A 115,343-nucleotide genomic window follows, 5' to 3' on the forward strand; every position below is an offset into this window, starting at 1 on the left:
GCCGCTTTTTTGTGGCCTTCTAAATGTTATAGAAAATATCTTTAAAAATACTAGACATCCTATGTACAACTATGTCTACTGACATCTCAGTTGCAACTCTTAAGTCATACTCCTGACTTTTAATGCCTATAGTATGATTATGCATAAAAAAAGATAAATTTTTAATTTGTGAAACATAGCGCTCACAAGGCTATTTATAAACAAAACAGCACCTTTAAAGTAACTAAAAACAAAATATAGCATTAGCTCCTAATGCTAACGATCTACGTAAACTTATGTATTATAAGGCTTTACAGAGTTCTCCCCATAAGCTGTGGATAACCCTGTGCATAAGTCACTACTTGACAAGTTTATAGCTAAGTAAATTAAAGGATAAGGTAAAATCGTTCATTTTTTGTACAATTTATAAATTAAACAAAATCAATAACTTACATTAAATTCATATGCATAAAAAATTATTTTAAATAATCTATAAAATAATTTAACCACTCATGATGTTTCACAATTAGCGAAAATAAGCATCTTATTTATTGTGGACAACTTCTAATTCTATTGACAAACCTAGTCGTTATCAGGTTCAAAAAATTAGCAACCTATAGTTCCACTTCTGTAGTTTTTCAAGTTTACACCATACGACAGGTAGTGTCGTTTAGCATTGCATTGCGCTAATTATAGTTCCTTGCTTTTGCTATAATTACCTTATCAAATCAGCAGTGTTAAGAAATAGAGTCGAGTAATTAACATATAAATTCTGATTTAAAAACAACGATAAAGACAGCGTATTGCGGACTTGTTTTTACTTCTCTCGCTATTTAATTTTACTGTATAGTAGAACGATACATTTGATACTACTACCTATACCAGCCACGTGACAACCTATTTTTCGATAAAACAGCCAAACAATAACTAGTGACTTTATAACAGCCAGTATTTGTTTGCCAAAAGTTTTAACAATACTAATATTTTACTCATAGCATCAATCTAACTACCGAAAACAAGGAATCCAATATGGACGACAACAAAGCCAAAGCCCTCAAAGCGGCACTAGGTCAAATCGAAAAGCAATTTGGTAAGAATACCATTATGCATCTAGGCGATGATGCAGCTACTATGGATGTAGATGCGGTTTCTACAGGCTCTCTTGGGTTAGACATTGCGCTTGGTATTGGTGGCCTGCCAAAAGGGCGTATCATTGAAATTTACGGCCCAGAGAGCTCGGGTAAAACGACAATGACACTGCAAGCCATTGCAGAATGCCAAAAGCAAGGCGGTACATGTGCCTTTATCGATGCTGAGCACGCACTTGATCCTGTATATGCCCGCAAGCTTGGTGTAAACACTGATGAATTGTTACTATCACAGCCTGACAATGGTGAGCAAGCGCTTGAAATTACCGATATGTTGGTGCGCTCAGGGGCAATCGACATGATCGTGATTGACTCAGTAGCAGCTTTGACACCGCGCGCCGAGATTGAAGGCGAAATGGGCGACTCTCACATGGGTCTACAAGCGCGTCTTATGAGCCAAGCCCTACGTAAAATCACTGGTAATGCTAAACGCTCTAACTGTATGGTAGTCTTTATTAACCAGATTCGTATGAAAATTGGTGTTATGTTCGGTAGCCCTGAAACCACGACTGGTGGTAATGCACTGAAGTTTTACGCCTCAGTACGTATGGATATCCGCCGTATCGGTGCAGTCAAAAATGGTGATGAGATCATCGGTAACCAGACTCGTGTCAAAGTTATTAAAAACAAAATGGCACCACCTTTCCGCCAAGCTGAGTTCGAGATCACTTACGGTGCAGGTACTAACCATTTAGCCGAAGTTATTGACTTAGGTGTGGAGATTGGCGCTGTTGGTAAAGCAGGCTCTTGGTACAGCTATGGCGATGAAAAAATTGGCCAAGGGAAAGCTAACTCTGTGCTTTTCTTAAAAGAAAATCCTGCCATTGCTAAGGAAATCGAAGATAAAATTCGTGACGAAAAACTTGGTACTAAAAAAGATAGCAAAGACTCAGAAACTGAAGAAGCAGAGCAGGCTTCTGAAGCTGTACAATAATGGTTTAACAATTAACCGTTGTCAGTAACTATGATTCGTTATGAAAATTAAAACCTTAGCTGAAATTTTAGCTGAGTCGGGTGCCGACTCAGCTAGTTCTATTGATAGCAAACCAAAAAAACCGTCCAAAAACTCTCGTACGAATGAGTTTAAAAAACTAGGGAAATCTAGTAAACGGACTATCCGTTCAAGTACAGATGATTCAATCACGAATGACGTTACTATCGATACCGCATTTTTTGAAGACCCCTCTCCTAAATCTAAAAAAACTTCTAAATCTAAAAAACGTAAAAAGCGTTTTCATCCAGCGGCTAATTTTACCGCTGAACCTAGTGATGCCCCTACTTATCAGCCACCTGAAGCGCAAACCATCAAAGAGATGCTAGCAGAAGTCAAACACGACGTTCATAATAATGATGACGTTGATAACGGTTTGACAGCTGATACCAGTAATAGCACTAAGCCACTATCCAAAAACTCAGAAAATAAAGCTGAGCTTTTTGCTGTCAATGATAGTGAAGCAAATAGCCAAAACGATAATATACCAGCCGCGCTCAAAGCCTACTTACGAACTCCTGAGCAGAAACAAGCAGAAATCGATGCGATCAAAGCAGAAAGTCGGTTGCGTTGGCTCGCATTTTATTATTTATCACGCCGTGAATACGGAAAGGCTGAACTAAAGCAAAAGTTGATCGACAAAGAACAAGACCCAGAGAAAATTGATACTCTACTCGATGAGTTTGAAGAAAAAGGTTATCAAAGTGATTACCGCACTACTCTAATGCTAATACGTGAGAATATCCGTAAAGGTCGTGGACGCGGGCGTATCAAACAGGAATTTTATCGTAAGAAGATTGCTATGCCAGACAACATTGATGAGTTAATCGATATGGCAAATGCAGAGTCTGATGAATTCAGTGAGTTTGTAGACGATGATGCAGACAACCTAGTGGATGGTGTAGATTGGCTAAAACTGGCGGTGATAGCACGTACCAAAAAATATGGTGATGAGATACCAGTTGAACAAAAGGAAAAAGCTAAGCAGCTACGGTTTTTACAGTATAGGGGGTTTAATACCGACATCTGCTTTGCCGCACTAAATTATACGCTAGAGTCTTTAGATGAGCGTTTTTAGCTAACACTCATCTAAAGGCTAACCGGGTAAAACAATAATCTTAGATGTCCTATTAATAATAACCAAGCACTTTCCACCAAATTAAACCAGCACCTATCCAAATCACCAAATTAACCACACTCATAATCGCACCAATACCCCACCACTCTTTCAACGTCACATAACCAGAGTTGAAAATTACAGGTGCTGTACCAGTCGCATAATGGGTTAATGTCATCATGATATTACCTGCTGCAGCCAAGATTAATGCATACAGCATTGGCGGTGCCCCTAGTGTCAAACCAACCGCATAGAATGCTGCAAATAGTGCGGTAATGTGAGCAGTGGTACTAGCAAAAAAGTAATGTATATATAAGTAAACTAAGGTCAACATCGTCGCTGCACCTACCCAGCCTACCCCAGTTGTTCCAATGAGAGACTCAATGTTACCTGCAAACCAGCTAATCAAGCCAAGCTTGTTTAGATAGGCCGCCATCATAATCAGTGCACCAAACCAAACAATAGTATCCCATGCAGATTTCTCTTTAAGAATGTCATCCCAAGTCAGTACGCCAGTCAATATCAATGTCGTCAAGCCGATGAAGGCAGTTGTCGTGGCATCAACATTATATTGCTCACCCAAAACCAGTGCAGGGATATTAGCCCATAAGACCAACATAAGACCAAATACACCGAGCATTATCTTCTCATGGGTACTAACCTGCCCCATCTCTGTCAGATTATCTTTTGCGAAGTTTTTGGCATCAGGTGTTGCTTTGACATCGGGGGGATAAATCAAGTAGATAACCACTGGCATGACGATCAGACAAAGCATCCCAGGTATGAACATCGCTACTGCCCACGTCGTCCATGATAGCTGAATATCGCCACCCGTTGCTTTGTTCACCAGCTCTACGACTAAAGGATTGGGGGCAGTCGCCGTGATAAACATCCCAGAAGTAATAGGATTCGCGTGGTAATTTACCATTGCTAAATAGCGACCAATTTTATTTTGAGTGCCTTCTTCTGGTGTCGAATGAAAACTTTGCGCAATGGACTTCATAATGGGGTGAATAATACCACCACCACGGGCCGTATTAGACGGTGTGATAGGTGCGACCATCAATTCAGCAGCTGCCAAGGAGTAAGCCACGCCAATGGTTTTTTTACCAAAAATAGAAATGAAGTAGTAAGCAATACGTCGACCTAAGCCTGTTTTTATCAGCCCACGTGATATCATAACCGCGATACCAATTAGCCAAATCAGAGGGCTTGAATAACTTGACAACGCATCGCTAATAGCTTGCTTCGGACTATCGCTTGTGACGCCGGTCAGTGCCACTAAAGTGACAGCAATAATAGCAATGGCACCAATAGGCAATACCTTACCTATGATGGCAACAATAGTCGCGATAAATAACGCCAACATATGCCACGCTTCTGGTGTCACACCCGTCGGCACTGGGATGACAAACCAAATGACCAAACCAACTAAAATAGCAACAGCTGCTTGAATGGGCTTAAATGGCATAATTAATAATCCTTGTAAGATCCTTAAGCGATTAGAGGAATGTACCTTTCGTTCAATACCGTTGAGACGCTGGAACCACAACCACAACTTGAATGCTAGTCCTATTTATTTTATAGGACTTATAGAACCCTTATATCACTGTTTACTTTTTTTAACATATACATTTAGATTAGCAGACAAATAGATAACAAGAATTTTTTTAAATATGATAACCATGCCTAAACTATAAAAAAATAGCCCATTTATCGACGGGCTATCCTTTGTTGTATTTTCATCGAAACATCTAATTCTGTAAATAGTAGCTCTTTTATAAAAAACTACTTAAAACTACCCAGACGGTTAGATAACTGACTAATGATTTGATCAATTTCTTCATTAGCTTCAGCTTCATTATCCAGATTGCCATTAGGGGTTAATTGGTTCATTACTTCAGGCAATAGCTCAGCGAGCCCTTGTTTTACCTCAGTTTCATTAGCGCCAGTATGAGCGGCTACTTGTTGGATTTCACTTTCGTCAAACAATCGGTTAATCTCATTCGGATCTAGATTATCATTTGTTTCGTTGTTGCTCATCCAAGAACGTGCCTGGCCTTCATAGCCCATACCAGTGATTTTTGATAATGCTCCACTTAGACCGCCATTACGCTTAATCCAGCTGAGTACCATGGGCATTAACGCAGCAACGAGCATACCTTTACCACCAAACCCACTACTGGTTTGTTGACCCCCTAATACACTTCCTAAAATATCACCCAGACCACCAGTACCTGCATTCACACCACTGCGCTGACTACCGCCCGCGAGACCACCAATAATGTCATCTAAACCAAAACCGTTATCTGACTGACGATTATGCTGCTGAGTGCTATAACCACCTGCCTGACCACCGCCCAGTACACTGCCTAAAATATCACCAAGGCCCCCTGTTTGGCGTGCCTCCGTACGCTGATTGACTGGATTGCGCTGAGCATCGTCTGGATTCATTGCACTACGCGCTACTTGGCTCACTAAACTTCCTAATAAGCTCATTATCTATTCCTCTTGTTATTATGTGATTTACTACAAAAATTATGCTTTAATCTACAAAAATATCGCATCTATCTACATGACTCTTAATAACATAATGGCAAATCTATGCGTTTTGTTTTCACTTTTTAATATAACAAACCTATTTATCTTTTGAGATAGCTGTTTTGTTATGACATGTTGAGCTTTTTCATCGTACACAAAAAACTTAGAACCAATAGACGACTAATTATCTAGGATGAACTCTTACTTATATTGGCTAAGATATTTAACTGTCGCCATTGCTCATGATTTACTTGATCACGAAATATAGTTGTGGAAAACGTTTTTTGGTAAGGCTCAATGATATTGAACTCAATACTCGTCGCCCACTGATAGCGATGTATAGCGACTAATTCTGCTTGCCATAATTCATCACCTCGACCCGTTCGTATCAACAACTGCCATTGTTTATCGACACGCTGGCTAAGCCGTGGCTGACTAATATGCAATAGTATAGGTCTTGATATAATGAGGTAGCTTGCGACTGCTGCTGAGACTATTAAGACCAGCAAATATTGCCATAAGGCCAAAGAAGCCAGCCATGCCAATATCATCATGATGCCGATCAAACCCATATATAGTAGCCCGCGTACATAACTGGCAGGCTTAATAGCTGTATCAATACGTAAGGAGGTTGCAAGTGTCATGTCAGCATACTATAAGGGATGTTAACTATTGTGCCTTTTCTTGAGGCCTAAACTAAGTCTTTGGTATGGCGCCATGTTTTTATCTTATTGACCAATGCCCAGATGTCGTCACTTTCTGGACGATTTTGATTAGTAAAATAATCCAACAAGTCAGGGTCTTCATGAGTGAGCATTTGAGCAAATGTTTCTTGCTCAGTAAGATCGGCTGTCAAATAAAGCTCTTTAACATAAGGGTCGATGTAAAAATCTAATTCCTTTAAACCACGGCGAGCTTGATAAATAATACGGCGCTGCTCATTGGTTGGTTCTGGCTGAGTTGTACTAGTCATAGGTTTACTCTTATTAATTTAAATAGTTTTATTAGTTGAGATAGCTTAGAAAACAATAGCAGGCATAGCGCATAGAATATTGATAGTCTTAAAATCTTACTACTCATTTGAACATGTAGAATGAGCTTCACAACGATATGCTGACAGTTGACTCCATAATGCCACTGCCTGCTGCATCATCGCCACATTATGCGTGCGAATGATACTTGCTCCTTGCTGTAAGGCAAATAGCCCAGCAGCAGTCCCTGCCGGATCACGTTCTACCGCTTGCGTTGTATTCACAGCTTGAACCCCACTTTTGGTCAACACTTCTGCTAAAAACCGCTTACGTGAAATTCCAAACATCATCGGTAGGCCAAGTATCTGGAGGCGGCTCAATTGGCTTAATAATGCGCAGTGATGCTCGTAGTTTTTAGCAAAACCAAAACCTGGGTCGATAATCAGTTTCTCACGCTTGATACCGCTGCTAGTTACCTCATCAATACGAGATAATAGCTCGGTACTGACATCATCTACCACTTCCTCATACTGCGCCAAACCATCCATCGTCGTGGGTTCGCCGCGCATGTGAATGAGCATAACCGGTATATCAAGTTCAGCCGCCAATGCTGCTGCACCTTCACGTTTAAGAGCACGCACGTCATTCCATATGTCGGCACCTTCATCAAAAGCTGCCTGCATCACTTCAGGGCTACTAGTATCAATAGATAACCAAATACTTTCACCACAATGCTGACGAATGGCTCGGACCACTGGCACAACGCGATTTATTTCTTCAAAAGTACCAACGACATTTGCATTTGGGCGAGTAGATTCACCACCGATATCGATAATAGTAGCACCTTCATTTATCATCTTCTGACAGTGAGCAACAGCGGTCTCTACTCCGTTAAACTGACCCCCATCTGAAAACGAATCCGGTGTAACATTAAGAATACCCATAATATGTGGCTGCGATAAATCCAAAATCTTATCACGGCTCGTTACTTGATAATTAGGTAAAGGTTGGAATAGTGACATGAGTAATCCATCAACAGTAAAAAGTATAATACGGTTTTAGTTATTGTTCTTCATGCTTATAATACCAGTAAATCTTATAGGGTTCTAAGCCCTTCATAAAATGATGACAATAAAAAAGCCCTTTATCATAAAGGGCTTTTTATTAAACATGAATACGCTAGCATTTACATCGCCGGTAATGGTGGCGGTGTTGGACCTGTCGTTTTAATATCATTCTTTGACAAGTTCACTTCGTTATGACTATAGACCTTAGGCGGACGTGGGTCTTCACCTGCTAATATATCTTGCAGTTGATCACGATCAATGGTTTCCCATTTCATTAATGCATCGACCATAGCGTGCATTTTTTCTTGGTTGCCTTCAATCAACTCACGAGCAATATCGTACTGCTCTTCCAACATGCGGCGTACTTCCTCATCAACTTTTTGCTGCGTGGCTTCAGAAATCGTACGACCTCCACCACCGAAGTATCCTTGTGAACTATCATCATCCTCGTAAACCATGATACCAAGTGCATCAGACATGCCGTACTTCGTGACCATTGCTCGTGCCATTTTGGTAGCGCGCTCAAAATCGTTTGAAGCACCCGTTGACATTTGATTGATAAAGACTTCTTCAGCAATACGACCACCGAATAGAATAGCTAGATCGCTCAACATTTTTGATTTATACATACTGGTCTGATCATGCTCAGGCAGCTGCCATGTAACACCTAGGGCAAAACCACGAGGCATAATGGTAACTTTATGTACCGGATCAGTACCTGGTAGCAACTCCGCTACTAAAGCATGACCTGCTTCATGGTAGGCAGTCGCACGGCGTTCTTCTTCGCGTATTACCATAGACTTACGCTCAGGACCCATATATAGCTTATCTTTTGCGTCTTCAAAATCATTCATATCGACACTGGTCTTGTTACGACGTGCTGCAAATAATGCTGCTTCGTTTACAAGGTTGGCAAGCTGTGCACCACTAAACCCAGGTGTACCACGAGCAAGAGAACTTGCATCTACACTAATCGTATTTGGCAATTTCTTCAAATGGACTTTTAGAATTTGCTCACGACCTTTAATATCTGGCAAACCGACTTGTACTTGACGATCAAAACGACCTGGACGTAATAGTGCTTTATCGAGTACGTCAGCACGGTTAGTTGCAGCAATGACAATGACGCCTTCATTACCTTCAAAACCATCCATCTCAACCAACAACTGGTTCAGTGTTTGTTCACGCTCATCATTACCGCCGCCCATACCGGAGCCACGATGACGACCGACTGCATCAATCTCATCAATAAAGATAATACAAGGAGCACTTTTCTTTGCTTGCTCAAACATATCGCGGACACGTGATGCACCAACACCGACGAACATCTCAACAAAATCAGAACCTGAAATTGAGAAAAACGGTACTTTAGCTTCACCAGCGATAGCTCTTGCAAGTAGTGTTTTACCAGTACCTGGAGGACCTACCATCAAAATACCACGAGGAATCGTTGCCCCAAGTTTGGTAAATTTATCTGGATCACGTAGAAAATCAACCACTTCAACCACTTCTTCTTTGGCTTCTTCACAACCTGCCACGTCTTCAAAGTTAACGTTGATTTGATCTTCGGTCAGCATTTTTGCTTTTGATTTACCAAAGCTCATCGGGCCACCGCCTTTACCACCAGCACCGCCCTGCATATTACGCATAAAGAATAAGAACAGACCAATAATCAGTAAAATTGGGAAGCTGGCTATCAGTAATTGCATCAATACGCTTTGGCGCTTCGGTGCAGTTCCTTGAACTTCGACTTGGTTCTCACGTAGCATTGGCATTAGCTGGTCATCTGACACAGCTGGTCTAATGGTCTCAAAAGATGAGCCATTTTTCTTTTCGCCGGTGATCTGCTCGCCGTCGATCTCGACACTGGCTACTTGGTTTTCTGACACTGCAGTCACAAACTCAGAGTAGTTAAGGTTATCCGGCTCAGAAGATTGATCAAAGCCGCTAAACACCAGCACCAAAACGCCGATTACCACCAGCCACAATAAGGTATTTTTTACCATGTCGCTCACTAGTTATTCCCATCCCTTACTTATTGGTGTGTCTATTAAACACGTGACGTCTATAAACGTATTGCTCATTTTTAATGAATATCCCGATACTAAAAAACTGCTACATTAAACTTATATGATTTATAGATAGCCTAAAAATTGTTTTTATAAATAATCAGTATGAGATAAACATAGATATACGATCATTGAGCTTGTAAAACGCTTATTATCAGACGACTTTGCCTAAAACATATGCTAAAAACAAAGGTAATATACCATGATATGTGGTGTTAACCCGTATAATTCAAGCAAGTTTCACGATTATTCATTTAACTTCTGTCACAGCGCTTATATCTCGATAAAAACACTTTATGGCGGTTTATCATCTCGCTTACAAGAGCAGCAACTTATTGATGTTAAAACTATTTAATCGCTATCCAAAACATCTCTTTTGACCGTGGTCGTGACGCACCTGGCTTTATACTACGAATTTTACTAAAATCCTGCTGCATCTGCTTGCGTAATTCCTGTGTACCCTGACCTTGAAACACTTTCATAATAAGTGCGCCACCTTCTGGTAAGGTTGCGAGTGCGAAGTCCACTGCCAGCTCGCACAGGTACATCATACGCGGCTGATCGATCGCACTATTTCCAGCGGTATTGGGTGCCATGTCCGACAGTACTACGTCGACTTGCCTATCCCCTACTTCTGCCATAATGGCGTCAAAAACTTCAGCTTCACGAAAATCACCCTGAATAAAGGTAACATCAGGCAAGTTATCCATGGCCAAAATATCGGAGGCAATTAAGATACCATCATCACCTACCAGTCGACCAGCAACTTGTGACCAACTACCAGGAGCACTACCCAAGTCTACGACTGTCATTCCCTTTCTAATCAAATTGGTTTTTTCGTTAATCTCCAATAATTTATAAGCAGCACGAGCACGGTAGCCATCTTTTTGAGCTTTTTGCACATAATGATCGTCAATATGCTCTTTCATCCAAGCACTGCTGCTCTTTGATAGTTTTTTGTTTTCGATACGCGTGGCCAAAATACCTGCTCCTATTGCTTTACTAGATCTAGCTGCTTTAATCACTCTATCACTTACATACTGACATTAATCAGATGCGGATTATTCCAAATATAGTGTCAAACAAGTTTTTGATTCATTAATGGTCACAAACTGACCAAATTCTATTGGTTAAATAACTGTTTTATAAGGCAGCAGCGTTTATAATGTACCAAACATTCAGTTTAACATTTTCGTCACGTAAAATCGTGCAAAATCCTGCTGATCTCATGCAAGATGGTCACAGATTATCTATAATGATCAATAACTGTTTTTGACAGTACCATTTTTATTTTTACCAACACTTAGGAATTATATGCAACTCGATAACGCTACCATCAAACGTCTAAAAGGCATCGGTCACGAGCTAAAGCCTATCGTTATGATCGGCAACAAAGGCATTACCCCAACTATTACTGAAGAAATCGATCGCGCGCTGTCAGATCATGAGCTTATCAAAGTGAAGCTACCTGCTGGCACGAAAGAAGAGCGTGACATCGTTGGCGCTGAACTCGCTAAAGCGGCTAATGCATCTCTGGTTCACTCTATTGGTCGTATGGCATTATTACTACGCAAGAACCCAAATGCTAACCCAAAACTGTCTAACTTAGCACGTCACGCGCAGTAATCTGTCATGACCGACTAGACTTAAGTGTTTAAGTTTTATATTCACTTATCTCATAGCTAAATGATAATGAAATACAGAAGCCGCGATGCATCCTGCTCACGGCTTTTATATTGTCTGCTGCTCTCAGTTATACTTCTAGAATAATATAAGAGCACTTATTCAGTATAATTTCTCTTCTGACTCTTACTTTTTATTAATACCATCGAGACTTATTAATAATGAACCAATCTTTTAACATCCATATAGCCACCGAGACGCTAGCGAAAAATGCTCAACAACTAAATGTGTCTATAGAAGAGCTAGAGAGTATCTCTATCGAAGTAAGTGCAAAGATTGTCCAACAGCCGACTTTACAGCTAGTGATGACCTATCAAGTAACTCTGCCTAGCCAAACTCTAGCTAATCAATTAAATTGGCCAACATGGCAGCAAGCCCAAGTAAATTTCACTGATTATCTATGGGAAGAAACCTGCCTTGAATGTTTTATTGCTAGCAGTAAGCTGAATGACAGCAAGGTTAATGACGAAGATATCGTAACAACTCACCAAACGATGCCTCACAACATACCATTCCAACATTCACCCTCTTATGTAGAAGTTAACGCTAGCCCTGATGGTCGTTACGCTCTTTATCAATTTGATAGCTATCGTAATCCTACGGCACTACCGCCAGTACCATTGTACGAGACTGATGGAACCACACGCGCATCTATTGATTGGAATAATAATAAGGATCTGACTGCTATATCAGTAGAAAGCCAGTCATCTAGCACTCCAACGGTAGTACAGTCAGCCTTTCTTTATGAGCGCAGCTTTAGCCTGCCTATAACTCAACTACCGAATCAACAATACGCTGTTGCAAACATAATGATCGAACAAATACATCCTTGTGTCATCTTATGGTTTAGCGAAACTGATTTATACTTCGCCACCAACCATGCCTCCCCGCCTGACTTTCACAATCGCGACTATTGGCCAAATTTTGAGCTTTAATTCGGTTACATGAGCTGTATTCACTTAGACATCACATTTTAAGCACAAAAAAAACCCAGCAATGCCATAAAGAGCATTACTGAGTTTGGAGAAAACTTTAACTGTGTTTAACTGATGCTTATTTATCAGCCATTGCAAGGTAGATACCACGGTCTGATGCATCATCAACATACTGCGAATCACGCCATGTTGTATAGCTGTACGTACCGCTATATGGGCTGATGCTATTTTGACGGAAATCAGATACCCAGTCGTTACCATCAAAAATCTGGATATGACCATGTGGACGGCCTGAAGTACGGTTGTAGACAACTACATCGCCAACTTGTGGTTCCATGTCGTTGCTAATTTTGGTGAAGCCAGCTTTGGCGAGCGTACCACGAGAAGCATACTGATAAGCGGACGGATTAGGCGTAAATTCGTAGCCAGCTGACTGCAGTGCTTTACGTACATAGCGAGCACAGTAACCAGAGCTTCTAGATAACGCTACACGAGACGCATTTGCTGCTGCAATAGCAGGAGCAGAGTTACGGTCAGGTACACGACTAGCTTGCTGTTGGCGCTGCTCATAAGACAAACGGCTAGTCAGTGAAGCTAGCTGATTTTCTTTTTGCTTAGCATGAGCACTCAAATTATCGATGGCCTGACTGATTTCATCATTACTAAATACATGTGTACCATTATTAGTGCTATAGATATTACGGCTGGAACCATAGTTCGCAGTAGTAGAAATATTTGTGATGGTATGACTCAAGGTATTATTTGGTTGAAAGGTTGTCTCGGCAGCACCACTCGTCTGTGCAATACCCATCCCCAATACTGACAAAATTAATAAAGCTTGTTTCATAAATTTACTACCTATTGTTAATACAAGTCTGCTCGTCATCCATAACGAAGCATCAATTAATTTAGAGGATATAATCATCAAATAGACGTGATAAAATTCCTATTACAACGGTTCACTTTTTCAAATAGTGACTAGTGCCAGTAGCACCTTCCACCTAGTCAACTATATTATAAGCCATCTGCTATACGTTGCTTTTGGCATGTCTGTTATGAGTATCGAGTTTGTCACCTATTAGATGAGTACTTACGATGTCAAAAAAACAACCTAATCGGCTTGCCCAGCTGATAGATCATCAAGCATTTGCTGGTAGTGCGCTACCTCAAACCCTTGCTAACAACATGCGGCTATATATAGAAGCAACCAACGAGATAAAAGAGCTATTGGTAGACTGTCTACCTGAAGAGATCCTCAATACCTGTTGGGTTGTCGGCTTAACACCTGAGCAGTTGATATTAAGTGTTAGCTCAATGACAGCAGCAAATCATATTCGCTATTTACATAGCTCGTATTTGCAAATACTAACAGAGCAGTCAATTACATTTAAACAACTCAAGCAAATTCGCGTCGTTGTGGCTAAAAGTTCTACTGATAATTATCTATCTAAGCCATCGTCAGTAGCATCGCTACAATTACCTAACTCTCGTAAAGCCAATGAAAATCAGGCGCTTAGCCAAAACACAAAACGGACTATATCACAGGCCGCAGAGCATGTCACCACTGACGAAAACCTCAAAAAAGCCCTTTTACGCCTAGTGAATAACTAAAAAACACCTACTGCTAAGTGTAAAGTTATGTAAATAAGAACAGATAATGGCATTGATATAAATGGTTTTTTGTAATGTATCAGCCAAAAAAAATCCTTCGTTAGTCATATCCATAATATAGATACAACCAACAAAGGATTTAAAAACTATCTACAGCTTTTGTATTGTGTGCCTCAACGATGAAAATATACAACAATACAGGTAATACATCCAAAATATAGAATATTATACAAATGTAATTACGGCCTAACTATGTAATATTGCGTAAATGTTTCGATAATTCGTGTATATTCCTGTATTTATCCTTCGATAGCTAAATTACTAAGCGATAAATACTCGATAGGACAGGTTACATTGTCATCAAAAGTTACAATTTCAAAGTTATCTTCGTCAGATAGTATTTCGCGTACTAACAAATTATTTAGAGCATGACCAGACTTATAGGCATTAAAACGACCTAAAATTGGGTAGCCAATCAGATGCAAGTCTCCTAATGCATCTAAGATTTTATGACGAACAAACTCATCATTAAAACGTAAGCCTTCTACATTGAGTATATTGTCATCATCAATAACAATGGCATTTTCCATACTACCGCCCAATGCTAGGTTGTTTTGACGTAGCGCTTCTATATCACGTAAAAATCCAAAAGTACGAGCAGTGCTCAACTGCTCGATGAAGTTCTGTGTAGAGAACTTCAATTGTGCATGTTGAAAGTTTTTATCAAAAGCAGGATGATTGAAATCAATTTCGAAATTTAATTCATACCCATCATAAGGACGCAGCTCCGCCCATTTATCTTCCAGTTTTACTCGTACTGGACGTATAATTTTAATGAATTTTTTAGCTGCTTCTTGCTCACAAAATCCTGCGTCAAGTAAAAGCGCAACAAAAGGCGCAGCACTACCATCCATGATCGGTATCTCTGAAGCAGAGACACGAATCAATAGGTTGTCTACACCTAGACCAGCGATGGCACTAAGCAAATGCTCGACCGTACCTACCCGCGTACCACCAAATACTAAGTTCGACGACATCATAGTATCTTGTACTAAAAACGCACTCGCTGGGATTGGTTGACTACCCTCTATGTCTGAGCGCTCGAAAACAATACCAGTGTCAATCGGCTGTGGATGAAACTCCAAGTCAACAGGCTGACCACTATGTAGACCAGTACCCGTAACGGCAATTGCTGTTTTTATGGTTCTTTGGTTCATGGTTGTCTTCTCACATATTTTGTTACAATTGACATAGTGTACCATTACCCACCCCTTATTCGCTATATATAAAAAGCGCTAATTTTCTTATCTCCTTGATTGATAACACTTATCGTCAATACTCTGTAGTTAATTTTTACTTTGTATGCCCTCTCTAATGCCATAAATCAGTAAGCCTTATACCAAGTTCAACAGTCATAAATCCTCAAATCATATAGGAGGTTGTCACAATTTTTTATAGAAAACGATTTAACTTTCTTTAAACATAAAAAAGCCAGCGTGTCAACGCTGGCTTTTTCTCACTTACAATGAGCCAAAAATACTATTTATTTTGTTGACGCTTCAAATAGTCTTGGATACTGTTTGTTTTAGTCTTAGGTTGCTCCTGAGGTGCCCTTGCGCTAGGACGTACAACGCTATCTTGGTACTGCTGAGCTTGTGACTGCTTTTGACTGTTTAAAGCGCTAGTGTGTACGTTAGGATCGACAGGTTGCGTGCTATTAACAGAAGGCACTGGTTGCTCTGCTACTTCTGGCTCTTGACCTGCGTTTTCGTCCAACGTTAGACCAGTTGCAATGACTGTCACATGTAAGTCATCACCCATTTTTTCATCGATAACAGAACCGTAGAAAATGTGAGCATCGTCGATATCAGTAATTTCTTCGACTATTGCACTGATTTTGCTCATCTCATCCAGTGATAATGACTCTGAAGAGATCACATTAACCAGTAAACCTTTAGCGTTCTCTAAACGCAAATCGTCAAGCAATGGTGATCTAATAGCTTTTTCAGTTGCTTGGCGTGCACGATCATCACCGCTAGCACGACCAATACCCATCATTGCATGACCTTTAGCAGTCATTGCAGTACGGATATCATTAAAGTCAATATTAATCATACCCTCGCTAGCGATGGTTTCAGCGATACCTTGAACGGCATGCAATAGTACATCATCCGCTTTTTTAAAGGCATCTTGCATAGAGATATTGCCGTATACACTCATCAATTTATCATTTGGAATCGTGATTATCGAATCGACAAAGTTAGTCAGCTGCTCGATACCTGCTTTAGCAGCTTTAATACGCTTACCACCTTCGAATTTGAATGGTGTCGTTACAACAGCAACTGTCAATACTTCCATTTCTTTTGCAATACGAGCAACAACTGGTGCTGCACCAGTACCCGTGCCGCCACCCATACCAGCAGTGATAAAAACCATATCTGAGTGATCAAGCAATGCGCGAATCGCTTCTTCTTCGCTTTCTGCTGCTTCACGCCCAACTTCTGGATTTGCACCTGCCCCTAGACCGCGATTCGTTTTTGCACCCAGTTGCAGTTTATGCGGTGCAGTAAGACGATCTAGCGCTTGTTTATCGGTATTGGCACAAACGAACGTTACACCTCTGATGCCTTGTTGTACCATATGTTCAACTGCATTACCGCCGCCGCCACCAACACCGAATACAGTGAAGCTTGCTTGGCCATTATTTTGAAGCTGATTATCATCTGGCATGGTGTATTTTGACATAAAAAAGATTCTCCAGTTGCAGATAGCGTATAAGTCGAAGCATAGTAACGCACTCATGTAGCGCGCTATCGACATACTATATATAAATGTATTTAAATAAAACAGGGTATGGCTAAAATCATTCAGTGTAGACAATAATATGTCATTACCATTCAGTACGTTATTTTTAAAACTAATTTATTCGCAATGTTACTTTGTTTTTTGCTTAACCAATTTAGAGGCATTCTATAGCGTATGGGTGCTTTGTTAAACAAGTCTATAATATTTTCTTTAAAACATTCGCAAAACGTTGGCCCGCACTTCGAAAGACGCCTGATACTCGATTATTTTGAATGGCTTCAGGTTCACTTTTTTCACTGCGGCGGAATTGCTCGCTCTGACTATATAGCAATGTACCAAAAGCCGTTTGATAAGCACGGTCGTTAACTTGGCTATTGAGTAGCTTAAAGGACTCGTCATTATCGAAATGATTATAAGCACTGATAGCAGGATGGGTGTTGGTCAATACGACAGGCATTTTCATTAACTTTTTGGCAAAGGGTATCATACCTTTAATAGTACTACCGCCACCATTCAACACAATCCCTTTATCGATATAGCCTATCAATCCTGCTTCGTGTAACTGACGTGCTACTTCAGTAAATATTTGAACATAACGAGCTTCGATGATACGTGCCAAATTATAAATGCCAATGTTAATTTCGTCACCAGATCCTTGAGGTTTGAACAAAAAGAATGCACTTGGATCAACGCTATTAACATCAGCTGTACCATGAGACTTTTTCAGTTTTTCAGCTTCAATCATGGAAATACCAAAATCAGCTGAAATATCCATCGTCACTTCATGACTACCTGTCGCGATACAATGTGTAAAAATCAACTTATTCTCTTTATACACACAAATACTGGTCGTACTAGCACCAATGTCTACCAAGCAAACACCTTGCTGGCGTTCCTCAGTCATTAAACTATACTCAGCACTAGTTACAGCATCAAAAACAATATGATCAATGCCAACGTCACAACTTTGTAATAGTTTCTGGATATTCTGACGACTGGCAACAGGCATCATCATCATGTGGTACATCACAGTAATATTGTGTGCCATCATCTCGATGACATCATCCACCATAAAGTCTTGCTCATCGACATAGATACCTTGCTGACAACAATGCATCAAGTAATTATCAGATGATAAATCACGCGACTTTGCATTGGCCAATGCTTGTACCATGTCTTTAGCACGTACAACTTCGTCTTCTACTTTGACCTCTCCAGCACTGTTTTTACTAGATAACTCAGGTGTCGCAAGTGTTAACCAAACACTATGCACACGGCAGTTAGCCGTATCTTCTGCTTCTTGAATGGCTTGTTTTATAGCACCTTGCAGACGTTCACGGTGCTTTATCTGACCCTGATAAAAATCGCTGTTTTTAACTTGTCCTACGCCCAAAATACGAATGTCTTTTGCAGAGACAACATTGCCTATTACGACATATACTGCCGTGGCACTTAGATGGACAACAACCAGATTTTCATTATTTTTCATGGTACCAGACAAATTATCGCTAAACAGAAGAACAAGTGATGCTCTTCTATTAAATCATTAAAAAAAGCGTTACTAATACGCTATGATGTTGTACATATCTTATTTAAACTGAATAAACCGTCTTAGCCCAGCTATCGATTATCTATCATCATTATTCTTACTTAGGCTATTCTGATTCATCACTTTGCGTCGTATTCCAAGCAATGGTAAATCCATTTTTATATCGTAAATCTACAGACTGCATTTCATCTCGACGCGTACTTAATTGATTGCCAAGCAGTTGGCTTAAATTCAGTAATTTTTGTGCTGTATTCTCATTGTCTACAATCACACGCAGACCATTGTCAAAGCGAATCAGCCAGGTCATTCTTGGTGATAGAATGATATCTTCGACCTGCATATCAAGTGGTGTATACCAATCATTCACTTGTTGCATCTGTTGCATAATGACTGGTGCTTGAGACATCTCACCTTGTAAGGTCGCAAACTGCTCTTGTGTTAAATCTCTGCTATCAGCAGGAACAAAAACAGCACCTTTTGCATCAACCAAACGTTCTGTACCAAAATTAGCAACCGCTTGTTTGGGCAATGCATTGATAACAATACCACGTTGCCAATCACGAGAAATACTTACTTGGTCTACCCAAGCTAAACCCATCGTGATGTCTCGCAATGCCTGCAAATCAGAGGTGAAAAAACTGCTTACTTGCTGTTGTTCCATTACTTCTTGTAATGAGCGATATTGGGCAACAGACAGACCTTGATTACTAACATAAATATTTGCTGGCGGTGCATCACGTAATGCTTTACCACCCATCATTAATATTAGCACTAACAAACCTAAGACCAGTACCATAAATAGATACTTTACCGTTGCTGGTATTTGGAGCTTAGATTTTGGGCGACCGTCTTTATCACTCATCAAGTCAGTTACCTCGTTGACAGTTTGAGCCATAACGACCTTTGTCCCTATATTTGCATAAAACTGATCATGCTATTTATTGATATAAATCTGCGTATTCTTGGCAGAAGCTTATTAAGTCGATATATTATCAAATTTTATTAAAAATACAGCTTACCTACAGCCATTACGCTCATTTAAACGTAACATTTTTCTTAAATTATGAATAAGTTAACAGCTGTATCCACCACAAAACATAAATATCGCCAAAACATGCCTATTTTTACAATATTAACGTATTTTATGGTTAAACAATAGTCAAACACTAATTAGTGGTAGTGAATTTACACAAGTTTACATGAGGCTGTGGTATAGCAGCTCTAGTGATACAAAAAGACATCATCATTTGCTTAATTTAATCAAAATGGCGACTATAACGTCTGTGCCAAAATGTGCCAACATAGGGCGTCAAAATCTAGTCCCCGAGCTTTGGCCGCCATTGGAACCAAACTGTGACTGGTCATACCTGGTACGGTATTGATTTCGAGCAACCAAAAATTGCCCGCTTCGTCTTGCATAGCATCGACACGTCCCCACCCCTTTGCATCTACTGCACGAAACGCTGCAAGACTCAAATCTTGCAAATGCTTTTCATCAGCAGCACTCAATCCACATGGGATATAGTAACTGGTATCATTACGATTATATTTGGCTTCAAAATCATAGAAGTTAGTGATATCAGCTGGTTCGAGGCGAATAACAGGATAAGCTTCATCATCAATGATAACGATCGTAAACTCACGACCTGTGATCCAGCGCTCAGCCATCACCGCATCGCCGCATTGCACCGCAGTTGCATAAGCAGCAGGCAGCTCATCAAGTTGATGGACCTTGGTCATACCAATACTTGAACCTTCGTGAACTGGCTTAATAATAAGTGGTAGACCTAACATATTGACCACTTGCTGCCAGTCAGTATCAGCCGTCAACAATGAGAATGGTGCAGTCGATAGACCGCAACCATGCCATAGCTGCTTGGTACGTACTTTGTCCATACCTAGTGCAGAAGCTAGAATACCTGATCCTGTCTGCGGTATCTCAAACCACTGTAATACGCCTTGTAGCAAACCATCTTCGCCGCCACGACCATGTAATACATTAAACACACGATCATATTCGCGTAGCTCAGTAATGTCCTGATGCTTTGGATCAAAGTGAGTCGCATCAACGTCTTGGTTTTGGAGCGCTTGCAATACTGCCGCACCACTGTCCAGGGACACGCTGCGCTCATTGCTACTACCACCATAAACAACCGCTACTTTACCAAACTGACTAGCGTCTTTTGCATTAGTTGTCGCGTCTAAAGATGTGTCATTGATAGCTGACTTTTGAGTGCTATTATTGTCTTTATTATCAGTTGTCATGAGGTTTGTTCCTAAATTTTAGCTTACTTAATATAAAGATTATTGGCGGCCAAATCGATAGCAATCTGCCCAACATTACCAGCACCCTGGGTAATCAGCATATCGTTAGCCTTTAACAAGCGCTGCATAACAGGGGCTAGATTGTCTTTGTCAACGATGGTCGGTTCAACTTCACCGCGTAAACGAATACTGCGCGCTAATGATTTGGTGTCAGCACCCGTAATCGGACTCTCACCTGCTGAATAAACATCTAATAATAATAGCTCATCAACACTCGAGAGTACTTCCACAAAATCATCGTAGCAATCACGGGTACGGCTGTAACGATGCGGCTGAAATAGCATCACTAAACGACGATCAGGGAAGCTTTGACGAGCGGCTTTAATGGTCGCATCGACTTCTTTTGGATGATGACCATAATCATCAATCAATAAAACATTGCCATCATCGATATCAACAGAAGCATGTTGCTCAAAACGACGCCCCACGCCTTCAAACTTCTGCAAAGCACGCTCAATTGCTGCATCGTCAACGCCTTCATCGGTCGCCATAGTAATAGCAGCAAGAGCGTTATAGACGTTATGCGTACCAGGAATATTCAACGTCAGACGTAATGGCTCGCGGTCACGGCGTAATACTGTGAAGTGAGTTTTGGTACCTTCAGTCTCTAAATCAACAGCTTGTACATCATTGAACGGCTCAAAACCAAAGGTCAATACTGGACGACCGATATCATCAATCATTGCATATAGTTCAGGGTCATCACCGCAGACCACTGCCAAACCGTAAAATGGCATGTTTTGTAGAAACTGGATATAAGCGGCTTTTAATTTATCAAAACTATTTTCGTAGGTTTCCATATGGTCTTGGTCGATGTTAGTCACAATCGCCGCCATCGGATGTAATGATAAGAATGATGCATCAGACTCATCAGCTTCTGCAACCAAGAAGCGGCTGCTACCTAATGCTGCATTTTTGCCTGACGCATTTAATTTACCACCGATAACATAGGTAGGATCTAGCTGCCCTTCTGCCATCATCGTAGTAAGCAAACTGGTCGTCGTCGTTTTGCCATGCGCACCAGCAACTGCAATACCATGACGATAGCGCATTAGTTCACCAAGCATATCGGCACGGCGTACTACTGGCAGTCGAGCTTCAAGTGCTGCTTTTACCTCAGGGTTGCTACGGTCAATCGCTGATGAGACAACGATAACATCAGCATTGGCGATATTTTTGGAGTCATGGCCAATCGATATCTCAATACCGATTTGCTGTAAACGTTTGGTCACTAAGCTTTCTGCTATGTCAGAGCCACTGACCTGATAGCCTTGATTATTCATCACCTCAGCGATACCGCACATGCCTGAGCCACCAATACCGATAAAATGCAAATGCTGAATACGGCGCATCTCTGGTATTTCAATCAAACGCTTAGGTAGAGCTTTCGCAGAGGTAGGCATAAGGGTCTCTCTTTATTAAAGGTCAATAAAATTTAGTAAATTCAAATAAGGGGGCTAGGTTACAGACTATAGCGCTTGCCAAATGATATCAGCAACTTGCTTACTCGCACTACGGTTGGCCAATGCATGGCCTTTCTTCGCCATCGCTAAACATTTCTCTCGATTGAGTGCGCCAAGCTCATCACTCAGGCTTTTGGCAGTTAGCTCTGACTGCGGCAACAAAATTGCAGCATCATGCGAGGTCAGCGTGCGCGCATTAGCCGTCTGATGATCATCAACTGCATGCGGTAGTGGTACAAAAATAGCGGCTATTCCGACGTTTTGAATTTCAGTCACTGTCAATGCACCTGCACGGCAAACGATGATATCCGCCCAGTTATAAGCTGCAGCCATATCATCAATAAACGGCTGTACAGTAAACTGATGGTTGTTTAGGTCTTGTTCGCTATAAGCCGCTTGCGTGGCTACTTCGTTATTGCGTCCACACTGGTGAAGCACTTCAAATGGCTGATCTAGCAATGCTAATGCTTTTGGTACTGTATCATTTAATACCTGAGCGCCAAGTGAACCGCCGACTACCAACAGTTTAAGCGGTGAGCTATCATTTACATCGTAGCGTAACATTGGCTCTGCGACACCAGTGATGGCATTACGCACAGGATTACCTACTGTCTCAAGCTTGGCATCTTGCTGACTATTGCCAAAGGTATTTTCAAACGCTTGTAATGTCTTGGTCGACAGCTTAGATAAATAGCGATTGCTCATGCCAGCGATGGCATTTTGCTCATGGATAATCAATGGCGTATTAGTCATGCGCGCAGCGATACCACCAGGTGCAGTGACGTAACCACCGAACCCAACGACCACATTAATCTGATTACTACGAATCACTTTTACGGCTGCAATTGTCGCGGATAGCAGAGTCATTGGTAGCTTTAATAGTCGACCAACGCCTTTGCCACGAAGCCCTTGCATATTAATAGCATGGAAGGGATAGCCTGTCGGTTCAACCAAACCGTTTTCCATACCGTTTGGCGTTCCCAACCAGTGAATCACCGCACCGCGTTGGGTCAGCTCGTCGCTCACTGCAAGCGCTGGAAAAACATGCCCGCCCGTACCAGCTGCCATCATCAATATATGCGGTGTTTTCATGAACGCCTGCCTATCTTTACTTTATTTATATGAAGGGTTTATCTCACTGCTGCGATGACAGTTATAAACAATAATGACCTAGCCAAAGCCCGCATAGTATAGAGGAAATCATTGTCTTATATACAGTACTTTGTGCAGCAAAAACAACAAAAGTCCAAGCCATGACTGTTCAAGGCTTGGCGCCGTGTAATGCTAATAAACGTTAAGAGAAATCAGTGACTAACAATACCTTAAAATGTAGGTTTTACGTAGTCAAAATATTCCTTAGTATAGATAAAGCTATGCCTTAACTTTATTCTCAATCGCCATGATAAAGTCGGTTGCGATATCTGTACCGCATTGATCATCAATCTCACGTACACACGTTGGGCTAGTAACGTTAATCTCAGTAATACGTCCGCCGATCAAGTCTAGACCAACAAACATTAGGCCTTTTTCTTTAACGATTGGTGCCACAACTTCTGCTACTTGGCGTTCGATATCAGTCAATGGCATGGCAACACCGTTACCACCAGCTGCTAGATTACCACGGGTCTCGCCTTTCGTTGGAATACGGGCCAAACTATAATCCACTACGACTCCATCGACGATTAACACGCGTTTATCACCCTCTTTAATCTCTGGCAAATAACGCTGCGCCATGATGGGCAAAGTCTGAAGCTCAGTCAGTATCTCTAACGTCACCCCAATATTTGGGCTATCAGCAGTCAAACGGAAGATACCAGTGCCGCCCATACCATCTAGTGGCTTGACGATGACGTCCTGCTGTTCAGCGATGAATTTACGAATATGCGCTTGCTTGCTAGTCACAATTGTTGGGCTCATATAATCGCTAAACCACGTCGCAAATAACTTCTCATTGCAGTCTCGAATCGCTTGTGGATCATTGACCACAAGCACGCCTGCCGCTTTGGCATGGTCAAGCATATAAGTGGCATAGATAAAGCGCATATCAAACGGCGGATCTTTACGCATCAAGATCACGTCATAGTCACCCACTGGTCCCGTTACTTTATCGCCCAATGTATAAAAATCTGCAGGATCACGATTCACTGTAAGCGGCTGCGTATCAACCATTAACTGACCACGGTCCAACCACAAGTCATGAATCTGACAGTAACCAAGCTGATGTCCGCGATCTTGAGCGGCCCACATCATAGCGAGGCTGGTGTCTTTTTTGTAATTGACTCGCTCGATAGGATCCATAATAACGAGTATTTTTAGCGATTTTTCTTGTTTTTGTTGGCTCATGATAAGACTCACTTACGTTATATTATTAATATGAAACGAACTCAGTGTCCAACTATACGCCGTACTGCTCACGGTAGTGTTGCATTTTGGCTAACTGTGTCGCATCTTTATATTGGCTATTTTCATCGGCCAAATAACTGATCAAGTCATCGATATCGACCAATGCACGTACAGACACTTCTAGTGTTGCGGCAAGCTCTTGGATAGCAGAATGCTCGCTTTGACCTTTTTCTTTACGATCGAGTGCAACGATAATACCAGCAACGCTTGCGCCTGCTTGCTCTAAAATCTCGACCACTTCGCGCATGGCTGTACCTGCTGTGATGACATCATCAAGCACCCAAACGGCCTTGCCAGTTACGTCAGCACCTACTAAATTGCCACCTTCACCATGCGTTTTGGCTTCTTTGCGGTTATAACCCCATTTAGCGTTAATACCATGATGCAACCATAACGCTTGAGCCGTCGCTGCGACAAAAGGAATACCTTTATAGGCCGCACCAAAGATGACCAGCTCTTGCTCATTATCGCCATTATTTGCCGCACTCATTTGTTCAGCTAAGGCATCTGCATAACCACGTGCTAGTAACGACAACATCTCACCAGTCGCAAGCAAGCCTGCATTAAAAAAGTATGGACTGATACGACCAGACTTTAGGACAAACTCACCAAATTTAAGCACTTGGTTGTCTAGGGCCAGTTGAATAAATTGATGAGATGAAAACGTAGGGTCTTGAGGGCGTGTTACATGAGACATTATGACATTCCTATCAGCAAGAAGAAGGGGCAAAAAATTTGCATTATTGTACGCATTATTGATCAGCTTGACCAACCATTGATCTCATAATCCTGCATATTGGCATAGCGAGTCAACAAACCACTACGCGACGAGATATTAAAATAACTCTGTCCATCTGCTCGGATTTGTATCTCCCAGCCCAAATAATAAGCGGCAACAATGATATGACCAGCAAATAGATGAATCTGACGATAGGCGTGACGCTGCGATGGCTCACAAACGATTTGACTGAGCAAATAGCTACGTACATGCTGACAGATTTCTGCTGCGTTATAACTATGATTGATACTTTTACGGGTACTACACTGCTTTAGCGCATGGACGGCCACGCTACATGCCATGATATCCGTTGCCAAACTGCCATCGCCTGTCTCAAACTGCTGCGGTTGCAATATCACTTGCCAATCATCGGCATACAGACTGTTAAGTAGCTCATCAGGATTATAACGTTTAGTCAATGCGCGCATAGATACTGAAGAATTTTCAGCCCTATTGTCATGATTTGAGTCGCTAGCTGATTCAACTACTGTAGAACTATCAGTAGGCAAAAACCCATAACGGTTCAGTTTTGGATAAGCACGAATCGCCTGCTGAATATCTGACATATCTAATAATGTCATACCTGATAATGCTGGCAACAATGGCTGCTCACTATGATTCTGATAAAAGCTATCAGGTAATTCGATAAGCTGTGCCGCATCTAGCAATGATAAATGCTCAGCCAATGCCTCTGAAGCAACCAGCGACCATTTCGATAAGCTGTCTTTTTTGGGCTGATAGAATCGAGTCGAGTTACCATAAAGCCTGCGCAGTTGACCATTTAGGCGACGAGCAGGCTCAGGGATATCACTCAATGGTCTGGCAGGATCAAGAGGAAATTGTTTGGGGTCAAAGTTAGGATGTACGATCGCAGGTTGCTGAGAATCAGCTAATACAGACGAGTGCTCAGTCTTTTTTTGGACGTTACCTTCTGCCAGCTGCCCGCCTTCTGTTGCCAGATTAGCATGAGACAAACGGTCATCAGAAGTAGAAGGCTGGGACATAAAATCTCCATAGACTATAAAATATAAAACAAATAAAAACGATTACACCAAGGGATATTTTACTCTTTAGGGCTTAATTCTAGAGGCCTACTCTTGATGATTCAAAATATCATGGTAGCCTGTCTGCCAATCAGCATAATCAAGCCAAGCTAACGGAATGTTGCTGTGCAAGCGTTTTCCTGTCACTGAGGTTTTTGTATTATCAATAGTAGGAGGTGTCTCGCCAACCTGCTCACTTAGCCAAACCCCTAGCTCAAACGTAGTCACAGGTCGATAGTCCGTCGCTAGATAGATAGGCTTCGGTACTTCTATCGTCAACACTTTGGCGATAATATTGATCAAGTCGCGATCCATGATGCGATTGCTCCAATGCTCAGCTGGCACTGGATTTTTATTTGGCTCACGAGCCTTGCGTAGTCGCATTAAACGCTCGCGCCCATAGATACCACTAGGGCGAATAATAATGGCTTTATCATCAAATCCTTGTTGCAGCGCTTGCTCTGCTTGCAATATGAATTTCGAGGCTTCACGCGTAGGCGTAACAGGTGTCGTATGCTCATCGATCCACTCACCATTGTCCTGACCATAGACACCAGTAGAAGAGACGAATACCACACGCTCAAGTTTGGTGAGCTGTGGAGCAAGCGCTGCCAAATGCTGACTAATCGCTAGATAACTGTCGTGATAACCAGTGGTTGAATACTCGTCAGGGGTGACGATAATCGCAATATGAGTAAACGTTTGCAGTTGTTCAGTCGTCAGCGTCAACGCATCAGTTTGCAAAAAATCTGCGCTATCTACTAAGTCATAATGGTGGCGCTCACTACGAGCAAGCCCAGTCACACAATAGCCATCTTGGGCAAGTTTATTGGTAACTGGCAGGCCGATATCACCTTGACCGATAATTAGTAAGTTTTGCGTACTCATAAAGCACCTTTCCCTTTGTACAACTATTACAGCGCTTAGAAGCCATTTTGTTTAAATTAATGCCTAAATCAGTGCCTAAAAATACCGCCTATATGATAGCTGTATATCATCATTGGCATCGATACGTTCTTGCCATTCATAATTGGCATTAATACGTAGTGCTTGCTTTTTATCAATGTCATATTGCAACCCTAGGCTTGATATTGGTTGCCAATAATGGCCACGAACGTTGGATTCATCGTTGCTGCCATGATACCAATATGGCAATTGCAATTCAGCTTGTGCGCGTAACTGATTGTTAATCTGATAACGGCAGCCTGCATTGATACCTGCGCCTAGACGAAAACCTTTATTAATACCTCGTCCTAATTGCCCCGTACCTGCCAAAAACGTATAGCATAATTGTGATGGCATCTCACCAGTACCTGCGGCTGGCGTACCGAATGCCCATGACCAGCCTTTCTCGTAACCTACACTACCGACCAGATGATCCGTACCTGCCTCCTGCGAGCCATCATTTACTCGTGTTGCCTCGATACTAGCACCCCAAGTGTTGCCTTTTTTGGCAGTATTGACAGGGTTAAAAGAGCGGCCACGAATTAAAGTGACATTTTGCAAGACCACGCTGTCTGGCTGATGAGGTTTATTGTCATCCGTATCATACAGTCGCAATGTTGCCGCTAGTCCTTCCAAGTTAAAAAACTGTGGGTATCCTGAAGCATGGTCAAGCGTATCATGAAAGCCCGCTCGAAACCCTACATCCATATAGTCATTGTCCCCACGCTGCCCTATAGCTATCGTGCCCAACTGTAACGGATGCCTGTCTATTGGATTATTATCCGATACGTCGATTTGACGCTTGAGTAGTATTTGCCCATCATCTGACATGCTTGATACAGGATTGAGCTGCGCAGACTTGATCTCATTCGCGGTTTGTTTGGCACTATTATAATAACCCAACTGCGCGCGCTGTTGTTTCCTCTCATTGAGCTGAGCTTGACGTAAGGTATTATCAGCAGGCGTAAAAATGGTACTTGCCAGCAACTGTTCATTATTTAATAGCTGAATCACATCAGAAGGCACAACAGCATAAGACAATTGGCTCAATAAGTTTTGCTGCGGACGAACCACATCAATAAGACGCAAAATCTCAGAAGCACAGTTGTCCGTGGTAAAGTAATACGGCATCTTTAACGCTTTGGTTTCCCAGACGTGGCGCATAATCTTCTGAACTTCCGCTGGCGTCAAACTCAACTGATATGTCCACGCGTCACGTTCATCATCTTGCAGATATTTCGCTAGCATCTCTGGATAAGGATCAATCTCGATAGCACTATCGTAGCTACCAATCATTGACTTGGTAGCATAAATTGGAAAACTGTCGTTTGGATCACCGTCTACCGTATAGTTCAGTGCATAAGCCTTATCGATTTGATTTGGATCGGCAATGCTCGCTTTTGAGTCAATGCGTAGCAACGTATGAGCAAACGCAGAGAGTGGATTATCCAAATACTCCTGCGCAAACATGATAGATAGCTGCTCAGGCGCCAATGTCGACATCCACTCATCTAGCTTGGGACACTCAGCAGATAGACTTGCAGCATCGATCGCTAGCATCTCTGTCAACCATGCCACTCGCGCTGGAAAACGACATAAGACAGAATTACTATTGTTATCAGTTTTAACTTGGTTGTTCTCAGTTGCTGATGATGACGCTAACTCTTGCACAAGTGCTACGAGCATCGCATCTAATTCTGCATCTGAATCTCGTTGACCATTCTTACTCAAAAAAAAGCTCGGGTCATCGACCAAACTCTCGGTTTTCTTTTTACCAAATACACTTTTATGATCATCGTAAAAATACAACAAGCGTCGCCATGTTGTATGCTGTGCCAAATTGTTTACTTTTACTTGTTGCCGCCATGTCGATAGCAGCTGGTTTGTAGCCACACTTGAATCCGATAAAGTACTATTTTGAATATTAGGTTCAGTGCTATTAATATCTTTGGGCTCAGCTAATACGTCTGAATCAGAATAAATCGGTGCTATGCTAGATGCGTCAGGTGACAATGCCTCTGTTTCAAGAACGGACAATGGCGTTGGTAAAAATGCCTGCGCTTGCGCCGAAAATAATATTCCTGCTACAGCTAACGGTAGGCTTGCTCGCAGGCCAATGGGCATTAGCGTACAATCGATAGGTATGGACATCAGTTTTATAGACATGAGGTAAAATCTCGCACGTTATTGTTCATACGCTATCAGCGTTATTAAAGTTGCTGGGTCAAAAAACCAAATACATCGCCCGCTATCGTTTAGCTACTTAGATAGACTTTCTATCACACCATTATCAATACTAGTATAAAAAGAGAGTGTTATGACTGCATCATCACCAAACTCATCATCCACGTCGCCAATGACCATCAAGGATGGACTGCTATCAGCTGCCACTTGGTTAGCCTCACCCAATTATAACGTAAGACCAATAGGTTTGAGCATTGACGCTATCGTTGTACATAACATTAGCCTACCACCGAATGAGTTTGGTGCCTGCGACACTAGTGGCACACATTATGTGAAAGCATTATTTACCAATCAATTAGACTGGGATGCTCACCCTTATTTTCAAACAATCAAGGGTGCAGAAGTATCAGCGCACCTATTAATCGAACGTGATGGCGCTATCACTCAGTTTGTCAACTTCAAAGAACGGGCTTGGCATGCTGGGCGGTCTAGCTACTTAGGCCGACCTGAATGTAATGATTATAGCATTGGCATCGAGCTTGAAGGGTCAGATTTTACGCCTTTCACTGACATGCAATATGACAGGCTCGCACAAGTCGTCAGTGCTATCTATGAAGCTTATCCTAAAACACGTCGCCACTTGACTGGCCACAGTGATATCGCGCCTGGGCGTAAGACTGACCCTGGTGATTACTTTGAATGGGCAAGATTGCGCCAGTTAGTTTCTGATGCAACAAAAAACGATACACCGTCACATAAATGATTTCCATACTCAATCCATTTATCTCAATTATGAAAGTGATATAATTCGTCAGTTTTTCATCCACATTACACCAGCACATAATTCAATATACAACTTGGCAAGATAGGTTCTCATGGCAAAAAGTCGGTTATTTCGTTCAACCATGGTGGTCAGCAGTATGACCATGTTATCGCGTATTTTAGGTTTGATACGTGATGTTGTATTGCTAGGAGTTTTTGGTGCAGGTGGTTTGATGGATGCCTTCTTGGTCGCCTTCAAAATCCCAAACTTTTTACGAAGACTGTTTGCGGAAGGTGCGTTTAGCCAAGCATTCGTGCCTGTACTGTCCGAATACAAAGAGAAGTACAGCTTACAACAAGTGCAGATTTTGGTCAGTCGCACCTCAGGCGCATTGTTGCTAGTATTGTCGATGCTTACCGTAGTTGTCATCCTAATTGCACCTTGGGTAGTGACATTGTTTGCCCCTGGGTTTGCCGATCAACCTGATAAATTTGCCATTACCGCTGAGCTGCTGCGTCTTACCTTTCCGTACTTACTATTTATTTCTATGACAGCTTTTGCGAGTGGTATTTTGCAAAGCTACGGCCGTTTTGCCGCACCTGCCTTTGCACCAGTGCTATTGAATCTGTGTATGATTGGTGGTGCGCTGATTTTCGCACCGATGTTTGATACGCCTATTATGGCGCTTGGCTATGCCGTGGCTATCGCAGGTTTGCTACAGTTCTTGATACAACTACCGCAGCTTTGGCAACAAAAACTGCTTGTCGCACCAAAGGTTGATTTCAAGCACGAAGGCGTTCGTCGAATTTTGAAATTGATGTTACCTGCTATCTTTGGTGTATCTGTCACCCAAATTAACCTCTTACTCAATACTGTTTTTGCTTCATTGATGATCGGTGGGTCAGTCTCTTGGCTTTATGCAGCTGAACGTATGAGCGAGTTGCCATTGGGGCTGATTGGGGTGGCAATTGGTACAGTTATTTTGCCCAGTTTGTCAAAAAGTGAGGCTCAAAAAGACGATGTCAATTTCAAAAAAACCATCGACTGGGCAGCACGCCTTATTATATTAGTCGGTATACCCGCTTCGGCTGCACTGTTTGTACTGGCAGATGTATTGATGCAAGCACTGTTTTTACGTGGTGAATTCACCTTACGTGATGCACAGATGAGCTCATTGGCTCTGCGTAGTATGGCAGGTGGAATATTAGGATTTATGCTGATTAAAATATTTGCTCCCGCTTTCTTTGCGCGTCAAGATACCAAAACTCCCGTAAAAATCGGCATCATTTCTGTCATTGCCAATATGATCTTTAGTGTTATTTTTATCGGAATATTTTACTTCTTAGAAATACCACTGCATGGTGGTTTGGCATTGGCTACGACTGGTGCTGCTTTTGTAAACGCAGGCTTGCTATATTACTTCTTGCATAAGCGTAATATCTTCCGTTTTGGCTCACATTGGAAAAAGCTGTTTGTACAGTTTGCTATTTCAACTGGCTCTATGATTGGCGTGCTCTATTTTATGCTACCCTATTTCCCTACAGACGACGCCCAGTGGCAACGTATCGTTGCGCTAATTATTATGTGTGCCATCGGAGCACTAGTGTACGGTGTGGTATTGCTAGCCACTGGTTTTCGCCCGCGCCAGCTAAAACATGGTTAGTCTAAATGATAAGTAAATTTATAATGGGCTTACCAAACCAAAACAAGCCTGTTATGAGAAATGACAATGCTCGCTGCTGATCATTGTCATAATAGATCACTAATGAATACATACAATCTGAGGTTTTGATATGACAACGAAACAGCCAATCTTCCAGCGCTTACCAATTCTGCTAGCCACTGGTGTGTTAAGCACTGGACTACTTATTAGTGGCTGCAGCAATAATGAGTCGGCTGAAATTGCTACTGATAGTGAAGATATGGCGGAGACCGTTGATACCTCAGAAGATGTCACATTAGACAACGAGACAACTGACCAGACAGAGGTTGCTGATAGTGATAGCGAAACAGAAGAAATTACAGATGACGCTGAAGATGAGATAGCAATTGATAGTGACAATATTAATCCAGTAACTGCCCCCACCGAACAAAAAAGCTTAGTAACTAACCCTACTCAAGCAGGTACACCAGAGGATACTGTTAAGCAAGCATTAAACAGCTTATATTATGGAGACGTAAAAGATGCAGCGTCATATTATCAAGTAGATATGGCAAACTTTGAAGAAGAGCTTGGCAATACTCAGGCTGCATTTCAGCAAACGGTAGATGGCGTTACGATTACCGATACTAAGTATAGTGATAACAAAACTCGTGCCACCATTACTGGCGAGCTAATGCTAAAAGGACAGAGCGAACCTGCACCACTGACCTACCAGCTACAGAAGATAGAAGGTCAATGGAAGATTTTAGGCTAAAGCGTCTCAGATATCATCTGATGTTACTGTTTTACCAAGCATCACAACATCAGCGATAAACCCTTCCATATCGCAAACTTCTGGCATATAACCCCATTGCTCAAAGCCAAGCTTACGAAACAATCCTAAACTTGGCTGGTTATGAGCAAAAACAAGTGCGATGATGTTTCGAATACCCAAGCTTGGTGCTTGCGTCAACATCCAATGGGTCAGCAAACTTCCCAATCCTTTGCCCTGATAGTCTTGATCCAAATAAATACTAATTTCGGTACTGATATGATAGGCCGTACGCGCATATAAATCACTAAAACTGCCCCATGCAACTACCGGCGGCTTTGCTTGATTTACATCGTTTGATGGTAGTGCCTTGACCACATATATCGGTCTGGTTGCGCTATCTAGATGCTCGTTAAACCAAGCAGCACGTTCCTCTACCGTAACCAGCGCAAGATTGGCCGTTGCTTGCTTACCCGGTATGCTTTGATTATAAATATCTAAGACTTCTGCTAGATCTTCTTTACTCGCACGCTGCACAACGAACTGATCAGTAAGCTGATATGTTGATAATTCATTTGGTATAGTGTTCAAGGCAGCATCAGTCATAAGATCTCCATCGTTGTTAGGATTGTTATTAAAAACATTGGTCATAAAGAATAGACTTCCTATGCGTCATACTTGCATTACACGTAGACTATAGGATGTTAGTGTGGCTATTTTACTTTATAATGGCTAGTTTTAGACACATCAATTTTAAGCATAGACGTGTTTTTCGTTTTTTATTTGGTCTCATCATAGCTGAAAACTTATGAAAACCTATTTTCTTGAGCAACTAATTTTGTCAACAAACCCTTCATCTACGGACGCTGTGCCAGTAGAGTTGGCATCTTGCGTGCTCACTATCGGTAATTTTGACGGTGTACACCTCGGTCATCAGGCAATGCTAGCCCAAGTTCGCGAAATTGCGCGTACCCAAGACCTAGGGGCAGCGGTCATGATATTTGAGCCACAGCCACGTGAGTTTTTTGCACCCGCCAAAGCACCTGCACGTCTGACTAATCTGGCAGAGAAGCAAGCACTATTGGCAGAATATGGTGTTGAAACATTGATCGTAGCAGGTTTTGATACGGAGTTTCGGTCGCTATCAGCACAAGCATTTGCTGACATACTAGCCAAGCGTCTGAACGTAAAAGCATTGGTGTTAGGCGATGACTTCCGCTTCGGTCATGACCGTACTGGCGACAGTCAGTTTTTGCGTAACTATGGGCTACATGTGACCAATCTGAATACGGTCACTGATGACAATGCTAACAGCGTTATTGACGAACACAACGTAATTAATGACTGTACTACTGATATAAATAGTGATGCTACACGCATTAGCTCTACTCGTGTTCGCGATTTACTATTGGCAGGTGAGCTTCAGGCAGCTAATAGGCTACTTGGTCGTACATATGCAATCACAGGTGTCGTTGTCCGCGGTGACCAGATAGGTCGCACGATAGATTTTCCTACCGCAAATATCGATTTGCAACGTATAAAGCCTGCCTTACATGGTATTTTTGCGGTCGATGTGGTTAGCTTAGACGCTGATGGCAATGTGATAGCGGATGGCTTGACTGACCTTGCCACTGACGGTCATGCAGGTGTTACAGGGTTACGCGCGCATAGTTTGTTTGGCACAGCTAATATTGGCAAAAGACCCTCTGTAGATAAAGGTAGTGACTGGCGATTAGAAATCCACTTTCCGCAGTTGCAAGCTGATTTATACGGATTGAATCTACAAGTACGTTTCTTACACTTTTTGCATGGTGAGCGTCGCTATGATGGATTAGAAGCATTAAAAGCTGGCATTCATCAAGATGTCGCTGATTTACTTGAGTGGCGCGAAAAGCAAATTTAAAATTTAGTCATATCTCAGACATGAAAACCCCCGCGATAGGACTAGTATCGCGGGGGTTTTGTATAATGTTATGAGTCTTTATGCACTAGGATGTAGGCGTACGTTTAACTCATCGATAGTTTCTACCCACGCTGCATCTTTTTGCCATTCTTCTTGCAAGAACATGCGTTGATTGTCTGTCCAAATGTTAGATTCTGTAAGCTTCTCTTCTTTTGCTAACGCATTTTTTTCAATAAAGGTATTGATTGCTTCATCAGAGCTATCTAGACCCAGCTGTGCAAATAGCTCATTCATTGTATATTCTGGTTCACCCAACATAATTTTCTCCTTAAATGGTACGAACATGATCGCACTTCTTGTTTAACGTGCTTATTCTTCAAATTGATACACTTATTGTAGCAAGCTTTACTTTAATAGCTGTTAATCAACGTTTATCTAACGTTATCAATTGTATTAACGGTAAACTACTTTTGCCGATTTAAGGAAGTTAATTCGACTGCTCCCATATGCCTATTTCTCATAGGCACAAAAAAGCCCTCTATACTAGAGGGCTTTTTCTAAGCTATTTATATAACAGCTTTAGCAGATTAGCTACTTATGGAAGCAGGTGTGCTACTGCATCACGCTCTTCACTAAGCTCTTGCTCAGTAGCAGCCATTTTCTCTTTAGAGAAATCTGATGATACGTCAACGCCATCTACGATAGACCAGTCGCCGTTAGTACATGTGCATGGGAATGAGTAGATCAAACCTTCAGCAATACCGTATTCGCCGTTTGAGTAAACGCCCATCGATACCCAATCATTCTCATCACTACCTAGTGCCCACGTACGCATGTGTGCAATAGCAGCGTTGGCAGCAGAAGCAGCAGATGATGCACCGCGAGCTTTAATGATCGCAGCACCGCGCTGTTGTACTTCTGGGATATAAGTCGCTTCGTACCAGTCACGATCCACTAAGTCTAGTGCAGGCTTACCGTTTACAGTACAAGCGGTTAGATCTGGATACTGAGTTGATGAGTGGTTACCCCAGATGATCATTTTTTTCACGTCATTTACAGTGCTGTCAGTCTTACCAGCCAACTGTGCCATAGCACGGTTGTGATCAAGACGAGTCATTGCAGTGAAGTTGCGTGGATCAAGATCTGGTGCATTACGCTGAGCGATAAGTGCGTTCGTGTTAGCAGGGTTACCAACTACCAATACTTTTACATCACGGCTAGCGACTTCGTTCAATGCTTTACCTTGTGCTGAGAAGATCGCAGCGTTGGCTTCTAGCAAATCTTTACGCTCCATACCTGGGCCACGAGGACGTGCACCAACCAGTAAAGCATAATCGATATCTTTAAATGCGACATTAGCATCGTCAGTTTGGACAATACCAGCCAACAATGGGAATGCACAGTCTTCTAGTTCCATGACCACACCCTTTAGGGCGTCAAGAGCTGGCGTAATTTCAAGTAATTGCAAAATAACTGGCTGATCTTTACCTAGCATCTCGCCAGATGCAATACGAAATAGCATCGCGTAGCTGATATTACCAGCGGCACCAGTGACGGCAACACGTAAAGGCTGTTTCATTGACATTGAATACTCCCTAATTAATTATTAGATAATTCTAATGAACGATTATCATTTTAGATATCGACTTGTTTGCCGCATAGCAGCATGTATAAACCGAGAGCTAGTGTAGCACTTCATCGCAGTGACCGTCTAGATACAGTCATAGACCTGTCAGGGATTATATTGTTACATTTTATACGGAAGAATTTTTGTAGAGGCTAAGCGCTTATAGATAAAGCGCTAAAGGGCTGTAGAAGTGAAAGACAAAGCATCTTGTGATCATGTTATACGTAGCTAAAACGGTCAAAATAGGCAGTCTATACTGCTAGATACAAACAAAAGATATTGAAAATGATATTAAAAGAGAGGTCTAAGCAGACAAGTAAAGACTATCGTCCACCTGAAATGATAAATCGACTACCACAGCTGTCTACAACATCATGACAAGTACCGAAGTCATTACCTTCATAACACACATGTATATCAGTGAGTATTGATTGACGACGGCTGCCATTTTGACAAATAAGATCCACACTATTGGAAGACATACCACTATTGAGACGGGTCATTTGACTGATAAATCTTGATTTGGAAACCGTATAACTGTTGCCAGTATTTAGCTCGTTCGGTAATTTTAATCCACCTGCATAGTTAGTAATCTGTCGAAAATAACTGCTGGCACTAAGTGGACTACAGGCTCCATAGCGCTGCCACGCTTGGCTACGTACCGTGGTGTCAGGCATGATGCGGTTGACGACTTTTAATTGTAGCGGTGTAAGGCGTGGCTCACTACCACGGCCGCAGCGTTCACCATATCCCATATCTAAACCAGATACAGTCAATGAATACCCTTCTAAACACTGACGCATACGGGCCCGTGTTGGCTGCATACTACATAATGCTGGTGTCATCTCGATCATCAATACCCGCTGACCACTCTTAGCTGTACTAGCTGCCTGTGCTGGCAAAAGAACAACACCCTGTATGAGCAATAAAGCGCCAAAACTCATCGTTGCTTTAATGGTACCTAAGCTGTGGTTACTAGCCAAAGTTGCACGCAATCGCACCATAGAATTAACAGCCTTATTGCTCACGTTTGTCTTTGTGTTTGCCTCTGCGTTCGATAACGAGCATATCCGACTAAGTAGCGAATATTTGGTTTTTAGCGACATAGAAAGACTAAAGTATTTTTTGATCATAGGACTAAAGGTAGTTAATTAGCAATGATAAGACATAGGCTATAACTTAAATCATTAGACGCGACATATAAAACACGCATTGACCTAAGAACAAGACTGAAGAATAGGGTTTTCCATTAAGGCAATGGTAACAAAACGTTTTTTTTAATCTATAGCAAAAACGTAAACGTTGACGACATCGTCAGGAAGCTCGATAAATGTTGATAAAGTGCTGAAAAATAACGAATGTACCATTTACCTGAGCCAGCTAACCAATACCTTAACAGAACAAACCAGCAGATAAAAACAAACCACTAACAATAAATCATTAGTGGTCTATTAAGTATACATTCAGTGGTTAAAATCCAGTTGGTATCGTACCCATACGCTGGCTGATGGGCTGATTACGGCCCAACAAGCTACTATAAATAGTGGCATTTTCCATCACGTGTTTGACATAGTTGCGTGTCTCAGGAAACGCAATCGACTCTACGTATTGATCTGCGGCAAGTGATCCGTACACTGGCTGCCAGCGTTTGGCGTTGTTAGGTCCAGCGTTGTATCCTGCGGTTGCCAATACTGGCTGATAATTGAGCTTGCCCAAGATATCACCCATATACCATGTACCGTAGCGAATATTGGTATCGCCACTATTGGCACGGCTCGCACTATAAGTCTCACCTAGGTTACGAGCGATATATTTTGCGGTATCAGGCATGACTTGCATCAGTCCACTCGCGCCTACGTTTGAGCGCGCAGACGATACGAAACGACTTTCCTGACGCATGATGCCATATGCCCACGCTGGATCAATACCTGCTGACTCACTATAACGCACGACCGCGCTTTGATGCGGCATCGGATGCGAGAGTGCCAAGCTATCCACCCTATCGGTATTGTCAATCGCATAAATCGCTCGATCGAGCCAGCCCATATCATAGGCTTGACGAGCAGCAGCAATAATCAAATTATCATCACGATTGTCACGAGCTTGCTTAACTGCCCAGTTCCATTCGCGGTTGGCATAACCACGGCTAGCATCAGAGTTGTACAACGCAAACGCACGAGCAAAGTTGGCATCTTGCATGACGCGCGCGCGGTCAGCAGTACTCACGTTAGGCAAATTACTACCGCCTAACCGGCTAGCATCAAAACGCTGGCCTATTTTATCTTTTGCCATCAGGCCATAGTAATCATTACTTTTTGCTAAGTTTTGATACATTTTTTTAGACGTATTACGCTTGCTACTATCGCTTGACTGCTCGTAAGCACGAGCCAGCCAATACTGCCACTGGGCTTCTCTTTGCGTTTCGCCATCCATTTTTGAGATGGCCTCTACCACATCATCCCAACGACTGAAGCGAATTGCCGCCATGGCGTAGTCTTCTGCTTCTTCAAAGTTAAAGTCATTGTCCAAACTGTTGTGGAACCAATCAACTGCTTCAGCGTTAAAGCCATCGTCAGTATTGTGATTCATACGCTGTACGCCAAGAGTGCGGTAAGCATAGCGTCGGGTTTCGTCATTCAATAATCTGACGGAACGCTGATTGTCTTGTTTGATGTCAAAGTCTAACTGTAACGCTGCTTCACGATAAGACTTATCAGCCATACGACCGATTGCATACATATATAGGTATTGATTGGTTTGGCTAGCAGGCTCACGACCAAATCGACTAAAAAACGATGATGGATTAAGCTGAATTTCGCTCAACGCAGAATAAGTAATAGGTGTACCAAGGCGTGATGACAACGCCATAATATCACCTGTCTTGCCTTTACGTAACATACGCTTGAGACGAGCAGCACGATCCTGATCACTAATCAGCGCGTTATTATTCATCTCCATCGCTAACTGATCACACAACGCTGGTTGCTTTTTGGTGGTTAGCCATACATCAGACTTGGCTGCCATAGCACGCATGGTGTCACCACCATTATTGAACCCAAGCGCAATTGCACATCGTTCACTGGCATCTGCATTGGTGATCAAGTTGGCTACTTGTCTCACCGAAGCATAATCGTTTGACCCTGCTTTGGACTCCGCAAAATCAGCTACCAATTTCTCAGCCATAACCGTGTCTGGATACTGACGTACAAACTGAGAAACAGCCGCTGAACTCTGTGAATTAAGGTCTAAATTCATACGCCAATAAGCCGGATACATCGCAAACAGACCGCCACTCATCATCTGTTCATAGTTATAAAGCGCACTCACATCACCGCGATCTGCGGCGATAGCAGCTGACATAAATGAGTCGATACTGTTGTCTTGCTGGTAACCTTGCTGATAATTACTTTCTTGTTGGTAGCTGTCCTCATCGCCCCACGTCAACTCTGCACAAGCGACTTGTGACACACCAAGTGCACTGACTGCTGTTACCACGCTCAACGCGCTCATCCGTAGCGTACCTACTGTAATTCGCTTTGACGCGTGCTTTTGACTGATAGACTCGTCGTCCTTGATACTGTGCGCAACACGCAACTTTGTCATACTGACTCTCTTTATGATATCTCTACAAATATGTGAACAACGGTTCGTTAAGTACCGCCAAGGGTATATCAATCATCATACTATACTCATTGTGCTTTCAACTATCTCCTTTACCTTTTGTTAATAAATATGACAGCACGGTGTAACATAAAAGTGATAGTGAGCTTCTATTTTTATGATTAGCAGTATTAGTAATAGTAAACAATTGATACTGCTATGAATTATTTACCGTATTGACAATTTATCGCTTGTGCTAATTTTTCACATTGGCACAGGGTTGTGATAAAATACGCCACCTGTTAATCATCGACTTTGCTATATTTTTGGTCAATCATGGATTTATCCTTATGAGTGTTACTGTATTCAACCCCCGCATCAATGACGCTGCCGTTACTGAAACAACTGCTGACGCGCCAGCTATCACTGCACTCAATGAAGCAAGTTCAGCCCAAGCGCCCGTCGAGAAAGCAGTGACGAAAAAGGTATTTGTGACCACTCAAGGCTGTCAGATGAATGTCTATGACTCTGACAAAATGCTCGACGTCCTCGGTGACTCACATGGTATGGAAGTCACGCACGATATCGACGAAGCCGATGTGTTACTAATGAATACCTGCTCTATTCGCGAAAAAGCACAAGAGAAAGTGTTTTCGGAATTGGGTCGCTGGCGCAAACTAAAAGAAAAACGCCCAGACTTAGTCATTGGTGTGGGTGGCTGTGTGGCCTCTCAAGAAGGCGACAACATTCAAAAACGTGCGCCTTATGTCGACATGGTATTTGGCCCGCAAACCTTGCATCGCCTGCCAGATCTCTATGATCAGTCAAACGAACAGCGTGAAATCGCACCAAAAAATCGTATTGGTACGATTGATGTGTCATTCCCTAGCATTGAAAAATTTGACTTTTTGCCAGAGCCAAGAGTAGAAGGCTATAAAGCCTTCGTATCTATTATGGAAGGCTGCTCAAAGTATTGCTCATTCTGCGTGGTGCCTTATACTCGCGGTGAAGAACTGTCACGTCCACTTGATGACGTATTAGCTGAGATTGATAGCCTTGCCGCTCAAGGTATCCGTGAAATCAATCTATTGGGCCAAAATGTCAACGGTTACCGCGGTGAAAAAGATGACGGCAGCATTTGCCGTTTCGCTGAGCTATTACACTATGTCTCGCACGTTGATGGTGTAGAGCGTATTCGCTATACCACCAGCCATCCGCTAGAATTTACTGATGACATCATTGATGCTTATGCACAGTTGCCAGAGCTGGTATCGCACCTGCATCTACCCGTGCAGAGTGGCTCAAACGCTATCTTGGCTGCGATGAAACGCAACCATACAATCGACGTTTATATCAATCAGATTAATAAGCTCAAAGCCATTCGCCCAGATATTCACTTGTCGAGCGACTTTATCATTGGCTTCCCTGGCGAAACAGATCAAGATTTCCAAGATACCTTAAACTTAGCAAAAGAATTGAACTTTGATCATTCTTACAGCTTTATCTACTCTAAGCGTCCAGGCACGCCAGCGGCTGAGTTACCAGATGATGTTAGCTTTACCACTAAAAAGGCACGCTTGGCAGAATTTCAAAAAGTCATTATTGACTCAACGCTAGCGAAAACGCATGAAATGGTTGGTACCACGACACGCGTATTGGTTGAGCAAATCGCTAATCGTCATCCTGATTGCTTAATCGGGACGGCAGATAACACTCGTACCGTCATGTTCCCTCATGATGTCGAACAAATGGATGAAATGTTGGGTAAGCTCGTCAGCGTACGCATTACTGATTTCGTCAGCCCGCACATGGTCAAAGGTGAGCTAATCGAAATATTAGCGTAACTGTTAAATTATAAGATTGAGTAAGAATAAAAAAAGCCGTTCGCTATTATAGCGAACGGCTTTTTTATCGCTTTCAGGTTGAGCAATATGTATTGATCATTTATAGAACTGCAATTATCGACAAAAAATCATCACATAAAAATGACTGCCACTGATAAATAGCAGACATTACTATCAAGGCACTGCTAATACGGCACAATTGCACAAATCACTACTCTCAAACTGAGTAATATCACCGGCATCAAGCTCTGGAACAGGAAATACTCTCACGGTCAGCGGTTTATTTAACCGATATGCCATGGTACCTGTATCTCGCATCAAGGCACATAATTTATCCTTGGGTGTATCACCTGGAATAGGAACTGTATCAAGACCGATACCGCAGATGGCACTGTTGGTCAACAACATAGGAATATCAAACTCATTATCAAGCGTGGCTTGCGCCAATCCTTTGTCTTCAGTAACCGCCAGCATCAATCCTGAGAAACCAACCATATCGATGTCTGTGATTGACTTAAAAACTCTGGTCAGTAAAGCAGAGGTCTCCACTGTACCTGAAGCACCAAAATAAGGTACGCCAAGCAGTTTGTAGACATCAACCATAGAATGACAATCTTTAGAAGGCGCTGGTGAGGTATCTATACCGAGATAACGCCAGTCTGATGCTGAATTAAGCTGCTGTACACAGCTATCGATATTATTGATATGGTACTGCAAGGCTTTGCTCAAAGCATCAAATATAAACTGCTGGTCCTTTTGATAAGTCATACCGTTTAAGAGAGACTCTTTACGGATGTACTGCAACGTTTCTACCAATAAATCGGGAGTTTCAAGACCAACAACAAAACCTTTCTCAGTCTTGCCGCTATGATAGCTTGCTGGAAAATAAGGAATAAACTCATCGCAGTTAAAATTTACAGTGAAATTAAAATTCCCTTCACCTCTAGGTGTCAGTTTAGCGATAGCTTGTACTGTCTCAGCGCATTGTTCAATAAGTGCATTATCTAAAATACCTATCTCATTGGCAGTCACATTCACACAAGCGTTGCATAAATCACCATATTGCGCAATCAGTTCGGGCAATAACTCAATCTCCTGTGCTGTCTTGGCTTCACCGATTGCAAAGCGCACTCTCAGACCACTTTTGCCTTCATTAAGTACGTCTAGAATATCAGTGATTGTTGCCAATCCAGTAGAAGCCGTCGATAGACTTGAAGTATCTAGGTATTCACCGTACGGGTTAGTCACTATCCGTATTGATTGCACGGTATAGTCTTTACTATTTAGATTTTCTACTACTTTTTCACAGTGTGTAATAGCATCTTCCAATACAGCTTGCCACGTTGCCATATCTGAATATAAGTTGATAAAAGTTGTCACTGTCCGAACCTTACACAGCTTTTTATCTTTTAGTTTTTCTATCATTTCAAAATCTAACGATGTCTTAGCACTACTATTATCACTCATAATCTCTCCACTTTTTGAACGAAAAAACCCATAATACGTAGCATACAAATTTACTCAAGTATGAGTATACATAGGGATTGCTAGTAAAATAGGCTTGTTTTCGAAATGATGTCAAGCGTGCCGATAAAAAGTAACGCATCATGTATTATCATTGCACTCATTGATGATACGCCGTTCTAGGCTTAATACCAAAACTCTTTGAAAAATGAGCAATGACTGCTTTGGTATAGTTATTCAGCTAACCAATCCGTCTGCCGTAACTGCTGCTTGGTCTCACGGCGACGTTTTTTGCGAACGATATCGATATCCTCCTTTTCGTGAATACCACCTTTTTTTAATAGCGGATCCAATGCCAAATAGTTGCGTGGCTTAACAGTACCTAGCGACTGCTGAACGCCTGTTTCAGCTTGTTGCTCTAACTGCCGTTCGATTTGTTTGGCCTTTTTTAAGGTTTGTTTTAAGCTCATGTTGTTACCTATATTTTTAATAACTCTAAATCTATTTTATATATTTGAGTAACCGCATAGTGAGGTCACGACTAGGACATCAAGCGCAAACAGTACACTTAGCTCGATTGACACCGGCGTGACTCGCTATGATTTTACTCTCTAGCCCTTAATACACATGACTTGTTTCAACGTATGCACCACTTCTACCAAATCAGCTTGGTTGGCCATCACTTCATCAATGTCTTTATAAGCGCCAGGTATCTCATCAATGACACCTTCGTCTTTACGACACTCGACGCCGTCAGTCTGTGCCTTTAGCTCATCGATAGTAAATGCTCGTACAGCCTTGCCACGGCTCATCTGTCGCCCTGCCCCATGCGAACATGAGCAAAATGACTCAGCCTCGCCAAGACCACGTACGATAAAAGACTTTGCACCCATAGAACCTGGGATGATACCGAGCTCACCATCATGAGCACTGATAGCCCCTTTACGCGTCACATAAACCTGCTCACCAAAATGCACTTCTTCGGTGACATAGTTATGATGACAATTGATGGCTTCTTTAGTCAGCTGAAATCGTGGCAATCCTGCTTGTGGCGATTGTAATGACTTAATCACTAAGCGCATCATCTCGCGGCGGTTCTCTAGCGCATAATCCTGTGCCCAGCCAACCGCTTCAACATAATCAGCAAAGCTATCAGACCCTTCGGCAAAATAAGCCAAATCACGGTCAGGCACATGACCAAAACGTGATTGACGTTCTTTTTTTGCCAGATTGATAAAATAGCGACCGATACAGTTACCAATACCGCGACTGCCCGAATGTAGCATTACCCAGACATCTTTGTTTTCGTCCAAACACAGCTCAATGAAATGATTGCCACCGCCTAATGTGCCCAGCTGCCTTGCCCACGTACGCTCAAAACCTTTGAGCATTTTGAGCAAGCCCGGATGCTTATCAGTAATTGGCTTTAGACGCTTACCTAATGGATCAAGCGTTGAGTTCTTAGCCTGAATTTGCTTGTGCATATTAAAACCGACTGGCACTTGCTGCTCTACTACTGAACGTAATGACTTTAAGCTATCAGGCAGATCACTCGCCGTCAGGGACAAGCGTACTGCGTTCATACCACAGCCGATATCGACACCAACCGCAGCAGGAATAATCGCCGATTTGGTCGGGATCACGCTGCCGACTGTGGCGCCTTTACCAACGTGTACATCAGGCATTACCGCAATATGCGAATGTACAAATTCCAGCTGAGCCAAATTGCGTAGTTGCTGCATCGCCCCTTGCTCAACATCTGATGTGTAAATCTTAACTGGTACGCCGTGTTTACGGTTTTCATTTAATACTAATTGAATGCTCATAATTTTTTATTTCCATTTTAGTTTTTAATAACCATATAATATTTTTTGACTATTATTATTTTTAGGCATCACTTACCCATCTCAATTAAACAAAACGTTTAATAAGAAAATTATTTAATAATTCATAAAATTTAGGCAACAAAATATCATTTTTTATTAATTATAAAACTAATAAAAAATATGGTTTATTTATAATGGACGTTTTAAAGAAGGGTGATATAAATCAAAACCGTCAGCCACAGCGTAAATACTATACGCATAGGAAAGCAACAGCTAAACCATAGCCTGAGTCACTTTATTAGCAATAACGATAAAGAGGAATGTTAGGTAAACAGACAACAGTAGGTGCAAAATCGCTTAACACGCTTGCAGAGCAATCTTGGACAATGGACTTAGAAAAGGGATAGATCCGGCAGATATAGAAAGTTGTTGTTTGATAATCATAGGTAGAAAATCAATGTACAACTGACTTACAAGCTTAGCCACACCTTTGCGAAGTCGTCACTGCTGTCAGGTAGTTTACACATTCAATCTTTAAAAACGTCTTAATAGTTAAATAGGACACGATGATTCCTCCATAGGTTATGGCTAATGTCAGGGCGACAGTAGCAGATTAATTAGGATAATTTATCACTTGTAAAGACAAGCACTATAAATCAATGAGGTAATAATAACGATTTAAAAATTAAAGTCAATAACTAATTTATTTTTTATAGAAAAAATATAGGAAACGTACATTTAATTAAGCACTTTAATTTAAAGATATATTGGTATTTTTTAAACCATAAAACTATTTATAACTTCAGCCAATAAAGCCGCAGCAATAATAATAAATATCACCCCGCAACCACGATTGAGCCAAGCCAAACGATTACCTACATCGAGCCAACTTGCCAGCTTTTTGCCGCCTAAAGTATAAACAATTTGCCAAATCGTCTCGCTCAAAAACAAGCCGATGGTCAATAGCACATATTGCGGCCATAATGGCGCACTGAAATTGATAAACTTAGGAAAAAATGCTGCAAAAAACAAAATAGCTTTCGGGTTAGATAGTGATACCCAAACACCCGTACGAAACAAGGTTGCGTTGTCTGGGGCTATTTTGGTAGCAGCACTAGAGAGCGAACGCGGCGGCGGTGTATTAGGTGCGCTATCAACAGTATAGCCTGCCGCTACCTCGGCACTCAATTCTTTAGCATCACTCATCAAACTACCATCACCAGCATCGCGCCAAGAACTGATACCCAGATAAATCAAATATACTGCACCTACAGCTTTGATGATGGTCAGCAGCCAAGGTGACTGGCGACTGATGACATCCAATCCAAGCAGTGTCGATAGTAATAATACAAACAAGCCAAGACTTAAACCTGCCAATGTCCATAAAGTTCGCTTAACGCCATAATTCATGCCGTACTGAAACGCTAGCAGCATGTTCGGACCAGGGGTCGCTGATATAAAAAACGTACTTGCGAAAAATACTACAAACAGATGCCAAGACATCAATCACCCCTACTTCGTTATATGTAAATAGTTCTAATATAAACCGCTATACGACTTAAATAAGCCATTAAAAAATAAACACCGCCATTAAGACGGTGTAACTTATCTCTATATATGAAAAAGTGTTAAAAAATGAAGTACACGATACTGAGTGATAACTAAACTACTGCATAGACGACTGAGTCGTACAGCTATCTAACAGCTTCTCTAAGAACGCATCGCATCGTTCAATTTCACTAAGCGCTACATATTCATCCGCTTTGTGAGCCTGCTCAATACTACCAGGACCACAGATAATAGTTGGAATACCTGCATTGGTAAACTGACCACCTTCAGTCGCGTAAGCCACCTTGTGGCGCTCATTATCACCTGTCAGTGCAGCGATTAGCGATTGTAGTTCATCACTATCACTATCAGTCATAGCCGGTACGCCTACTGATTGTATCAGCTCAATACCAGTCTCTGGCGAGCGCGCTTGCATTTGCGCGTTTAGTTCAGCGACTTTAGCCTGAATGGGCGCTAATATATCGTCTTGCGTCATGTGTGGCAGGTTACGGTAATCAAAGGTAAACTCGCATAGATTGGGAACGATATTGGTCGCGGTACCACCCTGTATCGTACCGATAGATATCGTTGAATAAGGCACATCAAACAGCGCATCTCCATCATCACGCACACTCAACTCTTGAGCCAAGTCATCTACATAATTTACCAAACGGCTAGCGTAACTAATAGCATTGACACCTTGCGCCGTCAACGAAGAATGCGCCGACTTACCATGTACACGGCAACGATAAACAGCAATACCTTTATGCGCGACCACCATCGCCATATTGGTTGGCTCACCGACGATACAGTAATCAGGCGTAATGCCACGTGCTTTTAGATCAGCCAAAATCAATGGCGCACCCAAACAGCCAACCTCTTCATCAAACGACAACGCCAAATGCAATGGACGACGTAGCTGACCGTTATTCGATAGCTGTACCGCTTGTGGCAATACCGTTAGCGCACAAGCGATAAAACCCTTCATATCGCAAGCACCGCGACCATACAGCTTGTCACCACGTATCGTCGCTGTAAAAGGATCTGAAGACCACGCTTGCCCATCAACAGGCACAACGTCAGTATGACCAGATAAAACCAAACCATTATTGATAATATCAGCGTTTTCGCCAGCAGGTACAGTCACAAACAGGTTGGCCTTAGTTTTAGCCTCATTAAAGGTCAAATCCACCGTCAAACCTAACTGCTCGCAGTACGACTTTACATCGTTAATCAAAGCCAAATTAGAATCACGACTAACGGTATCAAAAGCAATAAGACGTGTTAGCCAATCAAGACTTTGGTTAGGATGCTCAGCGTTTTTCAGTTGAAAATCGTTGCTATTATCAACATCAACGTTATCGCTATTATCTTGGATCATAAAATATCCTTACTACAATTTTTCAGAACTCTGGTATGTCAGAGCTGGCTTATGATGGATTGTTATGATTCATCACATCGACCACTGGTGGCATTGGTTTTGGTAGCTTGCCTTCTGCCTGTAGCTCTTTGGTTGTTTTGGCATCGATAGACAAACCAGCGATAAGCGCGATACCATTAACAGCCTTACGTTTACGCGTGGCAAAACTTACTGGTACTATACGAGCAAATTCATAGATATAAAGATAAGACTCTTCCCCACCTTCAAAATCTTCTTCTTCCTCTAGACGGATTGCACCAATCTTAGCCAAATCAGATAGCATCTCATTTTCTTCACTGGTCAAACTACAATCGGTAATTCCAAAACCTGTCATAAAACCATTAGCCCACTGTTTCAACGCTATCACGCGCTCGTATAAATCATGTTCATCATCTGGGATGAGTGGCATATACGCGTAGGCATCATCGTTGTCTTTCAGCTGAAACACAACATCTTCTGCTTCCTCTGTCAGCAAAGTTAGTGCAGGCTCTGGTAGTGGGGCAAAACTTAGCTCCTCAAATACCTTAGCCCAAGTTGCTTCATCAGGTGCATTACAAGCCGTCATAAGCCCTGTCATCATGCCATGCACTTCGCTGATAGACACGTCATTCCAATCGTCAAACGCGGTTAGCCAAGTGTTCCAGCCAGAGATATTATCATTCATAATAGATGTCCTAGTAATTGATTACTGCTCATAAAATAAAGATAGTCACGATAAAATGTCGTGGACAAATCATCAATAAATAAAAGTGAAAAGATAAAGCCTAATGCTTGTAATTACTTTGTTGATATAGATATTATGCGGTCACCTATGGCATTATTAAATGCAGCGAACAAAATTCATTCACGCTTACTTGTTAAGGATAAAAACTGACTATGTATGATCAACTTAGAATATTAGAAAAAATGGTACTCGACATCAAAAAACAGTATCAGCTTGTCAGTGCTGAACTTAGCAGCTTAAAACAACACCCTGTTACTGATTCAAAAGAGTTTGCCGCACTCAAAACCAAACTGGATGACAGCCATAGCGAACGTGACGGTGCAAAGAAACAACTGAACGACCTCGATCAGCGCTATCAGAGTCTCGCAGAAGCGCATCATATGATCGGTGAAGAGCAAGACAAACTGCAAAAACAGATCAGCCAATTACAACAACAAAACAGCGAGCTGCAACAAGAAAATAATGAGCTAAAGCAGCAGTGTAGCGATATCAAACAACAGAACAGTGAACTACAAAAGAAGAATCAATTGGCAGCTGAGCGTACGCAAGTCGTGTTGCAACGCCTAACCCGTATCGATCAAGCAGAAGGCTAACGCGTTCTTGCAATAGAGAGCAACATACTGCTTATTGAACTACCAAACGCTATTTGTAAAATCTGATATTACTCATTTCACTGACCAAACATTGTAGGATTTATCATGACCGATGACAAAAGTAAATCGATAGACAAAAAACCAAAAGACGCTCAAGCGCCGAGTTCACCATTACCGCCGAAAAAAAATACAGCCACAGAATCAAACATATCCAGCACTATGGCACAATCTAATACCGAAAAACCTAAAACACCTGAACCACAAATCAAAAAAGTCGATATCGCGATTGCTGGAGTTACATACCCAATCTTTTGTCCCGTACACGAACAAGAAGAGCTGCTGTCAGCGGTTTCGTATATCAATAACTATGCGCTCGACCTAAAAAGAGACTCTCCAAGCCTCAGCCAAGAAAGCATACTGGTACTGTGCTGCTTAAATTTGTATGAAAAAATCCATGCCAATCAAAGAAGTGATGAAGAGCGTTTGCAGAAAAACAAACAGTCTGAGGCATTGCTGAACAAGATTATGAAAGACGCACATTCTATTCTATAAATACATCATGCTTTATTGAACGAAAAAGCGCCCAGCCAATCAAGCTAGGCGCTTTTTTATGGTCAATCTTTTATCTGTTTACGCATAAGGCTTATAGGTCTTGCCTGCATGAAAGTCTGCCTGATGCTCATAATTGCAAAAGAATAGCTCCTGATTCGCTTCAACATCACCATCGGTGACTGTGCTCGATTTGGTTTCAAGTACACCACGATATTCAGCCAAACTATTGTCACAAAAATCACACTGGCGCGGTGTGATCACATCACCTTCTTTTGGCATCATACTTTTGGGTGGGCGCGGGTACATAAACTTGTAAAAAGCCCACATTGAAGCCCAAATAATGAGGATTACAATAATAACAGCAGCCACAGTAGTGCTCCTTCGATTACGGGTAAACGTAAGAAATAACGAAATCTATTAAATTAAGATTACTTAATGCGTTTTGATAGCGTAAATTTTACCGTCAATAATAGCGACAATACAATGCCTTTACCGTTTAATTCCTGATTGCTCTATCTACCTAGTTAGATCCATTGGATAGCTGTACGAGCAAATCAATTAACTGCATAACAAAAAACCTGACCATGGTAAGCCAGGTTTTTTTATCAAAGGTAACAGTCAAGTTTTAGCAGGATTACAGTTGTAGCTCGCTAATATCAGCCACAGTCAAGAACAAGGCGCGAACCTGCTTTAACAATGCCAAGCGATTATTTTTAAGTGCAACATCTTCACTATTAACCATGACCTGATCAAAGAACTGTGTCAACGGCTCATCCAAGCTAGCAAGTGTTTGCAATACTTGCGTATAGCCAGCTTGCTCAAGCAATGGTTGTACCACTGTCTGTGCTTGCTTCACGCTCGCATATAGGTTTTGCTCAGCAGATTCAGATAGTAGCGCTTCGTTGACGGTATCAGCAACGCTCACTTCTGACTTGGCCAATATATTAGCAACACGTTTGTTTGAGTCAGCCAACATCGACGCTTGTGACAGCTCGCTAAATGCTTGCACGGCACGGATACGCTGATCAAAATCAAGCGGCATATGCGGATTAATCGCTTGCACTGCTTGAATCGTATCGACGCTAACGCCCTGCTCTGTATACATCGCACGATAGCGCGAATTTAAGAATGCCATAACTTGAGTAAAAGTATCGCCCATTTTGGCAATCTTGCTACCTTCAGCATCGCTATAGCCTTTAATAGCCTGCTCAACCAACGCTACTAGATTAATCGGTAACTGCTTTTCAATCAAAATACGTAAAATACCAATAGCAGAACGGCGCAAGCTAAACGGATCTTTTGAACCCGTTGGCGCTTGGTCGATCGCAAAAATCCCAACCAGCGTATCTAAACGATCAGCTAACGCTAAGCAAATACCAATCGGTGTTTGCGGTAATACATCACCGCTGAACTTAGGTAGATACTGCTCTTCTAAACTGGCAGAGACCGCTTCAGGCTCATCATTCAATCGCGCATAATACGTACCTGCAATACCTTGTAGCTCAGGATACTCACCAACCAATGAACTTGCCAAATCTGCTTTAGATAAAATGCCCGCGCGCACGGTTTCATCCACGTTAATATCGTGGCCTTGTTGTTGCATCAACGTAGCGATAAATGCTGCAAGCTTTGCAATACGCTCAGACTTTTCCCAAATCGTACCCAACTTATCTTGGAATACGCGATTTTTTAGGCTCTCTGTGAGTGCAAACAATGGCTGCTTTTGATCTTGCAAGAAGAAAAATTCTGCGTCAGCCAAACGTGGACGCACAACCTTCTCATTACCTTCAATAATCTGGTTTGGATCTTTCGACTCAATATTGGTGATAAAGATGAAATACGGCTGCAACTTGCCAGTTTTATCGGTTAAGCAGAAGTACTTTTGATCCGCTTGCATGGTTGAGATAAGTGCTTCTTGCGGTACTTGTAAGAAGCGTGCTTCAAAGCTTGCGCGTAGTGCAATTGGAAAATCAACCAGTGCAGTGACTTCATCTAACAAGTCTTGCGGTACGATGGCGTCAGAGTTTACTTCATCTGCCAATGCTTTGACTTGATTATTTATCAGCATTTGACGCTTATCAAAATCTGCCACTACTTTTAGACCGTCTAGCAATTGCTCATAGTCCTTGGCGTTTTCGATATTATGATAGTCAGGGCTATGGAAGCGATGACCACGCGTTTGCGTACCAGTCTGATGACCTTGGATAGTGGCATCAATGACAGTATCATTTTGCATCAATACTACCCACTGGACGGGACGCACAAACTCGTTGCGGCTAGCACCTGAGCGCATACGTTTAGCAATCGGTAAATTATCTAGCGCCGTTTGGAAAATAGCTGGCAGCAATTCAGTGGTCGCTTGACCACGAATGGTTTGCTCATAACCGACATAATCACCTTTATCGGTGTTAATTGTTATCAGCTCGCTGGCCTCGATACCTAAACCTTTGGCAAAGCCCATCGCCGCACGTGTTGGATTGCCATCGCTATCAAACGCTGCTTTAATGGCTGGTCCGCGTTTTTGCTCAGTACGATCAGGCTGCTTATCGCTAATGCCTTGAATCTGAATTGCCAATCGACGCGGAGCAGCAAAAGCTTTGATGCTATCAAAGGTGATATCTGCTGCCGTCAATTGCTCGGTGACACTTGCTTGTAGTGCATCACGTAGTGGCTTTAGGCTTTTTGGAGGTAGCTCTTCACACCCCAGTTCAAATAGAATAGTACTCATGGGATGCTCCTATTTATTATTAGTAGATTGGTTGGTGTCGGTAGTGTCTTTTGCTATGCCGTCTGTTGCCACGTCTTCTTTTGGCAAATACTTATCAAGCGCGGCTTGGCGATGTTCTTCATCAGCCAATGGGAAGCCCAATTTGGCACGAGCTTCAACATAACCAAAAGCAACCTTACGAGCAAGCGTACGTACACGTAGGATGAAACGCTGACGCTCAGTCACTGAAATAGCGCCACGTGCATCAAGCAAGTTAAACGCATGAGATGCTTTTAATACCATCTCATAAGCTGGCAATGGCAATCCTGCATCGACTAGCTTGTCCGCTTGTTGCTCATAAAAATCAAACATCTCACCCATCATTGGCACATCAGCGTGCTCAAAGTTGTAGGTAGACTGCTCGACTTCGTTTTGATGAAAGACATCGCCATACGTGACACGGCCAAACTCACCATCTGCCCAGACTAAATCATAAACGCTATCGACGCCCTGTACATACATGGCCAAACGCTCAAGTCCATAAGTGATTTCGCCTGTCACAGGGAAGCATTCAATACCGCCGACTTGCTGGAAATACGTAAACTGCGTGACCTCCATACCGTTTAGCCAGATCTCCCAGCCCAATCCCCACGCACCAAGCGTTGGCGATTCCCAGTTGTCTTCTACAAAACGCACATCATGCACCAATGGATCAATACCAATAGCTCGTAGTGAATCCAAATACAGCTCTTGGATGTTAGGTGGGTTCGGCTTTAACACGACTTGGAACTGATAATAATGCTGCAAACGGTTAGGATTATCACCATAGCGTCCGTCGGTAGGACGACGTGATGGCTGCACATAGGCCGCATTCCAGCGCTCAGGCCCTAACGAGCGCAAAAACGTCGCGGTATGAAAAGTACCTGCACCGACTTCCATATCGTAAGGCTGCAATACCACACAGCCTTTATCGGCCCAATAGTTTTGCAAAGTTAAAATTAAATCTTGAAACGTCATCGGTTGAGAGTCTTTATCTTGTGTCATCGGGGTTATCGCTTGGGATGTCATAGTTTCGGTTTTCATAGTAAAGCCACTGTGAAATGAGTATTATTAAATAAATCTCTGATAGCGCTCGCGTGGCCTATTCGGCAACGGCTCTATCTGCCTGCTCACCTTACTAAAAATTGACTATTTTATCCATGTTTACGTCAACTAAATTTGCATACTAGGCATAAATATTCGGTTGTATAGCATATTTTCAGGTAAATCATCATAGAAGTTGCACGAATACAATAGATAAAAAAATACCCAAATGCGCTAGCATTCGGGCAGGAGGAAAATTGTGTCTTGGGCATCCTGATTGATCAGGCTTTTTATTTTTTAATGGTCTATTGTTTTGAGCAATTGCGTTTAACTTGGATTTGTTTCTTCACTAATTTTAGAGCAACTTGTTTTAAAGGTTAGCTATCAAACTCCTATTATTGGTAAGACTGACTATTGGCTTTCGGCATGATTATCCATAAAATGATATAAATAAATATGCCTGGTACTGCTGCACTTAACGATGAAATTACTACAAACAATACTCTCACCCATGTTGGCGACCAACCAGCATATTCTGCAATACCACCCATCACACCTGCTATCATACGATTATTTGGTGAGCGATGTAATTTTGCTAATTTAGCCAAATCAAATACCTCTCTGTTTTCTATTCTTGTTTGTTTTTTATTCTATTTTTTGATTATCTTACGTATTCAGCCAAGATATTATTTTGCTTTGCTAACTTACCGATAAGTATATCAATAATTTAGGATTTATCTGTTGAAGGTATAGCAGTACTTTGTGAGTTTATGCTACTCAAGCTTACCCTAATCTGTCGTAACACCATGCAAACCCCTGATTTTAAATATTTATTTCAAAATGTTTCAAAACTACCTTTGTTGCTATAACCTTGCACCTTATTTTCTTATATCTTGTCACTTTTAGTTTAATCAAAGAGATAGACTCGCTCTATAACGCTAAGATCGAGTAAAACCTCTATAAACCAAATAACTTATTGACTAACTAATTTGTCTCAGTCGAAAGAACCCTCAATTAAAAAATGTGCAATTTCTTATACGTTCGATATACCTTATTTTTACAATAACCCACCTGCAAATCATCTAAAACCTTTATACCATGCTGATAAGCAACTTTGTTTTTCAAATGTTCTATGGTGAAAGCTGAGACATAGCCCGACTATTAGATAAAAACACCTCTACGAATCACATTAGAAGTAAGCAACGTAGTTGGTATTACGAGGCTTAATAGATTTCTACTTTTGATAATCTATATGATTTAGACAGCATTGACCGTATTTTTAGAATAGCCATAAAGCACTAAGATTAGGATAAAAAAATAATAAGGATAACTATGTACGACACTGGATTGATGATTGGACATTTCGAGCCCCTACATTTAGGGCAGATGCGCAGCATATTGGATGCAGCAGGACAAGCCAAGACCTTGCACATCGTTATTATGGCGCATCCATCGCCTCATCCAAATTTTACCATCACCTTACAAGATAAAGCGCGTTGGCTACAGATGGCCTGTGCCGATTTGCCATTTATTCATATTCATACGACTCATGAGATCGAGCTACCGCTGCACGAGCATCTCTATAGTTCAAATGACGACAATGTCAGTATCGATATCGCTGCTAGTAATGCCAAATTGCAACGTTTGATGGATGCCTTATCACTATCAGCAGAAACTGTGTTGTTTATGGCGGACAATCACCCACTCACTCGCAATGACATACAAGACCAGCTGCTTTTGCCAGTCGTTACTACACCTCTACAGCCTGACTTTGACTCTTATGCCATCGCTCGTAATCCAGTCGCCCATTGGTCAGCACTTCATCCACAAGCACGTGTCGACTATACCAAAACCGTCGCTATCGTCGGTGGTGAAAGCTCAGGAAAGACAACGCTAGTCCATAAGCTTGCTAATTATTACGGTACCAGCTTTGCCCTAGAAATGGGACGTCTATATGTCGGTACTGATTTAGGCGGTAGCGAGGTCGGATTACAGTACAGTGATTATGGCCCTATTTGTCTTGATCATGCTCAAGCGATACGAGGTGCTAAAGCCAATGCGACTGCCCCTATCACCATCGTTGATACTGACTTTGTCACTACGCAAGCATTTTGTGAAGAGTATGAGGGTCGTACGCACCCTTTTGTAGCTGCTTGTATTGACGAGTTTCGTTTAGACCACACGATTATGTTAGATAACAATACGCCATGGGTTGATGATGGCATGCGCTCTTTGGGTACGCCTGAAGCGCGTGGACGCTTCGAGCAGCGTTTGATAGATATTTTTGCACGTCACAATATTACGCCACATATGATTGATCAGCCTGACTATGACGCTCGCTACCAACAAGCGTTACTATTAATTGATCAGTATATCTATAGCAAAAAATCATAACGTACACTGATCGTATTTATAATAACTTATTTACTAGCACATGTTATTCAGCTAGCGCATGACAGTTAGCAATATATTGATATCAGTATTTACTTTGGGGAAAAAACGATGCGTATTCAGCTATTGGACAACATCACCGGAAAATGGGCGATGCAATGGATTATCATTTGGTTTATTTGTGGTGTTCTTGCCTTGTCCGCAGGTTTTTGGCTCACGACAGACCATACCACGCTTGATTGGTTTTATTTAGCGGTCTCATTCATTGGTTTGGTTTGCGTGGTCTCGCTGTCATTCCGCAAAAACGTCATGGGCAATGGTTTTGGTATGGGAGCAACCGCTGGCGAAGTCATCGTTCAGGCAACGTCTGGTGCAGTTGGTCTGATGCTTGCGCCACTATTTAACTTTTTTACCCATGTTTACGGTATTTTTTATTGGTCAAAGCATACCGATCCTGATGGCGACATGATACCCAAATCAGCGAGCAAAGCAGTTTGGTTAATTACCGCCACATTTATTATCATTGGTCTAGCTCTTTTTCCTACAATAAATGATTTATTAGCAAGCTATGGCTATACGGTTGTAGAAGATGATAATAGTAAGTTTTTAGGGTTTATTTCCTTCTTTTGGATCAACGTCATTGCGTTTGTACTGTCCATCACCGCTCAAGCAGCTATGATTTTGCGCTATTCATTTAACTGGTGGTTATGGATTATCGTTAACTTTGTTTGGCTCATCGTGAACCTAATGTCTGGTAACTACATATTCGCTATTCAAACTATGGTGTATCAAGTAAACGCCTTTATCGGCCTGTATGAATGGCACCGCAGTGAGCGAGGGTAACGCGTCTTTTGTAGGAAAAGCCCCTTGGGAGTTTGAATGAAATCTTGCTGATATGGCATCAATAGTACGAGTGAACTTGACTGTGCCGTCTATCAGATAACGTGGTAGACAGTCGCAATTAGTGCTACAACTGATGTTAACAAACATCTTCGTATTGAGTTCAGTAGCGAGTGTCCGTTATTTATCTTATTTACTAACAGGGAGGTTAGTATGTCTCGTCAACCCAAAATGTCCAAACGTACGCTAGAGCAATGGCTTAGTGAGTACTCTGTCAGTCACCAAAACTTGGTCAATAAAAAAATTCATTGGCTATGTGTGCCAACCATCTTTGTCAGCCTGTTAGGTATGGGCATGTCGCTATCCGTGTGGTTCACCTTAGTACTAAGCGCATTAGTGTTATTGTTTTATATGCGTTTATCTACGCCACTGTTTTTAGCAATGGGAATGTTTATTCTTATTTGTTTGTCAGTAATGGCAGCGATGCCGTGGGGCTTTAAAGCCTGGGCGGTGGTATTTATCGTTGCATGGATTGGCCAATTCATTGGTCATAAAATCGAGGGCCAAAAACCTTCTTTCTTTAAAGATTTACAGTTTTTGTTAATCGGTCCAGCATGGGTGGCTAACAGTTTGATGGTGCGTAAATAACCATCAACCTCTACGTGTTTTTTGTAAAAATTTAGCGCAGCTGTAGGCTATTCGATAACCCCTACAATCTTTACCATAAACAAAAGCATAACACCAATAAAAACGCCATCCAGAAATTACTGAATGGCGTTTTTTGCTTTGCATAAGCTTTTGGAACTATTGAGCTTTTGAAACTATTGAGCTTTTGAAGCTATATAGAATAGACTAGCCTATCTTATGTACCAAACACTTTCATACGCTCTTCAACTGGCTTAAATGCCTTTTCGCCTGCTGGCTGCTCAATCGCTCCAAATACCAATTGTGCATTTAGCGTCCAGTCTTTATCGATATCCCAAGCGCTAGCTACTTTTTGATCGATTACTGGGTTGTAGTGCTGTAAGTTTGCGCCAACATTGATACTGGCGAGTGCCGTCCAGATAACATACTGATGCATAGCACTGGTTTGACTTGCCCAAATTGGGAAGTTGTCAGCATATAGTGGCGCTGCTTCTTGCATACCTCTGACGACTGCTTGATCTTCAAAGAACAACACAGTACCAGCACCCGCTCTAAAACCAGCGATTTTATCTTTGGTAGACTGGAACGCTTCTTCGTCACCGACGATTACGCGCAATGCATCTTCAGTCATGTCCCACAGTTTTTTGTGATCATCACCAAACAGCACAACGAGTCGCGTTGATTGTGAGTTGAATGAAGAAGGCGTGTGCAAGAGAGCATGCTCAACCAGCTTCACAACTTCATCATTAGATACTGGCAGTTGGTCGCTTAATGCATAGATAGAACGACGTTTCTCTGCCAATTGTTGTAGTGTTTTCAAATCTGACATAATTCTTCTCCACGTTGTTAGTAAAATAGTTATTGATAAGAATAATTTTTTAATATTTAATACGAGTGATTGTTGGTATGAACATTCTAATTGATAAATTGCATTGCTCGTCAATGGCTACACAAATAATGGTACTTCCATCACTAGCACACGGGTAGGTGAATATACATCCATCGTAAAGCTCTGAATATCCCAAATGCCTAGGCCGTCACGAGTAGATAGGACTTTATCATTTATCACGACTTCACCGCTGATGACAAATACATATACACCGTTGTTAGGATTATTTAACTGATAAGCCTCTGATATGCCTTCGTCAAAATCACCCATGCTAAACCAAGCATTTTGATGTATCCAAACCCCTGCATCATCAGCATTAGGTGATAGCACTTGGCTAAACTCGTTAGGTTGCATGGTATCGCTCATGTGCACCTGTTGATAACGCGGTGCGACACCTGTTTTGTTTGGTATCACCCAAATTTGCAAAAACCTCACAGCATCTGCATTACTTCCATTCATCTCACTATGGGTAATGCCTGTACCCGCTGACATCACTTGGATTTCACCAGTCTCTATAATTCCTTCATTACCAATACTATCGCCATGAGCGAGCTTACCAGATAGAGGGATACTGATAATTTCCATGTTTCGGTGCGAATGTTTACCAAACCCTTGACCGCCAATGACAAAATCATCATTGATGACGCGTAAGACACCAAAGCCCATACGCTCGGGATTATAGTAATTGGCAAAACTAAAGGTATGCCTGCTTCTAAGCCAACCATGATTGGCATCGCCACGCGAATCTGCTGCATGATAAATTGTTTTCATTATTTATCCTTAGCTATTGATAAATTAACCAGCTATATATTTATTATTGATTAATATATTTAAACAATGGAACTATTATAATTACTGACCCTGCATAGATAAACCAAGATAAATGCAAATAACTGTTCTCTTTTTCAGAACAATCAGAGTACTTTTAATATCCTATAAGACCAATTTTTCATGACAGCTCTCTATAAGCCTGCGAAACCTAACTTGTTTACAGCATGCTAGGCAAACCTACTGATTCCATATAGCCTTGAGTAGCGACATAATCTGTCATCTTGCTAATATCTGCGAAAATAAAAACGACTGATGAAAGTAAACGACCGGTTAATGTGCTCAATTGCTATAACTTGTTCGTAATGACATTTCAAAACTGTGTTTAAGAAATATTCGATTAAATGAAAGCGCTAGTATAGGCGTTGACTAACAAACGACAAGCAGCAATACTCACAAATATAAGTTCTTGGTTTAAGAACAATCATGAGGTATCGATAATGGGTCAATTAGAAGATATGGCAATGTTTGTACGCGTTGTTGAAGCAGGCAGTATTACCAAAGCAGCTGAGCAGTTAAACATCGCAAAATCAGCTGTTAGTCGCCGTCTCAAAGATCTAGAGGAACGTTTGGGCAACCAACTCATTAGCCGTACCACTCGGCACTCCAAATTGACACAAGCTGGTGAACAGTATTATCAACAAGTCACTAATATCTTGAGCGCCGTTGACGCTATCAATGAATATACTACTGATGCCCCCATGCGTATCGAAGGCACGCTAAAGATGACAGCACCATTATCCTTTGGGATTATGCATTTGAACGATATAATTGATGAGTATGCCCATCAGCACCCTAACTTAAAATTTGAGTTAGATTTTTCTGATCGGCGTATTGATTTGATCGAAGATGGCTATGAATTAGCCATTCGAATTGGAGCGTTGCGTGACTCTAGCTATCAAGCTAAGCAGCTTGCGTTGATTCGTTGTGTCATTTGCGCCAGTCCCGATTACCTAGCAAGAATGGGTACACCTGTAACGCTAGCAGATCTAGAAGGACATGATTTTTTACAATATAGTCTCACTCAAACTAATAATATAGAGTTGATGGATGCACAAGGAAAAAGGCATCATCGTAAGATAGATGCCAAAATCAAAGCCACTAATGGTGAGTTCTTAGTTGATTTAGCGGTCAAAGGTCATGGTATTACTTTTTTACCAACCTTTATTGCTTATAAGAAATTGCAGCTGGGCGAGCTCGTACCTGTTTTGCAGCAGTATCAATTACCTACTTTGAAGGCGTATGCGATTTATCCAAAAAATCGTTTTTTATCGCAGCGTTGTCGCTACTTAATCGATTTTATTGCAGAGCGGTTCGGTGATAATCCATATTGGGATTCGTTTTAATGGAATCTGATTAAGCAAATTTATTCTTATGAAGAGTATGCAGCCGTACTTAGTTTGAAAGAACGTCTACTGCTATAAAAATAAAGTACTTAGTCTTATTAGCATATTACTCAGTGATAGCTGAGATTTTGCTTCTCAGTTTCTTAGTCTTATACCTTGCTTCTGCTAATGCCATCTTATCTTGTGCCACCACGGTTAACACGCATGGTTTTCCAATATAGTCTGTTTTGACAAACAATATATTTCCAGAAGTGGCCTCAACGATAGTGATATTACACTTACCTTGTTTCATTTGGCTCGCGGATGAATCGCTCAACGCTGATAACGTACTACTCATCGCAGCAAACTTATCAGATTGGTTACTTAACTCGTTGATCGAAAAGCAACCGATAGGGAAGCCATCTGTGGTACAAAGGCTAACCAATATGACTTCTCTGTTTGCCTCACACGATGCTTTCATGTGCTTCAAGAGTTCAATTTTTGCTGGTGATTCTTCGTTTCGTATGGTCATATCTTGCATTAACCTTGATTATTCAGGGTATTAAATAATGATAATAGAGACACAGCGGACTCTTTATTTCTAGGGTCAGTATTAATCACTGGTGCCACTATATCGTGCTGCATCAGCATGACTCTTATTTCTTGTCCGAGCACTGCCACACTTTGCTTATCAGCGTCTTCACAATGAGTAATACCAATGATACAAGTAGTCTGTTTTTTTGCTGGGGCAAAAAAATGTAGTAGTTTATCTAAGTTGGCATAATCAGGTGTTTCACCATGCTTGACCAAGATGAGCAAGCCCCACAAAGAGTTATTTACGAACTCCCATAAAAACGAAAAACGTTCTTGACCTGGAACCCCATAGATACCTAATGCCATATCGTCAGATAAGGTTATTCTTCCATAATCAATACCGACTGTGGTGTACTCTTTACCAATATCAATACTAGACTCTGCTTCTGTCTCAAAAGGACTTATTTCACTTAAAGTCTTGACCATTTGAGTTTTTCCGGCGCCCACTTCACCAATGATAGCTAGCTTCTGATAATTCAATTTTTTACCTCATTCCTAAGAATTTTTTGATCGCACCATAAAATTTGTTAGGCTTTTTTTCACTAACCTTTTTCTCATCTAATGGCTGTACATCTGTCACATCCAGTATACCTGATAGCTCAAAGCCTGATATCATTTTTGTGACTTGATCAAATGGGCCAAACTCTCCACTGCTTATTAACGCATCAAATGGATACGGCTTGTTAGTCAGTTTGACACATAAAGCTATAATCAGTTGAGGGTTACTCTCATGATTTAAATCAGGCCAAGCCAACAACTTAAGACTTCTGCCCTTATAATCCTTTTGAAGAACGGTGTCAGATTTTTTTATGTCAAAGAAGGGTTGAATACGTTTTGTGTGCTGTTCATTGAAGCTATTTAAAAGAGCGCTGTTATTTTCGATAAAAGTATCAAAAAAAGTGCTTTGATCTACAAAGTCAAATACGCTGACACCCCAATTCTTAAAACTACGCTCTGTCACATTTTGATCAAGAAAAACCCAAATATCTTCATGTCTAGGATCAGCTGCTATCTTGGCCATTAACTTGTCTACTTCAGCAGAAGGACCTTCAAGCACTTGAAGATACTGCCCTTCACGGTAGGATATGATGCCAGTGATTTGTGATTCTGGATTATGCTTACTAGAAACTGTAATAATATCTGATAATCCAGTAGGCATACGAATACTGCGGTCTTGAATAGGCACCCTGCTGACATATGCAACACATTTCATTTTGCCACCACTTGATAGAACATCCGAAACTTCATTAAAATTTTATATACCGTCATAAAATATTAATTCGTTATATACCGTACATATATAACGAATTTAATTATACTACTCATATTTCTAATATATTGAGTAATAAAAGATATTAAATAAACCAGCTATTGGCTTAATTAATTTTAGCTAACTTATACTTCTAATTTCTTTTCTATTGATTGTACTTTGCGACGCGCCAATGCAAGGTTCGCTTTTGATTTATCAAGTACTAGATAAATAAATAAATCTTCATGGCTAGCTGTAGGGCGAATGATATGTAGCTGAGACTCTAGTGTGATCAGCATATCTTCAATTTCACCTTTAATATCTAGTGACTTCATTGTTGCTACTTTTGCCTTTACTACCTGAGAGTTACCTGCTGCAGCCAACTCCAAATCAACACCGCCACCAGTCATACCCAGTACCATGCCTGACATATAGTCAACGATACAAGCGCCCATAGCACCATCAAGATCCATTAGTTCTTTTAAAGACTCATTGATATTTGACATACTTTATTCCTATTCATTTGTTTGTGTTTAGATGAGGTGGTTTTTTAAGAACACTCATACAATTCAATAGCACTAAAACTTATTAAGTTTATCTACTATCTAACTATTAGCATAATTTAAATTCACTTATTAACAACTAATAAGTTCATGATAATTTAATACAAATAATTAAAAGTGTTTTTCGGTACAGAAATCATAGCGTACTTTAATATAAAGCCAGATTCCCATAGTAACACCTATTATATCCCACATAACAACTAGAAACACATTTACACCTAACCACTCAGGGGTAAATAACGACCACTGAGTATGAAAAACAATGCGAATCGATAATGATTATACTTTAGAGCACAAAATTTATATTTTTGACTTTGAATTTTATAAAGATATAAGAATATTTAACTTAGAAGTATAAAAAAATAAAATTTAGGTTTTATGCATAGAAAGTGCTACATCCTCTTCGATAAATATTTTGATATAACATGCAAAAATATAGTTGATTAAAAATTCAATTTATAAAAACATAGAGACTATAAGTTATACCATCAATCAGAGTACTGATTAGAACGATAACAACACCACTCAACTGCTCATTGGAAGATGTTTCTTCAAAATTTACGCAAGCATACTGTGCGATTACAGCAATATATCTAAGAACCTTAGCAAATACGCGTCATATTAAAAGCAAATACATCAATAAATATGTTCATGAAAAAAAGGTGGAGCTAATATTAGCTCCACCTTTTTTTATCGCTTGCTGTTTATCACAACTCAGCAGTCTTCATACTATCCACTTCTCCATCACTCTTACTAATCGTCAGTCCCGTAAACCCGAACAATAGCGTCAGTAGCAGTGACAAATAACAGAAGAATGCATAAGGCAGATAATCTAGTACTGGCACCCCTAGCGCCTGACTGATAAACACCCCGCACACACTCCAAGGCACTAGCGGATTAATCACCGTTCCTGCATCCTCAATCGTCCGTGACAAATTCTTAGGATGTAAGTGCAAGCGCTCAAACGTTGAACGAAAGGCCGTCCCTGATAATAGAATACTCAAATACTGCTCACCGATTAATACATTGATGCTTAGTGCCGACATCGCTGCCGCAAAGATAGCCCGTCCTGATGTCGTGAGTGCATCCTTAATACCAGACAGCAATGCTGGCAGAATACCTAGTGCCGTTAATAGACCACCTAAACTTAATGCCAGTATTACAATCGCTTGCGTGAAGAACATACTCTGTACACCGCCGCGTGACAGCATACCACCTACTTCGCCTAACTCTAATGACTCAGCAGGAGAATAGCCTGCAAACAGATAGCCGCCCAATTGTCCAAAGCTTGGTGAGCTATGTATATAAGTAATGACAAGTGCCGCGGCAATCGTACAGATAATCGTATAGATCGCATTAACCCGAAACAGTGCCAATCCTACCAATATCACAAAAGGCAGTACCGAATACCCATGTACCAACCCACTGTCTATCAGCTGACCTTGTAATATAGTCACTTGACCGAGATCAGAGCCTGACGTCTGTCCTGAGAACATCCAAAACAATATCACCGTCAGTATCCATGCAGGAACTGTTGTATACATCATATTGCGTATGTGCTCAAACAGATCGATACCGACTACAGAGGAAGCAATCGTACAAGTATCAGACAAGGGAGACATTTTATCACCGAAGAATGCGCCTGATACTACTGCCCCTGCTGCGATTGCTACATTGGCATCAAAGGCATTACTCATACCAATAAAGGCCACACCAAGCGTTGCTGCAGTGGTCAAACTACTGCCTAAAGCAATACCGATGATAGAGGTTAAGATAAAGGCGGAGATATAGTAGTACTCAGGTGAGATCAGCTGAAAGCCCACATACATAAGCGTGGGAATCGCACCTGACATCATGAGAGCTGCCACCATAAGACCAATAAAGAAGAACAAATAGATAGCACCAATACCGCGCATGACACCCGAGGCCATTTGCGATTGCATGTCATCAAAGCTAAGTCCTTTAACCATACCAATCGCCAGTAGCACACAGATAGCAAGAATAAGAGACAGGTGCGGCACCCAACCAAAGCCGATCATGGTGATGCCCATGATACCGATGACGATGGTAGATATGATAAAGGCAAGCTTGGCGCTGATGATGGTGAGGGGGGTTGGTGGCATTGGATGCCCTTATGTTGCTATAGGTTTAATTAGTTCAGGTATTTAGATGTGCAGATTTGTTCTTCCATACTGATTATAGTATAGATAATCTCTGTCTTGCCTATAGTTAACTTCAGTCTTTACTTTCTATATTTCCACTATCAGCTAACTTAGGACAGATTTTACACATAAAAAAAAGCCTCACTGTGAAGTGAGGCTTTTTGCGCTTTTTCAAGCCATATTTGGAGCGGGAAAAGAGATTCGAACTCTCGACCCCAACCTTGGCAAGGTTATGCTCTACCACTGAGCTATTCCCGCTTATTATCAATTCGTAGCGTTGTTAACAACTACTCCGTCTCGATAGGCTGGCTATTTTAGCAAATATTCTGTGGGTGTCAACACCTTTTTTAAAATTTGTTCCTAATATTTTTAGCTAAACACCTTTTTTATAAGGCGACTCAACATAAGCAATTGATTTAAAAACAGGAATTAATTTTAACTAAATTAAAAATATTTCACATTAATTGCAGAGCTTTAAGTCTAAGCTTTCACTTCTCTTAGCTTTATTATGGACATAAAACACTCATTTAAGAAAAAATCACTATTTTGCCTCAACACAATATACTGCACTTACAATCATGCGCTTTATTGTTACTTTTTCTATCTTGGCTTTAAGTGCTTAACATTATTATACTTATGTCCAATGACAGTTAAGGTAGACTTTTACTATTTAAGTAGATGGACGAACACTACTAAAAAATTAATAAACATGCCCCCACCATCTGCTGTACCATTTTTAAACTTGTTTGATTTTGCGTTTTTCCATTTTATAGAGAGGATATTTTTATGAAAAAGTTATTAACCACAACAGTAATGGCTGCCTCATTGTCAGCATTGACCTTGACTGGCTGTAGTAGCACGACCAGTACAGGTGCACTTGGTGTCGATCGTCAGCAGCTCTTATTAGTCTCTAGCGAGCAAGTATTACAGCTATCTGCCCAAAGCTATGCTCAAACATTGCAAGATGCCAAATCAAAGGGCTTATTAGATACTAATACGGCTCAACTAAACCGCTTAAAGAACATCGCCAATCGTTTGGTTGGTCAAGTCGGGGTTTATCGTGCAGATGCTGCCCAATGGCAGTGGGAAGTACATACTATTAAGTCTGATGAGCTAAATGCATTTGTTATGCCTGGTGGTAAAATAATGTTTTATTCAGGCATCATTGATCGTCTGAACCTCACTGATGATGAAATTGCTGCCATTATGGGGCATGAAATCTCTCATGCTTTACGTGAGCATTCACGCGAACGCCTCTCACGTGAATATGCTACTCAGACAGGCATTGGTGTTGCCGCTAGTATATTTGGCTTATCGCAAGGACAGGCTGAGTTAGCAGGTACTGCTGGTAATTTAGGCTTGAGCTTACCCCACAGTCGCACTCAAGAAAGCGAAGCCGACCAGATCGGTCTTGAGCTGATGGCACGTGCAGGATACAACCCTCAAGCCGCTATTACTCTGTGGCAAAAAATGCAAAAGGCAAGCCAAGGTGAGCCACCACAATTCCTCAGCACTCATCCATCAAGCAGCAGCCGTATCGCAGAGTTACAGTCATTGATGCCAAAAGTTACGCCTCTATATCAACAGTCGCGCCGCTAATAAGTAGCTACTCTTATGCTTTAGCAGTATGTATTTAGATATCATATAAGCAAAGTACAACCAAAGCGTTGTGCTTTGCTTTTTTGATTATAGCCAAACATTGTGGGTCCTATAATTGATAAACCTTATAATTAGCTGAGCTTGCAGTTAGTCGACTGAGTAATCGCACTCTATACCGCTTACTGTGTCTGCTATAATGCCAATAAATATTATTTGCAAATTGCCCAATATAATTGCACAAAATACATTGAAGGATTGTTATGAGTACCACACCTACTGCCGACGCACTTCATGCCGAATTACAGGCGCTAAAGCCGCAGCATATCGAACTGATCAATGAGTCGATGTCTCATGCAGGTTACTTTGAAGGTAAAGAAAGCCACTTTAAACTTACTATCGTTAGCGATGCTTTTGAGGGCAAGCGATTGGTCGGGCGTCACCAGCTCATCTATGGCTTAGTCACACCTTTGCTCACCTCACAAGGCGGTCAAGTACATGCCCTAGCTATCCACGCCTATACTCCGACAGAATGGCAAGGTCAAAGCCCTGAGAGTCCATTATGTGCTGGTCAAAACAAATAGTAGACCATGTCTGGATGATCGCAACTAATTATTTTAAATTAGCCTATATACTGCAGTTTTAGAGGGAGCAATATTCAATGAAACATCTACATATGCTGATGGCAGCACTGACTGTTGTGCTATTTTTATATCAAAGCTATTTAGTACTCAGCGCAGATAGACGCGCACCACGTGTGATCAAAATAGCCACTCATATCATTTATGCCCTGCTTATCTTGTCAGGTGCGACGATGCTAATGCAGTTGATGGGTGCCAATGCTCCTGTACAGTGGATATTTGCCAAAATCATTTTACTTATCGCTGCTATTAGCTCAAGTATCAAAGCGTTTAAGGTTGATGCGACACCTGGGCAAAGAAAAACAGGTATTCTTATCGCTGCCGTTGCTTATATCGGTATTGTGATACTTGCCTTTGCCAAGCCAGCAAACTTATTTTAATAAGCGTTCTTTTATTTTAATAGGTAACTGTCTTAGAAAGCTGTCGATATTTTGTTGACATGATACGAAAATTTTTAATCATCGATGGATTTTAAATATCTTAATCGCGCTATTTTTGCTATCTTAAATAGATATAAATACAATTACTTAGCCTATTGGAGCCATTATGAAAACGTTCACGACAGCGACACTACTAGCTGGCATTTTTGCGCTCTCAGGCTGTGCCTCTACTGGTAACATCACCCCGCAATATGTACCACCAAGTACTTATCAAAATTATAATTGCCAAGCACTTAGCCAAGAGTACACTCGCGTCAACCGCTATGTGGAAGCAGCACGCAATGAGCAATCTACGCTATCGGCATCAGGCGTTGGTGTTGGCGTTTCTGCAGGACGCTGGGGCATCTCGCCTAATATCAGCTTTGGTCTAGGCAAAAGCAACAATACCAAAGCGCGTGATGCAAAATTATCGCGCCTCTACGGTGAGCGTGATGCCATTGTCCAATCGGCACGCATTCAGCGTTGTAGCTTTGCCAATGGCATCAAGATCTATGGTGAATAAGTTGAAGCAAGCACAAAAAGACTTAAACAACTAAGACAGTGCATAACACAATAAAAAAGCCAATACGAGATCTGCGTATTGGCTTTTTTGTCATTATAGCTTTGACAAGCATCGTCCTAATCTGACGAATACTACTTTACTAAGCCCTACACCTGCAAGCTTTGGACCCACTGGATAATTTGATGACTTGGTAACGCACCTGATTGTCGCGCGACTTCTTTACCATTTCTAAAAGCAACCATCGTTGGTAAGCTTCGAATATTATAGGGAGCGGCCGCCTGCTCGTATTTATCCGTTTGGACTTTAGCGAAGACGACTTGCGGCAACTGGCTAGCAGCAGTTTTAAACTCTGGCGCCATCATAATACAAGGCTGACACCAGCTCGCCCAAAAATCCACGATAGTCAATACATCATTTTTTTGGATAACCTTATTAGCTGTTTGTGCATTTAGTTCATGCGGACTGGCAGTCAATAACGGCTGACCACATTTACCGCATTTTGGCGCAGCACTCAATCGTACAGTAGGTACGCGGTTCGTTGCTTGGCAATGTGGGCATACTAAATGAAAACTTTGCTCGCTCATTATTTAGTTCCTATTCTAATTATTTTGTGATCTTAAACACTCTTGATGAACGTTTTTTTCTGAAGAGAATTTACGTTGATTGCCGTAATTATAGTCATTGTCGCATTGATTGATCACGTTACTTAATTATATAAATGATTCTAGCACAGTTAATTAGGCTTATCTTTTATGCCAGTTGCTGTGCTACACCGCTATATACATAGCTCATCGGTCGTGGACCAGTCAAATATGCTTCGCTCAGCTCATCAATGATAAAACCACCTTTTCTGATAAGTGCTGGAATATCGCGATCCAAATGACATCCTCCCGCTATCGGCTTCCAAAAAGGAGTCAATCGATGCTGCCAACGCTCGACTGAAGAATCTGGTGCCAGTCCATGCTCACAAAATAGTAAACGACCGCTAGGTTTTAGCACACGTGCCATTTCTTGAAGCGCAGCGACTGGATCGTCAATACTACACAAAGTAAAAGTCATCACAATCGTATCAAATTGGTCAGTATCGGCGTGAATACCTTGTACATCGACGGCTACCATTTCAACTGGAATGCCAGTGTCAGCTGCACGCTCACGTGCGAGCGACTGCATCTGCGCCGCTGGATCGACACCGATAATAGACGAGACTTTTTTGGCATCATAAAATTGTAAATTCAGACCGCTACCAATGCCAATCTCTAACACGTTGCCCAATGCTTGCGGAACGATTGTGGACCGCGCTTTCATCACGCTGCCGTTACCGCAAGCGATATCGATCACTTTGGGCAGCACATACTGCTGATAAAGGTTCATATACCTCTCATCACTATATTCAACGTTGTTTTTAGTCTACTATTGATTGTATAGAAATACAGTAGATAAATACGCTTACGACTGACGCTTACACGTATTGATACCGAGTATCGAATAAAGCGCGCATGAGCGAAATAAGCCAGTAAACAAAGGAATCAAGCCAACGACACCCCATAAGCTTTGATAATAAAAACCTAAAGCAATGATTATGAGACCAGCCACAACACGTAATGTTCTATCGGTACGACCTACATTAACTTTCATAATAAATTCCTTGAAGTAATAAAAGCAATAATATTTGAGATCAAACTCTATCAAGTTGATGACTATCGACTCATAGCTGATTAATCATAATTTTGCCGTTTCTATAGCGGCTTGACTACAAAGCGTTAATAGGTACTTTTAGATAGCGCGTACCGTTGTCTTCTGGCTCTGGAAGATTTCCTGCATCGATATTAATTTGTACAGCAGGAATGATAAGGCGAGGCATATCTAAAGTCGCATCACGGCGCTCACGCATCTGCACAAACTCTGCTTCGTTTATACTGTCTTTGACATGGATGTTTTCTAGCTTTTGCGCAGCTACTGTTGTCGTTGGGCAATGCTGACGACCTTTGCTCGGATAATCATGACACAGATACATGACGGTATCTTCAGGGAGTGCTAACAGCTTTTGGATAGACTGATAAAGCGTTTTGGCATCACCACCAGGGAAGTCACAGCGAGCAGTTCCCACGTCAGGTGCAAACAACGTATCTCCAACGAATACGACGGTTTTTTCATCGTCAGCAGCCAGATAGGCCATATCGGCACGTGTATGACCGGGTACATACATCGCGGTGATCGTAATGTTGCCAAGCTCTAAGGTCTCGCCCTCGTCTGTCAAAATATCAAACTGACTGGCATCAGTGTGAAAACTGGTATCAAAGTTAAAAATTTGCTTAAATATTTTTTGTACTTCGGTGATATGCTGACCAATGACTAACTGTCCACCAAGGCTTTCTTTCACATGAATGGCTGCCGATAAATGATCTGCATGGGCATGCGTCTCGATGATGTACTTGAGCGTCCAATCCTGCTCACGCACAAACTCGATCACTTCATCCACACTACTTGTATTGGTCCTGCCTGACTTAGCATTAAAGTTCAATACAGGATCGACAATGGCACAAAGCTTCTGCTCGGTATCAGCAAGTACGTGAGTATAGGTTTCTGTATCGCTATCTAAAAAAGAATGAAGTTGCATGGTGGCCTCTTTAATTATTTATATATATTTCGATCACAGGGTTTTTTTATCTTTAATTGACCCTTAAGTATGGTAGTCAGTCGTATATAATTTGTTCCTACGACTTATCTGATGTCTATAATATAACAACCAGTTTACAATTTATCAATTTATATAATGTAATTAATGATAACTTGCTATACAGCGTGATATCATTGATAATCAACTATATATTGTTTAAGGCCTCATGACATTTACTGCCATCTAATGTAAGGAATTCGTTCTGACTACTTCTATTTCAGCCGAAGGTACACCTGCTCGCAGTGCCACTGACGACGTGTCATTTGATACTGCAGATTTAGTACCTGTCGATCTTGCTAAGCAAATGCAGCAGGCATCGCTACAAGCCAGCCAATTATTAAAGTCGCTATCGCACCCTGATCGCCTACTGCTTCTCTGTCAATTGACCCAAGGTGAATATTGCGTTGGTGAGCTTGAAGAGTTGGTCGGGGTTGGGCAGCCAAGCTTATCGCAGCAATTGGGTATATTGCGTAAAGACGAGCTGGTCGCCACACGTCGTGAAGGCAAGCAAATTTACTATAGTATCGCAAGCGAGGATGCATTAGCGGTACTTGATCTGCTGTATCAACGTTTTTGTGCCAAAGCAGAATAGTACCGCCTTCATTTAACTACTTCTGCTATTTACTACGGTGATTGATTGATATGTCCTCTATCGTCGCTCGTCTGATTCCATCTTGGCTGCGTCAATACCAGCTCACAGCGTTACCGGCTGATCTCGTCGCTGGCATAGTAGTGGGCATGTTAGTAATACCGCAGAGCCTAGGCTACGCAGTGCTGGCGGGACTTCCACCTGTCTATGGTTTATATGCAGCAATTGTACCTGTACTCGTCTACGCTTGGCTCGGCTCTAGCAACGTACAAGCCGTAGGCCCAGTTGCCATCACCGCCATTATGACAGCCAGTGGTCTACTGCCCTATGCTGAACAAGGATCAGAGCAATATGCACTGATGGCAAGTCTATTGGCACTGATGGTAGGTGCCTTACTGTGGATTGCAGGAAGGTTAAGACTCGGCTGGATCATGCAGTTTATCAGTCGCGGTGTGTCCGCAGGGTTTGTAAGCGGTGCAGCGGTCCTTATATTTGTAAGTCAGCTCAAATATCTGACAGACATTCCGATCGCTGGCAATAGTTTGATTGGGTATTTGTCTACCATACAGCGCTATGCTAACCAGCTGCATCCATTAACCTTAGTGATTGGTATTACCGCATTTGCACTGCTGGCTGCCAATCGCTATGCAAGTGAATGGATATGGCAGTCGTGGCTATCATCGTCGTATGCCAAATGGGCAGAGCGCTTGTTTCCGCTTATCTTACTGGGCATCGCTATCGTACTTAGTATGGCATTGCATTGGAGTGCACATGGCGTCGCGACTATTGGACGTATTCCACAAGGACTGCCGAGTTTTACGTTGCCGCATATCTCAGACCTACAAGAAGCGCTGAAGCTTTTGCCAACAGCGGGATTGATGGCACTGATCGTATTTGTATCGAGCAGTTCCGTTGCCAGTACCTATGCTCGCTTACGCGGTGAGAGCTTTGACGCCAATCGTGAATTGACTGGACTTGGACTGGCCAATCTGTCTGGTGGACTGTTCCAGAGTTTCGCAGTCGCAGGAGGTTTTTCGCGTACTGCTATCAATGCCGACTCAGGTGCTAAGACACCACTTGCCAGTTTTGTCACCGTACTGGTGATGATTGCCGCACTAATAGCTTTTAGCAGTGCGCTTGCTCCACTACCCTATGCACTGCTGGGCGCAACCATCATGGCTTCTATTATTGGATTGATAGATATTGCGACCTTAAAGTCTGCATTGCAGCGTGATCGCTTAGATGGCGCTAGCTTTTTGGCAGCGTTTGTCGGTGTGCTTATATTTGGGCTAAATACTGGTCTGGTCATTGGTCTGATGGTGTCATTCGCCAGTCTTATCTGGCAATCGAGTAAGCCGCACGTGGCAATCGTTGGGCAGTTGGGTGGCACAGGGCATTTTCGAAATATCAATCGCCATGATGTAGTGACTTTTGACAACTTATTGATGTTACGTATCGATGAGAGTTTGTTTTTTGGTAATAGTGAATCTGTACATCGACGCATCCTCAATGCCATGCAGCAATACCCTAACGCCAATGAAATTATATTGATTATGGCCGCCGTCAATCACATAGATCTGACCGCTCAAGAAATGCTTTGCACTTTAAACCACGAGTTAGCGCTACAGAACAAGCGCTTACATTTTAGCTTTATCAAAGGTCCTGTGATGGACATCATTGGTCACACTTCATTAATTAGCGAGCTATCAGGGCAAGTCTATCTAAGTACTTTAGATGCTGTCGATGCGTTAAAGTAATCTATAGTTTGACCGCCCCAGAATCGCCATAATACTAGTTTTTTCTCGCATTCAATTACTATTGTCATCTACAACGCAATATCGCTATGATAGCGCCTGTGTTATGCTAGACCTATTGAATAGGGAATCAATTGGCCTAGGAATCGACCTCAGAAATACTGATTTATAGTCCTTTGATATCCTTTGCCAAACCTTCAATAATAAATATATATTAACAGATATAAACGACTCTATTTTATGACCGATAATTTAACGATTTACAAGCAAATATACCCAAGCCAATGCGTTAAGATTGCCGAGCTTGGCTATCGCTCAGTGCTTAATGTTCGCCCAGATGCTGAAATAGAAACACAGCCTAATAGCTGTGACTTGGCGACTGCCACCGAAAATGCAAACCTAGCGTACCAATATCTGCCATTTGATGATGAACGTCTAAGTATGCTGACAGTCGAACAGTTTGCCGATTTCTATCACTCAATGCCCAAGCCCATATTAATGTTTTGCGGTACTGGTGCACGCGCCAAACTGCTATACCAAAGTGCATTGATGCAAGGCCTGTTGTAACAACTATAGCTCGAACTAACACGTTCTATAAAACCAACAACACCAATAAAAAAGGAGCTCTTATGAGCCATGAAGTTAGCTTTACCGGACAAATCACGCCTGACCAAGTGCCTATGATTGCCGAAAACGGTTTCAAAACCATTATCAATAACCGTCCTGATGATGAAGAACCAAATCAGCCAACCAGTGCTGAAATCGAAGCAGCCGCTAAAGAAGCCGGACTTGCTTATAAAGAGATTTCTTTTGCAGGTAACGAGCTAAACCAAACTCACGTCGAAACATTTGCAGATTTCTTTAATCAAGCTGAACAACCAATGTTAATTTTTTGCCGTACAGGTAACCGCTCAAACGGTATCTATGAAGCAGCCAAGCAGATGGATTTGCTAGATGACTAGTTCAGCACAAACCGACTAAACATTTGAAGTATTTAAAATATTTAGCCCACAAAATCTTGTGGGCTTTTTACTGCGCTTATTATCAAGCTCAAAGTTTCATTAGATGTAAATAGCTCAATCACTGCCTAATCATTTCACGATAGTCTCTCAAAAATCTCAATAGTCACGACAAATGGGTTACTAAGCGAGCGTAATACCGCTATTATCATTTGATATGCTTAACCTAATTCAATGGTTGAAACACTTAGTTAACTAGACGATTAAATACCTAAACACATGGAATGTGAGCAGCTACTTCAAAAGTACTCCACTGCTATTTACTTTCAAAACGCCATCTTATTGTGGCATTTTAGTTTTACAAGGAATGTTTGATGAATAATACCGCGCTAGCATTACTGCCATTAGCACTTGCCTACATCATGTTTACCCTAGGCGCAGGTCTAAAACCTAGTGATTTTAAAATCATTGCTAAATACCCCAAAGCGTTCTTTGTCGGCTTACTCAATCAAGTTGTACTAGTACCATTGGTTGCGCTAGCAATCGTGCTAGTGGCGGCTCCGCCACCAGCGATTGCTTTTGGAATTATGCTGATCAGTTTTTGCCCAGGCGGCGTCACGAGCAATATGTTGACCTATTACGCCAGAGGAAATGTCGCGCTTTCTATCGCATTGACAGGTGTGGTTAGTATATTATCAGTAGTTACACTGCCTATCTTAATTACATTGGCTTTCGATCATTTTATGAAAGATCAGGCAAACTCTATTAGTGCCATAAAGATTGGCCTAGTCATGTTCTTATTGACCACATTGCCCGTGTCTCTTGGTATGCTTGCTCGCCATAAATTTACTAACTTTATGGTACGTCGTAGCAGTCTTTTGAACGGATTGGCTAGTGTATTTTTCGTCTTGATTGTCTTTGCTGCTATTGCCTCTAACTGGCAATTATTACAATCACAGTTCACTCAAATTGGTCTAGAGCTTATCTTTATCATTGCTATTCTGTTCGCTATTAGCATCTTGACTTCGAGAGTTCTAAAACTCAGCTGGTTTGACACCAAAACCATCTCAATAGAAACCAGTATCCAAAATAGTACGACGGCTATTACCTTAGCTCCTATCATTATGGGCGTGAGCACACTACCCGTTATTGCGCTACCTGCTGCTGTATATGGTGTGCTGATGTATATTGTTGCGCTGCCCGTTATCTTTTTGATCAAAAACAAAAACTGATTATAGTAAATACCGGAAATAAAAAGCGCCCATCCAATAACTGGACGGGCGCTTTTTTGAAGTACGATTTCTTTGATACAAATGAAGTATATGTGTTCTACTGTTTTTGATCTAACGCTTCTTTTACCGCTTTTTTACCCCATGCACTCAGATCAAGATCCAGCCTTTCATACTCTTGCGCATCAAATAACGGCTCCTTAACCCCTGATTTTAATTGGCTTGCAAAATCGTCCAAGAGACGTTTGGCCCGCGGAAATAACATCATCAAGGCCAATAAGTTTGCTAATGCTAACACGCCCATCAACGGATCAGCGAAGAAGAATACCGTAGTAGCTGCAGGAGCTACTGCGCCTAAAAATAATACCGCAATCACCACAATACGTAATATCAAGGTCGCCATTTTAATATTCTTTTTGACCAAAAAGTTGATTGCATTTTCACCCATATAATAGTTATACATGATAGAGCTCAAGGCAAATAGCAATATCGATATGGTCAAGATATACTGCGCCCAATCCCCAAGCTGGGTCGTTAGCGCTTGCTGGGCCAGTACAATACCATCGACTTCGGCACCTGGTTGGTACACGCCACTAAGTAAAATCATAAATGCTGTGGCACTACATACGATCATCGTATCGATAAACACAGATAATGACTGCGAGATACCCTGACTAACAGGATGAGTGGCGTAAGCGGTGGCGGCAACATTCGGTGCAGAACCCAGACCTGCTTCATTAGAAAATAAACCACGTTTCATACCTTGCTCAATCGCCACACCAATACCACCGCCCACGACAGATTCAATACCAAAAGCATTTTTGACAATCATTACCATCAGTGCAGGCAATTCTGTGAAGTTAAATGCAATAATCATAAGTGCCATACCGATATAGATTAACGCCATAACAGGAATGAAAACGTCGGCTACTTTGGCAATACGCTGAATACCACCAAAGACAATAAACCCACCTGCAATCACCAGTACCAGACCCGATATCCAGCGATCAATCCCAAAACTCTCGAGAGCAGAGCCTGCTACCGTATTGCCTTGGAACGCCACAAACCCGATGGAAAAAGACAATAGTAGAGAAATAGCATAAATAACAGCAAGCCAGCGATAGTCCTTACCTAAGCCATGTAAGATATAAGTCGCAGGGCCACCGCGAAAATTACCTTCGGCATCTCTACGCTTGTAAAGCTGCGCTAAGCTACACTCAACAATGCTCGTCATCATCCCAATTAAGGCCACAACCCACATCCAGAATACGGCTCCTGGCCCCCCTAGAGAGATTGCAACAGCAACACCAGCAATGTTACCTCCACCAACACGTCCACCGATAGAAACGAGCAAAGCCTGACGCGCAGAAATTCCGTCGTCTCCTACCTCATCTGTCTTAAATACACGAAACATACGTTTGAAGTATCTAAACTGCGCAAACTTGCCCACAATGGTAAATAACAGACCGAAAATAATCAGCATAGGGATGAGTGCCCAGCCCCAAGTCAGATCTCCAACTTGAGCGAAAAAAGCTTCAATATATTCCACGCCGATTTTCCTTATAGTTCATGATGCTATGATAGATTTTATTGAACTCATTATTGCACCAACAACATGAATTTGTAATTCAAATTACGACTATGTAAAGTAGATACTGGTATTTCCTAAGAAAATCACTTTATTGGTTCAGGTAAATATCTACTTTCTAAGTATTAGAACTTATTCTATAGAGAAGTACTTATACGGTGGCATAAAAAAAACCACCTCAACCGAGGTGGTCCTTGATACTTAAACTAATATCAACTAACTTACTGCATGACTAGGTATTCAAACGCTGACAACGCCGCTTTACTGCCCTCACCCATCGCAATGTTAATCTGCTTAAATGGAACAGTGGTTACATCACCACACGCAAAGATACCTTTACGATCTGTACGGCAGCGCTCATCGATTTCAATCTCACCGAAGCGGTTTAGATCAACGAAGCCTTTGATAAATCCAGTGTTTGGCACTAAACCAATCTGTACAAACACCCCTGACAAGTCACGCTCATGAGTCTCACCTGTGCTGCGATCTTGATAGACAATAGAAGATACTTTACCATCAGTCGCTTTGATTTCTTGCGTCGCTGCACCGGTAACGAACTCAATGTTAGCTTTTTCTTTGGCTTTATTAATAAGCACTTGGTCAGCTTTTAGCTCATCAGCGAACTCTAATACAGTAACGTGATTGACGATACCTGCTAAATCTAATGCGGCCTCAACGCCTGAGTTACCACCGCCGATCACTGAGATATCTTTACCTTTAAAGAACGGGCCATCACAATGTGCACAGAACGCCACACCTTTACCGATATTCTCTTCTTCGCCCGGCACACCAAGCTTTCTCCACTGAGCACCTGTCGCCAAAATAATACTACGAGTTTCAAACTTCTCACCAGTATTTAGATGGATACTGTAGTTCTCTTCTTCAGTCTCTTCGATATCTTTAACGCTCACATGCTCTTTTAGTGTGATGTTATATTCAGACACATGCTTAACAAAGTTAGCCGACAGATCTGTACCATTAGTTAATGGCACTGAGATTAGGTTTTCGATATCTTGCGTGTCTTTTACCTGTCCACCGATACGATCAGCGACCATTGTGACCTTTAGGCCTTTACGCGCTGTATAAATGGCTGCAGCCACACCTGCAGGGCCAGCACCAATGATAGTGACGTCTTGTTGCTCTAATTGCTCAGCATCATCTTCTACTTCTGATAAGAGGTCTGGAAACTGCTCTTGTAATTTTCCGATCAATTTAGCAGTGTCAATTAGGCCGTTAGCAAATGGCTTACCGTTCAAAAATACTGCTGGCACCCCTTGGATTTTGTTCGCTTCTACTTGCTCTTGGAACAAAGCACCGTCAATCATCTCATTGCTAATACCATCGTTTAATAGCGCGAATTGATTTAACGCTTGAACGACTTCTGGACAACTGTGGCACGACAATGACACATAAGTCTGGAACTGTAGTGGCTTGTTGAAACGCTTAACCAGCTTTTGAATACCTTCATCTAATTTTAGCGTATGACCGCCTGCCTGCAAAATTGCCAAAATCAATGAAGTAAACTCATGGCCACCTGGGATACCGCTAAATACGATGCCTGTATCGTTTGATGCGCCATCGATGTGACTGACTACTTTAAAACTAATCGCACTCGGCAAGCTGTCATCAGTTGCTTCTGCATCGAAGTTAATTTTATCTGTTGTTCCAGCAATTTTGGTCAAAAAATCGACCAACTCTGCGCGCTTTGTGTGCGTTCCATTACCCAATACAAAAGTAATAGGACGTGTCATGTTTTCGCTATAGCTCTTGACGGCATCTAATAAATTCTGATCTATCATGTTTGTTCCTCATTATGACTAAATATGTAACGGTAGCTGTCATGCTACGCGTCTAAATATGGAATAGTTGGTGGTAATAATTTTGTATAAAAGATTATATATAATGGGCTCTTGCCCTTTGATGTGTCTATTATCAAGCGTTTAGCTAACTTCAGCAAGCTGAGAAACTCAAACCTTATGTTTTATAAAACCAATCATAAACAAATATATTAAATTAAATTTAAATCAATGAGGATATAACAGCCATAGAACCGGAGCTGATTATTCGCTACAATCAAATCAAGTCGATATAAATATCAACCATTCATCGCGTATTTCGTGAGCATATGGACTTAGCAATTCAGTATCGATTGATGTCTCAAAATCTTAAAAAACCTTAACCATAACGTACGACTGTTTACGAATAGCCCTGTACTTGATATCAAGGATGACCAGATGAGAAAGACTGACACATTGCAAGATAATAAAGAAGTTATCGCTGAACTTAAGCAAAAAGACAGCCGCTTTGCCAGTATTTTTGATGAGCATACACAACTAGATCAGCAAATTAATCGTCTTGAAAAAGACCCTATAAAGCATGCCAGTCGTGAAGAAGAAATCGAACAAATGAAACGACGAAAGCTACAGCTCAAAGATGAGATCTATAAAATCATTGATAAAAACAAAGCCCAGTCTCATGCTTAATATTGCGTCTACGCTTAGAGATATGCTCAAAAAATAATACTAACAGCTCCTATACTTAAAACGTAAAAAGACCCCATTAACATAAGTTAATGGGGTCTTTTTTTGTAGCATTGATTTAAATCAAATGTTTAAGATACAACGCTACTTTTATCTAAGTACAAAGTACCTACTTAGATTTTACCAACTAGGTCAAGACTTGGCTTCAATGTATCGCCGCCTTGTTCCCAAGCTGCTGGGCATACTTCGCCGTCGTTTTCACGAACGTACTGTGCTGCTTTTACTTTACGTAGCATATCTTTTGCACTACGGCCGATACCGCCAGCATGGATTTCAGCTACTTGGATCAATCCATCAGGATCTACTAGGAAAGTACCACGCTCAGCCAAACCGGCTTCTTCGATCATGACGTTAAAGCCACGAGTGATTTTACCAGTAGGATCGCCGATCATTGGGTATTGTACTTTACCGATAGCATCTGAAGAATCATGCCATGCTTTGTGCGTGAAATGCGTGTCAGTAGATACTGAGTATACTTCAATACCAAGGCCTTTTAGCTCGTCATAATGAGCAGCCATATCTTCTAGCTCAGTTGGGCAAACAAACGTGAAATCAGCTGGGTAAAATAGGAAAATTGCCCAGTTACCTTTTACGTCTTCTGAAGTGATAGTTTTGAACTCACCGTTTACGTATGCATCTGCTGAAAATTCTGGGATTTCTTGATTGATGATAGACGCCATGATTGGCTCCTCTATAGTTAATTAAATTAAAAATTATTTATGTGGTTTTTCAATTAGCCCGCTAGCTCTCTGGGCTACCTGATAAACTATACGCGAATTCTATGGTTAATCTAGTTAAAAGTTTTTAATGTGATGTTTTGTTTTATTAAACTTGTTAAACTATTATCTCTACATTTTATCATTGGTGCTCAATTGGTAATTTGCTACCTTATAAAGGTTGAACAAACATAATAAATTGCATTAAAAACCCACCAAAAGAGAGGTTTTATGATTACTTTACGACAACTTGAGTTTGCCCTAGCCGTAGCCAAACATCGTCATTTTAAACGCGCCGCTGAAGATTGCAATATCTCACAGTCTGCATTGAGTCTAGGTATCGCAGAGTTAGAAAAACAGCTAGATACTCAGATTTTTGAGCGCAACAATAAACAGGTACTCATCACCCCTATCGGTCAAGACATTCTCACACGGGCGCAGCGAGTGTTTTCTGAAGTGAGTGATCTGACCACACGTGCCCATAGCCATCAGACACCGCTCGCCTATCCTATGACTGTCGGTATCATTCCAACAATTGCGCCTTACTTGCTGCCAAAAGTGCTACCTGCGCTGCGTGCTCAGTATCCAGAGTTCCGCATGACCATCGTTGAGCAACAGACAGAGCGTTTGCTTGAGCAAGTCCGCTACGGTCATATTGATACCGCTATCATTGCTCTGCCGTATGCGGTAGATGGGCTTCATAGTTTTGAGTTTTGGAGTGAAGACTTCTTTGCTGTGTTTCCAAAAGATGATGTACATGCCAAGCTTGATACCATCAACGCTGACGAACTGGCGACGGCTAACCTGATGTTACTTGGTGAGGGGCACTGCCTAACTGACCAGACGCTGTCTGTCTGTCATTTTGACCGTACACAGATGAAATCAAGCTTTTCAGATGCCAGCTTAAATACTCTAATTCAAATGGCACTGGCCAACATGGGTACAACGCTAGTTCCCGAAATGGCGCTTGATCAACTACATCTGCAAAACCAAAATGCTGTCGCTGTTCCTTTGGCTGAAGAAGGTCCGCATCGCCATATTGCCTTTGTCACCCGTTTGAACTATGCGCGTGTTGATGACGTTAGCTTGCTTGGAGAAGTGTTTAATAAAGCGTTTAAAGACGCAGTGGCCCATAAAGAATAATTAGACCATTTTTACCACGATCATAGTGAAAAAATGACATATGAAAACTGTCTCATATAAGCATGATGATTTTGGCAAGTGCTTTGCACAGCACTTGTCAGCTTTGACTAGCGATATTTCGCCAAAGCAAATAGATAGGCTTTGGCAAGATGTCGCTATGCACTATGGTGAACCACAACGTGCTTATCATACGATCGATCATATCGAACAGCTATTGCTACAGTTTGAGAGCATCAAACACCATCTGACTGAGCCTCATATCATTGCGTTGGCACTGTACTATCATGATGTGATATACGACCCAACACGTTCCGACAACGAATTAAAGAGCGCAGAATTTGCAACAAATGCTTTGAACCCTTATCTAAGCTCAAAGCATTGCCAACAGATCTATGCTCTCATCATGATGACTGCCAATCATCAAATAGATGCATTGATAGACAATGACAAATATAACGATGCAGCATACTTGTTAGATATGGACTTAAGTATTTTAGGTGCGCTTTGGTCTACCTATCAGCAGTATGCAAACGAAGTACGCCAAGAATACGCACACGTTCTAGATAACAACTACCGTGATGGGCGCACTGCAGTGTTAGAAGAATTACTAGCACATCCCAAACTCTATCTGACCGACCACTACTATGATCAGTTAGAAACGCAAGCTCGTGACAACCTCAAACGCGAGCTAACTTTGCTTGCAGCTTTATAAACAGCTCACTACCCTGCCGTGCTGGATGTGAGTTATAGCTAGGCTCCATGATATCGATATCAAAATGACTTTGAAAACGCTGTTGGTACTCTTCTTTGGTACCACCAAATGGTGGCTCTTTCCGTCCAAAATCCGTATCGAATAACAACCCAATCAACTTACCTTGTGGCTTCAACAACCTTGCCATCTGCTGTACGTATTCATCGCGGCGCGATGGATTGATTGCACAGAAAAATGTCTGCTCAAGTATCCAGTAAAATCGATACTGCTCAGCTGATAAACTGAAAAAGTCCGCACAGATTAAATGCTCAGAGGGAAAACTAGGATAGCGCTCTGCAAATGCCTCAATCGGTGCAGGGGCAAAATCAACCAGCGTGACATTAGTAAAGCCTTGCTCATATAGATAGCCCACTTCATAGGCGTTACCTGCACCTGGCACTAGTATCGCCTGACTTTTCGCGCTATCAGGCAATTGGTCAATATAAGCTTTCAGCGGTGGTGATACCTGCCCCATATCCCAGCCGATGCTGTTTTTCTCATAACGCTGCTGCCAAAACTCAGCTTGATTAACGTTTTCCATATGACATCCCTGTATATAAACCCGTTATTTAAACGACATGATTTGTACCGTTATTCCTTATCATATCAGGCTTATTCAAGCGTGTCCTTATTTTAAAGGCTTATTCCTACTGTAAAAATGATGATAAAAACAGGACTAGGTGCCCTGCATAATGAAACTTGCGCAGACGATATCAAAGTGTTTACTAGGACTACTTAGATGGTTGGATACTTAGATAGTTAGGTGATGGGTTTAATCCAGTTGACCTGTCTTGCCCGCTAAGACATTATGCCATTGCATATAATCTGGCATTGCTGTGGTAACTGTTTGCCAAAACGCACGGCTATGATTGGCATGATGCAAGTGGCACAGCTCATGAACGATTACGTATTCAGTGCACTCGATAGGATAGGCAGGAAGATAGACTGATAACCAAATTCGCTTTGCACGCGTGTTGCAGCTGCCCCAGCGAGTATGCATTTTTTTCAACCGTATCTCATTGGCATAAGCGCCAACGATTGGTTGCCACTTTTCAAATAGTGCAGGTGCGACTTCGGAGAGTTGTTGCCGATAATAGGTGATTTTTTTATCGAGACTGAGCGTAAATGATTGCTCCACACCCCATAATAAAACTGAGTTAGTAGTAGTTGAAGGGTCGGACGACGCACTCTGTCTACGTATATATTGCTCTAATATTTGTGGATGATGTTCAATAGCCCACGGCACCCGCTTAGCCACAGCATGCAACAATTGCGACTTGTTGACATGCATCGGTATAGAGACCATCAACATGTAAGGCTTTAAGCGAAAATTGATATTTTTAACACGCTTTTTACTGATATGTAAATCGATGCCTGCCTGTGTAAGCTGCTGCCTGACAGTATCTAAATTGGTGTCTAAGCTAATGCTCTACCTCCTTGGCTGACTATTACTATTATTCTAGTAATAGTCATTGTTAACAGCCACGCCTATTCATCTATCACTCTTATTGAATGAAACGTATCACAACGCTTGTAAATGGTTGTCAAATGACATCATATGCAGTTGACTGTCTTTGACAATCCGCTCATGACGTCCAACATCGTCTGTATCCAGCTTTACCTCTGACAAAGCATATACTCTTAGCGCTGTTAACTGCCCTTGACCATCACTGACTATGAAGCCTGTCGGCTCGGCATGTTTATCAACTTTACTCATTGAAGCACTAGAATTAACTAAAACTGAAGCTCCTGCACAATCTGGCAGACTTACATCATCAATCAGCTTGCGAGTATGTAAGTCGTAAATCGCGGCACAGCCACCAATTGGCGTGGTCACACACAGTAAGTTGCGCTCACTATCAACCGCTACGCTAGCGATATACTGGTGGAAGCGTTGCCATTGATTGTTTGGCATGGTTAAAGGCGTGAAGCTGGCATCACCACGTTTGTGAGTCAATACCAGTGGTACATTAATATGTTTTTCACCTTGGAACTGAATACCGATCATTACTGTGCCATCGTCGTGCATGGCTAAGTGGCGTACACTCATCTGATTATGTTCGGGAGTTACTTGCTCAAGCAGTGTACCATCATGACGATTTAAATAGACTAATGATGGTCGCATAGTATCTAGATTGAGCTCTTCACGTGAGGCCTGTTCAGTCTTGATACCACCATTTGCAATGACCAGCGTTTCGCTATCAGGATGCATAATCAGCTCATGCGGGCCGATACCATATGAATCAAATTCTGCTACTTTTTCATAAGCATCATTGGCATCATAGATACCAATTTTTCCTGCCAAACTCACTGTGTCATTCTCAGTGACGTAGAGCAAGCTACCATCTAAACTATAGCAAGCATGACCATAAAAGTGACGGTTTAAATCAGCTGTAATCGCATGCATTACCTGCCCATTTGATGTATTAAGTACCCAAAACTTTTCACTTGGACGACGACCCATTACGACAACGTCGCGTCTTTGATCCACATTGCTATGCTGAGCTTTATTTTCAAGTACATCTACAGGCTGAACAACGATGTCGTGGACACGCTCAGGCATAGTCGTCTGCCAAACGATTTGTCTGTCGGCATCAATACCTACCACACCAAAATCATGCTCATTTTGGCTCGATGAGGTTTGATCTTTTGGCATAGATGCGACGCCACTGACCCAGCTGACTGGTTGCGCTAGCATCGTTGTCGTATGCACAGCACCAAAGTCAGGCGCATCACGTTTATCATCATCTATCGCATGATAAGCCTGCTTCCATGTTACCGCTGCTTGCTCACAAGCATAACGTAAGCGCGAAAGCTTCGGTATTGAATTAGAAGTGCCGCGTAATGCCTGAAACTGTGTACGAATACCGTCAACATAATCTTGCAAACTAGCATCTGGATGCTGCTGCTTACGATAACGATGATGAATACCGACCAGCGCCGCCGTACCAACTGCTGTCAGCACTGACGTCGTCAAAAGCTCATGACTTGTTGAACTTATGCCAGCATCATTCAACCTATCCATTTGGTCATAAGTCTGGATATCTGGCACGGCTGTATTCGCTTCGATAGTAGACATTGTCTAATCGCCATCAGTGCTGTTAAAGCCCACACGGATACCAAGTGCTGGGATTAACTGGCGTTTAATCAAACGAGTAACATCAGTCAGATGATCATATAACGCTTGCTGGTCGTCCTTACTGGCCTCTGATAAATCTTCTGGCATTTGTGCTAATAATGTGGTCGTATCAGCAAGTGTAGTCGATAGATTATCCGAAATTTTGTTTTCATCATTGCTACCAAGAATAGCCGTCAATACAGGGTCAGTCATGGCTTTATTGATCGTATCTAACTTAGCATTGATGATAGCGCGGCTTTGACCAGCTGTAGCAGCAGGCAAATGGCCTTTCGCTTTACCCGTCAGACCGAGTGGTTGATCGATAGCATTAGACTTCATGGTCTCAATCAATGACAGTAGAGAATTAAACCACTGGTTCAGCCCTCGATCGCTTTCTGCTGTTTGATCTATTGCCAATAAATCGGTCGCGTTTTGCTGCCAGTTTGTCTCGATATCTTTTAGACGCGTGCTCAACGCACTACTGGCACTAATGACGTAAGCACACTGACCAGCGTCTAAACTATCATTGGCAAACAAAGCTTCTTCCAACCCTGGAACACCCTGTACGATAGCACTCTCGTTAGCAAGCTGCTCTGGTGTTAGTTGTGGATTGGCAGCGATTAAATCAGCCACGCCACTATGTACGAGTCCGCGCTCATCAGGGTAGTAATTAATGTATAAGTTGCTCATGCTAGCCGTTGCAGGACCAAAGTTAATCATCTCAGCACTCGACCAAGCTTGTGCCAATACCAGCCACTGCGCACGTAATTCTTGTAGCTCATCACCACTGACCGGAGCTTGTGTACAGTGCTTCTGCGCCAATTCATTCAAGAGATCGCTTTGCTTTGCTGCATCGGCATACGCAGGAATCACGATATCGTCTGCCACATGTGTCAAGTACGTTTCCGCAGTCTCAGGACTGATATCTACCGCAACGATTTGCTCAGTGCTTTCTTCACTACCTTTTGCTGAGCTGTCAGTAACTGCACTATCTTGCACAACTTCTTGGCTATCTACATCTGTAGCTTGGTTGTCATCGGCAGGTTTGACACAACTGATCAGCAGTCCAGCACTCAATGCAGATAGCGCCATTGCCAAAGCGTGGTTTATTTTCATAGGTTTCTCGGTAATATTATAAGTAATAATGTATAGCGTTTTACATTGACTGTATTATAGCGACTTTAAGAACGCATTGAGCTCAATGCGACCTTGCTTGTCTAACTCTAATACTTGTTGCTTTTGCTTTTCGGCTTCCCCGCCATGCCATAAAACCGCTTCCATCAACGTACGGGCACGACCATCATGCAAAAACGTTGCTTGAGAATCCACAGTTTGAGCGAGTCCTACGCCCCAAAGTGCTGGCGTACGCCACTCATAAGAGTTGGCTAAAAATTCAACTTGGGCATCTTTTGGCGGTAGCTTGCCAGCAATCGTACGATCAGCGAGATCATCGCCCATATCGTGTAATAAAAAATCTGTGTAAGGATAAATTACTTGGCCATGCTGCTCAAGATGATCATCGTCGGTTTTTGGCAACTGGTATCTTGGTGTATGGCAGCTTTGACAGCCCATGTCATAAAAACGCTTTTTGCCAGCCAGTACGAGCGTATCATCTGCATTGCGGCGATGAGGTACTGCTAGATTGCGGGTGTAAAACTCTACAAATTTAGCAACCTCGTCATTGACTTCAACAGGTGATTTACCGTTACCTTGTTCATCCGCACCAGTCGCTGCATTTAGACAAGCGGTCTGCGTTGGCATACAGGATTCGTTAGGACGGATATTGGACGTTAGACCCATATCTTCATTAAAGGCACTTTGGTTTTGGGTAATCAACTTGGTTTGACCAGCTTTCCAACCAAATCGGCCGAGCGCACGTTTGCCTGTTTGTGGATCCATTACCCAGTTAAATTTACCACTGATATCGCTGTCATTACTATCGCTGGCTTGTTTCTTAATGTCATCGTCAGGTATTTGCTCTAACAGCCCAAGCCCAATCATCGGTAGCGCTACACGCGGCGATACCATCATGTCATCATCAAAAGCGCCATAGCCAGGTTTGGTCAGATTAAACGTTGGCGCACGTAACGTCTCAACATACCCGTCAGCAAAGGTAACTGGTTTGTCTGTCCACTGCACTGCGATTCTTGCTTCAGCAGGCACACCTTGAATACCGCGGTCTTGTAACTGCCCACCATACATAGGATGAACCACCTTTTCAATCAGTGAGTCCTTTAGCTGCTGACGCTGCTCATCAGTCGTCGCTGGCATAGACAGACGAATCAACAAACTATCAGCATCGTCATCGGCAGTCATCGGCGCATGACCTCGCCCATCTTTGACATGACAGGACTGGCAAGCTGCCACATTAAATAATGCGCCAAGCCCGTCACGGCTATCAGTACTGGCAGGAGCAACAACCCATGGCTGCTTAAAGAATGCATTACCAATAAAGAATGATCCTTTGCGGGAAGCTGCTAAGTTTGATGAAGGTTTTGAGTAGCTTTCAGCACTGCTAATACTAATGCCAGAGTCACCGCCCTGCTTAATCTCTTGAGGGTCAAAGCTCACCAATTGCTGCATCGGCACACCCGCCAGTGATTCTATATTTTTAGCGTGCTCAGACGACAGCGATTGGCTATTTTCACTGCTACTCTCAGTACTTGAGACCTGATCGGCAGTATCATCAGAAACATTGTCAGTAGCGTCTTCAGGAACACTATCGGATGGTTGACACGCACTGATAGTCACTACACTCGCGAGAATTAGCACAAGCTTAGAGGGTGTATGTCGTAGGGTTTGAGTAGCAGAAGGAGAGTCAGAGGGGTTAACATGATTAACGTTCATAGAAATTAAGTGCCTTAGCGCTAGAGTAGAACCATTAAATTTTTGTCATACCACCTCATTATATGTCTCCACGATCATTGTTCATCGACATATAATGAGGTGGTACAGAGGCCAATGGGCTTATTTAATGCTCGTAAAAATGCGCTGCCAACGGTGGCTGACAACGCACGTATTATATCTAATCTAAGTATCTAATAAACAGCGATTACTGACCTATAACGACTAATAAAACGTCCTAAAGCCAATTAGATGCTTTTAAATAAAGGCCGCTAGCTTATAAATAAGGACCGCTAGCTTAATTTTTTCTTAAAACTGTGATCCTGCATCTGCGTCTAGATTATCGATTCCAACTGCTTTTGCAGCGTTTTCGATACTGGCAGTCAGCTCTTGTAAGCTGGTGATGCCTGCTTCAACCCATCCACGACGAACGTTTTGTTCTTCAGCAGAGATACCTTCTTGGCTTGCTTGACCGACAGTTGCAATCATCTGATCAATCTTGATGCCGTCTTCTTCGCCTTTTTCAACGATAACATCGAACGCGCTTTCTACTTTATCGAATTCAGCAGCCAACTTATCAGCAGCTTCTGTGTGTCCGTTATCCGTCAAATAGTCTTTGATGCCATAACCGCCTACTGTCTTACCAGCGACTGTTGTATAGCTACCATTAAAGACGTTTTGAATACCGCGAGCATTATTGGCATAACTTAGATGCGTCAAATCACTAAAGCATTCGTGCTCATCTTCGGTAGAACCAGTAACGAAAGCAACTTGCATACGCTCAGAAGCAAGCTCACCTAGTGCTAGGCTACCCATTTGATACATAATTTGGCGCAGACCATTGTCATATTTGCGCGCTATCAAATCACTACGTAAAGTATTCTCGGTTTCAGGCTGCCACTGGGCTTCCATAGCTGTCAAGTCATCAACCAATAGTTGAGTTGCAGCGGTTAAGAATTCACCGCGGCGTTCACAGATGCTGGCATCTTCGTTGGCGGTATCACCACTAGTACACTGTCCAGCTTCAGTTGCATAGTCAGTAACTGGGCGATTACCTGCGCCTTCTCTTACACCATTGTTGTCTTGGCCCCACAGCATAAACTCAATGGCATGATAGCCAGTCGTTACGTTGGCTTCGCTACCACCGATTTCATTCATTTCTGCAAGTAGCTCAGGTGTAATCGTACTGGTATCTTGCTCAATACTACCGACAGTAATGCTATCACTATTGATGATATTTTCTTGACTATTATATTCGCCTTCATAGTCTTCACCAACATAATCAATCAGCGCCTCATCAAGCGGCCAAGCGTTGATCTGACCTTCCCAGCTATCGACGCTGTTAATGGCGCGTTCATCATTAGCCGTCACAAAACCTTCATCAAAACGGAAAATCTCAGTTTGAGAATATGGCTGACGCGCCTCTTTATAGGCAGCTTTTGCTGCATCAAGGTTTTCTTGTGTTGGAGTAGCTATGTAGTTCTCTACCGCAGTTTGCAGTAATTTGGCCGTGTCCAAAGAGTCTTTATAAGCAGCATGTGCCATGTTTGCATAACTGATAACCAGTCTATCAATATGTGCTTTTTCGGCAGCCGTCATATCTGTATTATCAGCTGTCTCTGTGTTTGCTACTTCTGTTTGCGTCTCTGTCGCTGCAACGGTGTCTTCATCGGCTTGCTTTGTACAGCCCGACACTATTAACGCTCCTGCAAGTGCAACAGCTAAGGTAGTTGGTATAAGCTTACGGCTTGTTACGGTGGAAATCGTCATACATATCCTCAAAAATATAGCAAAAAATTCGTTTTGGTTAGGTAGCCTCAATTATCTTGATAATCAAGCCATGTTACAGCAGGCTATCTCAGCGATGCACGTTGAGTCACAGTACACATGATAAGACTTTCAGTATTGTATCAATAGCAAACATTGACAAATTATAGTGTTATTGATAATCATTATCAATATTTAATTTAATATTAACCATATCTATGCATAGTTGTTGTTTTAGCCGTATTAAAAATACAAAAAAAGAGCCAGCATAGTGCTGACTCTTTTTTGAAAATATGTACTCAAATATTTAGCACGTATTTGATAGCTATATACAACTATTGATTAGTTTACGCTCTGTGGTGCATTAACTGTTAGCTCAACGCGGCGGTTCTGCTGGCGACCATAATCAGTGCTGTTATCTGCAACAGGACGTGACTCACCATAAGCCACAACGTTGATGCGGTTTGAAGCAACACCGCGAGCCGTTAGATAGTTTGCAACTGAATAAGCACGATCGCGTGATAGACCCATGTTGTAAGATGCTGAACCTTGGCTATCAGTATGACCTGCAATAGTGATAGTGTTTTGGTTGTACTGGTTCATAGTAGTAGCAAGCTTATCAAGTGTAGGCTTGAAAGATGAGTTTAGCGTTGCGTTATCAAAAGAGAACGTGATGCTACCTGGCATTACTAGATCAATGTTACCTGTCGACGGGTTTTGTTCAACAGTTACACCAGTACCAGCCATTTGCTGCTCAAGCTGCTTAGCTTGACGATCCATATAGTAACCAACACCAGCACCTAATGCTGCGCCAATTGCAGCATCACGACCAGTCTCGTCACCACCAGTAGCCTTAGAGATGGCTGCGCCACCAAGTGCACCAGCTAGACCGCCGAGCGTTGTTTTGTTTAAACTCTGTTGTCCTGTATTTGGATCAGTAACACAACCACTAAGGGCTAAACCTGATGCCACTGCTGCGACCATTAAAGTATTACGCATAATATTTCCTCTTAAGTTTAAAAAATTGTGCTTTTTACAAAGATTGTCCATTAATCTTCTAATTGCTTATCGCTATTATTATGGCAACTACACTCTAAATATGTGTAATATTTTGTCACACCTATGTATGAGAAGTGCAGGTTATATTGCTAACATCCTAATATCCGAATTTTAACCTCTCACAACCATTTCCCTTTTGCTACTACGAGTCAGCTTTATAAGCTTACACCGCAACTGGTTTCTGCTAAAATTATGTAGCTAAACTTGCCATTATTGAACATAAACAACCTTCGCATTTACATTATATTGTTATTAGCCTATTCATTTTAAGCTGCAATATCACATTTACTGGAAGCTAAACAAACAGCTGTTTGACGATTTTGATAAACAACCATTCTAACAAAGTTAAGATAAACAAATGATCGCGATACTTCAAGTAAGGTTAGTTTTATTACTATTTCATAGTGGGTTGGCATATTAGCTTCAGCGATATATGACTTATTATTAATCAGATACACTGAGAAGGATTGAGCATGCGCTTGACATCTACCATTCGAAAACTACATAAACGTTCGCCTAAGTTGGGTAGAGCTGTTTCGTTTGCAACAGCCACTGGTGTCATCGCCGCCAATAGCTTCGGCGGTAGTATTCCTTTGTGGCTGATGGGTGTCGGCAAAGTGATTACTGGCGCCTCGATTGCGGACAAAGCTGTCATCAAAATTGCTACTCACTGGATCAGTAGCAACAGTGCTTTAATAGATAATATGTTGCCTCGCAAAGATTGGCGTATCAACTTACCAGATGACATTCATACCAATGGTAAATACCTATTGGTTAGCAACCACCAATCATGGGTCGATACCAGCATCGTGCAGTATATTGGCGAAAAACGCTTGCCACTCACGCGTTTTTTTACCAAATTTGAGCTGATTTACATTCCTATCGTTGGTCAAGCTTTTTACTTTTTAGACTTTCCAATGATGCGCCGACATTCAAAAGAAGCCATTGCCAAAAACCCTGCGCTAAAAGGTAAAGACATAGAAGAAGCCAAACGTGCCTGCGCCCTGCTAAAAGACAAACCTTTTACCCTATTAAACTATTTAGAAGGTACTCGTTTCACCAAAGCCAAACAAGCTCAGCAAAAGTCACCTTATGCACACTTATTGAAACCTCGTGCAGGTGGATTATCATTGGCTATCAGCGCATTAGGTAAAGATATCGACGGCATACTAGACATGACAATCGTATACCCTGACGGTGTGCCGAGCTATGGAGATCTTTGGAAAGGCAATATCAAACGCTTGGGCGTTGATTTGCGCTATATCGACATGCCAGATGCCTTGTTCGAAAGTATCAAACAAGGTGGTTACGAAAATGACGAGGACACGAAGGCACAAATGTTCGACTGGGTTGAGCAAGTATGGCGCCAAAAAGATGAACGTATTAGCACTATGTTGGCAGATTTTGAAATAAATCCCAAAGCACAAGCTATCTAACGACGATTATCAATACTAAGCTGTTCAGCAATACTAAACTGGCTTATCGTTAAGTATTGTCAAGTACCAAGTACAGTCTATACAAGCATACTAAGTAAAAATATCGATACAACAAACATTGATGTAATAAACACCAATAACGAAATAAAAAGTTGTTGGGGAACAAAGCTACGGGTACGAGTATCACCATACACATATCTGACTTATGATATTTACTCTTAAAACAGTAAGTCCTCATAAGTAAATTTTAGTCGAATATGGGTTGTTTTTTAGCCTTATTCATTGATAATGTGACTAGTCATAAAATCATAGATTTTCGATGTCTACGCTAAGAATAAATGACAGTATATATCGATTTCTTACCCATTCTCTGTGCCATTTATTACTTATAAGGTATGACTGTGTCCACCTCTACTACTAGCTCGCCGTTAGCTACCGAACCTGTTTCGAGTCAGCCTCTCTGTTCACCAAGTGATGAGCCACCAAAACACAACCATCCAAAGCCAAGTCGCCTTAAGCTCACTTATGATATCGTCATGATTATTGCCATCAGTATTGATCTACTGTTGATCAGTATCGATGCTATTTTGATGAGCAGTTTCAGTAGTAATGCTGCAGAATGGCTAACTGTCAGTGAAGCACTTAATTGGTATCAGGTAACGCTACATGATCCTCTACGCACTGCTGGAGGATTTTTTACCATCTTTCTGGTCGTTGAGTTGTTGCTGCGTTGGGCAATTGCCATCAAACAAAAAGTCTATTATCGCTGGTTCTTTTTCCCCTTCGTTCATTGGTACGAAGTATTGGGCTGTTTCCCGCAGCTACGTGCTTTGCGACTGCTTCGAGCAGTCGTTATTGGCAGACGTCTATATCAGCTGGGTTACCAAGTTCTGCCGCAAGCATGGATCAATCGAATCAAATTCTACATTGACCTACTGTTAGAAGAGCTATCCGATCGCGTTATTCTGACGGCGATACAAAACTTTCGACAAGAACTAACCAGTTCAGACACTCATAAATCATTCATCGAGTCGACGATTGCAAAAAACCGCAATGAGATTGAAACAGCGGTATTGTCTGTACTACGCACAGAGCTTGCACCAAAGTTGCAAGAACTCACAGCCTCATCAGGTGGTGGCAGTATGTTGGCTAGTGAGATGGGCAATGCTATTGAAGAAGGATTGGCAAACACACCTGAGTTGCGACGCTACCTACGCATGATACCTATCGCGGGCAGCCTGATTGAATCACAGCTACATCACGTCGGGCACAATATCGGTGAGAATGTCGTAAATGCGTTGAACAAACGACTCTTAGACCCTAAGCGCTTAGATATACTAATGATAGAAATTGCTAGCGGTATTGCGCAAATAGATACCAATAATACAGCGCTAGATACTTTGATTTCTAGTATCATTGAGGACAGTTTGACTGCGTTTGAAGCGCAAGTAAAAGTGCAGCAATGGAAACACCAGGATATGCTAAATCTATAGTTTAGATATCCGATAGCACGATGCAATAAGAGACATAATACCGTGACAGAATTATTTTTAAGGGTTTGTATATGACAGTTTCAGCTAACGATAACCAGACTGCACCAGCGCTAGCTTTCTATGGCAAAATGCTGACGTTTTCACGCGTACAGTTTAGTACAAACGATTTAGCAGTTATAGAGGCTCAGCTAACTGAAACGCTCAGCAATAAATCAAGTAATATCCCTATCCTTATTGATAGTGACGTTGATCAGGATTTATCAGCATTGGTAGAGCTACTATGGGCATGGGGGTTACAGCCTATTGGTGTGGTGACAGGTATGCTTGATGCACAAGCACGTGAGCAGCGCTTGGCGATATTTCCAGCCGATGGTAAACGTATCGAACGCATATTACCAAGCAAAAAGCCTCCTACCCAACAAGCAGCAAAAAACAATAGTACTGAAGCAGTTGATGCTAACAGCGACGATAGCACCTCTACCACAAGCGAGCCTGCTACTGAAACGACACTGTCTAGTATGCCCACTGAGACATTGGTATGTACTCAGCATATTACTAGCTTAATCTATGATCAAATGCTACGTTCAGGACAAAGCCTCAATCATGTTGGCGGCGACTTAATTTTGACCAACAGTATTAATAGCGGCGCTGAAGCGATTACTGACAATAGCTTACATGTATATGGCCGTGCACAAGGGCGCTTAGTTGCAGGCGCAACAGGTGATAAAGATGCCCGTATATTCTGCCAAGTTTTCAATCCTTCACTGGTATCAGTAGCAGGAACATACTGCTTACGAGACAACTTACCTGAACACGTCATCGACAAATCTGTACAAGTAAAATTCGTAGAAGGTGAAGGCTTAGTATTTACCGTAATGGATGAAATTTAAGACGCTATTAAAAATAATACACGTTGAAGTGACTTTATAGAAAACTAAGGCAGTTAAGCTAACCTATTCATTTAGCCAAAAAGTATGATTATGACTCTACCAATGCCACGTAGAGAGGCTAATTGAGCGATAAATAGGTTGTTTTTCCGCTTTAGTATCGAGCTGCTATAAATTTTTATTTATTTATGCTAGGCTAGCTTCGAAGATAGTATATATATGCTAGATAAATAACATGTAGTTTTGCTATTTATTATATAAAAGATATCCCATTGATTCATAGGAGTGTGCCATTGTGGCGAAGATAGTTGTAATCACTTCAGGTAAAGGCGGTGTGGGTAAAACCACGACAAGCGCTTCTTTTGCCGCTGGTTTGGCGTTACGTGGCTATAAAACGGTTGTTATCGACTTTGATGTAGGTCTACGTAATTTAGACTTGATCATGGGTTGCGAAAATAGAATCGTTTATGATTTCGTTGACGTTATCACTGGAAACGCGCGTTTGTCGCAAGCACTTGTCAAAGATAAGCAACTTGAAAACCTATATATACTACCAGCCAGTCAGACGCGTGATAAAGACGCTCTGACAGACGAAGGGGTATCAGAGGTCATGGCTGAACTCTCTAAGCAGTTTGACTACATCATTTGCGACTCACCTGCCGGTATCGAGCGCGGTGCACAGCTAGCGATGTATCATGCTGATGAAGCAATTATTGTTACCAATCCTGAGATTTCTTCAGTACGTGACTCGGATAGAATCATCGGTATCTTACAAAGTCAGACAAAAAAAGTAGAAGAAAGCCAAGGCACTGTTCGTGAGCATTTGATTATTACTCGTTATAATCCTGAGCGTGCGGCTGCAAATGAGATGATGGATATTGACACTATCTCTAACGACATTTTAAAAGTTCCACTACTTGGCGTTGTTCCTGAGAGCCATTCAGTGCTTGAAGCGTCTAACCATGGCGAACCAGTTATTCATTATAACGACTCTGTTGCTGGTCAATGTTATGACGACATTGTCGCCCGTTTCTTGGGTGAAGAGCGTCCACTACGTCATATTAATGTGAAGAAAAAGAGTCTACTACAGCGCTGGTTTGGGGGTTAATGATGACTAAGAAAAAAGGATTTTGGAGCAGCCTATTTGGTACTGACGATAACAGTAACGCAGGTAGTGCAAATTTAGCAACTGAACGTTTAAAAGTTATTGTTGCTAGCGAAAATAGATTGAACAATCGCTTAACGGTAGATCGTATCGAAAAAATGAAGCGTGAAATTTTGGAAGTGGTGAACAAATACGTTAACGGTGTGCAAATTGATGACGTCAATATCAACCATCGTTCTGAAGACAGCTTAGATGTATTAGAAATGAATATAAATTTGCCTGAGCATCAAAAGTAATCTTCTAATAAAAACCAACCTTCTAACTGTACGTATTTTCATAATAAACGTAAAAAAGCCCCAAGTTTAATACTTGGGGCTTTTTTATGTTTATCGATTATAGGTTATTTCATGCGGGCAATGAGATTATCTTTTTTGACAAATTGATGATACAACGCTGCAGCTATATGCAAGACGGTAAAGCCAATAATCATTGGCCAAATAATCTCAGTATGCAAGTTGTTATAAAAACGTGCCAAACTTCTATCTGTGTCAACAAATACTGGAATCTGAAAAATACCAAAGATATCGACCGGTCGCCCACCATACACTGTCATCAACAAACCGACCAAAGGCATAGCAATCAGTATGGCATAAAGCGCAAAATGGGAAAGCTGAGATATTAGCATCTGCCACTTTGGCATGGGCAATGCTGGTGGCGCTTTAGTAAAGACACGATTGATGACACGAGCAATCATCCAAAATAATAAACTTACGCCAAATGCTTTATGAAACCCAATGTACGAATTGCTATCTAGATTTTGGTGCAACAATATCATTATCCATGTTACCAATAGCAAAACTGCACTGATCCAATGAAAGATACGGCTACTAGCTGACCACTTTGATACATTCAAGTTGGCATTATTCATGAGCGACTCTACTACCTCTGTCAGGAATTATCTCTAAACAATTTTATAAGTCCGCTAATAACTATTTAATGGATAAAATCATTAATATTATTGGCTGACTATTCATAGAATGGAGAATACCTTAAATACAGATAAGAATCTAGCCATCCAAATCAATCAGATGGTGGGCAATTTTATCTAAATCTGGCACTAAATAGATTTCATCATCAATCATTACTGTTTGATATAGGTAGGATGAGACGTCATTTTTATCAAAATAATCTTCTCCCTCCCCAACGTCAGTCCCACTAAACTGCTCAGGTGTCTCTACATCTTTCACTTCAGCAATACGTGCTTGCATCTGACGTAAATTACCCGCTGTCTGTAGCGCAAAACGGTGCTCAGTCGTATTACCTTCCAAGATAATTATTTTATTTGGTATTTGGTCTTGTGATAACAAATGAAAAACCACCAAATTTTGCTGTTGCCAGTTGTAACTAGAGACCTGCTGTTGACACTCATCCACACTCAAAATTAGAGCACTCGGAATGATCCAGTCTGGTTGATTAACTGCTGGAACAATGGTGACATCAAGCATCCCGTTGTTGGTAGTCAACAGACTGACAGCTTCAAACGAATGTTTCGAAATTTGTTTCATACGTCGCTCGCAACGAGTTAATGTGAATGGCTAGCTGCCCTTTCACTAATGTAATCGATTAGTTTTTTTGCTAATTCGGTAGGGCTGCCAACAAAGCCACAGTATCCTGAATCAATAATAGCCTGAGGTTGACTTGGACATGCACTCAAGCTTGGATCTTGTGCCCACAATTGACTATTATTGTCTCGGATTAAATCTAAATACTGAGAGCCGTCGTTACCCATACCTGAGAATATAATATTGATAAGCTCGCTACCATGAACATCACTGGTATTTTTGAGTAATTGTCCAATTGCAGGCTTATATTCACCACACCATTCTTGATCCAATAGTATCACGCGACCTGTCGAATCACAGACAACCTGTTTATCAATAGGGACTATCAGACACTGCCCTGCCCGCAATCGCTGTGAAGAGGCAATCACTTTACAGCGCCAGTCATTATGGCGGTTAAGTATACGGGGTAACGTACCAACCATAGCCTGATTGAAGTGATGTGCCAATAAAATACATACTGGTAATGTGGCTGGTACATTATCTAAAAACTCTTTTACCGCACTAGGACCACCCATAGAGGCGCCCAAGAATACGACATAACACCAATCATTATCATTGCTCTTATAAACTGGAGCATCTGCCAATATTGGCAAGTCAAGCAATTGGGCAAACTTACGCTTCAATTTACGTTGCCATTTTGCGTATTCATGGGATTCGTTTAGATATGGAGCCTGACTGAAGCCTACCAGTACTGCTGCTGGTCTGGATGCTACAGTCGCGACTGCCACATTGTCATCATAATCACTGTCTATTAGCCAAATATCAATAGCTTCATGAGACAATGCATGTGTCTCCTGCCACTGTGCTCGTGAAACGCAGCCGACCAGCGTAAAACCAAAACCACGTACCGTATCTGAAAAAGCCATGCGCTGGCGGTGATCTTCTGCCACCACCATCACCTTAATATCGTTTTTATTTTTTTTTCGCAGCGCTAAAACACGTGCATTATCATTCATTAGTCAGGCTAGCCCCTTCACCTAGTAATTTTTGCATTTTATTAAGCAACTCTTTTTCTTGGAATGGTTTGCCCATATAATCATTTACGCCAATCTCTAGGGCACGCTCACGATGCTTTTCGCCAGTACGTGACGTTATCATAATAATTGGAATTTGTTTCAGACGACTACTATGTCTGACTTGAGTCGCCACTTCGAAGCCATCCATACGAGGCATCTCGATATCAAGCAATATCATATCTGGAGTGACGTCTTGCAGTATCTCGATCGCATCAATACCGTCTTTAGCGACTGCCACATTGAACCCTTGACGCTCCAAGAAACGTGAGGTTACTTTACGTACCGTCACGGAGTCATCGACGACTAGAATATTAGGTTTAGACTCTATGCGCCCTTTTTTGGTGTCAACAGCTTTCGTAATGTTTTTGACCAACTGCGCATTACGCATGAGAGCAATCAAATCTAAAATGAGCATCACTGAGCCATCGCCCATGATAGTAGCAGCTGAAACCCCTGGAATATTTGATAATTGTTGGCCTAGAGGTTTGACAACGACTTCTATGCGCGAGCCTGCAATCTGATCCACTTGCAAAGCAATATTCTGTCCAGTACGGTTTTTAATAATGATAAGCGGTAAGCTAGTATTGGTATTTACAACCAACTCATTTAATTTATTACCTGATAGAATCTCATTTAGATAGCGTACTCGATACTCAGTATCTTCAATATTTAGCGTGGCGTCATTTGATTGATAATAGTCATAAAGTTTCTCTGGATTAACACGAACCACACGCTCAATCTGTACCAATGGAATCGCATAGTAGCGATCTGCAGCACGAACAACCAACGCATCAGACACAGCTACCGTTAATGGTAGACGCATTGTGAAGCTCGAGCCTTTGCCAGACTCCGAAACAACAGATACTGCTCCACCTAGCTGACGAATTTCACTAATAACGACGTCCATACCAACGCCGCGTCCAGAAATCTGAGTCACTTGCTGACTAGTACTTAATCCAGCATTGAAGACATATTGCATAATATCAAGGTCTGACAAACTATCATCGTCTTCATCAATCAGACCTTGAGAGACGGCCTTACTACGTACTGCCTCAACGTCAATACCGCGGCCGTCATCTGTTAGCTTGATGATGATTTCACTACCTTCACGATTTACCTCAAGAGTAATACGTCCACTACGCTCTTTGCCTGACTTCAGACGGGTTGACGTGGTTTCAATACCATGATCAACAGCATTACGTAACATATGCTCAAGTGGTGAAGTAATTCGCTCTAGAATGGTTCTATCCATCTCGTCGTCAGCATTGATGATAGTCAAATCAACAGACTTATTAAGCTCATTAGCTGTTTGACGTACGATACGTTCAAGACGTGGTGTCAAGCGCGTAAATGGCACCATACGTGAGTTCATCAGGCCATCTTGCAGTTCAGTCTGGGTACGAGACAACTGTAATAGCAAACTCTCACTATCGCGTGTCTTTTCTAACAATGTATGGTTAATATCAACCAAATCTGAGGCCGACTCTGTCAATGACTTGGATAGCTGATTCAAGGAAGAATATTGATCCATTTCTAGAGGGTCAAAGTCTTCGTTATGAATGAGCTCATCATCTATTTGAGACAAAATCTGTGCTTCCAGCTCAGTTTCCATACGACGTAACTGATCTGCTAAACGCTGTACTGTCGTACCCATCTCTTCAATACTGTTTGTTAAACTACTGATACCCATATCAATACGAGCACGGTTAATCGCTGATTCACCAGATAGGTTAATCATATGCTCGATCAAACCACCTGAGATACGAATCATTTCATTACTACTAGTGCTCTGTTCTTCTTCGTGAGTATCTCTAAGCATAGATGGCATTTCACTGATATCTTTTGCAAGATACTGTGAGTCTTGGTTTGCTTTGGCAATTAAGACTGCTTCACGCTGCGTTTGTAAGGACTCTTTAGGTATGGTTTTTAGGCTATCAGGATTTTTGCTAAACTGCTCTAATGCCTCAATCAATAACGTCGGCGTCGGCGGATTAACCTGTTGTTGAAGAATAAATACCGCGTCAGCTAGCCAGTCATGACTTGCAATCAGCAACTCTAATGCTTTTTTGGTAGCTGGACGTCGATTACTGACAAAATCAGTGTAGACTGACTCCATCTCATGCGCCAAGTCAGCAATACCGGAGGCAGTAACCATTCGCGCCCCACCTTTTATGGTGTGCAAATCACGCTGGAGTGCTTGTAATGCTGTGGTATTACCTGTGTCTTTCAAGAACAATTGCAGATACTTATTACGACTGGTAAGCTCTTCTGCCTCTTCTAAAAATACCGCTAATATATCAGGGTCAGGCAATCCATTAGCCCACGATTGCTTAATCATGCTATCTAGACTTAGGGTACTCAATAACTCATTGTTCTTGTCAGCAATATCGTTCGCAAGGCTACTCTCTGTAGGTTCGAAATGACTTTTCGGTGCTGGTATGACTAAATTAATTGTTTCTGGTAAAGCTTTCGTTTTTTCAAGTTTTTGCAACTGCTCAATAAGTTCTGGAGTAAAGAAAGACTGTTTATGATTCACAATGTGCATTACTTGCTGCGACATTGTGTCTTGCACCATTTGCATGATTTCAAGCCACTGCGCTGTTGGTGCTCTTCGGTTTTCTACAAACGACTCATAGACACTTTCTGCTTCATGGGTCAAATCACCAATGCTACGGATACCCGCCATCCGTGCACCACCTTTAATTGTGTGCAGGTGACGCTGTAAAACCTTTAATGCATTGATATTTGTGATATCGGCACGCCATTTATTGAAACTTTCATCTAGTGCAGTATCAAGCTCTTGCGCTTCTTCTAAAAATATTTCTAACAACTCTGCATCAGTGTCAATGGTCTCAAACTGTAGTTCAGGTGCTGGAACCGCTCTAACAACGAAATCAACGTCTTCGTTATCGTCACTTTCTTGATAGATACTCTGTAGCTCATCGATGACTTGTTTATCTATTTTTAAAGATGTACTTCCAGCTAAAGCATCAAACAAGCCTATTAGTTGAGCATGACCTGCATGCAGTATTGCTTGAATATCTTTGTCTTGGGCTTTATCAAGGTTGTTACTCAAATAACGATACGCATTACCAAGCTCATCAAGGATTTTAACAAACTTTGGAAATACTTGCGCCCTCTCCATGAGAGAAGTTATTTGTGACACTTGCTGATCTACATAACCTTGGACATGCTCTATATCATTATGATTCAGTGCATCATCTAATTCCCACTCAGCATCAAGCAACGTATCAATACTACTGTCTAATAACTCTTCTATCGTCGGTTTTTCGTTTGTGATGATGGTAGTGCCATTAACCACATGTTGTTCACCAAGCATGGCTTGCAACGACGCTATATCACTTTGACTCTGTGAACCATCATTCTCTAGCAAATCATCATGCTGTTCTATATTTTGCTTATAGTTATTTAGATAGCCATTTATTAATGTGGCTGACTGAGCTAATGCTTCCAAGTGTTGAGCATTCATTCCTCTATCTTGTTGTTGCAAGAGCTCTAAGCTATGCTCGATGGTTGCGCTGACCTCACTGATAGCCGCCAAAGCACTAGATCCAGAAGCGCCGCGCAGAGTATGGAATGCGCGTACGATTTTATCTGTGATTTCTATATGGTTTTGGTCTCTATTATCTTTGACAAACTGTTCGATACAATCAAGCAGCTCTTCTGCTTCATCAATAAATATCTTACAAAATGCTTTCTCTTCCTCGGTTTGAGGGCTAAGGACAATCGTTGCCTCTGCCATTCGTTCATTGACTGAGTGAAAGGTCTGTAAGGTAGAGTCTATTGCATCACTATCATCATAAGCATCACTATCATCATAAGCATCGCTAGTCTCAACCATGACAGGCCAAGATGTCGTCTCTTCATTTATTTCATCTGTAGGACTATCTATTGATTGTGCAAACAAATCAACATAGCTGAATTCACTACTCTTCTGTTTACTATACGCATTAGCACACGCAATCCACATTGGGACAACAACTGGATAGTCTTGAGTATTATATTCAAATGCTGTTAGCATTTTAGGATAGGCCGCTAGTACATCTGTAATCAGCTGACGCATATCAGCTGAAATAACGATACTACTACCTAAAACGCGGTTAAGCATGTTTTCTATAGACCATGCCAGTTCAGCTGTATAGTTAGCGCCTACCATACGGCCCGAACCTTTTAAGGTATGAAATCCACGACGAATATCTTTTAGGCCTTCTAGGTCGGTCGGTACTTTCTGCCAGCTTTCATATAAAGGCACGATTTCTGCCAATACTTCATTGGCTTCTTCTATAAATATCTCTTTGATATCAGGGTCTGCATCGTTGGCATCAGCTGGTAGTTGATTGGTGTCTTTAATAAAAGGTGCCAGGCTCTCTGGAATAGCCAATGTAGATAGATATTCGTTGATATTGGCTTCTTTGTTATTCGAGTTAGTAATTAACGAGGTGCGGTCGTTATTAGAATCATCATCGATATCATCAATCTGTATTGGTGATTTTTCTATTTCTACATCATCTAACACAGCCGTTTTAGGTTCAAGTTCAGCTAACGTCAGTCCAGCATTGACAGGCTGCTGGCTCATCAAATTACTACTTCGTAAAATAGCGATCGCAGGATCAAAACTTGGTGGTCGCTGCGCTGAAAAATCTGCTACCAATACTGGTAGAGTTTTTGTTGTCTCAATTACTAGATTTACAACCTCATCTGTTACTGGTAATGTTTTATCCAATAAACGATTGAGCAAGTTTTCGATTGACCATGCTATCTCACTGATACTAAAAGCACCAACCATACGGCCTGAGCCTTTTAGGGTGTGAAAACCTCTGCGCACTTCGGTCAACGGTGTTAAATCTTGTGAGTCTTGCGCCCAAATAGGAAGAAAATCTTCAAGATCAGTAATAACTTCTGTCACTTCTTCGATAAAGACATCGTGTACATCTTCATCTATCTCAAAATTATCGGGCTTCACGTTTTCACGCGCCTGTTTTAGTGCATCACTTTCAGTATTATTGGACAGGCTCGAATTGTTTTGTTCAGCCACATGTTCATCATCTATATTAACGACTGGGCTGACCTCACCACTATCATCGTAACGTACAACATTTGTCGCCGCTAATTTCTGGGTGACTGCAGTCTCGTTAGTCATTTCTGGTGATGCGACATAAGTATTAAGAAGTTGTGTTGCTCTAGCCGTATGTTCGTTTGCTAAAGTGAGCAACTGTTGATCGAAAACCTGCTGTGCAAGGTAATCAAGTAACAGCTCAATAGAGGTTAAGCTCTCAGCCAACGCTTGCACCAAACTCCAACTTGGAGTGGTGATATTACGAGTAGTTAACTGTACAAATAGGCTACCTATATCGTCCACTGTATGGCGAATTTCTGGCAGTTCCATATCATCAAAGGCCTGACCAACACTGGTAAAATCAGTAGACTCTGGCAACAATCCAATATCTTGATGTTGTATATACTCGTTGAAACTTTGCTTTATCCCTTCTACTGCTATTCGCAGCTCACGTAAGCCGTCATCGGTAGGAATGGTCTCATGCTTACCTGTCAACTCTGTCTCGTGACTACTAGTCACTTCAGGCACAGTAGCGAAAGAAGTCGCATCACCAATTTTAAGTGAAATGGTCTGCTCAGTACTATAAATAGCGTTATATAGCTCTTGCAGCTTGCGCTCAATTTGCCATTGTTCCTGCGTAAAGCTTGTTTCTGATACAAGAGACTGTTTTAGATCTGTAAGGATTGATTCCACTTGAGACACATAATAAGTCCAGCCTCGGTTTCTGAGTTGTTCTTTGATATGTTGTAAAGGTACTACCAAAGTATCAGGCTCATCTAGCTTAAAGATAAGCGCCTCAAGCTGAGTTAATAATTGCGGTAAAAAACGTGGCGCTGTCGTGGTGCTCTGCAATACCTCATCTAAAATAGACTGGGTACGTTTGCTACTGTGTGTTAGATAACTCAATTCGACATAGATTGCTATGGTCAATTTTACAACGATATTTGAAGGCACTTCATTTGACTGGACACAAGATTCTATAACTTTATCAAGCTGACCTAATAATGGTGCATAACGTTCAGGAAGCGGCGTCTCGTTGTGGGCTAGGTCGCTGAGCAGTAATTTGGTCAAATACCATAGTTTTTGTAAGTCGCTATCTTGTGTTGTTTGCCATAGATACTGGCTAGCTTTTTCCAAAGTACTGAGTACTGATGGCTGATTTTTATTGGTGCTCAGTAATACTTGCACTTGCTGACGCCATACGAGTAACAACTGCTGACACTGTTCGCTCGTTAGGTTAGTATTTGCTTGATGTGACGGAACAGCCGCTCCAATACTATTGATGATATTTTCGTAATTAGCATGATCATCTACGTACTCACACTGAATATCACTAACGTTGATAAGGGCTTCAGTTTCTATTCCTCGTTGAGACAAGACTTGGGCCAGCTCATCAACTGCCCTACTTATTAGCTTTATATGATAGATGCCTGTACGCGCATACTGATTAATCTCACGTTTTAACAATTGATGAGAGAATCGACCTATACGGCGCTCTTCAGTAGAAAACTCATCATAACCTTCTACTTCTGCAAGTTGACTTAACTTACTAGCAATACTTGCTAGCAACGGCAGGTTGAGCATGGTGAGCGCACCACTAATCTGATGATAACTTGATGTTAGCTGCTCATAATCGATGCTAGATTCACCTAATTGCCAACCGTCAGTTACCTGTGATAACTGCTGATTGAATAATGGTAGCAACCACTCAAACGTCACTATGTCATTGGGCTGGTTTTTCATAGGTTTATCCTAACTCTTCTATGCACTAATTTAGGCACTAATTTTTTGCCACACATTAACCTGTGGGTGCGCAATACGGCGCATATTTGAAGGACGCCAGAACAACGCCTCACCTGGAGCCAATATAATATATCCCTCTAACGCACACTGCTCTGATAACCGTGCCAAAATATCACGCTGATCAAACTTTCTAAAATATAGCAGCATGTTTTGGCAAATAATAACGTGCTGAAGGTGCGTAGTGGGTAGTTCTTTTTCCAAAATGTTATGTACAGCAAAATTGACATGTGGCTGCAAGACAGGTGCTATTTGCCAATTATCTTGCATCTTATTAGCCATTTCTGACACGGCAGCGTTTAATCTGCTTAACGTGCCTTTAGCTGGCTGGAGCTGAATAAATGGTTGACACGATTGCGGAATCAAGGACTGCTGCCTGTTATCGTACTGTCCTAACCGTGCGCTTTTAATAGCCTCTTCGCTGACATCTGTCCCTAATATTGTATAGTCTCGACAGTGCTGTGCTGCTAAGCTCATAGCCAATGACCAAGCTTCTTGTCCACTTGCGCAACCAACACTCCAAATACGAAACAAACTATCAACTTTGTCCGCTTTATGATGCTGCAAGGCATAATCTACGATAAAGTCGATAGAGGGTTTATGTCGAAAAAAACGACTCTCATGAATGAGCACTTTATCTAATACTTGCTGACGCAACTCATCATTTTCTGATAATCGATACCATAATTGTTGAACGCTCAATCCGTTTGATAATGCTGTACAGTCGACTGCATTAGCCAACCACTGCAGTTGTATATCTGGCAGCACAAATCCAGTCTCTTGCTCTATGTACCTTTGCCATCGATGTACATCTAAACTATCAACTTTCATCAAAATGTTACCTAACATCAGCTTAGCTATAGTAAGTAGATAATTCAACTCACTAATATTATCTGAGCTAAATATACCACCTACTATAAATACAGCTTCTTCGATCACTCTCACGACAGCAACTTTGTTACATATAAAAAATCATACATGCTGCCAGTCTGGTTCGAAAATAGTAGCTACTTATTAAACACTTTCTCTTAACTCACTGTCAGCATCCAACGCGTCATAATCTAATAGTTCATCATCGTTCGTCACTTTAAAACCAGTTACCGATTCTTGAAGGGCTGCTGCCATTTCACTTAGCTCACCAATAGAACGGGCCGTTGCCATCGTTCCAGAAGAAGTTTGTGAGGTAATATCTTGAATGATATTCATGGTATGAGAGATGTGACCCGCGGACTCAGCCTGCTGTAATGCAGCGTTTGAGATGTTTTGGATCAAGTCGGCTAAGGTGTTAGAAACGCTCTGTACTTCTTCTAGTGCTTCACCTGCATCTTTTGCCAAGCGTGCCCCGCGTACAACTTCAGAAGTTGTTGACTCCATTGACATAACCGCTTCGTTGGTATCGGTCTGAATAGTCTTTACCAATGTTTCAATCTGCTTAGTAGCATTCGCTGAGCGCTCAGCCAGACGCTGAACCTCATCAGCAACAACCGCAAAACCTCGACCTGCTTCCCCTGCCATCGATGCCTGAATAGCGGCGTTCAATGCCAAAACGTTAGTTTGGTCAGCAATATCGTTAATCAGTCCAACGATATCACCAATCTCTTGCGAAGACTCCCCAAGGCGTTTGATACGTTTTGATGTTTCTTGAATCTGATCACGAATAACGTTCATACCTTCAATAGAACGTTGTACAACTTCTGCTCCATTGTGAGAGATAGCAACTGAACGCTGGGCAACCGTTGCAGATTCTGCAGCGTTGTTCGAGACCTGATCAATTGAAACTGTCATCTCATTAATAGCCGCTGATACACCAGCAATTTCTTGTGCTTGGTGTTCAGAAGCTTCGGCTAATTCAACAGCATTCATCTGCGTTTGATCTGAAGATTGCGATACTCGGTCAGCAGTACTGTTAATAACAAGTACCAACTGTCTTAATTGGTCAATTGCGAAGTTGACTGAGTCAGCAATAGCCCCTGTAAAATCTTCTGATACAGTCGCATTGACAGTCAAGTCACCCTCTGCCAAATCACCCAACTCATCAAGTAGACGTAAAATAGCGATCTGGTTACGTTCGTTTTCTTCTTGAATTTGACGAGCTCGCTCGGATTCGGCCTCTGCTTCTTGACGGCGACGCAAGGTTTCTTTTTCAATAAGCAATCGCTCTGATCCACCACGTTGTTTCAGTAGCTGATACAAGGCAAACAGGATTCCTAATGCTCCGATTGCAAATATAGCTGCCGGTAAAACAACCGATTGGTTAAAACTATCAAAATATTGACTTACCAATGATAGCGAGTTAACTAGCCAAATCAGACAAGCCAAACTTAATAGAACGAAAAACCCTAATAAAAGCTTCCAAGTATTATCAGCATTTTTGCCATCTACAGGTTTTTTTATAACATCACTCATCTTGCGTCTTCCTTTCAAACAGTCATCAAAGTCTAATCGTGGCTGACTTTGACAATCTTATTGTTATCTAAACAATGATTAGCAAAGCCTGTATAATTGCTGAATTTCTGGCATCAAACTTTATTATGCCAGTCGCTATTATTCTGTCATTACTCGACAGGCAGGTGTCGTATAGTTAATAGCTATATCGCAGCATCTGAATACTGAGGGTCCTGCGCGAGCAGGCTTGGCATAAACACATACCAATCTTGCTCGTTTTTAAAAAACTTACCGTGGTTGTAAGGCGCAAATGGTGACTCTGGGTCAATGGCCTCTGGACGATATTGTTCTTGCGTGAACTGTTCGATGCCAAGCACTTGATCGACTAATAGTCCTGAAAAATTATTATCATAATCAATGACAATAACTTTTCGTTGGCTCATTTGTGTTACACGACTTGGTACTTGCAACAAATGTGACAAATCTGTTAAAGGCAACAGTCGCCCTCGAACATTAGCAATACCTAGCATCCATGGCTTTACTAGAGGTAGGCTAGTGTACTCTGGCATAGACAACACCTCTGATACCTGACCCATAGGGGCAACCAATCGCTGTCCACCGACTTCAAATACCACACCTTGCCAATCAAACTCTTGACCACCGCGGCGACCACTTTTGCGCGCACGTGCCAAATCTGCTAAACGCAGAAGCTCGATAAATCCTCTAGAAGCCACAAATTACTCCATCACTTTACGAATCATATTGACCAACCCACTTTCATCAACTGGTTTGTTCATATATTCTTTGGCACCTTGGCGCTTGCCCCACACTCTATCTGTTTCTTGGTTTTTGGTACTAATCATAATGATAGGAATGTGCGCAGTGGTTTTACCGCGTGTAATCTTACGTGTGGCCTGAAAACCATTCATTTCAGGCATTACCACATCCATTAAAATCACATCTGGTAGATGTTCAGCTGCCATTTGGCAGCCTTGCTCACCATTGGACGCTTCCAACACTTGAAAGTTGTTTTTGGCAAGCATATCGCGAAATTTCGCCATTTCTGATGGCGAGTCGTCAATGACTAAAACAGTAGTCATAGCAAATTCCTTTATGTTCTAAAATATCTATGAAAATATATTTATATATGGTTCAGATAAAATGAATAAAAATGTTACGGATAAATCTATTGGTAACAATTTTTCAATCGTGATCATTCTGTATTGAATAATCTGGTGCGATAATATCAACCACTAACTTTAAGTCTATATTTATTCGATTAACGGTACTGATTGATAGCATCAAAAAGCTCATCTTTGCTAAATGGCTTAGTCAGATATTCATCAGAGCCCACAATACGACCACGTGCCTTGTCAAATAGGCCATCTTTAGATGACAACATGATCACAGGCGTGTTCGCATAATCAGGGTTGTTTTTTATCAACGCACAGGTCTGATAACCATCTAAACGTGGCATCATAATGTCGACAAAAATAATATCTGGATTGTTATCTACAATCTTGGCTAATGCATCAAAACCATCTATAGCGGTCACTACTTCACAGCCCACTTTTTGTAATAAAGTCTCTGCCGTACGGCGGATGGTTTTTGAGTCATCAATTACCATTACTTTTAAACCATTAAAATCATTTTCCATTCTCATTATCCTATAAAACGACTATTTGTTCGTAACGCTATCTAGCAATACAAAATTTTCTTGGCTATTTTAGCTTTTATATCATTCATTGTCAGATCGATATAATTGTCTACGCTTGCATTGTTTACGTTGAAATTTTTGTTGATAGCGACTCTTTGCAGATTGATATTTATTAACCAATTGCGGTTTCAACATAGCGTACTATACGCATTTTGTAGTTATTAGTCTCATGGAATCTAACGTTATTTGAATACTCTTAATTGGCTGACTTACCCTTCAAATATATAATGAAATAATACATATATGATATTTATTCAAATCTTGCTAAGACTACTGCAAATATATTAGTTTTCATATAAAGGGGAGCCTAGTTCGAAAAAAGAAGCTCTTCTTATGCTTGCCTATTGTATGTATTCAATAGAAACCTTACTGGATAATTTTCATTTGTAATAAAAGTGTATCAATATATTTTATAGTGTTTGTTTTAGCATAGCTATTATTTCTTTTCCAGTGAATAACAAAACTATATCCAAACTCATCGGTATTACAAACAGCTGTACTTATTATCTAAAAGCATAATTTTAATTTTTTTATGTCTCAATAGTCAGTTCTCTCGAGGTTAGCAAATGTCTTACTGTCATTTCACCGCGCTGCAATTCACTATATAATGATATGACGACTACAATGGTGACTGCTATGACAGCTTCTCGATATTTAAGAAAAAACCTCTACTTATTCAGCGTGCTATTTGTTGCTGCCTGTCAGCCGTCACCTGTAAATGAATCAGTAATTACGGATGCTAAAGAAGAGAATGCTAACACGCCGCTTACTATCACAAGTGACAGCGTCACAATGACGCCAGAACATATACTAAGTATTAAAACTTCAAGATATCAACCAAGCCTTGGATTACAAGGTAATATCGAACCTATCCAGCAGACCACATTTGTTGCGGTACATCCAATTACGATAGAAGAGACATTGGTTAGTGAAGGTCAGTGGGTAGAAAAAGGGAGCCCATTAGTTACTTTTAGGCGTGTGGGTACTGCTAGTAAAGTTGAAGACTTGAAAAAATCTACGCAAGAGGCTTTAGAATCAGAGGGTGCTAATCAAATCAACTCAGAAAATCCGCAAAATCCCGATGCCAAGTCCCCTGCTCTATCTGCACAAGCTGCGCCAAATGCAGATATTGCGGTTGTTAGAAAGACTGACAACGTTAATGACAAAGCGTCAGAATCAAACTCTACGATAGATACGGATAGCAAGGACCCTATTAATCAGAATGTAGATGTCAATACCGTTAAACAGGATGCACAGTATAATTTGATTACCATTCATGCTAGCTTCTCAGGTCGAGTAGAGAGCTTATCCGCTATTGCAGGACGAAAGTTAGATGCTCGCGACTCCCTAATGCAAATAAGTGATGAGACCAAACTACATTTTATGTCCACTCTTCCTATACAGGCAAAACCGCAGCTTTCAGTAGGTCAAACCGTTAACTTTACTGTAGAAGGTCTCTCGGATAAATTTACAGGACAAGTCAGCAAGCTGGTTTCGACCAGTCAGCCTAAAAAGCTCTTGGTCTATGTTAATGTTATCGACAACGAGGCTAGTCGCGATAAATTAAAGCCAAATATGAAAGTCACAGGGCGCGTCAATTATGGTCAAATAGATGTAGGTACTATCGTACCTGAGCGCGCGCTACATGATGTTGATCTGACAGAACTACAAACACCTCCTTATATGCCACTTCAACCATTGACTGCAAATGTTTGGATAATTGGGCAAGATCAACGTTTGACACGCCAACCTATCGAGGTAGTCGAGTACAATCCTACCACGCAGCAGTATTTGATAGCAGGTGTGAGCAATGATAGCTTGATTTGTTTAGCTGACTTACCTATTGATTCTAAAGGAAAAAAGGTAATCGTGTCATAATAGCTTATGTTGACAGTTACATTGCGTAGAAACATTAACAAAGCTTCTCTTGTTTTGTAACAGCAAAATTAGGCAATATAGACCTATTGTATATAGCACTAACCGAGTATTAAGATACTAGTTATATCTAATTATGCGCTATTCTGTATATTTGAAAATGTAGAGGCTCAACAGTTTAATTATTTGTCATTACCGAAAACGTTATACTTTTTATAGACCATAACAACAATTAAAGGAAATCCTATGAGTAAGCAGATCTTATTGATTGAAGACGATCCAGATTTAGCTGAGCTGATCAGCGACTATTTGACCATGAATTATTACGATGTACATCATGCTGGCCTTGGTCAAGAAGGCCTTGATTTATTGGATACAAAAGATCGCGATATCGACTTAGTTGTGTTGGATCTTATGCTACCTGATATGGACGGTATGCAAGTATGTCAAAAGATTCGTGGTAACAAAAACATGACCAACAAAGTACCTATCATCATGCTGACCGCAAAAGGTGATACAACTGATCGCGTGTTGGGTCTAGAAATGGGTGCTGATGACTATATTGCCAAGCCTTTTGAGCCACGTGAGCTTCTAGCACGTATTCGTGCTGTTATCCGTCGTCACGAGCAACCAAATCAAGCCGACAGTCAATCAGACAGCCTAACTTTCGGCCGTCTAAGCGTGTTTCCTGATAGTCATGAAGTCACTATCGATGATCAACCGGTACGTTTAACCACGCATCAATTTCAGTTGTTACACTACTTTGCCACTCATTCTGGCAAGGTTTTGAATCGTGAGCAACTATGGCAAGCAATGCCAAATGATGACAGCTCAGACAACATTGACCGTGCGATTGATGTACATATTTCACGTCTACGTGCTTTGATTGAGGATAATCCACGCCAACCAAAACGCATCATTACCGTACGCGGCGTCGGCTATCAGTTTGCTACTGATCAGGTCTAATCGTAAAGGATACCTAGTTAGCTGGCTCATAGTGTAAACTTTATACTATGGGTCGATACAAGCGCTTAATAATAGAGATCGTTTAATGCAGCAATTGGGTTTTCGTTCCGTATTTGCCAAACTATTTGCCAGCGTTATGCTGGCACTTACTTTATTCGCTGTGGCAATGGTTCTGTTGACCCAACTCGTTCATGACAAAGATGCAGGCATTCGATCAGAGATATTAGCGACACAAATCTTAGGGCAAATCGATCCATTTTTACATGAATTAAATATCTCTATCAGTAAAGACAATCGTTTACAGTCGCGCTTTATGCTGGCTGTTGTTAAAAAAAGCTTCGATATTTTCGATGAATCATTACAAGCAAAAATGGGGTTGTATGACAGTGAAGGTCGACTGCTCATGCAAACTGACAACAGCGATCTACCCTTAGAACTTCCCCCTACACCATCTTTGTTTTCGCGTGTTTTCCCGTCGCTTGCCGATACATCACCTACCAAACAAGCTCAAGTATATAGCAGTACAGGTTATACATTGCTGTACGAGTCACGTTTGACGCCCAAAAAGCCTGTCTTATCTGCGGCACTGAACTTGTTCACTGGTACCTTGCTACTCTTGTTCATTATGGCAGGTGTGCTGTGGCTGATTGCACGGACGATGACATGGCGTATTGACCATTTAAGTCAGCAAATGACTCAATTGGGTGACGGGGATTTTACTGTCCGAGTGAATGCGCGGGGTAATGATGAAATCGCCGCACTAGCACGTGGATTCAATCAGGCAGCACAAAAAATTGAGCATTTAATTGATGCCAATAATTTGCTACTAGCACATGCCTCTCATGAGCTGCGTACACCTATTACGCGCATTCGTCTGCAGATTGAGATGATGGATATGCTAGCTGGTTCGCTGCCAACTGATACTAAAGCAAAATTTGACAAACGTGCACAAGCTATCAATCGCGACTTATCAGGCCTTAACGACTTAGTAGAAAGCATATTGTTGGTTAGCAGGTTGGATGCGGGTCATGCCTTACAGCAAGTTGAAACCTTAGATCTATATGATTTAGTAAACCAAGAACGTCAGCATTATCCTGAAGCCACGTTGATTGGTGAACATATTGTGATAGATGGTCAGTCATCAATGCTGACTCATTTAATCCGTAATTTACTCAATAATGCGATGCTACATGGCGTGCCACCTGTGACTGTACTACTATATGGTGTTCAGAGCTTAGAAGAAGCTGGAACTGTGCCTGACTATTTACTACAAACAGTGCTGTGCAGTAGTTTTGTCGATTACAACTGTTTAGACTTCGACGATTATGAAGAAAACACTGATGCCAAGGTAGTTGAGCACCAAGCTGCTAGAAGCGACGTGACGAGGTCAACTGATAAAAACAACACAGCAACGACCGACTCTACAGTAAAGCTACCGACACCGACTATCTATAGAAACGGTGAAGACATAGCTGCCAACAATGAAAATAACGAGAGCAATGATGATGCCAGTATTGATAGCGGTCTTGCAGATGGAAGCACAATAGACAGTAGCAACCCCTCACCTACTACTATTGAGTCATCACTACTTGCTGATTATTATCGCTTTACCAGCGAGTTGACCGACAAAATCAAGAAAGTTGTTTGGAGGGCTGTTCCAGATTCCACTGAACTTACTGACGACACTGATAATACTAACAACTCTAGCTTAACTGAAGTAGCGTCAAAAAATTCTACAAACAACATAGATAGCGATAGTGCTGACACTATTAAGAATGGTGATGTTGAAAAGTCCGATCAACCTATTACTGATACAACCATAAAAAATAACAGCTCAAGCAATACAAGAGTTGACGGTAAATCTAACAGCTCAAATGACGAGAAAACAGACACTGTAGTGCGTAAAGAGGGCTTGTTTGCTAAGCATATGAAAAAAGCGAAAACTGAGCCTGAACGTCCTTTACCAAAATATGTTGTACTAGCCGTGATCGACGAAGGTACCGGTATCCCTGAAGGCAAACGAGAAGAAGTCTTTAGCCCTTTTGTACGTTTACAGCAGAAAAATAAAGGCTCCGGATTAGGGTTATCCTTAGTCTCACAAATTGTTACCGCACATCAAGGACGCATTATTACAGATACGCTAAATGGTCATACTAGATTCTTAGTGACCATCCCAGTTCATCACGACCCTCATTACAACTATCACGAGTAACTAACTCCCATCCTTATACAGATAGCTATTGCGCTATCGCTCTCATATTTACCATTTTAACTGCTTATGATTAATAGCTATTAATCATAAGCAGTACACGGATGTGCATATCCAAAGTATCTGATAATATGCTATATTACCGCCCCTTATTATACGGTTATTGACTGTTGTCACTTTAACGAGCTTCTTAAATATTGAAAGAGGCCTGATGACGTAATTCTAACCATTAAAAAATTTATTAAATTTTGAGCCCTCCATGAATGACATGATTGTCTTAAACGATGTGACCAAAAGTTTTTTAAGCGACCGATCAATCAAAGACAAAGACGGCAAACCACATTGGTTTACCGCTGTTGAGCCGACATCTCTAACTATCAAACAAGGCGAAATCTTTGGTTTAATGGGTTATTCAGGCGCAGGTAAATCTACCTTATTGCGCCTAATTAATATGCTTGAGCGTCCAGATTCGGGTCAAGTCGTGATAGATGGTACTGACCTAACCATGCTGTCTGCCAGTGACCTGCGTATTGCCCGTCATAATATCGGTATGATTTTTCAGCAATTTAATTTGATGTCTAATCAAACTGTTTTTGATAACGTGGCATTTAACTTGAAAGTCTCTGGTTATCCAAGTCGCGACATTCATAAACGTGTCATGGATTGTCTTGCGATTGTTGA

The 115,343-nt window shown here is 41.6% G+C and carries 101 protein-coding genes, 1 tRNA gene and 1 pseudogene (1 of these 103 only partly in view); 37 read left to right on the forward strand and 66 right to left on the reverse strand.

Annotated features, from left to right (window positions below; genetic code table 11):
* Nucleotides 1–1,008: 1,008 nt before the first annotated feature.
* Complete coding sequence (gene recA / locus ACT3QQ_RS00265; RefSeq protein ID WP_444520177.1) at nt 1,009–2,061, forward strand: recombinase RecA; 1,053 nt, start codon at nt 1,009–1,011, stop codon at nt 2,059–2,061.
* Between the two features lie 40 nt (nt 2,062–2,101).
* Nucleotides 2,102–3,196 carry a regulatory protein RecX gene (locus ACT3QQ_RS00270; protein ID WP_444526429.1) on the forward strand — a complete coding sequence of 365 codons (1,095 nt, stop codon included), beginning with the start codon at nt 2,102–2,104 and terminating at the stop codon, nt 3,194–3,196.
* 52 nt (nt 3,197–3,248) lie between these two features.
* On the opposite strand, the gene ACT3QQ_RS00275 is transcribed toward ACT3QQ_RS00270, so the two are convergent.
* The 7 genes from ACT3QQ_RS00275 to ACT3QQ_RS00305 all read right to left on the reverse strand — a co-directional run bounded on the left by ACT3QQ_RS00275 (nt 3,249) and on the right by ACT3QQ_RS00305 (nt 10,863).
* Nucleotides 3,249–4,706, reverse strand: a complete 1,458-nt coding sequence (locus tag ACT3QQ_RS00275) for an anion permease (protein ID WP_444526430.1) — start codon at nt 4,704–4,706, stop codon at nt 3,249–3,251.
* A gap of 317 nt (nt 4,707–5,023) precedes the next feature.
* Nucleotides 5,024–5,734 (reverse strand): YidB family protein, encoded by a 711-nt coding sequence (locus ACT3QQ_RS00280; protein WP_444526431.1) that lies wholly within the window; start codon nt 5,732–5,734, stop codon nt 5,024–5,026.
* 230 nt (nt 5,735–5,964) lie between these two features.
* Nucleotides 5,965–6,420, reverse strand: coding sequence for a hypothetical protein (locus ACT3QQ_RS00285; protein WP_444526432.1), 456 nt, complete (start codon nt 6,418–6,420; stop codon nt 5,965–5,967).
* 47 nt (nt 6,421–6,467) lie between these two features.
* On the reverse strand, nt 6,468–6,749 hold the full coding sequence (locus tag ACT3QQ_RS00290) for an FAD assembly factor SdhE (RefSeq protein WP_444526433.1): 282 nt from the start codon (nt 6,747–6,749) through the stop codon (nt 6,468–6,470).
* 99 nt (nt 6,750–6,848) lie between these two features.
* Nucleotides 6,849–7,769 (reverse strand): dihydropteroate synthase, encoded by a 921-nt coding sequence (folP, locus tag ACT3QQ_RS00295; protein ID WP_444526434.1) that lies wholly within the window; start codon nt 7,767–7,769, stop codon nt 6,849–6,851.
* A gap of 164 nt (nt 7,770–7,933) precedes the next feature.
* Nucleotides 7,934–9,829, reverse strand: coding sequence for an ATP-dependent zinc metalloprotease FtsH (ftsH, locus tag ACT3QQ_RS00300; RefSeq protein WP_444526435.1), 1,896 nt, complete (start codon nt 9,827–9,829; stop codon nt 7,934–7,936).
* A 401-nt stretch (nt 9,830–10,230) separates the two neighbouring features.
* Nucleotides 10,231–10,863, reverse strand: coding sequence for an RlmE family RNA methyltransferase (locus ACT3QQ_RS00305; protein WP_444526436.1), 633 nt, complete (start codon nt 10,861–10,863; stop codon nt 10,231–10,233).
* A 334-nt stretch (nt 10,864–11,197) separates the two neighbouring features.
* On the opposite strand from ACT3QQ_RS00305, the gene ACT3QQ_RS00310 reads away from it, so the two are divergent.
* Both ACT3QQ_RS00310 and ACT3QQ_RS00315 read left to right on the forward strand, forming a co-directional pair.
* Nucleotides 11,198–11,509 (forward strand): YhbY family RNA-binding protein, encoded by a 312-nt coding sequence (locus tag ACT3QQ_RS00310; protein ID WP_444520186.1) that lies wholly within the window; start codon nt 11,198–11,200, stop codon nt 11,507–11,509.
* Between the two features lie 218 nt (nt 11,510–11,727).
* On the forward strand, nt 11,728–12,501 hold the full coding sequence (locus tag ACT3QQ_RS00315; RefSeq protein WP_444526437.1) for a hypothetical protein: 774 nt from the start codon (nt 11,728–11,730) through the stop codon (nt 12,499–12,501).
* A gap of 118 nt (nt 12,502–12,619) precedes the next feature.
* Here the strand turns inward: ACT3QQ_RS00315 and ACT3QQ_RS00320 are convergent, their stop codons facing one another.
* Nucleotides 12,620–13,348 (reverse strand): CHAP domain-containing protein, encoded by a 729-nt coding sequence (locus ACT3QQ_RS00320; RefSeq protein ID WP_444526438.1) that lies wholly within the window; start codon nt 13,346–13,348, stop codon nt 12,620–12,622.
* Between the two features lie 248 nt (nt 13,349–13,596).
* On the opposite strand from ACT3QQ_RS00320, the gene ACT3QQ_RS00325 reads away from it, so the two are divergent.
* Nucleotides 13,597–14,112 (forward strand): hypothetical protein, encoded by a 516-nt coding sequence (locus tag ACT3QQ_RS00325; RefSeq protein ID WP_444526439.1) that lies wholly within the window; start codon nt 13,597–13,599, stop codon nt 14,110–14,112.
* A gap of 299 nt (nt 14,113–14,411) precedes the next feature.
* Here the strand turns inward: ACT3QQ_RS00325 and lpxC are convergent, their stop codons facing one another.
* From lpxC to ACT3QQ_RS00385, 12 genes are all read right to left on the reverse strand, one after another.
* Nucleotides 14,412–15,329, reverse strand: coding sequence for a UDP-3-O-acyl-N-acetylglucosamine deacetylase (gene lpxC, locus ACT3QQ_RS00330; protein WP_444526440.1), 918 nt, complete (start codon nt 15,327–15,329; stop codon nt 14,412–14,414).
* 322 nt (nt 15,330–15,651) lie between these two features.
* Complete coding sequence (ftsZ, locus tag ACT3QQ_RS00335; protein WP_444526441.1) at nt 15,652–16,857, reverse strand: cell division protein FtsZ; 1,206 nt, start codon at nt 16,855–16,857, stop codon at nt 15,652–15,654.
* A gap of 256 nt (nt 16,858–17,113) precedes the next feature.
* Complete coding sequence (ftsA, locus tag ACT3QQ_RS00340; protein WP_444526442.1) at nt 17,114–18,406, reverse strand: cell division protein FtsA; 1,293 nt, start codon at nt 18,404–18,406, stop codon at nt 17,114–17,116.
* Nucleotides 18,407–18,572: 166 nt separating this feature from the next.
* Nucleotides 18,573–19,361 (reverse strand): cell division protein FtsQ/DivIB, encoded by a 789-nt coding sequence (locus ACT3QQ_RS00345; protein ID WP_444526443.1) that lies wholly within the window; start codon nt 19,359–19,361, stop codon nt 18,573–18,575.
* 377 nt (nt 19,362–19,738) lie between these two features.
* Nucleotides 19,739–20,731: a D-alanine--D-alanine ligase gene (locus tag ACT3QQ_RS00350; RefSeq protein ID WP_444526444.1), complete on the reverse strand. Its 993-nt coding sequence runs from the start codon at nt 20,729–20,731 to the stop codon at nt 19,739–19,741.
* A 23-nt stretch (nt 20,732–20,754) separates the two neighbouring features.
* A complete protein-coding gene (gene murC, locus ACT3QQ_RS00355) occupies nt 20,755–22,194 on the reverse strand; it encodes a UDP-N-acetylmuramate--L-alanine ligase (protein ID WP_444522917.1) in 1,440 nt (479 codons plus the stop codon).
* Between the two features lie 66 nt (nt 22,195–22,260).
* On the reverse strand, nt 22,261–23,346 hold the full coding sequence (gene murG / locus ACT3QQ_RS00360) for an undecaprenyldiphospho-muramoylpentapeptide beta-N-acetylglucosaminyltransferase (RefSeq protein WP_444526445.1): 1,086 nt from the start codon (nt 23,344–23,346) through the stop codon (nt 22,261–22,263).
* Between the two features lie 279 nt (nt 23,347–23,625).
* Nucleotides 23,626–24,597 carry a glutathione synthase gene (gshB, locus tag ACT3QQ_RS00365; RefSeq protein WP_444526446.1) on the reverse strand — a complete coding sequence of 324 codons (972 nt, stop codon included), beginning with the start codon at nt 24,595–24,597 and terminating at the stop codon, nt 23,626–23,628.
* A gap of 52 nt (nt 24,598–24,649) precedes the next feature.
* Nucleotides 24,650–25,354 (reverse strand): orotate phosphoribosyltransferase, encoded by a 705-nt coding sequence (gene pyrE / locus ACT3QQ_RS00370; RefSeq protein ID WP_444526447.1) that lies wholly within the window; start codon nt 25,352–25,354, stop codon nt 24,650–24,652.
* 62 nt (nt 25,355–25,416) lie between these two features.
* Nucleotides 25,417–26,439: a hypothetical protein gene (locus ACT3QQ_RS00375; protein WP_444526448.1), complete on the reverse strand. Its 1,023-nt coding sequence runs from the start codon at nt 26,437–26,439 to the stop codon at nt 25,417–25,419.
* Between the two features lie 87 nt (nt 26,440–26,526).
* Nucleotides 26,527–27,366, reverse strand: a complete 840-nt coding sequence (locus ACT3QQ_RS00380) for an SDR family oxidoreductase (RefSeq protein WP_444526449.1) — start codon at nt 27,364–27,366, stop codon at nt 26,527–26,529.
* Nucleotides 27,367–27,441: 75 nt separating this feature from the next.
* On the reverse strand, nt 27,442–29,589 hold the full coding sequence (locus ACT3QQ_RS00385) for an Lnb N-terminal periplasmic domain-containing protein (RefSeq protein WP_444526450.1): 2,148 nt from the start codon (nt 29,587–29,589) through the stop codon (nt 27,442–27,444).
* Nucleotides 29,590–29,740: 151 nt separating this feature from the next.
* On the opposite strand from ACT3QQ_RS00385, the gene ampD reads away from it, so the two are divergent.
* The 3 genes from ampD (at nt 29,741) to ACT3QQ_RS00400 (ending at nt 32,787) form a co-directional block, all read left to right on the forward strand.
* A complete protein-coding gene (ampD, locus tag ACT3QQ_RS00390) occupies nt 29,741–30,370 on the forward strand; it encodes a 1,6-anhydro-N-acetylmuramyl-L-alanine amidase AmpD (protein WP_444526451.1) in 630 nt (209 codons plus the stop codon).
* Nucleotides 30,371–30,482: 112 nt separating this feature from the next.
* Nucleotides 30,483–32,033: a murein biosynthesis integral membrane protein MurJ gene (murJ, locus tag ACT3QQ_RS00395; protein WP_444526452.1), complete on the forward strand. Its 1,551-nt coding sequence runs from the start codon at nt 30,483–30,485 to the stop codon at nt 32,031–32,033.
* Nucleotides 32,034–32,163: 130 nt separating this feature from the next.
* Nucleotides 32,164–32,787: a hypothetical protein gene (locus ACT3QQ_RS00400; protein ID WP_444526453.1), complete on the forward strand. Its 624-nt coding sequence runs from the start codon at nt 32,164–32,166 to the stop codon at nt 32,785–32,787.
* Nucleotides 32,788–32,793: 6 nt separating this feature from the next.
* Here the strand turns inward: ACT3QQ_RS00400 and ACT3QQ_RS00405 are convergent, their stop codons facing one another.
* Nucleotides 32,794–33,435 carry a GNAT family N-acetyltransferase gene (locus ACT3QQ_RS00405; protein WP_444526454.1) on the reverse strand — a complete coding sequence of 214 codons (642 nt, stop codon included), beginning with the start codon at nt 33,433–33,435 and terminating at the stop codon, nt 32,794–32,796.
* Nucleotides 33,436–33,592: 157 nt separating this feature from the next.
* Here ACT3QQ_RS00405 and ribF point away from each other — a divergent pair, with 157 nt between their 5' ends.
* Complete coding sequence (gene ribF, locus ACT3QQ_RS00410; protein WP_444526455.1) at nt 33,593–34,687, forward strand: riboflavin biosynthesis protein RibF; 1,095 nt, start codon at nt 33,593–33,595, stop codon at nt 34,685–34,687.
* 78 nt (nt 34,688–34,765) lie between these two features.
* On the opposite strand, the gene ACT3QQ_RS00415 is transcribed toward ribF, so the two are convergent.
* The 4 genes from ACT3QQ_RS00415 to ACT3QQ_RS00430 all read right to left on the reverse strand — a co-directional run bounded on the left by ACT3QQ_RS00415 (nt 34,766) and on the right by ACT3QQ_RS00430 (nt 39,917).
* Nucleotides 34,766–35,005, reverse strand: a complete 240-nt coding sequence (locus tag ACT3QQ_RS00415; protein WP_444526456.1) for a DUF2789 family protein — start codon at nt 35,003–35,005, stop codon at nt 34,766–34,768.
* A gap of 277 nt (nt 35,006–35,282) precedes the next feature.
* Nucleotides 35,283–36,272, reverse strand: a complete 990-nt coding sequence (locus ACT3QQ_RS00420; protein ID WP_444520209.1) for a malate dehydrogenase — start codon at nt 36,270–36,272, stop codon at nt 35,283–35,285.
* Between the two features lie 365 nt (nt 36,273–36,637).
* Nucleotides 36,638–37,342, reverse strand: coding sequence for a ribonuclease T2 (locus tag ACT3QQ_RS00425; RefSeq protein WP_444526457.1), 705 nt, complete (start codon nt 37,340–37,342; stop codon nt 36,638–36,640).
* A 442-nt stretch (nt 37,343–37,784) separates the two neighbouring features.
* On the reverse strand, nt 37,785–39,917 hold the full coding sequence (locus tag ACT3QQ_RS00430; protein ID WP_444526458.1) for a transglycosylase SLT domain-containing protein: 2,133 nt from the start codon (nt 39,915–39,917) through the stop codon (nt 37,785–37,787).
* A 347-nt stretch (nt 39,918–40,264) separates the two neighbouring features.
* Between ACT3QQ_RS00430 and miaB the strand changes: the two genes are divergently transcribed.
* Entirely contained in the window at nt 40,265–41,758 is a 1,494-nt protein-coding gene (miaB, locus tag ACT3QQ_RS00435) for a tRNA (N6-isopentenyl adenosine(37)-C2)-methylthiotransferase MiaB (RefSeq protein WP_444526459.1), read from the forward strand.
* A gap of 174 nt (nt 41,759–41,932) precedes the next feature.
* Here miaB and ACT3QQ_RS00440 read toward each other — a convergent pair whose 3' ends face one another.
* The 6 genes from ACT3QQ_RS00440 to ACT3QQ_RS00465 form a co-directional block, all read right to left on the reverse strand.
* Nucleotides 41,933–43,225, reverse strand: a complete 1,293-nt coding sequence (locus tag ACT3QQ_RS00440) for a DUF711 family protein (RefSeq protein ID WP_444526460.1) — start codon at nt 43,223–43,225, stop codon at nt 41,933–41,935.
* Between the two features lie 230 nt (nt 43,226–43,455).
* Nucleotides 43,456–43,692 carry a hypothetical protein gene (locus ACT3QQ_RS00445; RefSeq protein ID WP_444520214.1) on the reverse strand — a complete coding sequence of 79 codons (237 nt, stop codon included), beginning with the start codon at nt 43,690–43,692 and terminating at the stop codon, nt 43,456–43,458.
* Nucleotides 43,693–43,833: 141 nt separating this feature from the next.
* Nucleotides 43,834–45,048, reverse strand: coding sequence for an RtcB family protein (locus ACT3QQ_RS00450; protein WP_444526461.1), 1,215 nt, complete (start codon nt 45,046–45,048; stop codon nt 43,834–43,836).
* A 777-nt stretch (nt 45,049–45,825) separates the two neighbouring features.
* The gene (locus ACT3QQ_RS00455; protein WP_444526462.1) at nt 45,826–46,551 is read right to left on the reverse strand and encodes a LysE family translocator; all 726 of its coding nucleotides are present in this window, start codon (nt 46,549–46,551) and stop codon (nt 45,826–45,828) included.
* A gap of 163 nt (nt 46,552–46,714) precedes the next feature.
* Nucleotides 46,715–47,977, reverse strand: coding sequence for an acetylornithine deacetylase (gene argE, locus ACT3QQ_RS00460; RefSeq protein ID WP_444526463.1), 1,263 nt, complete (start codon nt 47,975–47,977; stop codon nt 46,715–46,717).
* A 49-nt stretch (nt 47,978–48,026) separates the two neighbouring features.
* The gene (locus tag ACT3QQ_RS00465; protein WP_444526464.1) at nt 48,027–48,680 is read right to left on the reverse strand and encodes a UPF0149 family protein; all 654 of its coding nucleotides are present in this window, start codon (nt 48,678–48,680) and stop codon (nt 48,027–48,029) included.
* Between the two features lie 212 nt (nt 48,681–48,892).
* Between ACT3QQ_RS00465 and ACT3QQ_RS00470 the strand changes: the two genes are divergently transcribed.
* Together ACT3QQ_RS00470 and ACT3QQ_RS00475 are read left to right on the forward strand one after the other, a co-directional pair.
* A complete protein-coding gene (locus ACT3QQ_RS00470) occupies nt 48,893–49,333 on the forward strand; it encodes a hypothetical protein (protein ID WP_444526465.1) in 441 nt (146 codons plus the stop codon).
* Between the two features lie 105 nt (nt 49,334–49,438).
* Nucleotides 49,439–49,885: a cell division protein ZapA gene (locus ACT3QQ_RS00475; RefSeq protein WP_444526466.1), complete on the forward strand. Its 447-nt coding sequence runs from the start codon at nt 49,439–49,441 to the stop codon at nt 49,883–49,885.
* Between the two features lie 78 nt (nt 49,886–49,963).
* Here ACT3QQ_RS00475 and ACT3QQ_RS00480 read toward each other — a convergent pair whose 3' ends face one another.
* The 4 genes from ACT3QQ_RS00480 to ACT3QQ_RS00495 form a co-directional block, all read right to left on the reverse strand.
* A complete protein-coding gene (locus ACT3QQ_RS00480) occupies nt 49,964–50,254 on the reverse strand; it encodes a hypothetical protein (protein ID WP_444526467.1) in 291 nt (96 codons plus the stop codon).
* 265 nt (nt 50,255–50,519) lie between these two features.
* Complete coding sequence (glyS, locus tag ACT3QQ_RS00485; protein WP_444526468.1) at nt 50,520–52,613, reverse strand: glycine--tRNA ligase subunit beta; 2,094 nt, start codon at nt 52,611–52,613, stop codon at nt 50,520–50,522.
* A gap of 9 nt (nt 52,614–52,622) precedes the next feature.
* Nucleotides 52,623–53,609: a glycine--tRNA ligase subunit alpha gene (gene glyQ, locus ACT3QQ_RS00490; RefSeq protein WP_444522955.1), complete on the reverse strand. Its 987-nt coding sequence runs from the start codon at nt 53,607–53,609 to the stop codon at nt 52,623–52,625.
* Between the two features lie 461 nt (nt 53,610–54,070).
* Nucleotides 54,071–54,283 (reverse strand): PspC domain-containing protein, encoded by a 213-nt coding sequence (locus ACT3QQ_RS00495; protein ID WP_444526469.1) that lies wholly within the window; start codon nt 54,281–54,283, stop codon nt 54,071–54,073.
* 724 nt (nt 54,284–55,007) lie between these two features.
* Here ACT3QQ_RS00495 and nadR point away from each other — a divergent pair.
* The 3 genes from nadR (at nt 55,008) to ACT3QQ_RS00510 (ending at nt 57,554) form a co-directional block, all read left to right on the forward strand.
* Nucleotides 55,008–56,069 (forward strand): multifunctional transcriptional regulator/nicotinamide-nucleotide adenylyltransferase/ribosylnicotinamide kinase NadR, encoded by a 1,062-nt coding sequence (gene nadR / locus ACT3QQ_RS00500; protein ID WP_444526470.1) that lies wholly within the window; start codon nt 55,008–55,010, stop codon nt 56,067–56,069.
* A gap of 108 nt (nt 56,070–56,177) precedes the next feature.
* Nucleotides 56,178–56,909, forward strand: coding sequence for a nicotinamide riboside transporter PnuC (gene pnuC, locus ACT3QQ_RS00505; protein WP_444526471.1), 732 nt, complete (start codon nt 56,178–56,180; stop codon nt 56,907–56,909).
* Between the two features lie 210 nt (nt 56,910–57,119).
* Nucleotides 57,120–57,554, forward strand: a complete 435-nt coding sequence (locus ACT3QQ_RS00510) for an Mpo1 family 2-hydroxy fatty acid dioxygenase (protein ID WP_444526472.1) — start codon at nt 57,120–57,122, stop codon at nt 57,552–57,554.
* A 214-nt stretch (nt 57,555–57,768) separates the two neighbouring features.
* Here the strand turns inward: ACT3QQ_RS00510 and ACT3QQ_RS00515 are convergent, their stop codons facing one another.
* Together ACT3QQ_RS00515 and ACT3QQ_RS00520 are read right to left on the reverse strand one after the other, a co-directional pair.
* Nucleotides 57,769–58,380, reverse strand: coding sequence for a nitroreductase family protein (locus ACT3QQ_RS00515; protein WP_444526473.1), 612 nt, complete (start codon nt 58,378–58,380; stop codon nt 57,769–57,771).
* A gap of 117 nt (nt 58,381–58,497) precedes the next feature.
* Nucleotides 58,498–59,211, reverse strand: a complete 714-nt coding sequence (locus ACT3QQ_RS00520) for a pirin family protein (RefSeq protein ID WP_444526474.1) — start codon at nt 59,209–59,211, stop codon at nt 58,498–58,500.
* Nucleotides 59,212–59,708: 497 nt separating this feature from the next.
* On the opposite strand from ACT3QQ_RS00520, the gene ACT3QQ_RS00525 reads away from it, so the two are divergent.
* On the forward strand, nt 59,709–60,614 hold the full coding sequence (locus ACT3QQ_RS00525) for a LysR family transcriptional regulator (RefSeq protein WP_444526475.1): 906 nt from the start codon (nt 59,709–59,711) through the stop codon (nt 60,612–60,614).
* 106 nt (nt 60,615–60,720) lie between these two features.
* On the opposite strand, the gene ACT3QQ_RS00530 is transcribed toward ACT3QQ_RS00525, so the two are convergent.
* The 6 genes from ACT3QQ_RS00530 to ACT3QQ_RS00555 all read right to left on the reverse strand — a co-directional run bounded on the left by ACT3QQ_RS00530 (nt 60,721) and on the right by ACT3QQ_RS00555 (nt 65,419).
* Nucleotides 60,721–61,125, reverse strand: coding sequence for a roadblock/LC7 domain-containing protein (locus ACT3QQ_RS00530; protein ID WP_444526476.1), 405 nt, complete (start codon nt 61,123–61,125; stop codon nt 60,721–60,723).
* Nucleotides 61,126–61,133: 8 nt separating this feature from the next.
* On the reverse strand, nt 61,134–61,667 hold the full coding sequence (locus ACT3QQ_RS00535) for a GTP-binding protein (RefSeq protein WP_444526477.1): 534 nt from the start codon (nt 61,665–61,667) through the stop codon (nt 61,134–61,136).
* Nucleotides 61,668–61,671: 4 nt separating this feature from the next.
* Entirely contained in the window at nt 61,672–62,400 is a 729-nt protein-coding gene (locus tag ACT3QQ_RS00540) for a BLUF domain-containing protein (RefSeq protein WP_444526478.1), read from the reverse strand.
* 182 nt (nt 62,401–62,582) lie between these two features.
* Nucleotides 62,583–62,942, reverse strand: a complete 360-nt coding sequence (locus tag ACT3QQ_RS00545; protein ID WP_444520233.1) for a roadblock/LC7 domain-containing protein — start codon at nt 62,940–62,942, stop codon at nt 62,583–62,585.
* 764 nt (nt 62,943–63,706) lie between these two features.
* Nucleotides 63,707–65,122 (reverse strand): Na+/H+ antiporter NhaC family protein, encoded by a 1,416-nt coding sequence (locus ACT3QQ_RS00550; protein WP_444526479.1) that lies wholly within the window; start codon nt 65,120–65,122, stop codon nt 63,707–63,709.
* 222 nt (nt 65,123–65,344) lie between these two features.
* Nucleotides 65,345–65,419: transfer RNA gene (locus tag ACT3QQ_RS00555), tRNA-Gly, on the reverse strand.
* A 528-nt stretch (nt 65,420–65,947) separates the two neighbouring features.
* Between ACT3QQ_RS00555 and ACT3QQ_RS00560 the strand changes: the two genes are divergently transcribed.
* The 4 genes from ACT3QQ_RS00560 to ACT3QQ_RS00575 all read left to right on the forward strand — a co-directional run bounded on the left by ACT3QQ_RS00560 (nt 65,948) and on the right by ACT3QQ_RS00575 (nt 68,340).
* A complete protein-coding gene (locus ACT3QQ_RS00560; protein ID WP_444526480.1) occupies nt 65,948–66,760 on the forward strand; it encodes a M48 family metallopeptidase in 813 nt (270 codons plus the stop codon).
* A 260-nt stretch (nt 66,761–67,020) separates the two neighbouring features.
* Nucleotides 67,021–67,341: a BolA family protein gene (locus tag ACT3QQ_RS00565; RefSeq protein ID WP_444526481.1), complete on the forward strand. Its 321-nt coding sequence runs from the start codon at nt 67,021–67,023 to the stop codon at nt 67,339–67,341.
* A 77-nt stretch (nt 67,342–67,418) separates the two neighbouring features.
* Entirely contained in the window at nt 67,419–67,778 is a 360-nt protein-coding gene (locus ACT3QQ_RS00570) for a SirB2 family protein (RefSeq protein ID WP_444526482.1), read from the forward strand.
* A 166-nt stretch (nt 67,779–67,944) separates the two neighbouring features.
* Entirely contained in the window at nt 67,945–68,340 is a 396-nt protein-coding gene (locus ACT3QQ_RS00575) for a hypothetical protein (protein ID WP_057761508.1), read from the forward strand.
* 146 nt (nt 68,341–68,486) lie between these two features.
* On the opposite strand, the gene trxC is transcribed toward ACT3QQ_RS00575, so the two are convergent.
* From trxC to ACT3QQ_RS00595, 4 genes are all read right to left on the reverse strand, one after another.
* Nucleotides 68,487–68,924 (reverse strand): thioredoxin TrxC, encoded by a 438-nt coding sequence (trxC, locus tag ACT3QQ_RS00580; RefSeq protein ID WP_444526483.1) that lies wholly within the window; start codon nt 68,922–68,924, stop codon nt 68,487–68,489.
* A gap of 166 nt (nt 68,925–69,090) precedes the next feature.
* The gene (locus ACT3QQ_RS00585) at nt 69,091–69,711 is read right to left on the reverse strand and encodes a class I SAM-dependent methyltransferase (RefSeq protein ID WP_444526484.1); all 621 of its coding nucleotides are present in this window, start codon (nt 69,709–69,711) and stop codon (nt 69,091–69,093) included.
* A 75-nt stretch (nt 69,712–69,786) separates the two neighbouring features.
* Nucleotides 69,787–69,975, reverse strand: a complete 189-nt coding sequence (locus tag ACT3QQ_RS00590; RefSeq protein ID WP_444526485.1) for a YgaP family membrane protein — start codon at nt 69,973–69,975, stop codon at nt 69,787–69,789.
* A 115-nt stretch (nt 69,976–70,090) separates the two neighbouring features.
* A complete protein-coding gene (locus ACT3QQ_RS00595) occupies nt 70,091–70,957 on the reverse strand; it encodes an MBL fold metallo-hydrolase (protein ID WP_444526486.1) in 867 nt (288 codons plus the stop codon).
* Nucleotides 70,958–71,273: 316 nt separating this feature from the next.
* Between ACT3QQ_RS00595 and ACT3QQ_RS00600 the strand changes: the two genes are divergently transcribed.
* From ACT3QQ_RS00600 to ACT3QQ_RS00620, 5 genes are all read left to right on the forward strand, one after another.
* Nucleotides 71,274–71,609, forward strand: coding sequence for an ArsR/SmtB family transcription factor (locus tag ACT3QQ_RS00600; RefSeq protein WP_444526487.1), 336 nt, complete (start codon nt 71,274–71,276; stop codon nt 71,607–71,609).
* Nucleotides 71,610–71,659: 50 nt separating this feature from the next.
* A complete protein-coding gene (locus ACT3QQ_RS00605; protein WP_444526488.1) occupies nt 71,660–73,363 on the forward strand; it encodes a SulP family inorganic anion transporter in 1,704 nt (567 codons plus the stop codon).
* Between the two features lie 237 nt (nt 73,364–73,600).
* Nucleotides 73,601–73,927, forward strand: a complete 327-nt coding sequence (locus ACT3QQ_RS00610; RefSeq protein WP_444526489.1) for a beta-lactamase hydrolase domain-containing protein — start codon at nt 73,601–73,603, stop codon at nt 73,925–73,927.
* Between the two features lie 62 nt (nt 73,928–73,989).
* The gene (locus ACT3QQ_RS00615; RefSeq protein ID WP_444526490.1) at nt 73,990–74,322 is read left to right on the forward strand and encodes a TIGR01244 family sulfur transferase; all 333 of its coding nucleotides are present in this window, start codon (nt 73,990–73,992) and stop codon (nt 74,320–74,322) included.
* A 371-nt stretch (nt 74,323–74,693) separates the two neighbouring features.
* Nucleotides 74,694–75,551, forward strand: a complete 858-nt coding sequence (locus ACT3QQ_RS00620; protein WP_444526491.1) for a bile acid:sodium symporter family protein — start codon at nt 74,694–74,696, stop codon at nt 75,549–75,551.
* Nucleotides 75,552–75,648: 97 nt separating this feature from the next.
* On the opposite strand, the gene ACT3QQ_RS00625 is transcribed toward ACT3QQ_RS00620, so the two are convergent.
* On the reverse strand, nt 75,649–77,097 hold the full coding sequence (locus ACT3QQ_RS00625) for an alanine/glycine:cation symporter family protein (RefSeq protein WP_444526492.1): 1,449 nt from the start codon (nt 77,095–77,097) through the stop codon (nt 75,649–75,651).
* Between the two features lie 260 nt (nt 77,098–77,357).
* On the reverse strand, nt 77,358–78,935 hold the full coding sequence (gene ahpF, locus ACT3QQ_RS00630; protein ID WP_444526493.1) for an alkyl hydroperoxide reductase subunit F: 1,578 nt from the start codon (nt 78,933–78,935) through the stop codon (nt 77,358–77,360).
* A gap of 435 nt (nt 78,936–79,370) precedes the next feature.
* Between ahpF and ACT3QQ_RS00635 the strand changes: the two genes are divergently transcribed.
* On the forward strand, nt 79,371–79,619 hold the full coding sequence (locus ACT3QQ_RS00635) for a YdcH family protein (RefSeq protein ID WP_444526494.1): 249 nt from the start codon (nt 79,371–79,373) through the stop codon (nt 79,617–79,619).
* 170 nt (nt 79,620–79,789) lie between these two features.
* On the opposite strand, the gene ahpC is transcribed toward ACT3QQ_RS00635, so the two are convergent.
* Nucleotides 79,790–80,356 carry an alkyl hydroperoxide reductase subunit C gene (ahpC, locus tag ACT3QQ_RS00640; RefSeq protein WP_444526495.1) on the reverse strand — a complete coding sequence of 189 codons (567 nt, stop codon included), beginning with the start codon at nt 80,354–80,356 and terminating at the stop codon, nt 79,790–79,792.
* Between the two features lie 267 nt (nt 80,357–80,623).
* Between ahpC and ACT3QQ_RS00645 the strand changes: the two genes are divergently transcribed.
* Together ACT3QQ_RS00645 and ACT3QQ_RS00650 are read left to right on the forward strand one after the other, a co-directional pair.
* Nucleotides 80,624–81,535, forward strand: coding sequence for a hydrogen peroxide-inducible genes activator (locus tag ACT3QQ_RS00645; protein WP_444526496.1), 912 nt, complete (start codon nt 80,624–80,626; stop codon nt 81,533–81,535).
* A 40-nt stretch (nt 81,536–81,575) separates the two neighbouring features.
* Complete coding sequence (locus ACT3QQ_RS00650; RefSeq protein ID WP_444526497.1) at nt 81,576–82,247, forward strand: HD domain-containing protein; 672 nt, start codon at nt 81,576–81,578, stop codon at nt 82,245–82,247.
* Here ACT3QQ_RS00650 and ACT3QQ_RS00655 read toward each other — a convergent pair.
* From ACT3QQ_RS00655 to ACT3QQ_RS00685, 7 genes are all read right to left on the reverse strand, one after another.
* Entirely contained in the window at nt 82,213–82,827 is a 615-nt protein-coding gene (locus ACT3QQ_RS00655; RefSeq protein ID WP_444526498.1) for a methyltransferase domain-containing protein, read from the reverse strand. The genes ACT3QQ_RS00650 and ACT3QQ_RS00655 overlap by 35 nt on opposite strands.
* 231 nt (nt 82,828–83,058) lie before the next feature.
* Complete coding sequence (locus ACT3QQ_RS00660) at nt 83,059–83,598, reverse strand: M48 family metallopeptidase (protein ID WP_444526499.1); 540 nt, start codon at nt 83,596–83,598, stop codon at nt 83,059–83,061.
* Between the two features lie 210 nt (nt 83,599–83,808).
* The gene (locus ACT3QQ_RS00665; protein WP_444526500.1) at nt 83,809–85,365 is read right to left on the reverse strand and encodes a DUF1513 domain-containing protein; all 1,557 of its coding nucleotides are present in this window, start codon (nt 85,363–85,365) and stop codon (nt 83,809–83,811) included.
* A gap of 3 nt (nt 85,366–85,368) precedes the next feature.
* Nucleotides 85,369–86,520, reverse strand: a complete 1,152-nt coding sequence (locus tag ACT3QQ_RS00670) for an imelysin family protein (protein WP_444526501.1) — start codon at nt 86,518–86,520, stop codon at nt 85,369–85,371.
* 54 nt (nt 86,521–86,574) lie between these two features.
* Entirely contained in the window at nt 86,575–88,251 is a 1,677-nt protein-coding gene (locus tag ACT3QQ_RS00675) for a di-heme oxidoreductase family protein (RefSeq protein ID WP_444526502.1), read from the reverse strand.
* A gap of 306 nt (nt 88,252–88,557) precedes the next feature.
* On the reverse strand, nt 88,558–90,018 hold the full coding sequence (locus ACT3QQ_RS00680) for an imelysin family protein (RefSeq protein WP_444526503.1): 1,461 nt from the start codon (nt 90,016–90,018) through the stop codon (nt 88,558–88,560).
* 339 nt (nt 90,019–90,357) lie between these two features.
* Nucleotides 90,358–91,014: an OmpA family protein gene (locus tag ACT3QQ_RS00685; protein WP_444520258.1), complete on the reverse strand. Its 657-nt coding sequence runs from the start codon at nt 91,012–91,014 to the stop codon at nt 90,358–90,360.
* Nucleotides 91,015–91,547: 533 nt separating this feature from the next.
* On the opposite strand from ACT3QQ_RS00685, the gene ACT3QQ_RS00690 reads away from it, so the two are divergent.
* The 5 genes from ACT3QQ_RS00690 (at nt 91,548) to minE (ending at nt 96,291) form a co-directional block, all read left to right on the forward strand.
* The gene (locus ACT3QQ_RS00690; RefSeq protein WP_444526504.1) at nt 91,548–92,510 is read left to right on the forward strand and encodes an acyltransferase; all 963 of its coding nucleotides are present in this window, start codon (nt 91,548–91,550) and stop codon (nt 92,508–92,510) included.
* A gap of 401 nt (nt 92,511–92,911) precedes the next feature.
* Nucleotides 92,912–94,003: a hypothetical protein gene (locus ACT3QQ_RS00695; protein ID WP_444526505.1), complete on the forward strand. Its 1,092-nt coding sequence runs from the start codon at nt 92,912–92,914 to the stop codon at nt 94,001–94,003.
* A 71-nt stretch (nt 94,004–94,074) separates the two neighbouring features.
* Nucleotides 94,075–94,893 carry a septum site-determining protein MinC gene (minC, locus tag ACT3QQ_RS00700; RefSeq protein ID WP_444526506.1) on the forward strand — a complete coding sequence of 273 codons (819 nt, stop codon included), beginning with the start codon at nt 94,075–94,077 and terminating at the stop codon, nt 94,891–94,893.
* A 292-nt stretch (nt 94,894–95,185) separates the two neighbouring features.
* Nucleotides 95,186–95,998, forward strand: a complete 813-nt coding sequence (minD, locus tag ACT3QQ_RS00705) for a septum site-determining protein MinD (RefSeq protein WP_444523884.1) — start codon at nt 95,186–95,188, stop codon at nt 95,996–95,998.
* A 2-nt stretch (nt 95,999–96,000) separates the two neighbouring features.
* Entirely contained in the window at nt 96,001–96,291 is a 291-nt protein-coding gene (minE, locus tag ACT3QQ_RS00710; RefSeq protein ID WP_444520357.1) for a cell division topological specificity factor MinE, read from the forward strand.
* A 104-nt stretch (nt 96,292–96,395) separates the two neighbouring features.
* On the opposite strand, the gene ACT3QQ_RS00715 is transcribed toward minE, so the two are convergent.
* The 9 genes and pseudogenes from ACT3QQ_RS00715 to pilG form a co-directional block, all read right to left on the reverse strand.
* Nucleotides 96,396–96,923, reverse strand: coding sequence for a cytochrome b (locus tag ACT3QQ_RS00715; protein ID WP_444526507.1), 528 nt, complete (start codon nt 96,921–96,923; stop codon nt 96,396–96,398).
* Between the two features lie 139 nt (nt 96,924–97,062).
* A complete protein-coding gene (locus ACT3QQ_RS00720; protein ID WP_444526508.1) occupies nt 97,063–97,560 on the reverse strand; it encodes a hypothetical protein in 498 nt (165 codons plus the stop codon).
* A 17-nt stretch (nt 97,561–97,577) separates the two neighbouring features.
* Nucleotides 97,578–98,573, reverse strand: coding sequence for a chemotaxis protein CheB (locus tag ACT3QQ_RS00725; RefSeq protein WP_444526509.1), 996 nt, complete (start codon nt 98,571–98,573; stop codon nt 97,578–97,580).
* On the reverse strand, nt 98,566–105,453 hold the full coding sequence (locus ACT3QQ_RS00730; RefSeq protein ID WP_444526510.1) for an Hpt domain-containing protein: 6,888 nt from the start codon (nt 105,451–105,453) through the stop codon (nt 98,566–98,568). The genes ACT3QQ_RS00725 and ACT3QQ_RS00730 overlap by 8 nt, the downstream gene beginning before the upstream one ends.
* A 30-nt stretch (nt 105,454–105,483) precedes the next feature.
* Nucleotides 105,484–106,341 (reverse strand): CheR family methyltransferase, encoded by an 858-nt coding sequence (locus tag ACT3QQ_RS00735; protein ID WP_444526511.1) that lies wholly within the window; start codon nt 106,339–106,341, stop codon nt 105,484–105,486.
* Nucleotides 106,342–106,524: 183 nt separating this feature from the next.
* Nucleotides 106,525–107,754 (reverse strand): annotated as a pseudogene (locus ACT3QQ_RS00740) (methyl-accepting chemotaxis protein); the annotation flags it as partial.
* A 344-nt stretch (nt 107,755–108,098) separates the two neighbouring features.
* The gene (locus ACT3QQ_RS00745) at nt 108,099–108,629 is read right to left on the reverse strand and encodes a chemotaxis protein CheW (RefSeq protein ID WP_444526512.1); all 531 of its coding nucleotides are present in this window, start codon (nt 108,627–108,629) and stop codon (nt 108,099–108,101) included.
* A 3-nt stretch (nt 108,630–108,632) separates the two neighbouring features.
* Complete coding sequence (locus ACT3QQ_RS00750) at nt 108,633–108,995, reverse strand: response regulator (RefSeq protein WP_444520269.1); 363 nt, start codon at nt 108,993–108,995, stop codon at nt 108,633–108,635.
* A gap of 179 nt (nt 108,996–109,174) precedes the next feature.
* The gene (gene pilG / locus ACT3QQ_RS00755; protein ID WP_444520270.1) at nt 109,175–109,552 is read right to left on the reverse strand and encodes a twitching motility response regulator PilG; all 378 of its coding nucleotides are present in this window, start codon (nt 109,550–109,552) and stop codon (nt 109,175–109,177) included.
* Nucleotides 109,553–110,248: 696 nt separating this feature from the next.
* Here pilG and ACT3QQ_RS00760 point away from each other — a divergent pair.
* The 4 genes from ACT3QQ_RS00760 to ACT3QQ_RS00775 all read left to right on the forward strand — a co-directional run.
* Nucleotides 110,249–111,490 carry an efflux RND transporter periplasmic adaptor subunit gene (locus ACT3QQ_RS00760; RefSeq protein WP_444526513.1) on the forward strand — a complete coding sequence of 414 codons (1,242 nt, stop codon included), beginning with the start codon at nt 110,249–110,251 and terminating at the stop codon, nt 111,488–111,490.
* 243 nt (nt 111,491–111,733) lie between these two features.
* Nucleotides 111,734–112,453, forward strand: a complete 720-nt coding sequence (locus tag ACT3QQ_RS00765; protein ID WP_444526514.1) for a response regulator transcription factor — start codon at nt 111,734–111,736, stop codon at nt 112,451–112,453.
* An 85-nt stretch (nt 112,454–112,538) separates the two neighbouring features.
* Nucleotides 112,539–114,665, forward strand: a complete 2,127-nt coding sequence (locus ACT3QQ_RS00770; protein ID WP_444526515.1) for an ATP-binding protein — start codon at nt 112,539–112,541, stop codon at nt 114,663–114,665.
* 256 nt (nt 114,666–114,921) lie between these two features.
* Nucleotides 114,922–115,343 carry the 5' portion of a methionine ABC transporter ATP-binding protein gene (locus tag ACT3QQ_RS00775; protein ID WP_444526516.1) on the forward strand. 349 nt of this gene lie beyond the right edge of the window, so 422 of the gene's 771 nt are visible here — the first part of the coding sequence; it begins with the start codon at nt 114,922–114,924; its stop codon lies beyond the right edge, outside the window.

Source organism: Psychrobacter sp. AOP7-A1-24 (assembly GCF_052376235.1).
GTDB lineage: Bacteria > Pseudomonadota > Gammaproteobacteria > Pseudomonadales > Moraxellaceae > Psychrobacter.

Bases quoted from the DNA above. Each gene is read 5' to 3' on its own strand.
- recA (WP_444520177.1), top strand. From the start codon at position 1,009: ATGGACGACAACAAAGCCAAAGCCCTCAAAGCGGCACTAGGTCAAATC.
- ACT3QQ_RS00270 (WP_444526429.1), top strand. From the start codon at position 2,102: ATGAAAATTAAAACCTTAGCTGAAATTTTAGCTGAGTCGGGTGCCGAC.
- ACT3QQ_RS00275 (WP_444526430.1), bottom strand. From the start codon at position 4,706: ATGCCATTTAAGCCCATTCAAGCAGCTGTTGCTATTTTAGTTGGTTTG.
- ACT3QQ_RS00280 (WP_444526431.1), bottom strand. From the start codon at position 5,734: ATGAGCTTATTAGGAAGTTTAGTGAGCCAAGTAGCGCGTAGTGCAATG.
- ACT3QQ_RS00285 (WP_444526432.1), bottom strand. From the start codon at position 6,420: ATGACACTTGCAACCTCCTTACGTATTGATACAGCTATTAAGCCTGCC.
- ACT3QQ_RS00290 (WP_444526433.1), bottom strand. From the start codon at position 6,749: ATGACTAGTACAACTCAGCCAGAACCAACCAATGAGCAGCGCCGTATT.
- folP (WP_444526434.1), bottom strand. From the start codon at position 7,769: ATGTCACTATTCCAACCTTTACCTAATTATCAAGTAACGAGCCGTGAT.
- ACT3QQ_RS00310 (WP_444520186.1), top strand. From the start codon at position 11,198: ATGCAACTCGATAACGCTACCATCAAACGTCTAAAAGGCATCGGTCAC.
- ACT3QQ_RS00315 (WP_444526437.1), top strand. From the start codon at position 11,728: ATGAACCAATCTTTTAACATCCATATAGCCACCGAGACGCTAGCGAAA.
- ACT3QQ_RS00320 (WP_444526438.1), bottom strand. From the start codon at position 13,348: ATGAAACAAGCTTTATTAATTTTGTCAGTATTGGGGATGGGTATTGCA.
- ACT3QQ_RS00325 (WP_444526439.1), top strand. From the start codon at position 13,597: ATGTCAAAAAAACAACCTAATCGGCTTGCCCAGCTGATAGATCATCAA.
- lpxC (WP_444526440.1), bottom strand. From the start codon at position 15,329: ATGAACCAAAGAACCATAAAAACAGCAATTGCCGTTACGGGTACTGGT.
- ftsZ (WP_444526441.1), bottom strand. From the start codon at position 16,857: ATGTCAAAATACACCATGCCAGATGATAATCAGCTTCAAAATAATGGC.
- ftsA (WP_444526442.1), bottom strand. From the start codon at position 18,406: ATGAAAAATAATGAAAATCTGGTTGTTGTCCATCTAAGTGCCACGGCA.
- ACT3QQ_RS00345 (WP_444526443.1), bottom strand. From the start codon at position 19,361: ATGGCTCAAACTGTCAACGAGGTAACTGACTTGATGAGTGATAAAGAC.
- ACT3QQ_RS00350 (WP_444526444.1), bottom strand. From the start codon at position 20,731: ATGACAACTGATAATAAAGACAATAATAGCACTCAAAAGTCAGCTATC.
- murC (WP_444522917.1), bottom strand. From the start codon at position 22,194: ATGCCTACCTCTGCGAAAGCTCTACCTAAGCGTTTGATTGAAATACCA.
- murG (WP_444526445.1), bottom strand. From the start codon at position 23,346: ATGAAAACACCGCATATATTGATGATGGCAGCTGGTACGGGCGGGCAT.
- gshB (WP_444526446.1), bottom strand. From the start codon at position 24,597: ATGAGCCAACAAAAACAAGAAAAATCGCTAAAAATACTCGTTATTATG.
- pyrE (WP_444526447.1), bottom strand. From the start codon at position 25,354: ATGTCTCATGTAACACGCCCTCAAGACCCTACGTTTTCATCTCATCAA.
- ACT3QQ_RS00375 (WP_444526448.1), bottom strand. From the start codon at position 26,439: ATGTCCCAGCCTTCTACTTCTGATGACCGTTTGTCTCATGCTAATCTG.
- ACT3QQ_RS00380 (WP_444526449.1), bottom strand. From the start codon at position 27,366: ATGAGTACGCAAAACTTACTAATTATCGGTCAAGGTGATATCGGCCTG.
- ACT3QQ_RS00385 (WP_444526450.1), bottom strand. From the start codon at position 29,589: ATGTCTATAAAACTGATGTCCATACCTATCGATTGTACGCTAATGCCC.
- ampD (WP_444526451.1), top strand. From the start codon at position 29,741: ATGACTGCATCATCACCAAACTCATCATCCACGTCGCCAATGACCATC.
- murJ (WP_444526452.1), top strand. From the start codon at position 30,483: ATGGCAAAAAGTCGGTTATTTCGTTCAACCATGGTGGTCAGCAGTATG.
- ACT3QQ_RS00400 (WP_444526453.1), top strand. From the start codon at position 32,164: ATGACAACGAAACAGCCAATCTTCCAGCGCTTACCAATTCTGCTAGCC.
- ACT3QQ_RS00405 (WP_444526454.1), bottom strand. From the start codon at position 33,435: ATGACCAATGTTTTTAATAACAATCCTAACAACGATGGAGATCTTATG.
- ribF (WP_444526455.1), top strand. From the start codon at position 33,593: ATGAAAACCTATTTTCTTGAGCAACTAATTTTGTCAACAAACCCTTCA.
- ACT3QQ_RS00415 (WP_444526456.1), bottom strand. From the start codon at position 35,005: ATGTTGGGTGAACCAGAATATACAATGAATGAGCTATTTGCACAGCTG.
- ACT3QQ_RS00420 (WP_444520209.1), bottom strand. From the start codon at position 36,272: ATGTCAATGAAACAGCCTTTACGTGTTGCCGTCACTGGTGCCGCTGGT.
- ACT3QQ_RS00430 (WP_444526458.1), bottom strand. From the start codon at position 39,917: ATGACAAAGTTGCGTGTTGCGCACAGTATCAAGGACGACGAGTCTATC.
- miaB (WP_444526459.1), top strand. From the start codon at position 40,265: ATGAGTGTTACTGTATTCAACCCCCGCATCAATGACGCTGCCGTTACT.
- ACT3QQ_RS00440 (WP_444526460.1), bottom strand. From the start codon at position 43,225: ATGAGTGATAATAGTAGTGCTAAGACATCGTTAGATTTTGAAATGATA.
- ACT3QQ_RS00445 (WP_444520214.1), bottom strand. From the start codon at position 43,692: ATGAGCTTAAAACAAACCTTAAAAAAGGCCAAACAAATCGAACGGCAG.
- ACT3QQ_RS00450 (WP_444526461.1), bottom strand. From the start codon at position 45,048: ATGAGCATTCAATTAGTATTAAATGAAAACCGTAAACACGGCGTACCA.
- ACT3QQ_RS00455 (WP_444526462.1), bottom strand. From the start codon at position 46,551: ATGTCTTGGCATCTGTTTGTAGTATTTTTCGCAAGTACGTTTTTTATA.
- argE (WP_444526463.1), bottom strand. From the start codon at position 47,977: ATGATCCAAGATAATAGCGATAACGTTGATGTTGATAATAGCAACGAT.
- ACT3QQ_RS00465 (WP_444526464.1), bottom strand. From the start codon at position 48,680: ATGAATGATAATATCTCTGGCTGGAACACTTGGCTAACCGCGTTTGAC.
- ACT3QQ_RS00470 (WP_444526465.1), top strand. From the start codon at position 48,893: ATGTATGATCAACTTAGAATATTAGAAAAAATGGTACTCGACATCAAA.
- ACT3QQ_RS00475 (WP_444526466.1), top strand. From the start codon at position 49,439: ATGACCGATGACAAAAGTAAATCGATAGACAAAAAACCAAAAGACGCT.
- glyS (WP_444526468.1), bottom strand. From the start codon at position 52,613: ATGAGTACTATTCTATTTGAACTGGGGTGTGAAGAGCTACCTCCAAAA.
- glyQ (WP_444522955.1), bottom strand. From the start codon at position 53,609: ATGACGTTTCAAGATTTAATTTTAACTTTGCAAAACTATTGGGCCGAT.
- nadR (WP_444526470.1), top strand. From the start codon at position 55,008: ATGTACGACACTGGATTGATGATTGGACATTTCGAGCCCCTACATTTA.
- pnuC (WP_444526471.1), top strand. From the start codon at position 56,178: ATGCGTATTCAGCTATTGGACAACATCACCGGAAAATGGGCGATGCAA.
- ACT3QQ_RS00510 (WP_444526472.1), top strand. From the start codon at position 57,120: ATGTCTCGTCAACCCAAAATGTCCAAACGTACGCTAGAGCAATGGCTT.
- ACT3QQ_RS00515 (WP_444526473.1), bottom strand. From the start codon at position 58,380: ATGTCAGATTTGAAAACACTACAACAATTGGCAGAGAAACGTCGTTCT.
- ACT3QQ_RS00520 (WP_444526474.1), bottom strand. From the start codon at position 59,211: ATGAAAACAATTTATCATGCAGCAGATTCGCGTGGCGATGCCAATCAT.
- ACT3QQ_RS00525 (WP_444526475.1), top strand. From the start codon at position 59,709: ATGGGTCAATTAGAAGATATGGCAATGTTTGTACGCGTTGTTGAAGCA.
- ACT3QQ_RS00530 (WP_444526476.1), bottom strand. From the start codon at position 61,125: ATGACCATACGAAACGAAGAATCACCAGCAAAAATTGAACTCTTGAAG.
- ACT3QQ_RS00540 (WP_444526478.1), bottom strand. From the start codon at position 62,400: ATGAAATGTGTTGCATATGTCAGCAGGGTGCCTATTCAAGACCGCAGT.
- ACT3QQ_RS00545 (WP_444520233.1), bottom strand. From the start codon at position 62,942: ATGTCAAATATCAATGAGTCTTTAAAAGAACTAATGGATCTTGATGGT.
- ACT3QQ_RS00550 (WP_444526479.1), bottom strand. From the start codon at position 65,122: ATGCCACCAACCCCCCTCACCATCATCAGCGCCAAGCTTGCCTTTATC.
- ACT3QQ_RS00560 (WP_444526480.1), top strand. From the start codon at position 65,948: ATGAAAAAGTTATTAACCACAACAGTAATGGCTGCCTCATTGTCAGCA.
- ACT3QQ_RS00565 (WP_444526481.1), top strand. From the start codon at position 67,021: ATGAGTACCACACCTACTGCCGACGCACTTCATGCCGAATTACAGGCG.
- ACT3QQ_RS00570 (WP_444526482.1), top strand. From the start codon at position 67,419: ATGAAACATCTACATATGCTGATGGCAGCACTGACTGTTGTGCTATTT.
- ACT3QQ_RS00575 (WP_057761508.1), top strand. From the start codon at position 67,945: ATGAAAACGTTCACGACAGCGACACTACTAGCTGGCATTTTTGCGCTC.
- trxC (WP_444526483.1), bottom strand. From the start codon at position 68,924: ATGAGCGAGCAAAGTTTTCATTTAGTATGCCCACATTGCCAAGCAACG.
- ACT3QQ_RS00585 (WP_444526484.1), bottom strand. From the start codon at position 69,711: ATGAACCTTTATCAGCAGTATGTGCTGCCCAAAGTGATCGATATCGCT.
- ACT3QQ_RS00590 (WP_444526485.1), bottom strand. From the start codon at position 69,975: ATGAAAGTTAATGTAGGTCGTACCGATAGAACATTACGTGTTGTGGCT.
- ACT3QQ_RS00595 (WP_444526486.1), bottom strand. From the start codon at position 70,957: ATGCAACTTCATTCTTTTTTAGATAGCGATACAGAAACCTATACTCAC.
- ACT3QQ_RS00605 (WP_444526488.1), top strand. From the start codon at position 71,660: ATGTCCTCTATCGTCGCTCGTCTGATTCCATCTTGGCTGCGTCAATAC.
- ACT3QQ_RS00610 (WP_444526489.1), top strand. From the start codon at position 73,601: ATGACCGATAATTTAACGATTTACAAGCAAATATACCCAAGCCAATGC.
- ACT3QQ_RS00615 (WP_444526490.1), top strand. From the start codon at position 73,990: ATGAGCCATGAAGTTAGCTTTACCGGACAAATCACGCCTGACCAAGTG.
- ACT3QQ_RS00620 (WP_444526491.1), top strand. From the start codon at position 74,694: ATGAATAATACCGCGCTAGCATTACTGCCATTAGCACTTGCCTACATC.
- ahpF (WP_444526493.1), bottom strand. From the start codon at position 78,935: ATGATAGATCAGAATTTATTAGATGCCGTCAAGAGCTATAGCGAAAAC.
- ACT3QQ_RS00635 (WP_444526494.1), top strand. From the start codon at position 79,371: ATGAGAAAGACTGACACATTGCAAGATAATAAAGAAGTTATCGCTGAA.
- ahpC (WP_444526495.1), bottom strand. From the start codon at position 80,356: ATGGCGTCTATCATCAATCAAGAAATCCCAGAATTTTCAGCAGATGCA.
- ACT3QQ_RS00645 (WP_444526496.1), top strand. From the start codon at position 80,624: ATGATTACTTTACGACAACTTGAGTTTGCCCTAGCCGTAGCCAAACAT.
- ACT3QQ_RS00650 (WP_444526497.1), top strand. From the start codon at position 81,576: ATGAAAACTGTCTCATATAAGCATGATGATTTTGGCAAGTGCTTTGCA.
- ACT3QQ_RS00655 (WP_444526498.1), bottom strand. From the start codon at position 82,827: ATGGAAAACGTTAATCAAGCTGAGTTTTGGCAGCAGCGTTATGAGAAA.
- ACT3QQ_RS00660 (WP_444526499.1), bottom strand. From the start codon at position 83,598: ATGTTGATGGTCTCTATACCGATGCATGTCAACAAGTCGCAATTGTTG.
- ACT3QQ_RS00665 (WP_444526500.1), bottom strand. From the start codon at position 85,365: ATGTCTACTATCGAAGCGAATACAGCCGTGCCAGATATCCAGACTTAT.
- ACT3QQ_RS00670 (WP_444526501.1), bottom strand. From the start codon at position 86,520: ATGAAAATAAACCACGCTTTGGCAATGGCGCTATCTGCATTGAGTGCT.
- ACT3QQ_RS00675 (WP_444526502.1), bottom strand. From the start codon at position 88,251: ATGAACGTTAATCATGTTAACCCCTCTGACTCTCCTTCTGCTACTCAA.
- ACT3QQ_RS00680 (WP_444526503.1), bottom strand. From the start codon at position 90,018: ATGACGATTTCCACCGTAACAAGCCGTAAGCTTATACCAACTACCTTA.
- ACT3QQ_RS00685 (WP_444520258.1), bottom strand. From the start codon at position 91,014: ATGCGTAATACTTTAATGGTCGCAGCAGTGGCATCAGGTTTAGCCCTT.
- ACT3QQ_RS00690 (WP_444526504.1), top strand. From the start codon at position 91,548: ATGCGCTTGACATCTACCATTCGAAAACTACATAAACGTTCGCCTAAG.
- minC (WP_444526506.1), top strand. From the start codon at position 94,075: ATGACAGTTTCAGCTAACGATAACCAGACTGCACCAGCGCTAGCTTTC.
- minE (WP_444520357.1), top strand. From the start codon at position 96,001: ATGACTAAGAAAAAAGGATTTTGGAGCAGCCTATTTGGTACTGACGAT.
- ACT3QQ_RS00715 (WP_444526507.1), bottom strand. From the start codon at position 96,923: ATGAATAATGCCAACTTGAATGTATCAAAGTGGTCAGCTAGTAGCCGT.
- ACT3QQ_RS00720 (WP_444526508.1), bottom strand. From the start codon at position 97,560: ATGAAACAAATTTCGAAACATTCGTTTGAAGCTGTCAGTCTGTTGACT.
- ACT3QQ_RS00725 (WP_444526509.1), bottom strand. From the start codon at position 98,573: ATGAATGATAATGCACGTGTTTTAGCGCTGCGAAAAAAAAATAAAAAC.
- ACT3QQ_RS00730 (WP_444526510.1), bottom strand. From the start codon at position 105,453: ATGAAAAACCAGCCCAATGACATAGTGACGTTTGAGTGGTTGCTACCA.
- ACT3QQ_RS00735 (WP_444526511.1), bottom strand. From the start codon at position 106,341: ATGAAAGTTGATAGTTTAGATGTACATCGATGGCAAAGGTACATAGAG.
- ACT3QQ_RS00750 (WP_444520269.1), bottom strand. From the start codon at position 108,995: ATGACTACTGTTTTAGTCATTGACGACTCGCCATCAGAAATGGCGAAA.
- pilG (WP_444520270.1), bottom strand. From the start codon at position 109,552: ATGGAAAATGATTTTAATGGTTTAAAAGTAATGGTAATTGATGACTCA.
- ACT3QQ_RS00760 (WP_444526513.1), top strand. From the start codon at position 110,249: ATGACAGCTTCTCGATATTTAAGAAAAAACCTCTACTTATTCAGCGTG.
- ACT3QQ_RS00765 (WP_444526514.1), top strand. From the start codon at position 111,734: ATGAGTAAGCAGATCTTATTGATTGAAGACGATCCAGATTTAGCTGAG.
- ACT3QQ_RS00770 (WP_444526515.1), top strand. From the start codon at position 112,539: ATGCAGCAATTGGGTTTTCGTTCCGTATTTGCCAAACTATTTGCCAGC.